Annotated in this window: 107 protein-coding genes and 1 pseudogene (2 of these 108 cut by a window edge); 53 read left to right on the top strand and 55 right to left on the bottom strand. The window is 72.7% G+C overall.

What is annotated here, in order from left to right:
* Positions 1 to 301 carry the 3' portion of a lamin tail domain-containing protein gene (locus tag ACFYO9_RS09490; RefSeq protein WP_358776696.1) on the top strand. Its footprint begins 290 nt before the window's first position, so 301 of the gene's 591 nt are visible here — the last part of the coding sequence; its start codon lies beyond the left edge, outside the window; it ends in the stop codon at positions 299 to 301.
* Between the two features lie 48 nt (positions 302 to 349).
* Here the strand turns inward: ACFYO9_RS09490 and ACFYO9_RS09495 are convergent, their stop codons facing one another.
* Positions 350 to 925 carry a dihydrofolate reductase family protein gene (locus ACFYO9_RS09495; protein ID WP_355817146.1) on the bottom strand — a complete coding sequence of 192 codons (576 nt, stop codon included), beginning with the start codon at positions 923 to 925 and terminating at the stop codon, positions 350 to 352.
* A 137-nt stretch (positions 926 to 1062) separates the two neighbouring features.
* Entirely contained in the window at positions 1063 to 2544 is a 1482-nt protein-coding gene (locus ACFYO9_RS09500) for an amidase (RefSeq protein ID WP_358776644.1), read from the bottom strand.
* A gap of 163 nt (positions 2545 to 2707) precedes the next feature.
* Between ACFYO9_RS09500 and ACFYO9_RS09505 the strand changes: the two genes are divergently transcribed.
* The 5 genes from ACFYO9_RS09505 (at position 2708) to ACFYO9_RS09525 (ending at position 10618) form a co-directional block, all read left to right on the top strand.
* Positions 2708 to 3307 carry a helix-turn-helix domain-containing protein gene (locus ACFYO9_RS09505; protein ID WP_358776645.1) on the top strand — a complete coding sequence of 200 codons (600 nt, stop codon included), beginning with the start codon at positions 2708 to 2710 and terminating at the stop codon, positions 3305 to 3307.
* Positions 3308 to 3706: 399 nt separating this feature from the next.
* The gene (locus ACFYO9_RS09510; RefSeq protein WP_358776646.1) at positions 3707 to 5530 is read left to right on the top strand and encodes an AMP-binding protein; all 1824 of its coding nucleotides are present in this window, start codon (positions 3707 to 3709) and stop codon (positions 5528 to 5530) included.
* A gap of 135 nt (positions 5531 to 5665) precedes the next feature.
* Positions 5666 to 6934 (top strand): ABC transporter substrate-binding protein, encoded by a 1269-nt coding sequence (locus tag ACFYO9_RS09515; protein WP_358776647.1) that lies wholly within the window; start codon positions 5666 to 5668, stop codon positions 6932 to 6934.
* Positions 6935 to 6946: 12 nt separating this feature from the next.
* Positions 6947 to 9751 (top strand): ATP-binding cassette domain-containing protein, encoded by a 2805-nt coding sequence (locus ACFYO9_RS09520; RefSeq protein ID WP_358776648.1) that lies wholly within the window; start codon positions 6947 to 6949, stop codon positions 9749 to 9751.
* 42 nt (positions 9752 to 9793) lie between these two features.
* Positions 9794 to 10618 (top strand): ABC transporter ATP-binding protein, encoded by an 825-nt coding sequence (locus tag ACFYO9_RS09525; protein ID WP_358776697.1) that lies wholly within the window; start codon positions 9794 to 9796, stop codon positions 10616 to 10618.
* On the opposite strand, the gene ACFYO9_RS09530 is transcribed toward ACFYO9_RS09525, so the two are convergent.
* Entirely contained in the window at positions 10587 to 11651 is a 1065-nt protein-coding gene (locus ACFYO9_RS09530; protein ID WP_358776649.1) for a chitinase, read from the bottom strand. The two genes, ACFYO9_RS09525 and ACFYO9_RS09530, sit on opposite strands and share 32 nt — an antisense overlap.
* Before the next feature lie 358 nt (positions 11652 to 12009).
* Here ACFYO9_RS09530 and ACFYO9_RS09535 point away from each other — a divergent pair, with 358 nt between their 5' ends.
* A complete protein-coding gene (locus ACFYO9_RS09535) occupies positions 12010 to 12801 on the top strand; it encodes an aldo/keto reductase (RefSeq protein WP_355817346.1) in 792 nt (263 codons plus the stop codon).
* Between the two features lie 102 nt (positions 12802 to 12903).
* Here the strand turns inward: ACFYO9_RS09535 and ACFYO9_RS09540 are convergent, their stop codons facing one another.
* The 4 genes from ACFYO9_RS09540 to ACFYO9_RS09555 all read right to left on the bottom strand — a co-directional run bounded on the left by ACFYO9_RS09540 (position 12904) and on the right by ACFYO9_RS09555 (position 15980).
* The gene (locus ACFYO9_RS09540; protein WP_358776650.1) at positions 12904 to 13851 is read right to left on the bottom strand and encodes a class I SAM-dependent methyltransferase; all 948 of its coding nucleotides are present in this window, start codon (positions 13849 to 13851) and stop codon (positions 12904 to 12906) included.
* A gap of 113 nt (positions 13852 to 13964) precedes the next feature.
* Positions 13965 to 14705: a class I SAM-dependent methyltransferase gene (locus ACFYO9_RS09545; RefSeq protein ID WP_358776651.1), complete on the bottom strand. Its 741-nt coding sequence runs from the start codon at positions 14703 to 14705 to the stop codon at positions 13965 to 13967.
* A 115-nt stretch (positions 14706 to 14820) separates the two neighbouring features.
* Positions 14821 to 15420, bottom strand: a complete 600-nt coding sequence (locus ACFYO9_RS09550) for a TetR family transcriptional regulator (protein WP_358776652.1) — start codon at positions 15418 to 15420, stop codon at positions 14821 to 14823.
* A complete protein-coding gene (locus ACFYO9_RS09555; protein ID WP_358776653.1) occupies positions 15417 to 15980 on the bottom strand; it encodes a TetR family transcriptional regulator in 564 nt (187 codons plus the stop codon). The genes ACFYO9_RS09550 and ACFYO9_RS09555 overlap by 4 nt, the downstream gene beginning before the upstream one ends.
* A gap of 272 nt (positions 15981 to 16252) precedes the next feature.
* On the opposite strand from ACFYO9_RS09555, the gene ACFYO9_RS09560 reads away from it, so the two are divergent.
* The 13 genes from ACFYO9_RS09560 (at position 16253) to ACFYO9_RS09620 (ending at position 26845) form a co-directional block, all read left to right on the top strand.
* Positions 16253 to 16684, top strand: a complete 432-nt coding sequence (locus ACFYO9_RS09560) for a cupin domain-containing protein (RefSeq protein WP_355817174.1) — start codon at positions 16253 to 16255, stop codon at positions 16682 to 16684.
* Entirely contained in the window at positions 16681 to 17703 is a 1023-nt protein-coding gene (locus ACFYO9_RS09565; RefSeq protein ID WP_358776654.1) for a methyltransferase, read from the top strand. Before ACFYO9_RS09560 ends, ACFYO9_RS09565 begins: the two co-directional genes overlap by 4 nt.
* A 10-nt stretch (positions 17704 to 17713) precedes the next feature.
* Positions 17714 to 18742: a class I SAM-dependent methyltransferase gene (locus ACFYO9_RS09570; RefSeq protein ID WP_358776655.1), complete on the top strand. Its 1029-nt coding sequence runs from the start codon at positions 17714 to 17716 to the stop codon at positions 18740 to 18742.
* Positions 18743 to 18745: 3 nt separating this feature from the next.
* On the top strand, positions 18746 to 20032 hold the full coding sequence (locus ACFYO9_RS09575) for a beta-ketoacyl-[acyl-carrier-protein] synthase family protein (protein WP_355817183.1): 1287 nt from the start codon (positions 18746 to 18748) through the stop codon (positions 20030 to 20032).
* Positions 20029 to 21267, top strand: a complete 1239-nt coding sequence (locus ACFYO9_RS09580; RefSeq protein ID WP_358776656.1) for a beta-ketoacyl-[acyl-carrier-protein] synthase family protein — start codon at positions 20029 to 20031, stop codon at positions 21265 to 21267. The genes ACFYO9_RS09575 and ACFYO9_RS09580 overlap by 4 nt, the downstream gene beginning before the upstream one ends.
* Entirely contained in the window at positions 21246 to 21701 is a 456-nt protein-coding gene (locus tag ACFYO9_RS09585) for a holo-ACP synthase (protein WP_358776657.1), read from the top strand. The genes ACFYO9_RS09580 and ACFYO9_RS09585 overlap by 22 nt, the downstream gene beginning before the upstream one ends.
* A 9-nt stretch (positions 21702 to 21710) precedes the next feature.
* Entirely contained in the window at positions 21711 to 21965 is a 255-nt protein-coding gene (locus ACFYO9_RS09590) for a phosphopantetheine-binding protein (RefSeq protein WP_358706851.1), read from the top strand.
* Between the two features lie 4 nt (positions 21966 to 21969).
* A complete protein-coding gene (locus ACFYO9_RS09595; protein ID WP_358776658.1) occupies positions 21970 to 22425 on the top strand; it encodes an SRPBCC family protein in 456 nt (151 codons plus the stop codon).
* A gap of 148 nt (positions 22426 to 22573) precedes the next feature.
* Entirely contained in the window at positions 22574 to 23602 is a 1029-nt protein-coding gene (locus tag ACFYO9_RS09600; RefSeq protein ID WP_358776659.1) for a carbohydrate kinase family protein, read from the top strand.
* Entirely contained in the window at positions 23599 to 24135 is a 537-nt protein-coding gene (locus tag ACFYO9_RS09605; protein WP_358706845.1) for a PEMT/PEM2 methyltransferase family protein, read from the top strand. Before ACFYO9_RS09600 ends, ACFYO9_RS09605 begins: the two co-directional genes overlap by 4 nt.
* Before the next feature lie 2 nt (positions 24136 to 24137).
* Positions 24138 to 24947 carry a cyclase family protein gene (locus ACFYO9_RS09610; protein WP_358776660.1) on the top strand — a complete coding sequence of 270 codons (810 nt, stop codon included), beginning with the start codon at positions 24138 to 24140 and terminating at the stop codon, positions 24945 to 24947.
* Positions 24948 to 24950: 3 nt separating this feature from the next.
* Complete coding sequence (locus tag ACFYO9_RS09615) at positions 24951 to 26237, top strand: acyltransferase domain-containing protein (RefSeq protein ID WP_358776661.1); 1287 nt, start codon at positions 24951 to 24953, stop codon at positions 26235 to 26237.
* Between the two features lie 20 nt (positions 26238 to 26257).
* Complete coding sequence (locus ACFYO9_RS09620) at positions 26258 to 26845, top strand: TetR/AcrR family transcriptional regulator (RefSeq protein WP_358706841.1); 588 nt, start codon at positions 26258 to 26260, stop codon at positions 26843 to 26845.
* Between the two features lie 11 nt (positions 26846 to 26856).
* Here ACFYO9_RS09620 and ACFYO9_RS09625 read toward each other — a convergent pair whose 3' ends face one another.
* The 4 genes from ACFYO9_RS09625 to ACFYO9_RS09640 form a co-directional block, all read right to left on the bottom strand.
* Positions 26857 to 28062 (bottom strand): FAD-dependent oxidoreductase, encoded by a 1206-nt coding sequence (locus tag ACFYO9_RS09625; protein WP_358776662.1) that lies wholly within the window; start codon positions 28060 to 28062, stop codon positions 26857 to 26859.
* 51 nt (positions 28063 to 28113) lie between these two features.
* The gene (locus ACFYO9_RS09630; RefSeq protein ID WP_358776663.1) at positions 28114 to 29661 is read right to left on the bottom strand and encodes an MFS transporter; all 1548 of its coding nucleotides are present in this window, start codon (positions 29659 to 29661) and stop codon (positions 28114 to 28116) included.
* 130 nt (positions 29662 to 29791) lie between these two features.
* Complete coding sequence (locus ACFYO9_RS09635) at positions 29792 to 30451, bottom strand: response regulator transcription factor (protein ID WP_355817213.1); 660 nt, start codon at positions 30449 to 30451, stop codon at positions 29792 to 29794.
* Positions 30452 to 30733: 282 nt separating this feature from the next.
* The gene (locus tag ACFYO9_RS09640) at positions 30734 to 31039 is read right to left on the bottom strand and encodes a 4a-hydroxytetrahydrobiopterin dehydratase (protein WP_358776664.1); all 306 of its coding nucleotides are present in this window, start codon (positions 31037 to 31039) and stop codon (positions 30734 to 30736) included.
* Between the two features lie 44 nt (positions 31040 to 31083).
* Here ACFYO9_RS09640 and ACFYO9_RS09645 point away from each other — a divergent pair, with 44 nt between their 5' ends.
* The 5 genes from ACFYO9_RS09645 to narI all read left to right on the top strand — a co-directional run bounded on the left by ACFYO9_RS09645 (position 31084) and on the right by narI (position 38673).
* The gene (locus tag ACFYO9_RS09645; protein WP_358776665.1) at positions 31084 to 31935 is read left to right on the top strand and encodes a helix-turn-helix transcriptional regulator; all 852 of its coding nucleotides are present in this window, start codon (positions 31084 to 31086) and stop codon (positions 31933 to 31935) included.
* A gap of 102 nt (positions 31936 to 32037) precedes the next feature.
* Positions 32038 to 35721: a nitrate reductase subunit alpha gene (locus tag ACFYO9_RS09650; protein WP_358776666.1), complete on the top strand. Its 3684-nt coding sequence runs from the start codon at positions 32038 to 32040 to the stop codon at positions 35719 to 35721.
* Positions 35721 to 37379 (top strand): nitrate reductase subunit beta, encoded by a 1659-nt coding sequence (gene narH / locus ACFYO9_RS09655; RefSeq protein WP_358776667.1) that lies wholly within the window; start codon positions 35721 to 35723, stop codon positions 37377 to 37379. The genes ACFYO9_RS09650 and narH overlap by 1 nt, the downstream gene beginning before the upstream one ends.
* On the top strand, positions 37376 to 37954 hold the full coding sequence (narJ, locus tag ACFYO9_RS09660) for a nitrate reductase molybdenum cofactor assembly chaperone (RefSeq protein WP_358776668.1): 579 nt from the start codon (positions 37376 to 37378) through the stop codon (positions 37952 to 37954). Before narH ends, narJ begins: the two co-directional genes overlap by 4 nt.
* The gene (gene narI, locus ACFYO9_RS09665; RefSeq protein ID WP_355817227.1) at positions 37951 to 38673 is read left to right on the top strand and encodes a respiratory nitrate reductase subunit gamma; all 723 of its coding nucleotides are present in this window, start codon (positions 37951 to 37953) and stop codon (positions 38671 to 38673) included. The genes narJ and narI overlap by 4 nt, the downstream gene beginning before the upstream one ends.
* Before the next feature lie 32 nt (positions 38674 to 38705).
* Here narI and dnaK read toward each other — a convergent pair whose 3' ends face one another.
* The 3 genes from dnaK to ACFYO9_RS09680 form a co-directional block, all read right to left on the bottom strand.
* Complete coding sequence (gene dnaK, locus ACFYO9_RS09670; protein WP_358776669.1) at positions 38706 to 40598, bottom strand: molecular chaperone DnaK; 1893 nt, start codon at positions 40596 to 40598, stop codon at positions 38706 to 38708.
* Between the two features lie 149 nt (positions 40599 to 40747).
* The gene (locus ACFYO9_RS09675; protein ID WP_358776670.1) at positions 40748 to 41173 is read right to left on the bottom strand and encodes an OsmC family protein; all 426 of its coding nucleotides are present in this window, start codon (positions 41171 to 41173) and stop codon (positions 40748 to 40750) included.
* 184 nt (positions 41174 to 41357) lie between these two features.
* A complete protein-coding gene (locus ACFYO9_RS09680; protein ID WP_355817237.1) occupies positions 41358 to 42158 on the bottom strand; it encodes an SAM-dependent methyltransferase in 801 nt (266 codons plus the stop codon).
* 168 nt (positions 42159 to 42326) lie between these two features.
* Here ACFYO9_RS09680 and ACFYO9_RS09685 point away from each other — a divergent pair, with 168 nt between their 5' ends.
* From ACFYO9_RS09685 to ACFYO9_RS09695, 3 genes are all read left to right on the top strand, one after another.
* Positions 42327 to 42716 carry a VOC family protein gene (locus ACFYO9_RS09685; RefSeq protein ID WP_358776698.1) on the top strand — a complete coding sequence of 130 codons (390 nt, stop codon included), beginning with the start codon at positions 42327 to 42329 and terminating at the stop codon, positions 42714 to 42716.
* A gap of 104 nt (positions 42717 to 42820) precedes the next feature.
* Entirely contained in the window at positions 42821 to 43507 is a 687-nt protein-coding gene (locus tag ACFYO9_RS09690) for a LysE family translocator (RefSeq protein ID WP_358776671.1), read from the top strand.
* A gap of 324 nt (positions 43508 to 43831) precedes the next feature.
* On the top strand, positions 43832 to 45466 hold the full coding sequence (locus ACFYO9_RS09695; RefSeq protein ID WP_358776672.1) for a DUF6345 domain-containing protein: 1635 nt from the start codon (positions 43832 to 43834) through the stop codon (positions 45464 to 45466).
* Positions 45467 to 45509: 43 nt separating this feature from the next.
* On the opposite strand, the gene ACFYO9_RS09700 is transcribed toward ACFYO9_RS09695, so the two are convergent.
* The 3 genes from ACFYO9_RS09700 to ACFYO9_RS09710 form a co-directional block, all read right to left on the bottom strand.
* Positions 45510 to 46928 carry an amino acid permease gene (locus ACFYO9_RS09700; RefSeq protein WP_358776673.1) on the bottom strand — a complete coding sequence of 473 codons (1419 nt, stop codon included), beginning with the start codon at positions 46926 to 46928 and terminating at the stop codon, positions 45510 to 45512.
* Between the two features lie 83 nt (positions 46929 to 47011).
* Positions 47012 to 49153 (bottom strand): phage holin family protein, encoded by a 2142-nt coding sequence (locus tag ACFYO9_RS09705; RefSeq protein WP_355817247.1) that lies wholly within the window; start codon positions 49151 to 49153, stop codon positions 47012 to 47014.
* A gap of 125 nt (positions 49154 to 49278) precedes the next feature.
* Positions 49279 to 49719, bottom strand: coding sequence for a hypothetical protein (locus tag ACFYO9_RS09710; RefSeq protein ID WP_358776674.1), 441 nt, complete (start codon positions 49717 to 49719; stop codon positions 49279 to 49281).
* Between the two features lie 82 nt (positions 49720 to 49801).
* Between ACFYO9_RS09710 and ACFYO9_RS09715 the strand changes: the two genes are divergently transcribed.
* The 3 genes from ACFYO9_RS09715 to ACFYO9_RS09725 all read left to right on the top strand — a co-directional run bounded on the left by ACFYO9_RS09715 (position 49802) and on the right by ACFYO9_RS09725 (position 52306).
* A complete protein-coding gene (locus ACFYO9_RS09715; RefSeq protein ID WP_358776675.1) occupies positions 49802 to 50578 on the top strand; it encodes an MBL fold metallo-hydrolase in 777 nt (258 codons plus the stop codon).
* The gene (locus ACFYO9_RS09720; RefSeq protein ID WP_355817255.1) at positions 50575 to 51195 is read left to right on the top strand and encodes a DedA family protein; all 621 of its coding nucleotides are present in this window, start codon (positions 50575 to 50577) and stop codon (positions 51193 to 51195) included. The genes ACFYO9_RS09715 and ACFYO9_RS09720 overlap by 4 nt, the downstream gene beginning before the upstream one ends.
* Before the next feature lie 160 nt (positions 51196 to 51355).
* Entirely contained in the window at positions 51356 to 52306 is a 951-nt protein-coding gene (locus tag ACFYO9_RS09725) for an SDR family NAD(P)-dependent oxidoreductase (protein WP_358776676.1), read from the top strand.
* 36 nt (positions 52307 to 52342) lie between these two features.
* Here ACFYO9_RS09725 and ACFYO9_RS09730 read toward each other — a convergent pair whose 3' ends face one another.
* The 3 genes from ACFYO9_RS09730 to ACFYO9_RS09740 all read right to left on the bottom strand — a co-directional run bounded on the left by ACFYO9_RS09730 (position 52343) and on the right by ACFYO9_RS09740 (position 55643).
* The gene (locus ACFYO9_RS09730; RefSeq protein ID WP_358706804.1) at positions 52343 to 53407 is read right to left on the bottom strand and encodes an MBL fold metallo-hydrolase; all 1065 of its coding nucleotides are present in this window, start codon (positions 53405 to 53407) and stop codon (positions 52343 to 52345) included.
* Positions 53404 to 54651, bottom strand: a complete 1248-nt coding sequence (locus tag ACFYO9_RS09735) for an aminotransferase class I/II-fold pyridoxal phosphate-dependent enzyme (RefSeq protein WP_358776677.1) — start codon at positions 54649 to 54651, stop codon at positions 53404 to 53406. The genes ACFYO9_RS09730 and ACFYO9_RS09735 overlap by 4 nt, the downstream gene beginning before the upstream one ends.
* A 284-nt stretch (positions 54652 to 54935) precedes the next feature.
* Positions 54936 to 55643: a GAF and ANTAR domain-containing protein gene (locus ACFYO9_RS09740; RefSeq protein WP_355817266.1), complete on the bottom strand. Its 708-nt coding sequence runs from the start codon at positions 55641 to 55643 to the stop codon at positions 54936 to 54938.
* A gap of 73 nt (positions 55644 to 55716) precedes the next feature.
* Here ACFYO9_RS09740 and ACFYO9_RS09745 point away from each other — a divergent pair, with 73 nt between their 5' ends.
* Positions 55717 to 56847 (top strand): PAS domain-containing protein, encoded by a 1131-nt coding sequence (locus ACFYO9_RS09745; protein WP_358776678.1) that lies wholly within the window; start codon positions 55717 to 55719, stop codon positions 56845 to 56847.
* 44 nt (positions 56848 to 56891) lie between these two features.
* Here the strand turns inward: ACFYO9_RS09745 and ACFYO9_RS09750 are convergent, their stop codons facing one another.
* Complete coding sequence (locus ACFYO9_RS09750) at positions 56892 to 57815, bottom strand: RNA polymerase sigma factor SigF (protein ID WP_358776679.1); 924 nt, start codon at positions 57813 to 57815, stop codon at positions 56892 to 56894.
* A gap of 247 nt (positions 57816 to 58062) precedes the next feature.
* Here ACFYO9_RS09750 and ACFYO9_RS09755 point away from each other — a divergent pair, with 247 nt between their 5' ends.
* The 9 genes from ACFYO9_RS09755 (at position 58063) to ACFYO9_RS09795 (ending at position 64882) form a co-directional block, all read left to right on the top strand.
* On the top strand, positions 58063 to 59838 hold the full coding sequence (locus ACFYO9_RS09755) for a thiamine pyrophosphate-binding protein (protein ID WP_358776680.1): 1776 nt from the start codon (positions 58063 to 58065) through the stop codon (positions 59836 to 59838).
* Between the two features lie 100 nt (positions 59839 to 59938).
* A complete protein-coding gene (locus tag ACFYO9_RS09760; protein WP_355817273.1) occupies positions 59939 to 60373 on the top strand; it encodes a CBS domain-containing protein in 435 nt (144 codons plus the stop codon).
* An 86-nt stretch (positions 60374 to 60459) separates the two neighbouring features.
* A complete protein-coding gene (locus ACFYO9_RS09765; protein WP_355817275.1) occupies positions 60460 to 60978 on the top strand; it encodes a Na+/H+ antiporter subunit E in 519 nt (172 codons plus the stop codon).
* Positions 60975 to 61229 carry a monovalent cation/H+ antiporter complex subunit F gene (locus ACFYO9_RS09770; protein WP_355817278.1) on the top strand — a complete coding sequence of 85 codons (255 nt, stop codon included), beginning with the start codon at positions 60975 to 60977 and terminating at the stop codon, positions 61227 to 61229. Before ACFYO9_RS09765 ends, ACFYO9_RS09770 begins: the two co-directional genes overlap by 4 nt.
* A 3-nt stretch (positions 61230 to 61232) precedes the next feature.
* Positions 61233 to 61535, top strand: coding sequence for a monovalent cation/H(+) antiporter subunit G (locus ACFYO9_RS09775; RefSeq protein WP_355817281.1), 303 nt, complete (start codon positions 61233 to 61235; stop codon positions 61533 to 61535).
* Positions 61532 to 61897, top strand: a complete 366-nt coding sequence (locus ACFYO9_RS09780; protein WP_355817284.1) for a DUF4040 domain-containing protein — start codon at positions 61532 to 61534, stop codon at positions 61895 to 61897. Before ACFYO9_RS09775 ends, ACFYO9_RS09780 begins: the two co-directional genes overlap by 4 nt.
* Positions 61894 to 62658 carry an MnhB domain-containing protein gene (locus tag ACFYO9_RS09785; RefSeq protein ID WP_358776681.1) on the top strand — a complete coding sequence of 255 codons (765 nt, stop codon included), beginning with the start codon at positions 61894 to 61896 and terminating at the stop codon, positions 62656 to 62658. Before ACFYO9_RS09780 ends, ACFYO9_RS09785 begins: the two co-directional genes overlap by 4 nt.
* Before the next feature lie 56 nt (positions 62659 to 62714).
* Positions 62715 to 63059 (top strand): NADH-quinone oxidoreductase subunit K, encoded by a 345-nt coding sequence (locus ACFYO9_RS09790; RefSeq protein ID WP_355817288.1) that lies wholly within the window; start codon positions 62715 to 62717, stop codon positions 63057 to 63059.
* Positions 63056 to 64882 (top strand): proton-conducting transporter membrane subunit, encoded by a 1827-nt coding sequence (locus ACFYO9_RS09795; RefSeq protein WP_358776682.1) that lies wholly within the window; start codon positions 63056 to 63058, stop codon positions 64880 to 64882. The genes ACFYO9_RS09790 and ACFYO9_RS09795 overlap by 4 nt, the downstream gene beginning before the upstream one ends.
* A 37-nt stretch (positions 64883 to 64919) precedes the next feature.
* Here ACFYO9_RS09795 and ACFYO9_RS09800 read toward each other — a convergent pair whose 3' ends face one another.
* Genes ACFYO9_RS09800 through ACFYO9_RS09810 form a run of 3 tightly spaced genes read right to left on the bottom strand, consistent with a single transcriptional unit; the run spans position 64920 to position 66842 of the window.
* Positions 64920 to 65936, bottom strand: a complete 1017-nt coding sequence (locus ACFYO9_RS09800; protein WP_358776683.1) for a Ppx/GppA family phosphatase — start codon at positions 65934 to 65936, stop codon at positions 64920 to 64922.
* A gap of 43 nt (positions 65937 to 65979) precedes the next feature.
* Positions 65980 to 66606, bottom strand: a complete 627-nt coding sequence (locus tag ACFYO9_RS09805) for a TIGR03086 family metal-binding protein (protein WP_358776684.1) — start codon at positions 66604 to 66606, stop codon at positions 65980 to 65982.
* Positions 66603 to 66842: a DUF6158 family protein gene (locus ACFYO9_RS09810; protein ID WP_355817299.1), complete on the bottom strand. Its 240-nt coding sequence runs from the start codon at positions 66840 to 66842 to the stop codon at positions 66603 to 66605. Before ACFYO9_RS09810 ends, ACFYO9_RS09805 begins: the two co-directional genes overlap by 4 nt.
* A 288-nt stretch (positions 66843 to 67130) precedes the next feature.
* Here ACFYO9_RS09810 and ACFYO9_RS09815 point away from each other — a divergent pair, with 288 nt between their 5' ends.
* The gene (locus tag ACFYO9_RS09815; RefSeq protein ID WP_358776685.1) at positions 67131 to 68648 is read left to right on the top strand and encodes an alpha/beta hydrolase; all 1518 of its coding nucleotides are present in this window, start codon (positions 67131 to 67133) and stop codon (positions 68646 to 68648) included.
* 64 nt (positions 68649 to 68712) lie between these two features.
* Here ACFYO9_RS09815 and ACFYO9_RS09820 read toward each other — a convergent pair whose 3' ends face one another.
* Positions 68713 to 70341, bottom strand: a complete 1629-nt coding sequence (locus tag ACFYO9_RS09820; RefSeq protein WP_358776686.1) for an ATP-binding cassette domain-containing protein — start codon at positions 70339 to 70341, stop codon at positions 68713 to 68715.
* A 139-nt stretch (positions 70342 to 70480) separates the two neighbouring features.
* On the opposite strand from ACFYO9_RS09820, the pseudogene ACFYO9_RS09825 reads away from it, so the two are divergent.
* Both ACFYO9_RS09825 and ACFYO9_RS09830 read left to right on the top strand, forming a co-directional pair.
* Positions 70481 to 71494, top strand: a pseudogene (locus tag ACFYO9_RS09825) (phosphatase PAP2 family protein); the annotation flags it as partial.
* Positions 71495 to 71713: 219 nt separating this feature from the next.
* Positions 71714 to 72523: a methyltransferase domain-containing protein gene (locus ACFYO9_RS09830; RefSeq protein WP_358776687.1), complete on the top strand. Its 810-nt coding sequence runs from the start codon at positions 71714 to 71716 to the stop codon at positions 72521 to 72523.
* Between the two features lie 160 nt (positions 72524 to 72683).
* Here ACFYO9_RS09830 and ACFYO9_RS09835 read toward each other — a convergent pair whose 3' ends face one another.
* The 11 genes from ACFYO9_RS09835 to ligD all read right to left on the bottom strand — a co-directional run bounded on the left by ACFYO9_RS09835 (position 72684) and on the right by ligD (position 79156).
* Positions 72684 to 72971: a gas vesicle protein K gene (locus ACFYO9_RS09835; protein WP_355817310.1), complete on the bottom strand. Its 288-nt coding sequence runs from the start codon at positions 72969 to 72971 to the stop codon at positions 72684 to 72686.
* 3 nt (positions 72972 to 72974) lie between these two features.
* Entirely contained in the window at positions 72975 to 73163 is a 189-nt protein-coding gene (locus ACFYO9_RS09840; protein ID WP_355817312.1) for a gas vesicle protein, read from the bottom strand.
* Positions 73160 to 73966, bottom strand: coding sequence for a GvpL/GvpF family gas vesicle protein (locus ACFYO9_RS09845; RefSeq protein WP_358776699.1), 807 nt, complete (start codon positions 73964 to 73966; stop codon positions 73160 to 73162). Before ACFYO9_RS09845 ends, ACFYO9_RS09840 begins: the two co-directional genes overlap by 4 nt.
* A gap of 31 nt (positions 73967 to 73997) precedes the next feature.
* The gene (locus ACFYO9_RS09850) at positions 73998 to 74360 is read right to left on the bottom strand and encodes a gas vesicle protein (RefSeq protein ID WP_355817314.1); all 363 of its coding nucleotides are present in this window, start codon (positions 74358 to 74360) and stop codon (positions 73998 to 74000) included.
* Positions 74357 to 75535: an SRPBCC family protein gene (locus ACFYO9_RS09855; protein ID WP_355817317.1), complete on the bottom strand. Its 1179-nt coding sequence runs from the start codon at positions 75533 to 75535 to the stop codon at positions 74357 to 74359. Before ACFYO9_RS09855 ends, ACFYO9_RS09850 begins: the two co-directional genes overlap by 4 nt.
* Entirely contained in the window at positions 75528 to 76199 is a 672-nt protein-coding gene (locus tag ACFYO9_RS09860) for a DNA primase (RefSeq protein WP_355817320.1), read from the bottom strand. The genes ACFYO9_RS09855 and ACFYO9_RS09860 overlap by 8 nt, the downstream gene beginning before the upstream one ends.
* Before the next feature lie 2 nt (positions 76200 to 76201).
* Positions 76202 to 76441: a gas vesicle protein GvpG gene (locus ACFYO9_RS09865; RefSeq protein WP_355817323.1), complete on the bottom strand. Its 240-nt coding sequence runs from the start codon at positions 76439 to 76441 to the stop codon at positions 76202 to 76204.
* A gap of 7 nt (positions 76442 to 76448) precedes the next feature.
* On the bottom strand, positions 76449 to 77189 hold the full coding sequence (locus tag ACFYO9_RS09870; protein ID WP_355817326.1) for a GvpL/GvpF family gas vesicle protein: 741 nt from the start codon (positions 77187 to 77189) through the stop codon (positions 76449 to 76451).
* Positions 77186 to 77617 carry a gas vesicle structural protein GvpA gene (locus ACFYO9_RS09875; protein ID WP_355817327.1) on the bottom strand — a complete coding sequence of 144 codons (432 nt, stop codon included), beginning with the start codon at positions 77615 to 77617 and terminating at the stop codon, positions 77186 to 77188. The genes ACFYO9_RS09870 and ACFYO9_RS09875 overlap by 4 nt, the downstream gene beginning before the upstream one ends.
* Before the next feature lie 66 nt (positions 77618 to 77683).
* Positions 77684 to 78088, bottom strand: a complete 405-nt coding sequence (locus tag ACFYO9_RS09880) for a gas vesicle protein (protein ID WP_358776688.1) — start codon at positions 78086 to 78088, stop codon at positions 77684 to 77686.
* Between the two features lie 81 nt (positions 78089 to 78169).
* Positions 78170 to 79156: a non-homologous end-joining DNA ligase gene (gene ligD / locus ACFYO9_RS09885; RefSeq protein ID WP_358776689.1), complete on the bottom strand. Its 987-nt coding sequence runs from the start codon at positions 79154 to 79156 to the stop codon at positions 78170 to 78172.
* Between the two features lie 705 nt (positions 79157 to 79861).
* Between ligD and ACFYO9_RS09890 the strand changes: the two genes are divergently transcribed.
* The gene (locus tag ACFYO9_RS09890) at positions 79862 to 80239 is read left to right on the top strand and encodes a hypothetical protein (protein ID WP_358779388.1); all 378 of its coding nucleotides are present in this window, start codon (positions 79862 to 79864) and stop codon (positions 80237 to 80239) included.
* Between the two features lie 10 nt (positions 80240 to 80249).
* On the opposite strand, the gene ACFYO9_RS09895 is transcribed toward ACFYO9_RS09890, so the two are convergent.
* On the bottom strand, positions 80250 to 82103 hold the full coding sequence (locus ACFYO9_RS09895; RefSeq protein WP_358779389.1) for a transketolase: 1854 nt from the start codon (positions 82101 to 82103) through the stop codon (positions 80250 to 80252).
* Between the two features lie 421 nt (positions 82104 to 82524).
* Here ACFYO9_RS09895 and ACFYO9_RS09900 point away from each other — a divergent pair, with 421 nt between their 5' ends.
* Together ACFYO9_RS09900 and ACFYO9_RS09905 are read left to right on the top strand one after the other, a co-directional pair.
* Entirely contained in the window at positions 82525 to 83517 is a 993-nt protein-coding gene (locus tag ACFYO9_RS09900) for a TIGR03557 family F420-dependent LLM class oxidoreductase (RefSeq protein WP_358779390.1), read from the top strand.
* Between the two features lie 103 nt (positions 83518 to 83620).
* Positions 83621 to 84718, top strand: coding sequence for an enolase C-terminal domain-like protein (locus ACFYO9_RS09905; RefSeq protein ID WP_358706758.1), 1098 nt, complete (start codon positions 83621 to 83623; stop codon positions 84716 to 84718).
* A gap of 214 nt (positions 84719 to 84932) precedes the next feature.
* Here ACFYO9_RS09905 and ACFYO9_RS09910 read toward each other — a convergent pair whose 3' ends face one another.
* On the bottom strand, positions 84933 to 85445 hold the full coding sequence (locus ACFYO9_RS09910; RefSeq protein ID WP_358779391.1) for a phage holin family protein: 513 nt from the start codon (positions 85443 to 85445) through the stop codon (positions 84933 to 84935).
* 226 nt (positions 85446 to 85671) lie between these two features.
* On the opposite strand from ACFYO9_RS09910, the gene ACFYO9_RS09915 reads away from it, so the two are divergent.
* Together ACFYO9_RS09915 and ACFYO9_RS09920 are read left to right on the top strand one after the other, a co-directional pair.
* Positions 85672 to 85749 carry a 50S ribosomal protein bL37 gene (locus tag ACFYO9_RS09915; protein ID WP_370443954.1) on the top strand — a complete coding sequence of 26 codons (78 nt, stop codon included), beginning with the start codon at positions 85672 to 85674 and terminating at the stop codon, positions 85747 to 85749.
* A 180-nt stretch (positions 85750 to 85929) separates the two neighbouring features.
* On the top strand, positions 85930 to 86286 hold the full coding sequence (locus tag ACFYO9_RS09920) for a VOC family protein (RefSeq protein WP_358776874.1): 357 nt from the start codon (positions 85930 to 85932) through the stop codon (positions 86284 to 86286).
* Positions 86287 to 86340: 54 nt separating this feature from the next.
* Here ACFYO9_RS09920 and ACFYO9_RS09925 read toward each other — a convergent pair whose 3' ends face one another.
* The 14 genes from ACFYO9_RS09925 to ACFYO9_RS09990 all read right to left on the bottom strand — a co-directional run bounded on the left by ACFYO9_RS09925 (position 86341) and on the right by ACFYO9_RS09990 (position 103675).
* Positions 86341 to 86730, bottom strand: a complete 390-nt coding sequence (locus ACFYO9_RS09925) for a VOC family protein (RefSeq protein ID WP_355815840.1) — start codon at positions 86728 to 86730, stop codon at positions 86341 to 86343.
* A gap of 98 nt (positions 86731 to 86828) precedes the next feature.
* A complete protein-coding gene (locus ACFYO9_RS09930) occupies positions 86829 to 88805 on the bottom strand; it encodes a DUF5107 domain-containing protein (protein WP_355815843.1) in 1977 nt (658 codons plus the stop codon).
* 95 nt (positions 88806 to 88900) lie between these two features.
* Positions 88901 to 89797: an arginase family protein gene (locus ACFYO9_RS09935; RefSeq protein WP_355815846.1), complete on the bottom strand. Its 897-nt coding sequence runs from the start codon at positions 89795 to 89797 to the stop codon at positions 88901 to 88903.
* Between the two features lie 214 nt (positions 89798 to 90011).
* Positions 90012 to 90569 (bottom strand): GNAT family protein, encoded by a 558-nt coding sequence (locus tag ACFYO9_RS09940; RefSeq protein ID WP_358776875.1) that lies wholly within the window; start codon positions 90567 to 90569, stop codon positions 90012 to 90014.
* 74 nt (positions 90570 to 90643) lie between these two features.
* Entirely contained in the window at positions 90644 to 90889 is a 246-nt protein-coding gene (locus ACFYO9_RS09945; protein ID WP_358776876.1) for a hypothetical protein, read from the bottom strand.
* 137 nt (positions 90890 to 91026) lie between these two features.
* Positions 91027 to 92796, bottom strand: coding sequence for a CocE/NonD family hydrolase (locus ACFYO9_RS09950; RefSeq protein WP_358776877.1), 1770 nt, complete (start codon positions 92794 to 92796; stop codon positions 91027 to 91029).
* Between the two features lie 179 nt (positions 92797 to 92975).
* Positions 92976 to 93908 (bottom strand): LD-carboxypeptidase, encoded by a 933-nt coding sequence (locus ACFYO9_RS09955; RefSeq protein ID WP_358776878.1) that lies wholly within the window; start codon positions 93906 to 93908, stop codon positions 92976 to 92978.
* A complete protein-coding gene (locus ACFYO9_RS09960) occupies positions 93905 to 95890 on the bottom strand; it encodes an LpqB family beta-propeller domain-containing protein (protein WP_358776970.1) in 1986 nt (661 codons plus the stop codon). The genes ACFYO9_RS09955 and ACFYO9_RS09960 overlap by 4 nt, the downstream gene beginning before the upstream one ends.
* A 26-nt stretch (positions 95891 to 95916) precedes the next feature.
* Positions 95917 to 97272 carry a M20/M25/M40 family metallo-hydrolase gene (locus ACFYO9_RS09965; RefSeq protein WP_355815859.1) on the bottom strand — a complete coding sequence of 452 codons (1356 nt, stop codon included), beginning with the start codon at positions 97270 to 97272 and terminating at the stop codon, positions 95917 to 95919.
* A complete protein-coding gene (locus ACFYO9_RS09970; RefSeq protein ID WP_358706744.1) occupies positions 97265 to 98098 on the bottom strand; it encodes a M55 family metallopeptidase in 834 nt (277 codons plus the stop codon). The genes ACFYO9_RS09965 and ACFYO9_RS09970 overlap by 8 nt, the downstream gene beginning before the upstream one ends.
* Before the next feature lie 76 nt (positions 98099 to 98174).
* Entirely contained in the window at positions 98175 to 100232 is a 2058-nt protein-coding gene (locus tag ACFYO9_RS09975) for a phosphocholine-specific phospholipase C (RefSeq protein WP_358776879.1), read from the bottom strand.
* Positions 100233 to 100539: 307 nt separating this feature from the next.
* Positions 100540 to 101079, bottom strand: a complete 540-nt coding sequence (locus ACFYO9_RS09980) for a copper chaperone PCu(A)C (protein WP_358776880.1) — start codon at positions 101077 to 101079, stop codon at positions 100540 to 100542.
* Positions 101076 to 103433 (bottom strand): heavy metal translocating P-type ATPase, encoded by a 2358-nt coding sequence (locus ACFYO9_RS09985; protein WP_358776881.1) that lies wholly within the window; start codon positions 103431 to 103433, stop codon positions 101076 to 101078. Before ACFYO9_RS09985 ends, ACFYO9_RS09980 begins: the two co-directional genes overlap by 4 nt.
* Positions 103433 to 103675 (bottom strand): hypothetical protein, encoded by a 243-nt coding sequence (locus tag ACFYO9_RS09990; RefSeq protein WP_358776882.1) that lies wholly within the window; start codon positions 103673 to 103675, stop codon positions 103433 to 103435. Before ACFYO9_RS09990 ends, ACFYO9_RS09985 begins: the two co-directional genes overlap by 1 nt.
* Before the next feature lie 168 nt (positions 103676 to 103843).
* Between ACFYO9_RS09990 and ACFYO9_RS09995 the strand changes: the two genes are divergently transcribed.
* Positions 103844 to 104719: an NAD(P)H-dependent oxidoreductase gene (locus ACFYO9_RS09995; protein ID WP_358776883.1), complete on the top strand. Its 876-nt coding sequence runs from the start codon at positions 103844 to 103846 to the stop codon at positions 104717 to 104719.
* Here ACFYO9_RS09995 and ACFYO9_RS10000 read toward each other — a convergent pair.
* Both ACFYO9_RS10000 and ACFYO9_RS10005 read right to left on the bottom strand, forming a co-directional pair.
* Positions 104697 to 105329 carry a HutD family protein gene (locus ACFYO9_RS10000; RefSeq protein ID WP_358776884.1) on the bottom strand — a complete coding sequence of 211 codons (633 nt, stop codon included), beginning with the start codon at positions 105327 to 105329 and terminating at the stop codon, positions 104697 to 104699. The genes ACFYO9_RS09995 and ACFYO9_RS10000 overlap by 23 nt on opposite strands.
* A 118-nt stretch (positions 105330 to 105447) precedes the next feature.
* Positions 105448 to 107682, bottom strand: a complete 2235-nt coding sequence (locus tag ACFYO9_RS10005; RefSeq protein WP_355815881.1) for an MMPL family transporter — start codon at positions 107680 to 107682, stop codon at positions 105448 to 105450.
* 180 nt (positions 107683 to 107862) lie between these two features.
* On the opposite strand from ACFYO9_RS10005, the gene ACFYO9_RS10010 reads away from it, so the two are divergent.
* Positions 107863 to 108615 (top strand): TetR/AcrR family transcriptional regulator, encoded by a 753-nt coding sequence (locus ACFYO9_RS10010; RefSeq protein WP_358776885.1) that lies wholly within the window; start codon positions 107863 to 107865, stop codon positions 108613 to 108615.
* A gap of 102 nt (positions 108616 to 108717) precedes the next feature.
* Positions 108718 to 109896, top strand: a complete 1179-nt coding sequence (locus ACFYO9_RS10015) for a glutamate--cysteine ligase (protein WP_358776886.1) — start codon at positions 108718 to 108720, stop codon at positions 109894 to 109896.
* A gap of 12 nt (positions 109897 to 109908) precedes the next feature.
* On the opposite strand, the gene ACFYO9_RS10020 is transcribed toward ACFYO9_RS10015, so the two are convergent.
* Positions 109909 to 110856: a kinase gene (locus tag ACFYO9_RS10020; protein ID WP_358776887.1), complete on the bottom strand. Its 948-nt coding sequence runs from the start codon at positions 110854 to 110856 to the stop codon at positions 109909 to 109911.
* Between the two features lie 327 nt (positions 110857 to 111183).
* On the opposite strand from ACFYO9_RS10020, the gene ACFYO9_RS10025 reads away from it, so the two are divergent.
* A protein-coding gene (locus ACFYO9_RS10025) for a pyridoxal-phosphate dependent enzyme (protein WP_358776888.1) crosses the window boundary here: on the top strand, positions 111184 to 111507 show its start. Its footprint extends 672 nt past the window's final position; 324 of the gene's 996 nt are visible here — the first part of the coding sequence; the start codon lies at positions 111184 to 111186; its stop codon lies off the right edge, out of view.

Genomic DNA, 111507 nt, shown 5'->3' on the forward strand with positions numbered 1-111507 from the left:
CTCACAGGCCGACGAGTACGTGGAGGTCGTCAACCGCGGCACCGCGCCCGCCGACATCTCCGGCTGGGTGCTCGGCGCGGACGACGCGGGGCAGAACTTCACCTTCCCCGCGGGCACGACGCTGCTGCCCGGCGCCCGCATCCGCATCTACACCGACCAGAGCCACCCGGAGTGGGGCGGCTTCTCGTACGGCAGCGGACGCCCCATCTGGAACGACCGGGGTGACGCGGCCAGGCTGCGCGACACCGGCGGCACACTCATCTCCGAGTACGCCTACGGGTCGGCCGCGTCCACTCCCTGAGCCGCGCCCTGCCCCGTCCCGATCGTGCCCCCGTCCCGCTCGCGCGGGTCAGTGGAGGGTGGGCCGGTAGATGAGCTCCTGGATGTAGCCGTCGAGCGTCCGGCTCTCCAGGAGTTCCAGGTCGAAGTCGTCCGCGCCCCGGAAGATGGGGGCGAGGCCGGTGCGGCCGGTGACGACGGGGAAGACGGTCACCTGCAGGCGGTCGACCAGGCCCGCGGCCATCAGCGCCCGGTTCATCGACAGGCTGCCGTGCGAGCGCAACGGCACGGCGGACTCCTTCTTGAGCCGGGCGACGACGTCGACGGCGTCCCCGCTCGCCACGGTCGCGTCCGGCCAGTCGAGCGGGCCCTCCAGCGTCGTCGACACCACGGTCGCCGGCAGATTCACCATCCGGGTGACCCACGGGTCGCGCACCTCGGACTCCTCGGTGGCCGCCCCCAGCATCTGCACGAACTCCCGGTAGGTACGGGCACCGAAGACCATCCGCTGCTCCGCGCCGTACTGCGAGAGGCGGTGGTCGAGCAGCTCGGGGCCCTGCTTGCCCCAGTAGCCGGTCCAGTCGCCCTCGGCGGAGCCGTAGCCGTCGAGGCTGGAAAAGACATCGAAGGTGTAGGTGGCGGCCATGGTGTTCTCCTCGGGGCCTCGGGGCGGCGGCTGCGGCGGGTTCGGACGATCGCTTCGGCGATTCAGCGATCCATCGACTCAGCGATCGTCACCCCTGTAGACCCGGCGCGCCCGCGGAACTCATCGCCGCGCCCCCCTCAGAGCGCGGACCCCACCGGCGCGCTCCCCGCCGCGTTGCCCGCCCACACCCGTGGCGTCCGGCCCGTCCACGGGCTCGCCTGTTCGAGCTGCCCGGCGAGGCGGAAGAGAAGCCCTTCGCGCCCGAAGCCCGCGGCGAACTGCGCGCCGACCGGGAGCCCGGTTGCGGCGTCGGCCGTCACGGGCACGGACATGGCGGGCGTGCCCGCCACATTGAACGCCGCGGAGAACGGCGCGTGGTCGAAGAGCCCGCGCAGCCAGCCGAAGCCGTCCAGCGCCTCCGCCCCGCGCACCGGCGTGCCCAGCGAGCCCAACGGCGCCGGGAGCTCCGGCAGGGTCGGCGTGAGCAGCACGTCGTAGGCGGCGAAGGACCGCGCGAGGCTTCGGGCGACGCGGTTGCGGACCGCGAGGGCGGTGACGAACTCGGCGCCGGTGATCCGCTGCCCGTACCGGTAGCCGGCGAGGGTGGCCGGCTCCAGGGTCGACAGGTCGACGGGCCGGTCGAAGGCGGCGGCAAGCCCGTCGACCGTCGCGGTGAGGTGGGCCGTCCACTGCCGGGCGTTGGCCAGGACGAACTCCTCCCAGTCGACGCCGAGTTCGACCTCGGCCTCCGTCACCCGGTGGCCGAGGGATTCGAGGAGGGCGACGGTGCGGGCGAGGGCGTCGGCCACCGGCGCGGTGGTGCGCCGCCCGCCCCACGGCTGTCCGAGGACGCCGATCCGCAGCCGGCCCGGGTCGCGGGTGACTTCCTCCGCGTACGGGCGGGGCGGCTCGGCGGCGAAGTAGGGGTCGCCCGGTTCCGGGCCGCGCACCGCGTCGAGCAGGACCGCGCTGTCGCGCACCGTACGGCTGACGCAGCCCTGCACCGCGAGGCCGCCCAAGACCTCGTCGGCGTCGGGGCCGACGGAGACCCGGCCGCGGGTGGGCTTCAGGGCGAACAGGCCGGTGCAGGCGGCGGGGATGCGCAGCGATCCGGCGGCGTCGGTGCCGTGGGCGACCGGCACCACCCCGGCGGCGACCGCCGCGGCGGCGCCCCCGCTGGAGCCGCCGGCGCTGCGGTCCGGGTCCCACGGATTGCGGGTCGGGCCGTGCAACGCCGGTTCGGTGGTGATGCCGTACGCCATCTCCGGTGTCGTGGTGCGGCCGAACGTCACGAGGCCGGCGCGGCGGAAGCGCCGCATCAGGAAGGAGTCGGCGCGGGCGACGTGGCCGGCCGCGAGACGGCTGCCGAGCTCCATGCGCCGGCCGGCCATCGTGACGCCTATGTCCTTGATCAGGAACGGGACCCCGGCCAGCGGAGCGCTGCCCGGCTCCGGTCGGTCGTCGCTGGGCCAGGTCTCCACGATCGCGTTGATCAGCGGATCGACCGCCTGCGCGGCCTCACGGGCGACCGCCTCGACCTCGGCGGGGCTCACCTCGCCCGCGGCGACCAGCTCGGCGAGCCCGACCGCGTCGTGGTTCACGTATTCGGCAATTCTCACTGTCTCTCCCAGGGGTGGGGGCGATATCGGACGCGCACCTGTCGATACCGTTGAGTACCCGATGATACCGATCGGTATCGAGCAGCACGGACTGGTACCGTAGCACCGCGCCGAGGACCTAAGAGCAGAGAGCCCCGGAGCGGACGGACGGTACGGAGGACTCATGGCGACGACCGCCGGAAGGCCGAGCAGAGTGGCGAAGCTGCCCCCGCGCGAGCGGATCCTCGACGCGGCCGAGGAGCTCTTCCAGGGCGAGGGCATCCGGCGGGTGGGCGTCCAGGCGATCGCCGAGAAGGCCGAGACCACCAAGATGGCGATCTACCGGCACTTCGAGACCAAGGACGCCCTCGTCGCGGAGTGGCTGCGCATTCTCGCCGCCGACTACCAGGCGGCCTTCGACCGCGTCGAGGCCGAACACCCCGGCCGCCCCGAGGAGCAGATCCTGGGTCTGGCCCGCTTCATCGCGGAGGGGCTGCCCGGCATCTCGTACCGGGGCTGCCCCTTCATCAACTCCCTGGCCGAGCTGCCCGACCGCGCCCACCCGGCCCGGCAGGTGATCGAGCGGCACAAGGCGCTCCAGACCCGCAGACTGCTCGCCATGTGCGCCGCGGCCGGGCTCCCGGACCCCGGACAGGCCGCCGCCGAGATCACCTTCGCGCTCGAAGGTGCGCAGGTCAGCACGCAGAACGGCAGCGTCGACCGGGTCGGCGAGCGGCTGATGACGATCGTCGAGGGCATCGTGGCCCGCCATCGCGGGCGATGAATCGGCACAAGTTCCCCACCTGCTCCCCGTCCAAGGAGCCGTGACGGAGGGCCGTTCACCAGGCGTCCGGTGGGCTCGCGCCGTCGCGTCGCTTCGCGAAGTCCCAGGTGGGAGTGGAAGCGCGGCAGCACGGGCACGTACATGATCTTGTGCGGGTGAGCGGGTCGGAAAGATCGTCCGATGCGAACGAATCTGTGTGCTGCGTACAGATTCGGTGGAGATTACGCCCCCGAAACTTACTCCACCGTAAGTAAGTTGTCCGGCCCTTCCCCTTGTGGCCGCATTTCCACCGGCTGACCAGTGCCGACGGTCCGTACCGGCGCCTTTTGGACCCCCTCCCGAAGGCAGGCGGCGTGGGGTACCGTCACGGCGCTGTGCGGAGCGCCACAAGGAGCATCATTGCGCGAGTTCTCGAATCCTCCGATGGCGTCGGCGCCGCTGGTGGGCGGCCTTGCCGACGCCGTGTTCGACCATGCCGTCGAGGACCCGTCGCGCGTCGCGTTCGGCCGCAAGACCGACGGACGCTGGACCGACGTCACCGCGGCGGAGTTCCGCGACGAGGTGCTCGCGCTGGCCAAGGGCCTGATCGCCCAGGGGGTGCGGTTCGGCGACCGCGTCGCCATCATGTCCCGCACCCGCTACGAGTGGACGCTCTTCGACTTCGCGCTGTGGACCATCGGCGCCCAGGTGGTGCCGATCTATCCGACGTCCTCGGCCGAGCAGGTCTTCTGGATGCTGCACGACGCGCAGGTGTCGGCCGCGATGGTCGAGCACGAGGACCACGCGATGACGATCGGTTCGGTCATCGACCGGCTCCCCCAGCTGCGCAAGCTCTGGCAGCTCGACGCCGACGCGGTGGGTGAGCTGGGCGCCGCGGGCCGCGACATCGACGACGAGGTGGTGCACCGCCACCGCCGCGCCGTCACGCCCGACTCGATCGCCACGATCATCTACACGTCCGGCACCACGGGCCGCCCCAAGGGCTGTCTGATCTCGCACGCGAACTTCATGTTCGAGGCGGACGTGATGGTCTCGCGCTGGGAGCCGGTCTTCCACTCCAAGCGCGACAGCGAGGCGACCACGCTGCTCTTCCTGCCGCTCGCCCACGTCTTCGGCCGCATGGTGCAGATCGCCGCGGTGCGCGGCCGGGTCAAGATGGGGCACCAGCCCAACCTCAACGCGGCGGCGCTGCTCCCCGATCTCGCCGCCTTCCGGCCCACGTTCATCCTGGCCGTGCCGTACATCTTCGAGAAGGTCTTCAACGCGGCGCGGCGCAAGGCGGAGAAGGACGGCAAGGCAGGCCCGTTCGACAAGGCCGTGGAGTGCGCGGTGCGGTACGCGGACGCGCTGGAGGCCAAGGCCTTCGGGACGGGTTCCGGCCCGGCGGCGGGGCTGCGCATGCAGCACCAGCTCTTCGAGAAGCTCGTCTACTCCAAGGTCCGCGAGGCGATGGGCGGCCGGGTGCGGCACGCGATGTCCGGCGGTTCCGGGATGGACCGCAGGCTCGGTCTGTTCTTCGCGGGCGCCGGGGTGACGATCTACGAGGGGTACGGCCTGACGGAGTCGACGGCCGCCGCCACCGCCAACCCGCCCGAGCGCACCCGCTACGGCACGGTCGGCCAGGCCATCCCCGGCGTGAGCGTGCACATCGCGGAGGACGGCGAGGTCTGGCTGTACGGCGGCAACGTCTTCCAGGGCTACCTCAACGACCCCAAGTCCACCGACGCGACCCTGCACGACGGCTGGCTCGCCACCGGTGACCTGGGCGCGCTCGACGAGGACGGCTATCTGACGATCACCGGGCGCAAGAAGGAGATCCTGGTGACGTCCGGCGGCAAGAGCGTCTCGCCGGCCCAGCTGGAGGAGCGGGTGCGCGACCATCCGCTGGTCGCGCAGTGCGTCGTCGTGGGCAACGACCGGCCCTACATCGCGGCGCTCGTCACGCTGGACTCCGAGGCCGTGGAGCACTGGCTGACCATGCGCCGCAAGCCGATGATGGCGCCGGGCGACCTGGTGCGCGACCCCGACCTGGAGACCGAGGTGCGGCGGGCCGTCGTCGCCGCCAACACGCTGGTGTCCCAGGCCGAGTCGATCCGTACGTTCCGCATACTGGCGCACCAGTTCACCGAGGAGCACGGCCTGCTGACGCCGTCGCTGAAGCTGAAGCGCAAGGCGATCGAGACGGTGTACTCGACGGAGGTCGAGGCGCTCTACCGCAGCTAGGCACGGCCGCGCCGATACGGATCCCGGACCCGGCACCACTTCTGACGGGCCATCAACTGACGCTGCGCCAGTTATTGACGGTTCGTCAGGTCACGCACAGAATCAGCCCCACGTCGACTTCAGGGGGGCTCGACCGTGTCGCGATCGATCCGCACCATCACGGCCGTCGCCGCGGCCCTGCTGCTCGCCACCGCCTGCAACTCCGCATCCGACAGCGGCGGTTCGGGCGGCGACGGCGGGGGAAAGGGCGGCAGTTCGGCGCGCGGAGTGACCGACGACTACATCAAGGTCGGCGGGATCGTCTCCATGACGACCGCCAGCGGCTACAGCAAGAAGGACACCGACCTCGGTGCGAAGGCCCGCTTCGACCGCGCCAACGCCGATGGCGGCGTGCACGGGCGCAAGATCGACTACCTCGGTGCGGAGGACGACGGCCAGGATCCGGGCAGGAACCTGGCGGCGGCCCGCAAGCTCGTGCAGCGGGAGAAGGTGTTCGCGATCGCGCCGATGAGCTCCGTGACCTTCTCCGGGGCCGACTTCCTGCAGAAGCAGAAGGTCCCCACGTTCGGCTGGGGCACCATCCCGCCGTTCTGCGGCCCGACGTACCTGTACGGCTTCGGCGGCTGCATGGTGCCGATGCCCGGCGGCACCATCACACAGAGCTGGCCCGAGGGCCTGAAGAAGGTCACGGGCGGCGCCAAGGGCAAGTCGGTGGCCATCCTCGCCAACGACAACGACGCGGGCACCTTCGCCATCCGCACCTACAAGCAGAGCTTCGCGGCGGCCGGTTACGAGGTGACGTACGCCAAGTCGACGGTGCCCGCCACCTCGGTGCCGAGCGACTGGTCGGCGTACACCAAGGAGATCCTGCGGTCCGACGGCGGCAAGGCGCCGGACGCCGTCGTCTCCGTCATGCAGACCCCGTACAACATCGGCCTGTTCACGTCCGTCAAGCGTGCGGGCTTCCGCGGTGTCCTCACCGACCCGACCGACTACGACCCGGGCCTGCTCACCAAGAGCGCGACGAAGAAGGCACTGGACGGCGTGCACATCCTGCTCTCCTTCCAGCCGTTCGAGCAGGACGGCGCGGACATGCGGAGGTTCAAGGCGGACATCAGGAAGGCGGCGGGCAAGGACGTGCCGCTCAACATGCACATGATGACCGGCTACATGTCGGCCGACCTCTTCCTCGCCATCGCCGACAAGGCCGGCAAGAACCTCACCGTCGACTCCTTCCAGCAGGCCGCCGACGGCTACTCCGACCGCGACACCATGGTCGGCGACCGCCGCTTCCCCGAGGGGCGCAAGGAGTCCTTCGGGTGCGGCGCCCTGGTCCAGTTGAAGGACGGGAAGTACACGGTGACGTCACCGTTCGAGTGCTACGAACCGATCCCCTTCAAGTAGCGGCGGGCCGTCATGTCGGACCTGCTGGGATTCGTGCTGAGCGGTCTCGTGTCCGGTGCCCTCTACGCCCTCCTCGCCACCGGCCTCGTCCTCTCCTACTCCGCGTCGGGCCTGTTCAACTTCGCCCACGGCGCGACCGCCTACCTCTGCGCCCTCACCTACCACGAACTGCACTCCGGACTCGGCTGGTCCGCCGTGCCGACGGCGCTGCTGCTCGTCCTGGTGGCGGCCCCCGCGCTCGGCTGGGGCCTGGACCGGCTGATGTTCCGCAAACTGGCGCGGGCGGGCGAGACCGCGCAGATCGTCGCGACCATCGGACTGCTCGTCGCGCTGCCCGCGCTCGGCCTGTGGGCGGTGGAGCTCCTGGCGGACGCGGGCGCCCCGGTCAAGCCCGCCGAGAACCAGTTCGGACTGCCGGGCGTGGGCCCGAGCCCCGCCACCAGCTGGCAGCTCATGGACGGCGTCGGCATCGACTCCGACCAGCTGATCACCTGGGTGGCCACGGCGGTGGTCGCGGTCGGCCTGTGGATCCTGCTGCGCCACACCACGCTGGGGCTGCGGCTGCGCGCCGCCGTCGACAACCGCTCACTCGTCGAACTGCGCGGCATGAACGCGGACCGGCTCTCCTCGGTGGCGTGGATGCTGTCGTCCGGCCTCGCGGGCCTCGCGGGCGTGCTCGCGACGCCCCTGCTGGGTCTCTCCTCGCACGATTTCACCCTGTTCCTCTTCGTCTCCGCGACGGCCGCCGTGCTCGGCCGCTTCCTCTCCGTACCGCTGGCGTTCGCCGGCGGGCTCGGGCTCGGGGTGCTGCAGAACCTCGTCGCGGGGTACGCCGACTTCGCCGAGAAGATCACCGGCTTCCGTACCGCCGTACCCTTCCTGATCCTCTTCGCCGGGCTGCTCCTGCTCACCCGGCGGCAGCGGACCGCGGGCACGGCGGCGGTCGACGCACCGCCCGTGGACTATCTCGCGGGCAGATCATGGGCGCGCAGATGGGGTCCGTGGGCGGTGGCCGCCGTGCTCCTCGCCCTCGCCTTCTACACCGTGACGACACCCTTCTGGAGCGGCCTCCTCGCCCAAGGGCTCGCGATCTCACTGGTGTTCGTCTCCTTCACCGTGGTGACCGGTCTCGGCGCGATGGTCTCGCTGGCGCAGGCCACCTTCGTCACGGGCGCCGCGCTCGTCGCGGGCCTGCTGATGAGCCACGGCTGGCCGTTCGCCGCGGCGGCGCTGGTGGGCACGTGCGCGGCCGCGGTGCTCGGCGCGCTGGTGGCGCTGCCCGCGCTGCGGCTCGGCGGCCGCTCCCTGGCCCTCGCCACGCTGGCGCTCGCCTTCCTCGCCGACCAGGTCCTCTTCCAGCTGGGGTGGCTGCGCAACGGCGACACGGGGTGGGAGATCCCCCGCCCGGTGTTCGGCCCCGTCGACCTCTCGGACGACCGCGCCATGGGCGTCGCGATGATCGTCCTGGTCTCGGCGGCAGTCGCCGCGCTCGGCGCGTTGCGCGACAGCCCGACGGGCCGGGCGATGCTGGCGGTACGGTCGGCTCCCGCGGCGGCGATGGCCTCGGGCATCTCCGTCGTCCGCACGAAGCTGCTCCTGTTCACGCTCTCGGCGGGGCTCGCGGGGTTCGGCGGCGTGATGTACGCGTCCTTCAACACGCGGATCACGGCAACGGACTTCACCGCCATGACCGGGCTGATCTGGCTGGCCGTGGTGGTCGCGGCGGGGGTGCGCAGGGCGCAGTTCGCGGTGGTGGCGGGGCTGGTCTTCGCGATCGTCCCGCACCTGGTCGCGGAGTACGTCACGGACTCCGCGCACCTGCCGGTGGTCCTCTTCGGCCTGGCGGGCCTCGCACTGGCCAATGACCCGGACGGGTATTGCGCGGCGGTGTCGGTACGGGGGTATCGGCGGCGGGTACGGAGGGGTGGGGGTGGGCCTCAGCGCGGGTCGGACGTCCCGAACCCTGAACCGTTGCAGGGGAGTTCGAGTCGCGCCTCGGTGCGAGGGAGTGCGAGCCACGTCTCGGTACGGCAGGACCCCGGCCCCGTCCCCGTCCCCGTACCGCAGAGCCCAAACGGAGAGCACGCCCCCGCCCTGGCCCTGCACGACCTCCACGCCGGGTACGACGGCGCGCCCGTCCTCCATGGGGTCGACCTCACCGTCCGCCCCGGCGAGATCGTCGCCCTGCTCGGGCCCAACGGGGCCGGCAAGTCGACCACCTGCCTGGCCGCGGCCGGGCTCGTCCCGCTCACCGCGGGCCGGGTCCGCGTCGCCGGACGCGACGCCACCGGCGAGCGCGCCGCCCACCGCGCCCGCGCCGGTGTCGTCCTCGCCCCGGAGGGCTGCGGCATCTTCCCCGCGCTCACCGTCGAGGAGAACCTCGCCCTGTACCTGCGGGAACGGGACGCGCGGGACGCCGTGTACGAGCGGTTCGCCGGGCTCGCCGCCCGGCGCCGGGTCGCGGCGGGCTCCCTGTCCGGCGGCGAACAGCAACTGCTCGCCCTCGCACCGCTGTTGCAGCGCCCGCCGAAGGTCCTGATCGCCGACGAGCCCTCGCTCGGACTCGCGCCCCGCGTGGTCGAGGACGTGTTCCGGCTCCTGGTCGAACTGCGGGACGCGGGCGCCGGGTTGCTGCTCGTCGAGGAGAAGGCGGCCGAGATCCTCGGCGTCGCGGACACGGTGGCGTATCTCGCGCAGGGGCGCATCTCCTGGTGCGGCCCGCGCTCCGAGGTACGGGCGGACCGGCTCACCGAAGCCTATCTGGGCATGGCCGCGGACGGCGTGCCGGGGACGGCGAAGGACGTGACACGGCCATAGGAGCCGGCGTCGAGAAGGACGAGGAGGACGGGGGTGAAGGGCATGAACGACGGCGGCCACGCCCTGCTGGTCGAGGAGGTCGACGTCCATTTCGGTGGGATCCGGGCCCTCGACGGGGTGGGCCTCGCCGTCCGTCCCGGCGAGATCTGCGGCCTCATCGGGCCCAACGGCGCGGGCAAGACCACGCTCTTCGACGTGGTGTCCGGCATCCGCAGGCCGGACCGCGGCCGGGTCCTGGTGGACGGGCGTGACGTCACGCGCCGCTCCCCCGCGTGGCGCGCCCGGCACGGGATGCGCCGCACCTTTCAGCGACAGCAGCTCTTCGGACAGCTCACGGTCGCCGACCACTGCGTCGTCGCGCAGGAGTGGCGCGGCGGTGGCGGCGGGTTCGCCGCCGACCTGCTGGCCGCGCCGACCCGGCGCACCCACGAGGCCCGGCGGCGCGAACGGGCCGCGGAGGTCCTGCGCGCCTGCGGCATCGACGCGCTCGCCGGACAGTACGCGGGCGCGCTCCCGGTCGGGCAGGCCCGCATGGTGGAACTCGCGCGCGCGGTCGCGGACCCGCCCGGGGTGCTGCTCCTGGACGAGCCCGCTTCCGGGATGACGGCCGACGAACGACGCCGGCTGTCGGACGTCGTCCGCCGACTCGCGGCCGAGGAGGGCTGCGCGGTCCTGCTCGTCGAGCACAACGTCGCCTTCGTGATGGAGCTCTGCGCCCGCGTCGTCGTCCTCGACCTGGGCCGGGTCATCGCGCGGGGCACGGCGGCCGAGGTGCGCGCGGACCCGCGGGTGCGGGACGCCTACCTGGGCACGTCGCTACGGGACGACGGGACCCTCAACCCCCGTACTGAGCAACGATCTTGGTGAACTCGTACGGCGACTGCGCGACGCCGCTGCAGGAGTCGCCCGCGCTGCCGCCGGAACCGCAGTCGCGGTCGCGGTTGACGGCCCAGAAGGCGTACCGCGCGATGTGGTGCTGCTGCGCGTACCCGAGGATCTTCTTGAAGTCGCCGGTGGTCACCGTCTCGCCCGCCTCATCGGTCTTGCCGTTCATGGAGGAGATCCCGATGTGCTTGTACGCGTCGGCGTCTCCGTAGCCGTAGGCGCTCTTGACCGCGGCCTTGAGGCCCTCCATGGCACTGACTGAGGCGTCGCCCATGGTGCCGCTGTGCCCGCCGAAGTCGAAGGGCATGATCACCCAGGCGTCGTTGGCGAGCCCGGCGGCGGCACCGAGCTTGATGAGGTCCTTGCCGGTGGCGTCGGGGCCCTGCGGGGTGGTGCCCATGGTGACGTAGGTGACGATGCCGGGGTTCTTCGACTTGACGATCTTCAGTGCGTCCACGACGCGGCGGCGCACCGTGGCGTTGCTGAACTCGGTGTTCTCGATGTCGATGTCGAAGGCCTTCAACTTGTAGGCGTCGATGACCTTTTGGTAGGCGCCGGCGAGCGCGGAGGCGCTGCCGCACTTCTCGCCGAGCTTGGCGCCGCTCCAGCCGCCGACGGAGACGACGATGTCGCCGCCCGCACCGCGTATGGACTTGATGGCCGCCTCGTCGGAGCCCCCCTTGAGCGGGCGGTTGCCGTCCCAGGCCGGGTTGCAGCCGCCGTCGGAGAGGATGAAGGCGAGCGTGAACCACTTGACGCCTGTCGCGGCCATCACGTCGGTGGGCTTCTGCGGGTTGCCCCAGCCGAGGTACTCGTACGGGGCGGCGTGGAGGGTGCTGGAGGCCTTGGCGGCCGGAGCGGACGCGGCGTCGGATGCGAGCGACGGGGAGGCCTGCGCGGCCGGCTCCGCGGCCAGGGTCAGCGCGGCGGCACCGGCCAGGCCGAGGGCGGCGAGCGCGGCGGTGGTCCTGCGGGGGGTGCGGTGGGAGGTGGGGTGGGGGGTGTGAGGTGGCACGACGGTGGATCCTCTCTGCGATGCGGATCTGCGGCGCGGGCGTGCGGTACGGGAGTGCGAGGCGGCAATGTCAGGAACCTTTCCTGACAGTTCGTGAGCGCAGGGGTCGCCAGGCGCGTCAGGCGTTCACATGGATGTCCCGCGTTCATCGACGTGCAATAGAGTCGCGGCATGACGGGACACCGTCAATGGTCCGGACCGATCCGCGGGAAAACCGCGTCCGCATCCTGCATCCGTCACCTCGGCCAGGAATGCGGCACGGCCCCTGATCGTTGACCATGGGAAGACCAACCGACGACTTAAGGATCGAAAGCTCGTGAGCAAGGTTCCCCCGATCATCCTGAACAACGGCGTCGAGATGCCTCAGCTCGGCTTCGGCGTGTGGCAGGTTCCGGACGACGAGGCCGAGAAGGCCGTCGCGCTGGCCCTGGAGGCCGGGTACCGCAGCATCGACACCGCGGCCATCTACGGCAACGAGGAAGGCACCGGCCGGGCGATCGCCTCGTCCGGCGTGGCCCGTGAGGACCTGTTCGTCACGACGAAGCTCTGGAACAGCGAGCACGGCCACGACGCGACGCTGCGCGCCTTCGACGCGTCGCTGGAGAAGCTGGGCCTCGATTACGTGGACCTGTACCTGATCCACTGGCCGGTGCCGTCGAACGACAAGTACGTGGACACGTACAAGGCGTTCGAGAAGATCCTTGCCGACGGCCGCGCCAAGTCCATCGGCGTCTCGAACTTCCTCCCCGACCAGCTGCGGCGGCTCATCTCCGAGACGTCGGTCGTCCCCGCCGTCAACCAGATCGAGCTCCACCCGCACCTGCAGCAGCGCGCCTCGCGCGAGCTCCACGCCGAGCAGGGCGTCGCCACCGAGGCGTGGTCGCCGCTCGGCTCGGGCAAGGGCCTCCTGGAGGTCCCGGCGATCATCGCCATCGCGCAGAAGCACGGGCGCACGCCCGCGCAGGTCGTCCTGCGCTGGCACATCCAGCTGGGCAACGTCGTGATCCCCAAGTCCGTGACGCCGTCGCGGATCAAGGAGAACATCGACGTGTTCGACTTCGAGCTGGACCCCGAGGACATGGCGGCGATCTCCGCCCTGAACGAGGACCGCCGCATCGGCCCGGACCCGGCGACGTTCGACGTCGTCTGAGCCGCGACACCGGGCCCACGCCGCCCGTAACGCACCAACCGGACACACGTCAACCAGCCTGTCCCCGCAGGCCGGTTGACGTGTGTCTCTGGTGGGCGCCCCTCAGGCGTCCTTGACCGCCACATGCACCGTCTGTGCCGTCAGCACGAACAGGTCGGCCCGGCGGTGCAGGCTCTGTGGGTCCTGCTCGTCCAGGAGGCAGTCGAGGGTGGTGAGGTCATCCGGGGCCAGGCGGTCCGCGTGCATCTCGCGGCGGCGGGTGAACTCCTGCACCACGTGGGCGCGGGCGTCCTCGGAGAGCGGGGCCGGCAGGTCGAGCAGGAAGCTGCGGGTCGCCGTGTACCGCAGGCCCGCACCGGCGAGGAGGGCCGGCCAGTCCTCCGGGGTGTCCTTCGAACCGTCGAGGCTCGTCCGCATCCCCGTGAACCACTCCTCGTCCGCCGCCTCCAGCCGGCTGAGGAGCCCCGGGCGGCCGATGCCGATGTCGCGGGGCAGGTAGCGGGAGCCGAGGCCGCCCTCCAGGAGAGCCATCGTGCCGCCCGGCGCGAGCCGGCCCGCGAGCGCCGCCAGCGCGCCGGCCTGGTCGCCCACGTGGTGCAGGGACTTGCACAGCCACAGCAGGTCGGCCGCCGGCACGCCGTCGATGTCGTCCGGGAGTGCGGCGCGCGCCGTGCCGAACCGGTCGGCCAGGCCCTCGCGCTCCGCACGCTCGCGGGCCTGCTCCAGGAGGGCGTCCTCCGGGTCCGCCGCGACGATCCGGGCCTTCGGGAACGCCTCGGCCAGCAGGAAGGACACGGCCCCGGGACCGGAGCCGACGTCGGCGACCACGCCCGGCGCGGGGGCCCACCGCTTCAGCCAGTCGGCCACCTGGCCGTACAGGGGCGCGGCGACGCGGGCGTAGCGCTCCAGCATGGCGCCCATGGCTGCCCAGTCCATGTCGCCGCCATGCCCGTGGCCGTGACCGTGACCGTGACCGTGGCCGTGGCCCGCACCGTGACCATGCCCCGCCCCGTGTCCCTGTCCCTGACCGTTTCCGTGGTCATGCCCCATCGTCTTCTGCCGCCTTCCGGTTCCCGAGCCGCGCTGTGTGCTGCCGACGGAGCCAGCCTGCTCCCCGTACCGGTTTCGGACCACCACAGTTGCCGGTTCCGCAAAAAGCTCCGTCAGCGTGGCTTGCGGTACGCGCGCACGCCGAAACGGGGGTCGGGGCGCGGGACGTCCTGGTCGGGCAGGTCGGCCAGCGCGGTCGTGAGCCGCGCGGCCAGCGGCCCGTCGGCCGGGATCTGGGTGAACCAGCCGCGTCGCACGTCCTCGATGGTGGAGCGGGGCGAGCGGCCCTGGCCGTGGCCGCGGAAGCCCGCCCGGCCCACGGGCGTCAGACCGTGCTCGGCGGCGTGCGCGTCGACGGCCTCGGCGCCGTCGACGGCCACCGTCACCGGGCGCGGCGCCAGCACGGCGTCGATGTCGCTGCCCACGTCGTGCGCGGCGGCCTTGTCCACGGTGGTGACGTAGACGCCACCGGGCCGCAGCACCCGCGCGCACTCCGCGACGACCGCCGACGTCTCCTCGGACCCGGACAGCAGATGCAGCAGCCACACGGTGCTCACGGCGTCGAACGACGCGTCGGCGAAGGGCAGTTGACGGCTGTCGCCGAGGACCACGTCGCCCGGCAGCCGTCCCGCCGCCATCCGCGCCATGGGGTACGCGGCGTCGACGCCGGTCACCCGCAGCCCCCGCCGTGCGGCGAGGCGGCGGGTGACCAGGCCGGTGCCGCAGGCGACGTCGAGGAGCGTGCCGGCCCCGTCGGGCAGCAGGCCGAGCACCGCGTCCGCGGCGGCGGCAGCGCGGGGCTCACCGCCGCGCGAGGCGTCGTACCGGTCGGCTTCCTTGCTGTAGTCCAGCATCGGCCCTTGCTCCCCTTGCTCGGCTTGCGTCGCTTGCCCGGCTGATCCGTCGTCGGTGCGGGGCGGTCGCCGGTGCGCGACAACCGCCGGTACGGGCCGTCCGCCGAGGAACGCCTCACCCGTCCCCGGCGAGGTAGCCCCCCAGTACGGGTGCGAACAGCTCGACCAGCGTCTCCGTGGAGGCCGAGGCGAGCGGCTCAACCCGCACGATATATCGCACCATGATCAAGCCGATCAGCTGGGAGCCGACCATCGTGGCGCGTACCGGCGCATCGGGGCCCGGGATGGACCGCGCGAGCGTGCCGAGCACCTCCGTGGTGATGAACCTCCGCAACTGGAGTGCGGCGTCCTCGTGGGAGACCGCGGACCGGATCACCGCCAGCATGGGATCGCGCCGCTCCACCGTCTCCCACTGCTGGAGGAAGCTGCGCAGGATCCGTTCGCCGAGGCCGTCCGGTGTGCCCGCGAGTACCGCGGGCTTGATCTCGGCCGGTTGCAGGGCCCGGCTCATCGCGGCCGAGAAGACGCCCTCCTTCGTACCGAAGAAGTGGTGGACCAACGAGGCGTCCACGCCGGCCTCACGGGCTATCGACCGGATCGTGGTGCCTTCGTAGCCGCGTTCGGCGAACTTGACCTGGGCCGCCCGCAGGATCTGCCCGCGGGCGCTGCCCGCGCCGGGCCGTCTGCCCCGGCGGGTCGGCGGACCGGCGCTCACGGCAGCGGCTCCCTCAGCAGTACGAGCAAGTAGTCGCCGAGCGCCCCGGGGACCAGCGGCGCCGGCGGATCGAGCAACTCGGCTCCCGCGCAGGACAACAGGGCGAGGCCAAGGAGGTGACTGACCGTCATGGCGACCCGTGGTTCCCGGTGTCGTGGCTGCGCCGGCCCCAACAACTCGTCGACAAGGCCGGTGAGGAACGAGCGGAGCAGCGCCCCGGAGCGCTCGTGGGTGAGTGCCGCGGCGACCAGCGCCCGGCCGACAGGAGGATCGGCGGTCCAACTGCGCAGGAGGGCCTGGGCGATACGGGGGCCGGCCGGCATGCCGGGTTCCCCCACGTCGGGCGGGCCGGACACGGCCGTGCCGCAGGGAAGCCTGACGGCCTCGGCGCAGAGCCGGTCCTTTCCGGCGAAGTAGTGGCTCACCAGGCGGGTGTCCACCTGGGCCCGGCGGGCGACGCCGCGCAGTGTCATTCCGTCGTAGCCGTGCCGGGCGAGTTCCTGGCGGGCCGCGTCCACGATGCGTTCCTTCGTGGGGGCTCTGGGCGTGCGGTCGGACACTTCGACCTCCACTGCATTGAATTCAACTTCCGTTTATTTTCGCAGACTAGAGGAAAGCGCGGCGGCCGTGCAGGGCGGATTTCGGCAATAAACCCGGCTGCCCCAGACGTATCGGGCGCCTGTCCCCATGGGTGGGCGATCGTCCCGGGTGCCTTCGGCCATTTGTCACGTGCCGGCCGTGATCCGCGCCCATCGAAACCACGCGCGGTACTGCCATAGATTCATGTGCGGCACCGACCCGATCCGGCAATCACCCGACGGAAAGGAAGCACATGAGGCGCGTTCACAGGACTGCCGTAAAGGCGGAGATCGTACGGGAGCCGGGAGCGAAGGAAACCACCCACCGCAAACTCATCGACACACCCGACGGCGCGGACCGGTTCGTCCTCACGGAATTCGAGGTGGCGCCGAACGGTTCCACGCCGCCGCACTTCCACGAGTGGGAGCACGAGATCTACGTCATCGAGGGCACCATGGGGCTCGTCATGCCCGACCAGGGCAGGACCGAGCAGGTGGGCCCGGGTGACGCCATCTTCATCCCCAGGAACGAGCCCCACGGATTCGTCACGGGACCCGACCAGACGTGCCGGTTCCTGGTGGTGGCGCCCTGTGAACGGCCGCCGGTGCGCAACGTCTTCCTCTCCGAGGACCCGTACGAGTACACGCAGCTCCCCGCGTACACGAGTCTCCTGGAGGGCAAGTGAGCACGACGAACGCCACCGGGCAGGACTCCTCCCGGGTCCACTCGATCCTGACCGCCTACCTCCAGTCCAAGGCGGTGTTCAGCGCCCTCGAACTGGGCGTCTTCGAAGCCCTCGAGAAGAGTCCGCGGGCCATCGAGGAGCTGGCGGCGGAGCTGGGGCTCCAGCGTCGGCCCACCCGCGCCCTGCTGGTCGCGCTCACCGGCCTCGACCTGGTGTCGCGCGAGGACGGCCGCTACCGCAACACCCCGGAGGCCTCCCGCTTCCTGGTCGCGGGCCGGCCCGAGTACATGGGCGGCTTCGCCGAGCACCAGAACAAGCACTTCGGCCACTTCGACCGCCTCGGGGACGCGGTGCGCGAGAACGCCTCGCTCAACCAGCGTGTCCTCAAGGAGGGTTACCGCGACCAGGGCGCGGCGGCCGGCGAAGGACGCGAGGGCACCGGCCGGCTGATCCAGGCCATGCGGGTGAGTTCCCGGCTCCAGGCCGACAAGCTCGCCTCCACGGTGCCCCTCGACGGGGTACAAAACATCATCGACCTGGGCTGCGGCTCGGGCGACTACTCCATCGCGCTGGCCAAGCACCACCCGCGGCTGCGGGTCACCTCCCTCGACTACCCCGCGGTGTGCGAGCTGACCAAGGCCAATGTGGCCGAGGCGGGCGTCGCGGACCAGGTGGAGGTACGGCCCTCGGACATCATGAGCGACCCGTGGCCCGCGAGTGACGCCGTCCTGCTCTCGCACGTGCTCGACGGGTACGGGCCCGAGCGCGCCTCGCATCTGATCAAGCGGATCCACGAGCACCTGCCGGAGGGCGGGCGGCTGTTGGTGCACGCGCACATGCCGTCGCTGGCCACCGGACTCTTCCCGTACATGTTCGGCCTGATCCTTCTCGTCAACACCGAGGAGGGCGAGGTGCGCGACAGCGAGGACATCCTCGGCTGGGTGCGGGACGCGGGCTTCCGGTCCGTCCGGACCAGCAACGTCTCGCTCCTCTCCGGGCTGGTCGTCGCCACCAAGTAGGGAGCTTCCGGTGCCGAAGAACATCCCCTCGTACGACCTGTCCACGGTCCTGGAAGGCCCCGATCCGGCCCCGCTGCTCGCCCTCAACTTCGGGTTCGCACGCGCCAGGGTGCTCTCCGCCGCCCTGGAGCTCGGCGTCTTCACCGAACTGGCCCGCGCCCCCCGCACCTCCGCCGCGCTCGCCGGGGCGCTGCGCTGCGACGGTGAGGCGGTGCGCAGGCTGCTGGACGCGCTCACGGAACTGGGCCTGGTCCGCGGTGACGACGCGTCCGGCCGGGAGGTCACCGAGCTCTCCCGGGCCCATCTCGTCGAGGGCGGCCCGGGGTTCCTCGGGGACCACTTCGCCGAGGTGCTGGCGCAGTGGGACAGCTGGGGCGGCCTCACCGATCTGGTACGGAGCGGTCGGCGCGGCGGCGACCTGGGCGACCCCGGGGCCCGCGGCCTCCATCGCGGGATGTTCGGCGGCGCCTTCGCACTGGCGGCACGCGCCGCCACGGCCGTGGTCGAGGCGCTGCGGCCGGCCCCGGTCGGCCGGGTCCTCGACCTCACCGCGGGCGGCGGGGAGTGGGGCATCGCCCTGGCCGTGTCGGACCCGACGGCACGGGTGACGGCCCACGACGATCTGTCGCTCCTGGCGGGGGCGCGGGCACGGGTGGCGGAGCTGGGTCTCCTCGACCGCTTCGACTTCGTGCCGGCCGACTTCGACCGGCCGCCGTTTCCCGACGGCTCGTTCGACACCGTGGTGATGGCTCAAGCGGGGCGGTTCGCGGGGCCCGCGGCCGCCGGGCGGCTCATCCAGGAGTGCGCCCGGGTGCTGCGCCCGGGCGGAACCCTGCTCATCGCCGACGTCATGCGGCCGGCGCCCGGGGAGCCGACGCTCTCCCGGTCGATGCTCGATCTCAGCCTGCTGGTGAACACCACGGAAGGCGGTCTACCGGAACCGGATGAATATCTCGCGCGGATGGAGAAATCAGGCGTGACGGCGAAAGAGTCCGTGACTCGGGGTCTTGTGACGGCACTGACAGGTGAAAGGCGGTAGTTCATGCGAGAAGTGGTCGTCACCGGGCTCGGCGTCATCAGCCCGGCTGGAATTGGAAAAGAAGCCCTCTGGGAAACCGTTTCGGCAGGAAAGAGCGTCACCAAATCCCTGTCGGACATCACGAGTTCCGATCTGTTCGGGGATTTCGACTTCGTGTCCGACGCGGTGGCCGAAGTCCCCGGATTCGAGGACCAGGTGCCGGCGCTGCCGACCGAGGTGCAACGGCTCGACCGGTATGTGCAGTTCGCGGTCGCCGCGGCGCTCCAGGCGATGGGGGACGCCGGGCTCGAAGCCGGTGACTACGCCGCCGAGCGGACCGGCATCTCGCTGTCCACCGCCATCTGCGGCACCCCCAAGATGGAGCAGGAGTTCCTCGCGGTCACGGACCGGGGCCGGGGGCCCATCGACCCCGCCAAGGCCGGCCGCGACCTGTATCTCGCGTCCATGTCGAACACCCCGGGGGTGATCCTCTCCGCGCTGCTCGGCACCCAGGGGCCGTGTGTGACGCTGTCCACCGGGTGCATCGGCGGGATCGACGCCGTCGGCCACGCGGTGGAGGCGATCCAGTACGGCGAGGCGGACGTGATGATCGCCGGAGCCAGCGAGGCGCCCATCACCCCGGTGACGGTGGCCTCCTTCGAGATCATCAACTGCCTCTCGCGCGCCTACGGGGACCGGCCGGAGGCGGCCTCGCGCCCCTACGACGCGGGGCGCGACGGTTTCGTGCTCGGCGAGGGCTGCGGTGTCGTCATCCTCGAGGAGCGCGAACACGCGCTGCGCCGCGGCGCCACCCCCTACATGGAGATCAACGCCTTCTCGCACACCTCCAACGCCGTGCACATGACCGACCTGCTCTCCGACGGCGCCGACCTGACCCGTGCCATGACCCAGGCCGTCGAGCGGTCCGGGCTCGCCCCCGCCGACATCGACCACGTCAGCTCGCACGGCAGCTCCACCCCGCAGAACGACACCTGTGAGACCAGTGCGCTCAAGCTCGCCCTCGGCGACCGGGCCCGGGAGGTCCCGGTGAACTCGGCGAAGTCCATGCTGGGCCACGCGCTCGCCGCGGCCAGTGCCATGGAGATCGTGCTCTGCGCGCTGGCCTGCGAGCGTTCCTTCGTCCACCCCACGGCCAACTACGAGACGCCCGACCCCAGTTGTGACCTCGACTACGTGCCGGGAACCGGCCGGCCCTGGAACGGCGAAGTGATCCTCAAGGACGCCAGCGGGTTCGCCGGGCTGCACGCCGCGATGGTCGCCCGCGCCGTACGGGAAGGAGCAGCGCGATGAGCGTCGTCATCACCGGGATCGGCGCGGTGACCCCCGCGGGCACGGGCATGGAACCCCTGTGGCACAGCGCCCGTGACGGGGTCGCGCGGCTCACGACGATCGACCGCTTCGACGCCTCGGAGTACGCGTGCCCGGTCGCGGGCCAGGCGGACTTCGACGCACGCGCCGAACTGCCGTCCCGGTTCGTCAAGCGCACCGACCGCTTCACCCACCTCGCCGTGCACGCGGTGCGCCAGGCACTGGCCGGGGCCGGAGTGCGCGTCGGCGAGGACGTGGCGCCCGAACGCACCGGCGTGATGGTCGGAAACGTGCTGGGCGGCTGGGAGTTCGCGGAGCGCGAGCTGCGCAAACTGTGGACCGACGGCCCCCGCGCGGTCAGCCCCTACCAGGCCACGGCCTGGTTCCCGGCGGCCCCGCAGGGCAACATCTGCATCGACCAGGGCATCAAGGGCCCGGCCCGCACCTTCGTCGCGGACCGGGCGAGCGGGGCGTACGCCCTGATCGGCGGGGCCGAGGCGCTGCTGCGCGGCAGGGCGGACGTGGTGCTCGCGGGCGGGGTCGAGGCGCCGCTGTCGCCGTACGGCTGGCTGTGCCTGGAGACCAGCGGGCTCAACGCCAAACCCCGGGCCTCGCTCGCCCCGCACGAGCTGTACCGGCCCTTCGACGCCGGGCACACCGGCAGCGTGTTCGCCGAAGGCTCCGTCTTCCTGGTGCTTGAACGCCGGGAGCACGCCGAGCGGCGCGGCGCCGTCATCCACGGGGAGCTGGCCGGCTGGGGGGTGAGCAGCGACGGCTACATGCCGTACTACACGGTCGAGCCGACCGGGCAGGTGCTCGGCCGCGCCATGCGCGCCGCCACCGAGCGCGCCGGCATCACCGGCGAGCAGCTCGGCGCGGTCCTCGGACATGGTTCGGCCATTCCCTTCGAGGACGTCACCGAGGCGTACGCGCTGCGCGAGGCGTTCGGTGACGCCGCGGACCAACTGCCGTTCACCGTGCCCAAGTCGGGCTTCGGCCACCTGCTCGGCGCGGCCGCCCCCGCCGACGCGGCGCTCGCGCTGTACGGCATGCGCGACGGCCTGGTGCCGCCCACCGTCAACCTGGACAGGCCCGCGCCGGGGGTCGACCTCGACCTCGTACGGGACACGGCGCGGACGGTACGGGACTGGGAGCACACCCTGGTGGTCTCCCGCGGTCTGGGAGGGGTCAACGCGTGTCTGCTGCTGCGGCGTTGACCGCGCTCGGGGGTGTGGGAAGCGCGCTGGCGGTGGGGATCGACGTGGTCGACGCCGAGCGGCTCGGCGCGATGGTGGCACGCCGCGGGCAGCCGCTGCGGGACCGGCTGTTCACCCCCGTCGAGCAGGCGCTGTGCGCGGGTGCGTCGCCGCGCTACCGGACGTACTGCATGGCGGGGCGGCTCGCGGCCAAGGAGGCGGTGCGCAAGGCCCTCGGCGCGCACGGCGGCGGCATCGGCTGGCTGGAGGTGGAGATCGGCCGGGCCGCGTCGGGTGAGCCGCTCACCGGGCTGTCCGGGCGGGCGCAGGAGGCCTTCCGCCGCGCCGGGTTCAGCGGGTTTCGGCTGAGCATCGCGCACGAGGCCGGGGTGGCCGTGGCGATAGCGCTGGCGCTGGGAGCACCCGGGGCCGGGGTCAACACGTACGAGACGTAAGGGGAGTTCATGGACATGCACCAGGAAGTGGTCTCCGTCATGGAGGGCATCGGGTTCCAGAAGGAGGAGCTGGCGCCGGACAAGCGGCTGGCGAAGGACCTCGGCATCGACTCGACCGAGCTGGTGGAGATCGTGGTCGCGCTGGAGGAGCACTTCCACATCTCCATCGACGCGGACGCCGAGGAGGGTTTCACGACCGTGGCCGATCTGGTCGGCCGCGTCGACCGGCTGCTGTCCGCCGGCGCGCACCCGAGGAAGGACTGACGCCATGCCCAGGATCGAGAACAGCATCGTCATCGAGGCGGCTCCCGAGCTGGTCTTCGCCATCACCAACGACATCGAGCGCTGGTCGGAGATATTCAACGAGTACAGCCACGCCAAGGTCATCTCGCAGGAGAACGAGGGCCGTTGGACCGAGATCGTCTTCGAGCTCACCAACGCGGAGGGGGCGACGTGGCGCTCCTGGCGGCTGCTCGACCACCGCGAGCTGACCGCCGTCGCCGAGCGCCGCGACCCGCTCTACCCCTTCCGCTACATGCACTTGAAGTGGACCTGCGCACCGGTCCCCGGCGGAACCTCGATGACCTGGATCCAGGACTTCGAGCTCGACGAGAAGTTCGACGTGCCGCTGGCGGCCGTGCTGGAGCGGATGCAGCTGCACACCAGGGGGAACCAGGCCGGCATCAAGCAGAAGATCGAATCCGGCGACGTCCCGGCCACCTGACGGACCCGCTCCGCCGACGTCGCGTGCAGGCAGCCGCCCCCCACGTCCGTGCCGGGTGGCCGCCTGCCCGCTCTCCGCCGCCGCCCCGGCGTGACATGTCACCCGGAGTCCTGCCTCGTACCGTTCTCGCGCCCTCAGGAGGCTCCAGGTGCGCATCGCCGTCACCGGAACCATCGCAACGGACCATCTGATGTACTTCCCGGGCCGCTTCGCCGACCAGCTCCTGCCCGACCGGCTGCACGCCCTGTCCCTGTCCTTCCTCGTCGACCGGCTCGAGATGCGGCGCGGCGGCGGGGCGGCCAACATCGCCTACGGCATGGGCCGGCTGGGGCTTACCCCCACGCTGGTGGCGGCGGTGGGCACGGACTGTGCCGACCACCAGATCTGGTTGAAGCAGCACGGGGTCGACATCGACTCGGTCCTGGTCGTGCCGGGCGAGCCCACCGCCCGCTTCGTGTGCACGACCGACGTGGACCAGCACCGGATCGGCGCCTTCTACCCCGGTGCGATGCGGGCGGCCTGCACCATCTCCCTGCAGGGCGTCGCGGAGCGGGTCGGCGGGATCGACCTGGTGGTGATCTCGCCCGACGACCCCGCGGCGATGCTGCGGCACACCGAGGAGTGCCGGACCTGGGGCCTGCCCTTCGCCGCCGACCCGTCCCGGCGGACCGCCGGCATGAACCGTCAGGACGTCCAGTTCCTGCTCGACGGCGCCCGGTATCTGTTCACCAACGAGTACGAGGCCGCGGTTCTCCAGGAGAGCACGGGCTGGAGCGCGCTGCGCATCCTCGAACGGGTCGGCGTGCGGTTCATCACGCTCGGGGCTGCGGGGGTGCTCGTCGAGCGGGCGGGCCAGGAGCCGTTCGTCGTTCCCGCGGTCCCCGACGTGTCGGTCGCCGATCCGACCGGCGCGGGGGACGCGTTGCGGGCCGGGCTGCTCTGCGCGCTCGCCCGCGGCGCCTCGCTGCGGACCGCCGCCCAACTCGGTTGCGCCCTCGCCTCGTTGGCCCTGGAGTCGGTCGGGACACAGGAATACGCACCGACGGTACGGGCCCTCGCCGGCCGCATCCGCGGTTCCTACGGCGAGGAGGCGCTGGCCGCGGCGGCGCCCGTCCTCGCGGGGTCGTCCCTCGCGGGGCCGTCACTGACGGGGTCGTCACTCGCGGGGACGTCATGAGTGCCGGACGCCTGGCGCGCCCCGCGCCCGTACTGATTCCGCTGGTCACCGCGGGGCTGGTGCCGACGCTGCTCGGCCTGCTGCTGCCCGGGCCGGGGCTGCCGGTGCCGGGGTTGCCGCGGCTGGTCGGCGGTGGCGTTCTGGTGCTGCTCGGCGGCTGGATGACCGCGGACTCCGTGGACCGGGTCTATCTGCGTCAGCGCACCCCGCTGGGCGACCGGCCGCCCGAACACCTGGTCCGCGCGGGCTGGTACCGGGTCGTCAGGAACCCGATGGCGGCCGGGATGACGCTGCTCCTGATCGGCCTCGCGCTGTGGTGGTCCGCGTCGTCCGTCCTGTGCTGGGCCGCCGTCGTCCTCACCGTCTCCTGCGTTGCCGTGCTGCGCGTCGAGGAGCCGAGTCTGCTCGACACCTTCGGTGCGCAGTACGCCGCGTACCGGCGCGAGGTGGCCGGGTGGATCCCGTACGCCCCGAGACCGCGGTCCGCGAAAGCTGTGCCGCACGCCACCGATGCCCGGCCGAACAAGGACTAGCCATGTATGTCGATCTGAGCATTCCCATCAGTCGCCGGGCGCCCGGCGTGGAGTTCGAGCAGTGGCTGCACCGGGACGGGATACGCCATCTCACCCGGCGGATCAGGGCGTTGCCCGGCGACAGCCGACGCGAGCGCCGCGTCAACTACTGGCGGTGGCTGACCGGCGGACGCCGCTTGAGGGAAGCGGACGTGCCCGGGGGCTGCTTCCTGTCGAACGAGTTCTACCGGATGTCCGTGCACCAGGGCACCCACGTGGACGCGCCCTTCCACTACGGACCCGAGTGCGAGGGCCGGCCCGCGAAGAAGGTCGTGGAGCTGCCGCTGGAGTGGTTCAGCGGGCCGGGGGTCGTCCTCGACGTGCGCGGATGCGGCGGGAGCGTCGGCGAGGGCGACGTCAAGGAGGCGCTGCGCACGGCCGGTCGCGCGGTGGGCCCCGGCACGGTGGTGCTGTTCCGTACCGACTCGGATCTGCGCCTCGGCACCGCCGCCTACTACACGGAGTCGACCGCGATCTCCCCGCGCGCCGTCGACCATCTGCTGGACCTCGGCGTGAAGGTGCTCGGCACGGACTGCTGGAGCTTCGACGGGCCCGCCCGCCCCATGGTGGAGAAGTTCTTCCGCACCCGCGACCCGCACGCGCTGTGGCCCGCCCATATGCACGGCAGGAAACGCGAGTTCATCCAGATCGAAGGGCTGGCCCGGCTGCGCGAGCTGCCACCGGAACCCTTCACCTTCATGGCCTTCCCGATCGCCCTGGCCGACGCCGGTGCCGCCTGGTGCCGTGCGGTGGCCAGGACGGAGACGGCGTAAGGGATGACCCTGACCCCGCACACCACGCATCTGCTGCCGCTCTCGGCGGCCACTGCGGACGCACTCGCGGACCGCGCCCGGGCCGTCGTGCGGTCACTGTCGGCGCCCGGCGCCACCTCTCCCGACGCCCTGTGCACCACCGCCGCCGCGGCCCGGCACGACACACACCGGCTCGCGGTGACCGGACGGGACGCCGACGAGCTGACGGCGGGCCTGCGGGCGTACCTCGACGGCACCACGGCGCGCGGGGTGTCGGCCGGAGCGGCGCGCGCGGCCGGACCGCGCGTCGCGTTCCTGTTCAGTGGTCAGGGCGCGCAGTTCCTCGGCATGGGGCACGGGCTCTACCGCACGGCGCCGACGTTCCGGTCCGTCGTCGACCGCTGCGCCGAGGCGGCCCGGCCCTTCCTCAGCCACCCCCTGCAGGAACTGCTCGATCCCGCGTCGGGACGCGGCGACGCCGTGCACCGACTGGTGGCCGCCGCGCTCGGCACGTTCAGCGTGAGCCTCGCGCTCACCGCCCTGTGGCGCACCTGGGGCATCGAACCCACCGCCGTGCTCGGGTTCAGCTCGGGCGAGTACACCGCGGCGTGCTGTGCCGGGGTCCTCTCCCCCGAGGCGGCCATGCGGCTGCTCGGCACCGAGGCCTCGCTGGCGGCGCGGGTGACGGACGGCGCGATGGCGATGGTCACCCTCGACGAGGCCGCGGCACGCGAACTGCTCGCGGACGGCACGGAAGCGGTGGACGTCGCCGCGGTCGTCTCGGAGCACGAGGTGTCGCTCTCCGGCGACGTCGAGGCGCTGACCCGGCTGACGGACCGTCTGGCGGCGGACGGCGTACGGGTGAGTTGGCTGCCCGTACCGCAGGGCCTGCACTCCCCGCTCCAGGAGCCGGCGCTCGACGCGTTGGCCGAGGCCGCCACGGCGGTCACCTTCGCGGCGCCGCGGATTCCACTGGTCTCGACGGTGACCGGCACCCTGGTGGAGGCCGCCGCGGTGAGCGATCCGGGGCACTGGCGCCGCCATATGCGCGGCCCGGTCCGCTTCCTTGACGCGATCAGGACCCTGGACGGCCTGGGCTCCGACACGTATGTCGAAGCGGGTCCGGGACGGGCACTCGTCGGTCTCGGTGCCCGCTGCCTGCCGGGCGGTGGACGGCAGTGGCTGGCTTCCCTCGGGCGCAGCACCGACGGCCGCGGCCCGATGCTCGACAGCCTCGGCAGGCTCTACACCGCGGGGGCGCCGGTGCGCTGGTTCGGCGGTGTCCATCCCGAGTGCTCCGGCGGCCGATAGCCGTCGTTACAATGGCTTGAATGGCTCAGGAGAATACGACCCGACCGTCGCCGGGGCGCCCGCGCAGCGCGGAAGTGTCCCGGGAAATCGTCGCGGCCGCGCTGAAATTGCTGCGCGAGCGGGGCCCTCAGGGCGTCACGGTCGAGGCCGTGGCCCTTTATTCGGGCTCCGCGAAGACCACGATCTACCGCAGACACAAGAACCGCTATGAATTGCTGCGGGCGTCCCTCGCGTTCGTCGAAGGCATGCCGGAGCCGCCGTCCGACCTGCCGTCCCGGGAACGGGTTGCCGAGTTGCTGAGGCAATTCAGGTACGGCCTGGAGGAGGTCGTGGGCCTGCGCGCGCTGGCCGCTCTCCTGCACGGCGACGAGGACCCGGAATTCACCCGTGCATTCCGTGAAGGTGTGCTTCAGCCACGGCTCGACATTCTGCTCGGCGCGCTGCAGGCAGGTGTGCGCGACGGCGAGCTGCGCCCGGACGCCGACTACCAGACGGTGGTCACCATGATGGCCGGTTCGTTCATCGCCCGGTCCGCGGTCCAGGGCTCCGTGCCCGCCGACTGGGCCGACAGCGTGCTCGACACGATCTGGCCCGCTCTGCGGGCCTGACGGCGGGCCGTTCAGTCACGGCCGACCCGTTCCGGACGCAGTCCGACCCCGATGAAGTGGGCGGTCCAGCGGCCGAGGAAGGGGAACCTCCGCACGAGGCGTGCGGCGAACGGCCGCTCGACCGTGGAGTGCCGGTCCTTGGGGTAGAGGTCGGCGAGCATGTGGACCTGTGCCAGTTGCATGGCGCGGACGGGGAGCGCGCGCCGGCGCTGGACGCGGGAGAGTTCCTTCCGGGTGGGCCGCCGGCCGGCGCGCAGGACAGGACCCAGCATCCGGGCCGCGGCCACCCCGTCCTGCACCGCGAGGTTGATCCCGACTCCGCCCGCGGGCGACATCGCGTGCGCCGCGTCCCCGATGCACAGCAGCCCCCGGCGGTACCAGGTGCGGAGCCGGTCGACGCGGACGCTCAGCAGCTTCACCTCGTCCCAGTCGTCGATCTCCGCCCGCAGCCGGCCGGCGAACTGCGCGTATATGGCGGTCACATCGGCGTGCAGCCGGCCGAGGCCCTCGCGCCGGACGGTTTCGTACTGGCCCTGCGGGATGACGTACGCGATCTGCCAGTAGTCGCCGCGGTCGATGGTGATCAGCACGAAGCCCGATCCCGTGTGCAGGAAACTCATGGTCTCGTCCGGTTCCCTGCTCAACCGGAACCAGAGCACGTCCATGGGCGCCGCCCCGGAGACCACGGGGAGGCCGACGGCCCGTCGCATGGACGAGTGCCGTCCGTCGGCGGCGATGACGAGGTTCGTCCGGAACTCCAGGGGCCCGTCGGGGGTTTCGGCGCGGACGCCGCGCACCTCGTCGCCCTCGCGGATCACGTCGACGGCCTCCGCCTTCTGGATCAGCCGGAAGCCGGGCAGCTCCGCGGCCTTGCGGGCCAGGAAGTCGAGCACGTCCCACTGGGGCATGAACGCGATGTACGGGAAGCGGCCGCCGAGCTTGGAGAAGTCCGCGAAGTCGGTGGGCCCGGCCGGGGTCTCCACCGTGATGGTGGAGACCTTGCTGTGCGGAATCTGCAGGAACTCGTCGATCAGGCCGAGTTCCTCGAAGATCCGCAGGGTCGAGGGGTGCACGGTGTCCCCGCGGAAGTCCCGCAGGAAGTCGCCGTGCTTCTCCAGGACCACTACGTCCACCCCTTGGCGGGCGAGCAGGAAACCCGTCATCATTCCGGCGGGCCCGCCGCCGACGACGCATGCCTGGATCTGTTCGGTCTTCATTCGTCGGGCTCCTGGGTGTGGGTGGCCGGGGTGGTCGGTCCGGTGCCGTGCTCAGTGCCCCGCCGTCATCGCCATGCGCGCGCCGTCCGGGTCCGATGTGTCGATGTCCCGGCTCCTGATGAGAGGCAGCACGGCGACCGCCCCGATGAACGCGACGATCGCCGCGACGACCAGGATCGAGTTGAGTCCGTCGATGAAGCCGGCCTCGGCGGCGTGCGAGAACACGCCTCGCTGCTTGGGCGGGAGCCTGCCGATCACCTCGCCGACCTGGCCCGACGACACGGCGTGCGACAACTCGTCGGCCCGGCCGGAGAGCGGCGTACCGGACAGCTCCTCGCGTACTCCGTCGCGCACCCGGTCGGCGAAGACGGCGCCGAGGGACGCGATGCCCACGGCGATCCCCAGCGAGCGGCAGGTGTTGCTCAGGCCGGAGGCGATGCCTGCCCGTGACGGTTCGACCGCGCCCATCGCCGCGGCCACCACATTGGGGTTGACCAGGCCGACACCGAGACCGGTGACGAGCTGCCCGGCGAGCAGCGCCGTCCATGCGTCGCCCACGTCGAGGCCGCCCATCAGGAGCAGGCCGACGCCGATGCAGGCGAGGCCCGAGGAGACCAGCCAGCGCGCGGGCACTACGGTGCCGAGCCGCGCGGCGAGTGCGGAGGCGACGAAGATGGACAGGGTGAGCGGCAGCAGGCGCAGGCCCGCCGCGAGCGGTTCGAGGCCGAGCACCGTCTGCAGATAGAGCGTCAGATAGAGCAGCAGCGCGAAGGCGGTGGCGCTCATCGCGAGGACTCCGACGCTGGCGCCCGTGGTGGTGATCCGGGTGAAGACGCTGCCCGGCAGCATCGGGTCGCGCCGGGACCGCTCGACGAGGACGAACAGGCCGAGTCCGGCGGCGGCGACCACGAAGGCGCCCACCACCTGGAAGCTGCCCCAGCCCTCTTCGTTGGCCCGGAGCAGGGCGAACGAGAGCGAGCCGAGGGCGGTGCCGAGGGTGAGGAAGCCCGGCCAGTCGATGCGGCCCGCGGCCGGCGCCCTGGACTCGTCGACCCTGGTCACCGTGGCGATCAGGGCCAGCGCGCCGACCGGCAGGTTGACCAGGAAGATCCACCGCCAGCCAGCGCCCTCGACCAGGAGGCCACCGGCGAGCGGTCCTACGGCGAGGGCGGCCCCGCTGACCGCTCCCCAGACGGCGAGCGCCAGGTGCCGGTCCTTGCTCTCCGGGTAGGCGGCGGCGAGCAGGGCGAGCGAGGTGGCGAGCATGGCGGCGCCACCCACCCCCTGCAGCGCGCGCGCCAGGATGAGCAGCAGCGGATCACCGGCCACGCCGCACAGGAACGAGGCGACGCAGAACAGCACCATCCCCCACGAGAAGAGGGCGCGCCGCCCGAACTTGTCGGCGAGCGAACCCGCCGTGAGCAGGGCGGCCGACAGCGCGACCGCGTAGGCCGCGACCACCCACTGGAGATCGGTGAGCGTCGCGTCGAGGGCGCTCTCGATCTCGGGCAGCGCGATGTTCACGATGGTGACGTCGAGCAGCAGCATGAAACTGCCGACACACACCACGCCCAGTGTCCACCAGCGGCCGCGTGCCATGGTCCCCTCCCCTCAGCCGGGGTCCCCTCGCATCCGTCGGGCTCCCATTTAAATACGATACGAGGAGCGTAGCGTATCTAAGAACGACGCGGCAAGGCGTTCCGGAGGGGACGAAGGCGTGCGGGGAGAACTACGACTCGGCGGGCAGCTCGGCCGGCTGCCCCAGGAAACGCCTGGCGTACAGGACGGTCTGCACCCGGTTCGGGGTGCCGAGTTTGGCGTAGATGCGGCTGAGGTAGTTCCGGACGGTCTTCGGGCTGATGCCCAGGAACTTGGCGATGTGCCCGGTCTCCTGGTCATCCGCGACCAGGTACAGGATCTGCCGCTCGCGCTCCGTCAGCCGGGCGAGCGGAGAGCCGCCCGCGACCGGCCGCTCGGACACGAGCCCGAGGACGTGCGCCGCGGTCTCGGAGGAGAGGGCCACCCCCTCCCGGTGCACCGTGAGCAGGGCGGTGCGGAGCTCACTCGCACCGATGGTGCGCGACAGGTAGGCGTTGGCGCCGGCCTGGAAGGCCTCCCGCATATAGACGGGCTGCTGATTGGAGGTCAGGATGACGATCCGCGTGTGACTGAAGTCCCGGCGAATCGCACGGGTCGCCCCGACGCCCCCCATGCCCGGAACGCCGAGACCCATCAGAACGATGTGCGGGAAGTGCAGCCGCATCTGGCGCAGCGCCGACGGGCCGTCGCAAGCGAGCGAGACCACGGAGAACTCCGCGAATCCCTCCAGGAGCTTGCATAATCCCTCGATGACGATCTTTTCGTTGTCGACCAGCAGAACCTTTATCATCCGAGCAGCCCCCGTGATGTGGATTCCTTCATCGCTGAATTACCCGCCTGCGGAACAGAGTACCGCACACTTCAATCAACTCCATTGGAGCGTGGGGAATTTAGCCACCCGAGACGCGCGCTACAGCGGAATTCTCGATTCCTATTTCACCGGAATTTACCATTCCTATTCCCACGGAGATCTCGGGTTCGCGCGATGTCGAATACAAGTTCGTACGCCGCCGGGCGCTCCGTCGAGGGGCGATCAATTTCCCCTTCCGCACCTCTAGTAACTCATTCCCCATTACTCGGCGCCGTGACCGGGCGCCAACTCCTCGACCCTGCGCGCGAGTGCGAAGTCGAGGGCGGTGAGGGCGCCGCCCGCGCTGTGCGTGTGCACCGCCAGCCGGACGCTGTTGTAACCGAGCGTCAGGTCGGAGTGGTGACCGAGCTCCTCCTGCGTCTGGGCGATGTGGACGACCAGGCCGGTCGCGGCGAAGTGCGTGCCGAGCCGGTAGGAGCGGGTCAGCCTGCCGTCCGCCACGGTCCAGCCGGGCAGCTCGGCGAGGCGGTCCTCGGTCTCCTGCTGCGAAAGCGGTTCGGGGTTCATGCCGATTCACCTTGCCACACGGTGCGTTCGCTTACCGTCTACGTATGACGACCGCCGCGCGCGCCAAGGGGACCACCGGAGACAGGGCCAAGGGGACGGCCGCCGATCACGCGTCGGGCGTGGGGCCGCTGCTGCGCGGCTGGCGTGAGCGGCGCCGGGTGAGCCAGCTGGACCTGGCGCTGCGCGCCGACTCCTCCGCCCGGCACATCAGCTTCGTCGAGACGGGCCGGTCACGGCCGAGCGAGGAGTTCCTGCTGCGTCTTGCCGACCATCTGGACGTGCCGATGCGGGAGCGCAACTCCCTTCTGCTGGCCGCCGGTTACGCTCCCCGCTACCGGGAGACCTCGCTGGACGATCCGTCCATGGGCACCCTGCGCGAGGGTCTCGACCAGCTCCTTGCCGGGTACGAGCCCTATCCGGCGCTGGTGGTCGACGCGACGTACGGCGTCATCGCGGCGAACCGCGGCATCGCGATGATGCTCGACGGGCTCCCCGAGCATCTCCTGGCCCCGCCCCTGAACGCGATGCGCCTCACGCTCCACCCGGAGGGCCTCGCCCCCCGGATCCGCAACCTGCGCGAGTGGCGGGGCCACCTGCTGCACCAGATGGAGCGGCAGATCGCGCTGCGGCGCTCCGCCGCGCTGCGGGAGGTGTACGAGGAGGTGGCGGCGTACCCGGTGGCGGATCCCGGCGTGGACGCCTTCGAGGCGGGGACGGACGTGCCCTACTTCGCGCTGCCGCTGCGGATCGAGCACGACGGGCACGTGCTGTCGTTCATCTCGTCGATCTCGACCTTCAACACCCCGATGGACGTGACGGTGGCCGAGCTGGCCATCGAGACGCTGCTCCCGGCCGACCCGGCGACGGCCAAGTATCTGCGGACCCACCTGCCCTAGCGGTGGTCCCGCCGGGCCCGCAACCCGTACGGCGGCGGCCGGCGGGTGCCCCGCGCCTGTCGCGCCTAGGTTCGGTGGGAGGCAGACCTAGGGAGCTCCACGGTGACAGAGACGACCGAGCCCGCCGCCGCCCTGCTGCGGGCGGGGAAGTTCTTCCGGCGCGGCACCCCCGCCCCCGACCTGCACAGCGTGCGGCTGACCGGCGGCCGGGACGCGGACGCCTTCTACCGGGACCGGTGGAGCCACGACAAGGTCGTGAACTCGACGCACGGCGTGAACTGCACCGGCTCCTGTCGCTGGAAGGTGTACGTCAAGGACGGCATCATCACGTGGGAGACGCAGGCGACGGACTACCCGAGCGTCGGCCCCGACCGCCCCGAGTACGAGCCGCGCGGCTGCCCGCGAGGCGCCGCGTTCTCCTGGTACACGTACTCCCCCACGCGCGTCCGCTACCCGTATCTGCGCGGCGTCCTCCTCGACATGTACCGGGAGGCGAAGGCGCGGCTCAGGGACCCGGTGCTCGCCTGGGCGGACATCCAGGGCGACCCGGAGCGCCGCAGGACCTACCAACAGGCGCGCGGCAAGGGCGGGTTGGTGCGGGCGAGCTGGGACGAGGCCGTCGAGATCATCGCGGCCGCGCACGTCCACACCATCAAGACGTACGGGCCCGACCGGGTCGCCGGCTTCTCCCCCATCCCCGCGATGTCGATGGTCTCGCACGCGGCCGGGGCCCGCTTCATGAGCCTCATCGGCGCGCCGATGCTCTCCTTCTACGACTGGTACGCGGACCTGCCGGTCGCGTCCCCGCAGGTCTTCGGCGACCAGACGGACGTGCCGGAGTCGGGTGACTGGTGGGACGCCGCGTATCTGATGATGTGGGGCTCGAACGTCCCGGTGACGCGGACGCCGGACGCGCACTGGATGGCCGAGGCCCGCTACCGCGGCCAGAAGGTGGTGGTCGTGGCGCCCGACTACGCCGACAACGCCAAGTTCGCCGACGAGTGGCTGCACCCGCATCCGGGCACCGACGGGGCGCTGGCCATCGCCATGGGCCACGTGATCCTGAAGGAGTTCTTCGTCGACCGGCCGACGGAGTTCTTCACCGACTACGTCCGCCGGTTCACCGATCTGCCCTTCCTGGTGACCCTCACCGAGCGGGACGGCGCGTATGTCCCCGCGAAGTTCCTGCGCGCCGCCGACCTGGGCGAGGAGGGCGAGGGCGGCGACTGGAAGACGGCCGTGCTCGACGCGAACACGGGCCGGCCGGCCGTGCCGAACGGCTCCCTGGGCTTCCGCTGGACCGAATCCGGCAAGGGCAGATGGAACCTCGAACTCGGCGACATCGAGCCGCAGTTGTCCCTGCACGGCTCGGACGTGGCGAGCGGCGTCGAGGTGCTGCTGCCGCGCTTCGACACCGAGGGCGGCGTCCACGGCCAGGGCCGCGGCGAGGTCGTGCGGCGCGGCGTGCCCGCCACCCGGCTCGGCGGCCAGGACGGGCCGCTGGTGACCACGGTCTTCGACCTGCTGCTCGCGCAGTACGGGGTGGGGCGCGAGGGTCTGCCGGGCGTCTGGCCCGCCTCGTACGAGGACGCGGACACCCCCGGCACGCCCGCCTGGCAGGAGGCGCACACCTCCGTCCCGGCCGCCAAGTGCGTGAAGATCGCACGGGAGTTCGCGGCGACGGCGGAGAAGTCCCGCGGCCGCTGCATGATCCTGATGGGCGCCGGCACCAACCACTGGTTCCACTCGGAGACGATCTACCGCTCCTTCCTTGCGCTGCTGCAGCTCACCGGCTGCCAGGGCCGCAACGGCGGCGGCTGGGCGCACTACGTGGGGCAGGAGAAGTGCCGCCCGGTGACCGGCTGGGCGACGCTGGCGGGCGCGGGCGACTGGAGCAGGCCGCCGCGGCAGATGATCGGCGCCGCGTACTGGTTCCTCAACACCGACCAGTGGCGCTACGACCGGTTCGCCGCGGACGTCCTCGCCTCGCCGCTGGGTGAGGGCCGGTTCGCCGGGATGACGGGCGCCGACTGTCTCGCGCTGTCCGCGAGGACCGGCTGGATGCCGTCGTACCCGACGTTCGACCGCAACTCCCTGGACCTCGGCGAGCGGGCGGGCGACCCGGTGGCGGGCGCCGTCGACGAACTCAAGGCGGGCACCCTCAAGTTCGCCTGCGAGGACCCCGACGCCCCGGAGAACTGGCCGCGCGTCCTCACCCTGTGGCGTGCCAACCTGCTCGGCTCGTCCGCGAAGGGCGCCGAGTACTTCACCAAGCACCTGCTCGGCACGCACTCCTCGCTGCGCGCCGAAGAGGCCGGCCCGGACGAGCGGCCCTCCACGGTGACGTGGCGCGACGAGGCCCCCGAGGGCAAGCTCGACCTGCTCGTCTCCCTGGACTTCCGCCAGACCTCCTCGACGCTCCTCTCCGACGTGGTGCTGCCCGCGGCCACCTGGTACGAGAAGCACGACCTGTCGACCACGGACATGCACCCCTACGTGCACTCCTTCACGCCGGCCGTCGACCCGCCCTGGCAGGCCCGCACCGACTTCGACACCTTCCACGCCATCGCCGACCGCCTCAGCGAGCTGTCGGTGGACCACCTCGGCGTACGCAAGGACCTCGTCGCCACCGCGCTCCAGCACGACACGCCCGGCGAGACCGCGCAGCCCGGCGGGGTCGTCCTGGACTGGCGCAAGGGTGAGTGCGAGGCCGTCCCGGGCAGGACGATGCCGAACCTCACCGTGGTGGAGCGCGACTACACCGCGATCGGCGCGAAGTTCGCCGCGCTCGGCCCGCTGGTGGAGAAGCTCGGGCTGCCGGTGAAGGGGATCGCGTTCCACCCCGACCAGGAAGTCGACGAGCTGCGTGAGCGCAACGGCGTCGTGCGCGGCGGTCCCGCCGACGGCCGGCCCGCCCTGGACACGGCGGTGAAGGCCGCCAACACCATCCTCGCCCTGTCCGGCACGACCAACGGCCGCCTCGCCACCCAGGGCTTCCACACCCTGGAGGCGCGCACCGGCCAGGAGATGGCGCACCTCGCCGCCGAGCACGAGGGCAAGCGCGTCACGTACGCCGACACGCAGGCCGCACCGGTCCCGGTGATCACCTCGCCGGAGTGGTCGGGCAGCGAGTCCGGCGGGCGCCGGTACACGGCGTTCACGCTCAACACCGAGCACCTCAAGCCCTGGCACACGCTCACCGGGCGCCAGCACTTCTTCATCGACCACGACTGGATGCACGAGCTGGGCGAGGCGATGCCCGTCTACCGGCCGCCGCTCGACATGAACCGGCTCTTCGGCGAGCCACGGCTCGGCCCGGACGGCGAGACGGAGGTGACGGTCCGTTACCTCACGCCGCACAACAAGTGGTCGATCCACTCCGAGTACCAGGACAACCTCTTCATGCTGTCGCTCTCGCGCGGCGGCCAGTGCATCTGGATGGCGCCGCAGGACGCGGACGCGATCGGGGTGCGGGACAACGACTGGATCGAGGCCGTCAACCGCAACGGCGTGGTGGTGGCCCGCGCCATCGTCTCGCACCGCATGCCGGCCGGCACCGTCTTCATGCACCACGCGCAGGAGCGCACCGTGAACGTCCCCAAGGCGGAGACCACCGGCAAGCGGGGCGGCATCCACAACTCGCTGACCCGGCTGATCCTCAAGCCGTCCCATCTCATCGGCGGATACGCGCAGTTGTCCTGGGCGTTCAACTACCTCGGCCCGACGGGCAACCAGCGCGACGAGGTGACGGTCATCCGCCGCCGCAGCCAGGAGGTGCAGTACTGATGCCCCGAGGCCAAGCCGACGGCGGACGACGCGTCATGGCCCAGATCGCGATGGTCATGAACCTCGACAAGTGCATCGGGTGCCACACCTGCTCGGTCACCTGCAAACAGGCGTGGACCAACCGCGACGGCATGGAATACGTCTGGTTCAACAACGTCGAGACCCGCCCGGGCCAGGGCTATCCGCGCCGCTACGAGGACCAGGAGAAGTGGCGCGGCGGCTGGGAGCTGAACAAGAAGGGCGCCCTGAAGCTCAAGAACGGCGGCCGCGTCAAGTCGCTCCTTGAGATCTTCTCCAACCCCAAGCTCCCGGAGATCAAGGACTACTACGAGCCCTGGACGTACGAGTACAGGAACCTCACCGACGCCCCGCTGGGCGACGACTACCCGGTGGCCGAGCCGCGCTCGCTGATCTCCGGCAAGCCCATGAAGATCGAGTGGTCCTCCAACTGGGACGACAACCTCGGCGGCGCCACGGAGCACGGCCACCTCGACCCCATGGTCGCCAAGACCCGCGAACAGGCCGCGGAGAAGGTGAAGTTCGCCTTCGAGCAGACCTTCATGTTCTATCTGCCGCGCATCTGCGAGCACTGCCTGAACCCGTCGTGCGTGGCGTCCTGCCCGTCCGGCGCGATGTACAAGCGCTCCGAGGACGGCATCGTCCTCGTCGACCAGGACCACTGCCGGGGCTGGCGCAAGTGCGTGACCGGCTGCCCGTACAAGAAGGTCTACTTCAACCACCGCACCGGCAAGGCCGAGAAGTGCACCATGTGCTACCCGCGCGTCGAGGTGGGCCTGCCGACGGTCTGCTCGGAGACGTGCGTGGGCCGGCTGCGCTACCTCGGCGTGATCCTGTACGACCCCGACCGGGTGACGGCGGCCGCCTCCGAGCCCGACGAACACCGGCTGTACGAGGCGCAGTTGGGTGTCTTCCTGGACCCGGACGACCCCGAGGTGCGGCGCGACGCGGAGCGGTCCGGGATCTCCCACGACTGGATCGAGGCGGCCCGCCGCTCCCCCGTGCACGCGCTGATCAGCAAGTACAAGGTGGCGCTCCCGCTGCACCCGGAGTACCGCACCATGCCGATGGTCTGGTACATCCCGCCGCTCTCCCCCGTCGTCGACGCGCTCACCGAGACCGGCCACGACGGCGAGGACCTGGGCAATCTGTTCGGCGCCATCGACACGCTGCGCATCCCCCTGGAGTACCTCGCGGAGATCTTCACGGCGGGCGACGTCGGCCCCGTGCGCTCCTCCCTGGAGAAGCTCGCCGCGATGCGGGCACACATGCGGGCCATCAACCTCGGCGACCGGCCGGACGACGCGACCGCGCGGTCCGTGGGGATGACGGGCACCGAGATCGAGGAGATGTACCGGCTGCTCGCCATCGCCAAGTACGAGGACCGGTACGTCATTCCGACGGCGGCCGTCGCCGACGCGCAGCGCCTGGAGGAGTCGGCGCTGCCGGACTCCTGCAGCCTCGACTACGAGGGCGGTCCCGGCATGGGCGACGACGGGCCCTTCGGGCAGGACTCCGGCCGCCGCCAGCTGCCGCTGGTCACCATCGAGAACTTCCACACGCTGCGCGCCCGGCAGACCGCCGACGAACAGCCCAGCGCGGCCGAGAAGGCCCACGCGGCCAAGGAGGACGACGAGTGACCCGGCACGCCCTGCTCTACCAGGCCGCCGCGCTCTGCCTGGCCTACCCCGACGAGGAGTTCCGCGAGCGGCTCCCGCTCCTTACGGCGGCCGCGCCCACGGAACTCGGCGGCTTCCTGGAGTATGCCCGCACCACCGGGCCCCGCGAGCTCGCCGCCCACTACGTCCAGGTCTTCGACTTCAAGAACCGGCACAGCCTGTATCTGAGCTGGTGGCGGGAGGGCGACACCCGGCGGCGCGGCATGGCCCTGGTCCGCTTCAAGGAGGTCTACCGCGAGCACGGCCTGGAGTTCACCGACGAGGAGCTGCCGGACTTCCTGCCCGCGGTCCTCGAGTTCTCCGCGCACGCCGGGCCGGTGCTCCTGACGGAACACCGCGGCGGCCTCGAACTGCTGCGGATCGCGCTCGCCGACTTCGGCACGCCGTACGCGGCGGTCCTGGAGGCGGTGTGCGCGACCCTGCCGGGCCCCACGCCCAAGGACCGCGCCGAGGCCCAGGCCCTGGCCCGCTCCGGGCCGCCGCGCGAGGACGTCGGCCTGCAACCCTTCGCACTCATCGGGGAGCGCCCCTCATGAAAACGCTGCTGTGGGGCGTACTCCCCTACGTCGCCTTCGTCCTGCTCATCGCCGGCACCGTCTGGCGCTACCGCTACGACAAGTTCGGATGGACGACCCGCTCCTCCCAGGTGTACGAGTCGAAGCTCCTGAACATCGCGTCGCCGATGTTCCACTACGGCATCCTCTTCGTGCTCGTCGGCCACCTGGTGGGGCTGTTCCTGCCGCAGTCGTGGACGGACAAGGTGGGCCTGACCGAGCACACGTACCACCTGTTCTCGCTGTACGGCGGCACCGCGGCCGGCATCCTCCTGGTCCTCGGCATCCTGCTGCTGCTCTACCGGCGGCGGACCAACACGCCGGTGTTCCGCGCGACGACGGCCAACGACAAGCTGATGTACCTGGTGCTGTTCGCGGCGATCGTGCTCGGCATGGTCGCCAAGCTGACGCACGCGTCGGGCGACGGCTACAACTACCGGGTGTCCATTGCCCCGTGGGCGCGCAGCCTGTTCACGCTGCAGCCGGACATCGACCGGATGGCGGGGGTGCCGGTGCTGTACGAGATCCACGCGGTGGTCGGGATGGCCCTCATCGCGCTGGTGCCGTTCACCCGGCTCATCCACATGTTCAGCGCACCGGTGCAGTATCTGTTCCGGCCGTACGTGGTCTACCGCACGAAGGATCCCAAGCGGGTCGGGGCGCGGCCGGACCGGCGGGGCTGGGAGCGGACGGGTTCCTGACCCCACCCGCTCCCCATCCGCTGCCCTGCCGGTTACGGGGTGGCGCCCTTGTCCCGGTCGTCCCCGCCCCGATCGTCCTCGTCCACGATCTCGGCGTCGACCACGCTCTCCTCGGCGGTGGACTCCGTGGCCTCAGTGCCCTCCGTGGCCTGCTGCTCCTGGGCGCTCCCGCCCGCGTCCGCGTACATCGCCCGACCCATCTTCTGGCTGACGGCGGCCAGCTTCTCCGCGCCGGCGCGCAGGGCCGTCGTGTCGTCGGCGCGGTTCTTGAGGAGCTCCTTCAACTCCGTGGCGGCCGCCTCCACTTCGGACTTCGTGGCGGCGGGCACCTTGTCGCCGTTGTCCCGCAGGAAGCGTTCCGTCTGGTAGACGAGCTGCTCCGCCTGGTTGCGGGTCTCCGCCGCCTCGCGCCGCTTGCGGTCCTCCTCCGCGTGCTCCTCGGCCTCGCGCACCATGCGGTTGATGTCGTCCTTGGGCAGCGCGGAGCCACCGGTCACGGTCATGCGCTGCTCGCGCCCGGTGGCCTCGTCCTTCGCCGAGACGTGCATGATGCCGTTGGCGTCGATGTCGAAGGTGACCTCGATCTTGGGGACGCCGCGCGGGGCGGGCGGCAGCCCGGTCAGGTCGAAGACGCCGAGCTTCTTGTTGTACGCGGCGATCTCCCGCTCGCCCTGGAAAACCTGGATGCCGACCGAGGGCTGGTTGTCCTCGGCGGTGGAGAAGGTCTCCGAACGCCGCGTGGGAATCGTGGTGTTGCGCTCGATGAGCTTGGTCATGATGCCGCCCTTGGTCTCGATGCCGAGGGACAGCGGCGTCACGTCGAGCAGCAGCACGTCCTTGACGTCGCCGCGGATCACCCCGGCCTGCAGCGCGGCGCCGAGCGCCACCACCTCGTCGGGGTTGACGCCCTTGTGCGGGTCCTTGCCGGTGAGCTCCCTGACCAGCTCCGTCACCGCGGGCATCCGCGTGGAGCCGCCCACCAGGATCACGTGGTCCACGGCGGAGAGTTCGACGCCGGCGTCCTGCACCGCCTGGTGGAAGGGCTCCTTGCACCGGTCGAGCAGGTCGGCGGTCAACTCCTGGAACTGGGCGCGGGTCAGCTTCTCCGCCAGGTGCAGCGGTCCCTCGGCCGAGGCGGTGATGTAGGGCAGGTTGATGTCGGTCTCGCTCGACGAGGACAGCTCGATCTTCGCCTTCTCGGCGCTCTCCCGCAGGCGTTGCAGCGCCATCTTGTCCTGGCCGAGGTCCACGCCGTGGCCGTTCTTGAACCGGCGGACCAGGTACTCGACGATCCGCTGGTCCCAGTCGTCGCCGCCGAGCCGGGTGTCGCCGTTGGTGGCCTTCACCTCGATGACGCCCTCGCCCATCTCCAGGAGCGAGACGTCGAAGGTGCCGCCGCCGAGGTCGAAGACGAGCACGGTCTCGTCGTCGCCCTTGTCGAGGCCGTACGCGAGGGCCGCCGCCGTCGGTTCGTTGATGATCCGCAGGACGTTGAGCCCCGCGATCTCGCCGGCCTCCTTGGTGGCCTGGCGCTGGGTGTCGTCGAAGTACGCGGGCACGGTGACCACCGCGTCCCTGACGTCCTCGCCCAGATAGGACTCGGCGTCGCGCTTCAGCTTCTGCAGGACGCGCGCGGACAGCTCCTGCGCGGTGAAGCGGGTGCCGTCCACGGAGCCTTCCTCCGGGAACCGCCAACCGCCGTCGCCCATATGGCGTTTGACGGAGCGCGCGGTGCGCTCCACGTTGGTGACCGCCTGCCGCTTGGCGACCTCGCCCACCAGAACGTCGCCGTTCTTGGCGAACGCGACGACCGAGGGCGTGGTGCGGGCCCCCTCCGCGTTGGCGACGACGGTGGGCTCACCACCCTCCAGCACGGCCACCACTGAGTTCGTCGTACCGAGATCGATCCCGACCGCACGTGCCATGGTCCAGTCCCTTCCGCCGCGGGCTCACGTCCCCGTCTCCAGGTCTACTCCGTTCTCCATCACAAAACTTGAGCGGGCTGTTGTCAATGCCGCGCGTGACAATGCCGCCACCCCGGAGCGGGGCGGCGGCATCGTCAACGGGCGCCGGGTCAGGCCAGCTTGGCCGAGAGCGTGATGGTCGTGGCCGACAGGGCCTGGCTCACCGGGCAGCCCGCCTTGGCGGTCTCGGCGGCCTCGACGAAGCCGGCCTCGTCGAGCCCGGGCACGACGCCCTCGACGGTGAGGTGGATGCCGGTGATGCCGGTGCCCGGCTGCAGGGTCACGTCGGCGGAGGTGGTGAGCCGGGTGGGCGGGTTGCCGGCGCCGGTCAGGGTGTGCGACAGCGCCATGGCGAAGCAGCTGGAGTGCGCGGCGGCGATCAGCTCCTCCGGACTGGTCTTGCCGTTCGCCTCTTCGGCGCGCGACGGCCAGGACACCGCCTGCTCGCCGATGCCGGAGGAGTCGAAGGTGACGGTGCCCGAGCCCTCCGTCAGAGAGCCTTCCCAGACCGTGTGCGCGGAGCGCGTGGTTGCCACGATGCAGTTCCCTTCAGTGCGGTTCATGAGGTTCGGCGCGGTTCCGCGAGCGGAACTTCCGTTGCCGCCATCCGATCACACTCCGCGTGAAAACGGCGTACCTGGGCGCGAGGGTGGTCGCTTACATGGCTGGTACGTGGCCGGTACGTGGCTGCTGCGTGGCCGGCGCCGCGTCCCGCGTCCGTCAGCGCTTGCGGGCGACCGCCCCGTACATCGCGATGGCCCGGTCGTCGATGCCTTCCTGCGTCGGGCCGGGCCGCCACTTGTGCACCTGGGTGACGCCCGGGTCGAGCAGATCCATCCCGTCGAAGAAGGACGTGGCGGTCGGCAGGTCGCGCAGCACCATGGGCATGCCCTGCTGCGCGTACTCCTCGGCGACGCGTCCGACCTCCTCGGGGGCGAAGTCGGCGGTGCCGATGGTCAGCGCGAGGAAACTGCCGGACGGCAGCGGGTCGAGCAGCCGCCGTACCAGGCGCTGGTCGTCCGGGGGCAGGATGAAGTGCAGGATCCCGATGATCATCAGTCCCACGGGTTCGCCGAGGTCGATGAGGGCGCGGAACTCGGGGCTGTCCAGGATGGCGTCCGGGTCGTGCATGTCGGCGTCGACGTAGGCGGTCGCGCCCTCCGGGGAGCTCTGCAGCAGGGCGCGGGCGTGGGCCAGCACGATGGGGTCGTTGTCGACGTAGACGACGCGGGACTCCGGCGCGACGTCCTGGGCGACCTCGTGCAGGTTGGGGGCGGTGGGCAGGCCGGTGCCGATGTCGAGGAACTGGCGGACGCCCTGCTCCTGGGCGAGGTAGCGCCCTGCGCGGTGCATGAACCGCCGGTTCTCCCGCATGTGCACGGGCAGCGCGGGCCAGTGCCGGCACATGACGTCCCCCGCCTCGACGTCGACCAGGTAGTGGTCCTTGCCGCCCAGGATGTAGTCGTACACCCGCGCCGAGTGGGCCGTCGAGGTATCGATCCGATCGCCTGCACCGTGCATGGGCAACTCCGCTCTTCACCGCTGGACTTGAGCCGTCACCGAACAGTCACTGAACCACTCGGCCGCCTTTGGACTACTCGACAGCCATTGAACTGCAGACGGTACGCCGGGGATTCACCGGGGCCGCACCTGCCTTGTTAGGGTGCGCCGATGTCCTCGATCTCATCGATGCCGGTTGTGAAGAAGTTCCAGGTCACCTTCGACTGCGCGGAACCCGAACGCGTCGCCCGCTTCTGGTGCGAGGCGCTGGGCTACGAGCTTGCGCCGCCTCCCGAAGACCGCGGCGCGTGGGCCGCATGTGCGGATCCCACGGGGGTGGGCCCGCGGCTGTACTTCCAACGCGTCCCCGAGGGGAAGACCGTCAAGAACCGTGTGCATCTCGACGTACGGGCCGGCACCGGCCTGGTGGGCGAGGAACGTCTGTCGACGCTCGAAGCGGAGTGCGCACGCCTGGTCGCACTCGGCGCGACCCGCGTGCGGTTGCTGCCGGCCGACGACGAGAACGAGTCGTGCCTCGTGATGCAGGACGTCGAGGGCAACGAGTTCTGCCTCGACTGAGCGCAGGCCCGTCCACCGTTTTGCCGACAGACGTGCGCCCGAAGCCGATCCGCGGGTAGGGGTAAGCCCCTGGGCCTGCTCTTGGCGGACGAGACGGAGCGCGAATGTCGGTCGACCTCATCGGTTTCCTCGGCGTGGTGCTGGTGGCGTATCTGGTGCCCGGCCCGGACTTCCTGGTGGTGGTCCGGTCGGCGGTCGAGCATCCGGCCAGGGGACGAGCGGCCGCGTTGGGCGCACAGGCCGGGCTGTGTGTGCACATGATCGCCGCCGCCGTCGGCCTTTCGGTGCTCGCCACCCGCTCGCCGGCGGTGTACGACACGGTCAAACTTCTGGGCGCGGCCTACCTGGTCTACCTGGGCGTACGTGCGGTGCGTGCCGCCCGCCGAGCCGCTCGGGAGCGCGCTGCTGGAGGGACGACGCACGGGGGCCGCCGCCGCCCGGATGCCCTCCCTCAACCACCGCAGCAGGCAACACAGTTCGAGGGTGGCGGCGCGCGGTGGCGTTCCGGCTTCACCCAGGGGTTCTTCACCAATGTGCTCAACCCCAAGGCCGCGCTGTTCTTCCTCAGCATCCTGCCGCAGTTCGTCGACGGCGACGGCTCGATGCCGCGGCAGATCTTCCTGCTCGGCGCCCTGGACGTCCTGATCGGGATCGTCTACTGGTTCGCCCTGGTGGCCGTCGCCGCCCGCCTGCGCGCCCTGCTGGCCCACCCGAAGATCCGGCACCGCTGGGAGCTGACCACCGGCTGGCTGTTCATCGCGATCGGCATCGGCGTCGCGACGGTCGCCTGACGGGGCCGATTGCAATCTGCTCAACTCCGTTGCTCCGGTGCGAGCTTGGACAGCGGGGCGGTCACAGGAACGATGAGTAGTCGCGCCAGGATGAAATCGGGCCGCCGCACACCCCGGCCGTGTTCGAGCGGGGCCCGCAGGTGCGGATCCGCGGATCCGAACACGTGGTGTATGCCGGTGGGCCCGAGGGGCCGCTGAGGTGCGGGAACGGCCCCGTGGCCGGGGTCCTATGGCCGGAATGGCAACTGGGCAACGGGCGTTCGCGGTGACACTTTGAGGCCCCCTCGCGCACGGCGCGAGGAGACCGTCTCAGGGGGTTTGGCCATGCGCATCAACTACTCGGACCGCGGTCCCTCTCCACTCGAACCGGAGAAACCCTCAGCCGCGGGGGACCGGGACTCGACCTTCGGCTGGTGGGGTGCCTTCAGCATCCAGAAGTTCGTGAACCAGGCGACGCTCTACCACACGCACGAGGACGCCACCGGCTGGCTGGCGTACCTCCAGCAGTTCTACGACCGCAACTTCTGGTTCGCCGACGGCGGCGCCCAGGTGTGGGCGTACGAGGAGACGTACGACAACTGGCAGGACCGGTACGGGATGGACGCGGTCGTCGCCGTGTACCACTCGGGCCACGGCGGCATGGACGGCAACGGCGTGTTCTTCGCGCCGCTCGGCGCCGCCTGGGACGGCCGCAGCGACGCGGTCTCCAACCGGATGGCGCTCGGCAACGAGAAGGTGAACTACGTCTTCTTCTCGACCTGCGACTCGCTCAAGGTCACCGGCGGCCACTCCCCGATCCGCACCTGGGGCGGCCCCAACATCGGCTTCCGGATGCTCTTCGGGTTCGAGACGACCAGCATCGACAGCGGCGACTACGGCAAGAAGTTCTGGGAGAAGTGGCGGGCCGGGCAGACGTACTGCGACGCCTGGCTGAACGCCAGCTGGGACATCTACCACGGCCAGGCGCCGTCGGTGTGCGCGGTCGGCGCCACCCAGGCCGAGGCCACCAACCGCCTCAACACCGAGCGGAACTTCTACCGCGAGCACGTGCCGGACAGCTGGTACGCGTGGCGCTGGTACTACGCGCGCGCCAGCATCAGGGACACGCTCACCCAGCTCCCCGGACAGCGGCAGATCGTCCAGCTGGCGCCCGCGGAGCCGGGCGCCGAGCTGAGCCGGCTCGGGCAGCTCGCCGACTTCCCTTCGGCCTCGCTGCAGGAGATCCAGACCGAGCGGATGGGCGTGCTCAGCGCGACCTCCGGCGACCGCGTCATCTCCACCTCGCCGCAGGGCAACCACTGGATCAGGCTCGCCGAGCCCAACCACCACAACACCCGGCAACTGCCCACCGAGCGCGCGATCGAGGCGGCGCGGACCTTCGCCGAGCGGTACGCCGAGGGCGCCGAGCTGGTCGTCGACGGCGTGCACGACCTGATGCAGAACTCCGGGACGAAGGACGGCTCGGAGGTCGGGCGACCGGTCTCGCTGCAGACCCATGTGACGTTCCGGCAGGTCTTCGACGGCGTCCCCGTCATCACCCCGGGCCTCGGCCTGATCCGCGTCGGCCTCGACAACGACGGCACGCCCGTGCAGGCGCAGATCGCCACCCGCCGGGCCACCGGCGCCACCCGCGAGCCGAGCAGCGAGATCTCCCCGCCGCAGCCCAAGGGCGGCACGGCCTCGGCGGCCCCGCTGGAGCGCGACCCGCGGGGGGCCCTGGAAGCGGCGCAGCGCAGGCTGCTCGCCCACCTCGCGGCGGTCACCGCCGGTGAGGAGGGCGCGCGCGGCGCGGCGGCGGAGCAGTCGCTCGAGATCACGGACGTGCCCGGCACGTTCGACGTCGGTTACGAGGTGGAGGGCGACGAGGCGTACCCCGCGGCCCGCAAGCTGATCGAGATCGGCGCGCGGGACAGCATGTTCAAGACCCGTCGCTGGGTCGTCGCACCGCTCGCCCGGTAGGCCCGGACAGCGGTAGACCCGGACGGCGGTGAAGAGGACCGGTTCAGTCGTTCGGCACGGTGGCGGCCCGCTGCTTGCGGGCCGCCATCCACGCGTACACGAGCACGCCCACGAAGAGGAACAGCACGCCCTGGTAGACGGCCGCGTAGCCGGAGCCCGCGACCAGCCACATGGAGAACGCGAACGCCACGCCCGCGAGCACCCCGTCCCGCACCAGGCGCCCGCGCACGACGCGCTCGCGCTGCCCGGAGACCAGGAAGTAGATCTGCGCGGCGGTGGCGAGGAGGTAGGGGACGGTCGCCGTGAACGTGGTGATGAGGACCAGCGACTCGAAGACCCCGCCGGAGCCCGCCGTGTAGTTGTAGACGGTGAGCAGCGAGGCGAGGACGACGGTGACGAGGACGCCGACGGTCGGCACCCCGCGCTTCTTCTTCCCGAACGCGCTCGGGAACAGCCCGTCCTGGGCGGCGGCGTACGGCGTCTGCGCGGAGAGCAGCGTCCAGCCGTTGAGGGCGCCGACCATCGAGACGAGCGCGGCGACGGCGACCGCGGTGCCACCCCAGGAGCCGCCGAACATCGCGTCGACGGCGTCGGAGAAGGGCGCGGTGGAGCCCACCAGCTTGTCGTGCGCGACCGTCCCGAAGACGGCGAGCGTGCCCAGGAGGTAGACGAGGGCGGCGCCCAGGGTGCCGAGGATGGTGGCGCGTCCGACGTTGCGCCGCGGGTCGCGCACCTCACCGGCGCTGACGGCCGCCGACTCGACGCCGAGGTAGGAGAAGAGCAGGATCGCGGCGGCGGCCGAGACCGCGCCCGTCGGGCTGTCGTCGCTCGCCTGGAAGGGGCCGAGGTTGGCGCTGTCGAAGGAGAAGAGCCCGCCGACGGCGACGAGCAGCAGCGGCAGGAACTTCAGTACGGTGGCGACGAGCTGGACGGCGCCGACGTACCGGGTGCCCGCGAAGTTGGCGAGGGCGGGCAGGAGTTGCAGGACCAGGGCGGCCAGGCAGGACGTCCACTTGTGGTCGCCGACGGGCAGCAGGACGTCGAGGTAGCCGACGGCGGCGACGGCCAGGGCCGCGTTCGAGACCCAGGTGGTGATCCAGTACGACCAGGCGGCGAGGAACCCGGCGAAGTCGCCGAAGGCGGCGCGGGCGTAGACGTAGGGACCGCCGGTGCGCGGGTCGCGTTCGGCGAGCCGGCCGAAGACGAGCGCGAGGGCGATGGCCCCGGCGGTCAGGACGCCGAAGGCGACGAGGCTGATGGTGCCGAACGGGGCGACGGACGCCGGCAGCAGGAAGATGCCGCCGCCGATGATGTTCCCCATCACCAGACAGGTGGCGATCGGCAGCCCAAAGCGCCGGGCGTGCTTGCTGGGTGGCGCGGATGTCCCGGATTCCCCGGATGCCCCGGATTCCTGCTGGTCGGGGGCCGGAGCCGACGGTGCAACGGTTCCGGTGTCGTGCATGGGGTGGTGCGCCTCTCGTCGTGCCCGGCGCCCGGGATCGCCGGGCGCAAGACATGGTCGGGCACGCCGGGCGCTGCTTCAAATCAGCGCGTATTGTCCTGCGCCGCACGGTCGGGGGCCGCAAAAGCTGTGTCGGCGGGCGGCTCGAACAGGGAATCGTTCGCCGGTACGGCCACGGGGATCTGCGGTCCCAGGTCCTCCCCCAGCCAGCGCCGCAGCACCCGGTGGACCTGTTCGGCGCCGACCGGTTCGGTGCCGTCCGGCGCCGGGTCGCCGAGCACGAGCGGCGACAGCAGGAAGGGGCGGGCCTGCGCGCCGCCGAGGCCGCCGTGCGAGCCGATCTGCTCCTCGAAGGCGAGGACCTCGCCCTCCTCCGGGTCGTACCAGGAGTTGACCATGATGTCGGCGACGTGCGGGAAGCCGTCGGTGCGGCGCACGGTGTCCGCGGCGCCGGGCCCGAAGTCGGCGAGCGGCCCGAGGTCGGCGGGGTCCTCGTCCAGGTGGACCTCGGCACCGCGCGCCCCGAGCACGAGAGGTCCGCGCTCCGCGCTGCGGACGAGCAGGAAGCCGATGCCCGGATGGTTGGCGAGGGTGGCGAGCAGCGCCGGGTGGCGCAGGTCGATCTCCTCGCGGGTCAGGCGGTGCGGCACGTCGGGGAAGGACACGAGCCCGAGGTTGCCGGAGGCCAGCACGACCGGTTCGGCGCCGCGGGCCGGGCGGTGCTGGTCGGCGGCCTCCTCGACGGGCCGGCGCAGCGCGGCGCGCACCGCGGAGCGGGCCTCGGCCCCGCTGTGCGTGCGCTGCGCCTTGCGCGGCACGGGCAGCCCGCAGCCGGCCCGGACCAGGTCGCCGAGGGTGAGGCCGTAGCGGGCGCGGAACGTTTCGCCCGGGCTCTGTCCATGGTCGGAGAGCACCACGATCCGGTAGGCGCGCGGCGCGTGGTCGGCGACCTGGTCGAGGAGCGCGAGCGAGCGGTCGAGGCGGCGCAGGACCTTGTCGACGTCCTTGCCGGCCGGCCCGGAGTGGTGCGCCACCTCGTCGTACGCGACGAGGTCGGCGTAGACCGCGCTGCGCCCGGCGAGCATGTCCCCGATGACGGCGGCGACCACGACATCGCGCTCGACGACGGTCGCGAAGGCCCGGATAAAGGGGTACAGACCGCCGCGGCCGACGCGCGGGCGGCGCCGCTTCAGCCGGGCGCCGGTGGACTCGCCGATCTCGCGGAAGACCTCGGCGACGAAGGAGAGGGCGGTACGGACGGCGTTGGCGGGGTCGCAGAAGTACGCGAAGTACCCGGCCCGGGAGCGGTTCTCCCTGCCGCGGCGGGCGGCGATGGACAGGACGAGGGCGAGCTGTTCGGCACCGCCGCTGAAGAGGTTGCCGCGGCTGGCGCCGTCGACGGTGAGGAGCCCGCCGTCACCGGTCCGTTCCACGGCCCTGCGCTGCAGTTCGGCGGCGGAGGCGGGCCGGTTGCTGACCATGACCTCGCCGGTGTCCTTCTCGTACCAGCGGAACGCGGGCACGTCGTGGTTGGAGCCGTGCAGGATGCCGAGCTGGCTGGCGCCGGTCTGGCTGGACCAGTCGGTGCGCCAGGGGGTGAGGCGGTGCGAGGCGGTTCCCGTCGGCCCCTTGCCCAGCCAGCGCGCGACGGTGGGCATGACGTCCCGGTCGACGGCCGAGGTCAGCACGTCGTGGCCGACGCCGTCGAGCTGGATGAACACGGTGCCGGGCGTGGTGGGGCCCGGGCTGCCGTCGGGGCCGCGCCGGCGGCGGCGGTCGGCGAGGCGGTACAGCCGTCGCCGGTAGGCGTCGTCGTCCCGTACGGCGAGGGCGCCGCCGGTGGCCGAGGCGACGGCGGACATCACGGCGGCCACGACCACGGCGGTCTCGGCGCCCGCCTCCCCGCGGCCCTCCGGGATGAGGCTCAGGGCGAGCAGGAACAGCGACCCGTTGAGGAAGAAGGCGAGCAGTCCGAGGACGAGGGCGGGCACGAGCAGCAGGGCCCGTACGAGCAGTGGCCAGACCAGGACGGACAGCAGGCCGAAGGCGCCGGCGCCGAGGGCGGCGGTCATCGCGATGCGGGTGGCGCTGTCGCCGGAGTCCGCCTGGAGCTTGAAGTCCGGCAGGATGCCGGCGAGCACGAGCATCGTGAGCGTGCTGACGGCCCATACGGCGGCCACGCGCCACAGCGCGCTGCCGAGTCTCCGCCATCGCTCTCGCCCCACGCCGCGCCCCTTCACGTTTCCCCCGCAACCGGAGACCAGCGTGTCATACCCGTCGAGCGCCCCGGCGCGGAGCGGTACCGGGCGCGGAGTGGGGGCGGGAGCACGGCCCCGGCAAGGGGTCCCGGTCAGCGGCCGTCGTACCCCGCCGTCGGCATCGAGAGGCGCCGGTGCACGCGTGCCTTCATCTGTGAGTCGTACGCGGGCTCGGCGAGCCCCGCCGTCTCGACCCGCACCCCGCGCCGCGCGCACTCCGTGGTGAACTCGTCCGCCGACCGCAGCGCCCGCTCCAGGACCCTGCGGCTCGGCACCACGAAGAGGTCCACGAGGCCCGCGTCGACGTCGCCCCACAGCATGGCGTGGTCGGCGCGCAGCCCCCGTACGACGAGTTCGCGGGTGATCACGTAGCCCTGCTCGGCCGCCCAGCGCGCGCACATCGCGTGCTGGCTGCGCGAGTCGACCAGGAAGGGGTCGGCGTCGAGCTCGGCCAGGGGCGTCAGGCTGGCGATGGCGGCGACGCGCAGGGCGCCGACCGCGGTGCCGGCACCGGCCCTCACGACATCTCCCATGGCGTCCCCTCACCCTCGGCGTAGGCCGCCGACCCTACTCCTGGCCGTAGGCTCGGAGACAGTCGCACGAAGGAGGAACCGGGTGCCCGTCGAGGTCACATGGTGGGGTCATGCCACTTGCACGGTCGAGGACTCGGGTGTCCGCGTACTGACCGACCCTCTGTTCGCCCGTCGCCTCGCCCATCTGCGCCGGCGCAGAGGCGCGCTGCCGCCGCCGGACGCGGCCGTCGCCGACGTGGTGCTCCTGTCGCATCTGCACGCCGACCACCTCCACGTGCCCTCGCTCGCCCGGCTCGCGCCGGGCACCCGTGCGCTGGTCCCGCGCGGGGCGGCGCGTGCCGTGCCCGGTCTGGCCCGCAGACTGCCGCACCTGCGCTTCACCGAGGTCGCGCCGGGCGACGAGGTCCCGGTCGGCGATGTCGTCGTACGGGTGGTGTCCGCGCTGCACGACGGGCGGCGGCTGCCCGTGGGCCCGCACCGTTCGCCCGCCCTCGGCTTCGTCGTGGCGGGCGAGGCGCGCACGTACTTCGCCGGGGACACCGGGTTGTTCGAAGGGATGGCCGACGAGGTCGGCGACGTCGACGTGGCGCTGCTGCCGGTCGGCGGCTGGGGCCCCTACCTGGGCCAGGGGCATCTGGACGCGGGCCGGGCCGCGGAGGCGCTGGCCAGGATCGCGCCGCGCAGCGCGGTCCCGGTGCACTACGGAACGTACTGGCCGATCGGCATGGACGCGGTGCGTCCCCACGAATTCCACGCCCCGGGCCATGAGTTCGTCCGGCAGGCGGCCCGGCTCGCCGCCGGGGTGACGGTGCACCGGCTCACGCACGGGGAGAGCGTGCTGCCGGAGGTGGCCAGGTGATACTCGACACGGTCGCGAAGGTGCCGACGGAGGGCACCCAGCAGGCGCTCGGCTATCCCTCGCTGTTCCTGCTCGTGGTGATCGGCGCGCTGGTCCCGGTGGTGCCGACGGGCGCGCTGGTCAGTTCGGCGGCGGTGGTCGCCGTCCATCAGACGGCGCCCTTCTCGCTGCTCCTGGTCTTCGGTGTGGCGGCGTTCGCGGCGTTCCTCGGGGACGTCGCCCTGTACTGGCTGGGTCGGCGCGGCATGCGGTCGAAGAACGGGTCGCGCTGGCTGGCGGCGATCCGGGACCGGGCGCCGGAGGAGCGGCTGGCGCAGGCGCAGGCCAAGCTGAAGGACCACGGTGTGATGGTCCTGGTGCTGTCGCGGCTCGTTCCGGCCGGCCGGATCCCGGTGATGCTGGCCTGCCTGATGGCGAAGATGCCGCTGCGTCAGTTCGCCCGCGGCGACATCCCGGCGTGCCTGGCGTGGGCGGTCACGTACCAGCTCATCGGCATCCTCGGCGGCTCCCTCTTCAAGGAACCGTGGGAGGGCGTCGCGGTGGCGATCGTCCTGACGGTCCTGATCAGCGTGGCGCCTTCGGTGTGGCGCAAGGTACGGAGGGCGCCGGCGCACTAGCGCCGCTCGTCGGACTCCGCGGTCCTGTGCGCGGTGTCGGGTGTCTGTCGGTGGCTTTCCGGACCTGTCGGTCGTCTGTCGGTGGCGGCTGTGATCTTGGGGGTGTGGGTGTTCCGTCCGGGCACCCGGCACGCCGAACGAGTACGAGGAGTCCTCCACCATGTCGTCCATAGCCCGCCACCGACCGTGGGACGTAGACCGGTTGCCGTCCGCCCGGGAGCGCGTGTTCCTCGTCACCGGGGGCAACGCCGGGATCGGCTACTTCACCGCCGAGCAGCTCGCCGGCACCGGCGCCGTCGTCGTGCTCGGCAGCCGGGACGACGCGAAGGCCGAGGCGGCCATGGCCTCGATCCGCTCGCGGGTGCCCGGCGCGCGGGTGCGCCACCTCCGCCTCGACCTCGCCGACCTGACGTCCCTGAAGGGTTCCGTGGACCGGCTCGGCCTCGACCGGCTCGACGCGGTCGTCCACAACGCGGGCGTCGCGCTCGACGATCCGCCGCGCCGCGAGACGAAGGACGGACACGAGCTGATGTTCGGCACCAACCACCTGGGCCACTTCGCCCTCACCGGATGGCTCGCGCCCCTCCTGCGCGCCGCCCCGGCCGCCCGCGTCGTGACGGTGGGGAGCTTCGCGGCGCGCTCCGAACGCCTCGACCTCGACGATCTGCAGTCGGCCGGGGACTACCGCCCCAAGCGCACCTACGGCCGGTCGAAGCTGGCGCAGATGCACTTCGGCTTCGAACTCGACCGCCGGCTGCGCGCCGCCGGGAGCACGGTGCTCAGTCTGGTGGCCCACCCCGGCGGCGCGCTGGACTCCCTCACGCCCGCCCGCCCACCGGTCCACCAGGTCTCCCCCGGCGCCCGGCTGCGGGCCGCGCCCGCCGGGCTCATGGTGCAGGGCAAGGACGCCGGGGCCTGGCCGGTCGTCCGCGCCGTGCTCGACCCCGAGGCCGAGGGGGGCCAGCTGTGGGGGCCGAGGGTCTTCGGGCTGCGAGGTCTGCCGCGGTGCGAGCCCGTCCCCGAGCACATGCGGGACACGGCCGTCGCCGCCCGCCTGTGGGCGGCCAGCGCCGAACTGACCGGTGGGGACCCGCATCTAGGGTTCCGGTAGAGAGCGGGCCCGCCGCCCACGCACGTACCCGTTCGCTCACGCAAGTACCCGCGACGCCCCCACCGGCAGGTCCCACAGATCCTCGCGGGGGCGTCCCGTCCGCTCCCAGGCCGCCCGCACCCGGGTGAGCGGTTCGAGCACGGGCTCGGCCGAGAGCAGGAACGTGCCCCAGTGCATCGGCGCCATCCGGCGCGCGCCCAGGTCGGTCGCCGCGCGGACGGCCTCCTCCGGGTCGCAGTGGACGTCCCTGAGCCACCAGCGCGGCTCGTACGCGCCGATCGGCAGGAGCGCGAGATCGATGCCGGGGTAGCGGGCGCCGATCCGCTCGAACCAGTGGCCGTACCCGGTGTCGCCCGCGAAGTAGACCCGTTGGCCCTGCGCGTCGGTGAGCACCCAACCGCCCCACAGCGTCCGGCAGGTGTCGAGGAGTGACCGCTTCGACCAGTGGTGGGCGGGCACGAAGTCCAAGCGCACACCGCGCAGTTCGGCGCTCTCCCACCAGTCGAGCTCGGTGACGTGGGTGAAGCGGCGCCGGGTGAACCAGCGTGCGAGGCCGGCGGGCACGAAGACCGGGGTGTCCCTGGGTAGGCGGTTCAGCGTCGGCGCGTCCAAGTGGTCGTAGTGGTTGTGGCTGATGACGACCGCGTCGACGGGCGGCAGCGCGCTCCAGGCGACGCCGACTGGGGTGACACGGGCCGGGGTGCCGAGGATCTTGCGGGACCAGACGGGGTCCGTGAGCACGGTGAGGCCGCCGACGCGGAGGACCCAACTGGCGTGCCCCGCCCAGGTGACGGCGACGGTGCGGGGGTCGACACGCGGCAGCGGGCCGGGGTCGAAGGGCAGCCGCCGGACGTCGGCGAGGCCTTCGGCACGCGGCCGCAGCGCGCCCTCGCGCGCGAACCTGGCGAGTCCGCGCAGCCCGGGCAGGGGCGCGGTGAGCCGGTCGGCGAAGGACCTGGGCCACACGCGGGCGCCACGGGGCGGGCGCGGCGGTGCGGGTGCGGTCGACACGTCGGGCGCATCGGACAGGGCGGATACGTCAGGTACGCCGGGCACGTGGGCCAGCCGGCCGTCTTCCTGCGGCTCTGCCTGCTGGGTCATCGAGGAGGCTCCCTTCGCTCGGCTGCTGCGCGGAGGTCGTCGAAGGCGACGGCAAAGGCGCTCAACGCCCGCTGTACGTGCGGAAGTTCCAGCGGGTCCGGCGCGGCGAGCGACGCCAGGCGCTCCGCCTGAGTCGTGCCGAGGAGCGGTCCCGTGGACAGTCGTACGCGCAGGGCGTCGATGTCGTCGCCGAAGCGGTGGCCGCCGGGCGCGGGCATGCCGAGCCGGGCGGTGAGGAACTCCTCCAGGTCCTGCCCGTCACCGACGCCGCGCGCGGCGAGCACCGAGCGCAGGGGGCCGAGGTCCGCGTACAGGTGGCGGCCCGCCTGCGGGGGCCGGGCCAGGACGCCCGCGCCGAGCAGCGCGCGGTGCGCGGCGGAGGCCACGCGCGCGTGCAGGCGGACGGCGGCGGTGAGCCTCCCGGTGATCTCCTCCGGCTCGCCGAGCGCGTACACCGCCGCTGCCGCGGCCGGGGCGGCGAGGGTCGCGCCGAGCGCGGTGAGGACGTCGAGGGTGCGGGCGCGCAGGGCGGCGCCCGCGTCGGTGGCGGGGAAGCGGGCGACTGCGGCGGGCAGGGCCGGCGGGAGCAGCGACCCGGCGAGGTCGCACAGGACGGTCACCCGCTCGGGGTCCATCTCAGCGGGGCCGACGAGGACGGTGTCGTGGGGGTGGTGCAGGGTGTCGCGCCAGGTCTCGTCGCTGACGACGTGCAGACCCTCGTCGGCGGCCGCCTCCACGGCCTCGTGCAGCACTTCGGGGGGCGGCACGGTGGCGGTGGGGTCGTCGGCCACGGAGAGCACCAGGAGCCGGGGGCGGCCGCCCTCGGCGCGGACCCGGCGGACAGTCTCCAGGAGGGCGTACGGGTCGGGGACGCCGCCGCACTCCGCCGGGGTCGGCACGTGGTAGACCGCGCTGCCGAGCAGCCGCGCCTGCGGCTCCCACCAGGCGGGGCAGGGCCGGGGCAGCAGGACGTCGCCGCCGAGCGCCGCACCGATGGCGAGCAGCAGGGGCGGGGCGCCGGGCGCGGCGGCGGTGCGGTCGCGCTCGACGGGCAGGCCGCGCCGGTCCCAGTAGCCGCTTGCGGCGGCCAGGAGTGCGGGGCCGCCGCCCGGGGGCTCGCCCGCGGAGCGGCCCGCGACCGCGGCGGCGGCCGCCGCCACCTCGGGCAGCACCGGGAGGCCGGGCTCCGGCGCGGGCGGCCCGTACCGGACGGGGCCGTGGCCCTCCGTGTCCGTCCGCCTCATCCGTACCTCCGTGCACTCGTGTGACGGTGTCCTCATGCCCCGTGTGCCGGTGCGTACCCGGGACCGCCGGGACAGGGACCGCCCGGACAGGGACCGCCGGGACATCGCCGTACCTGCCCATCACAACGCGGCGCCTCCCCGCGCGCCCGCGCTGGCCCCCGCCCGGGTGAGCGTTCCGCGGGACCACGCGGCCGGTGGAGCGGGCACGGAAAGGGCCCGGACCTGGTCGTTTCCGACCGGTCCGGGCCCTGAAGCGCTGCCCCCGTGCGGCCGCCTCGGCGTTCTCAGCGCCCCAGGGAGACCAGCTCGCGTTCCAGGCCGCGCCCCTTCGTCTCGACCAGCGCGGCCGCGACGTCCGCGAGCTTGCGGTTGGTGGCCTGGGAGATCCGCCGCAGCACCCCGAACGCGACGTCGGCGTCGCAGCCGAGGACGTGCATGACGATCCCCGACGCCTGGTCCACGACGGGCCGGGTCCGCAGGGCCGCGCCGAGCTGGTCCAGCTCGGTCAGCGCGGCGCGGTAGTGCCGGTCGCGGACGAAACTCGTGGTGGCGAAGGAGCCGAGGGCCTGCGCGGGCCCGTACCGGGTGTCGTCGAAGGCGCCCGGGTGGAAGCTGAACAGGGTCAGGGTGACGGTGAGGCCGCCGCGCAGGAACGGCAGGGTGACGCAGGACCGTACGCCGGAGTCGAGGGCCAGCGCCCGGTACTCGGGCCACCGTTGGTCCCGCAGCAGGTCCTCGGAGCCGACCTCCGTGCCGCTCTCCTCCGCGGCGGGGACCGGCCCGTCGCCCGAGCGCAGCTGCACCGCGAGGAGACCGGCGAGGTCGGGGTGGGTGACCGCGGCGGGGTGCTCACCGCCCAGGTCGGAAACGGTCGTGCCGGCGCCGCAGCAGGCGGGCGTGCAGCGGACGGCCTGTTCGGCGAGTTCGGACAGCCTGCGGCCGGGCAGGGACGATTCAGGTCGCAGCAGGTCCGGATCCGGCAAGGGAGCCATGGCGTCTCCTCCTCTCTTCTTCGGCTTCCCGGCAAGGCCTCCGGAAAACGGTCGCAGCCGTTAGGTTCGACCCATGCCCCACTTGGAGGAGTTCGGTGAAGACCTCGCGGATTTTGTGCGTCGTATCGCCGAGTTGAAGTCGGCCCGCTCCGTCCCCACGGGCGACCTCAGCACGGTGCTCGACGCGGCGCTCTTCGAACTCGACCACGTCGCCGACCAGTTGTGGCCCACGTACGAACGCCTCGCGGTCAACGGACAGTGGGACAACGCCACATCGGACCGGGACGAGCAGCGGCTGCTGCGGGCGCTGTTCCAGCGGATGCCGCTGCCGGTGGCGCTGATGGACAGGGAGACCGTGGTCCGGCGGATGAACTTCGCCGCGACCGGTCTCACCGGGGTCCGCGCCGGGTACGCGACGGGCCGGCCGCTCGCCGGGTTCCTGGTCCACGCCGACCGGGTCGCCTTCCGTTCGCAGACCGCGGCGGTCGCCCGCGGCGAGGGCGACCGGAGCCTCAACGTCCATCTCCAGCGGAGCCCCGGCACCCCGGTGCGCGCCACGCTCACGGCGCTGCGCCCCGGCGCCGAGCCGCGCACCGCGGTGCTCGTCGTGCTGCAGCCGTCGGGTGAGCGCGCCGAGCGGCTGCGGAGCGCCCCCGGCCCCGCCCCCGACCTGGCCGATGCGACCCGGCACGCCGCGCAGCTCGACCTCGCCGACGCGATGACGGCGGCCCTGCTCACCGCGCCCGCCGGTGACCGCGCGGGCGTCCTCGAACGGGCGGCGGCGGTGCTGCACGGGCGGTTCGCCGACTGGGTGATCGCCGACGAGGGCGCGGCGCGGCTGCGGCGCGTGACGGTCCTCGGCCCGCGGGACGGGCCGGCCGACGACGTCCTGACGCAGGACCCCGCCGCGTGCCCCCTCGTCGTGGAGGCGGCGCGCGGCGGGGCGGCCTCGTTGCAGGTGCGCCCGGAGGACCCGGACGCCTTCGGCAGGGACGCGTCCGGCGCTCACGTCCTGGTGCGCGCCGAGGTCACCTCCCTGCTGTGCGTGCCGCTGACCGCCCACCGGCACGGGCCGGTGGAGGGCGTCCTCACGCTCTTCCGCAGCGGCCCGCGCCTCGCCTTCTCGATGGCGGAGGCGCGGGCCGTCGACGTGATGTCCCGGCACATGGCGCTCGCCATGCGGCGCGGCGCCGCCACGTCCTGAGCCGGGCTCCGCGGGGCCGGGGCGCCCCGGTGCACGCCCGGGCGTCAGGCGGCGTCCCGCATGACCTGGTCACGCAGCCGGTCGCAGCAGCGGCTGATGAGCCGTGAGACGTGCATCTGCGAGATGCCCATCTCGTCGGCGATGCGGCTCTGCGTCATGTCACCGAAGAACCGCATGTAGAGGATGGTGCGTTCGCGCTCGGGCAGCTGGGCGATACGGGGCTTGACGGCCTCGCGGTCGACGACGATGTCGAGCGCGTGGTCGGGTCCGCCCAGGGCGTCGCTCAGCGAGTAGCCGTCCTCGCTGCCCGGGAGTTCGGCGTCGAGGGAGAGCGCGGTGAAGCTGTCCAGGGCCTCCAGGCCGGCCTTCGCGTCCTCCTCGCTCATCTGCGCGTGCTCGGCGATCTCGGCGACGGTCGGGACGTGCCCGGAGGCGGTCTGGGAGAGGTCCTGGCGCGCGAACCGCACCCGGTTGCGCAGGTCCTGGACGCGGCGCGGCACGTGCAGGGTCCACATGTGGTCGCGGAAGTGCCGCTTGATCTCACCGGTGATGGTGGGCACGGCGTAGCTCTCGAAGGCGGTGCCGCGCCGGGGGTCGTAGCGGTCGACGGCCTTCACCAGGCCGAGGGCCGCCACCTGGCGCAGGTCGTCGAGGGCCTCGCCGCGGTTGCGGAACCGGCCGGCGAGGCGCTCGGCCATGGGGAGCCAGGCCTGGACGATCTCCTTGCGCAGGGCGTCCCGTTCGGCGCCGGGCGTCAGGTCGACGAGGCGCTCGAAGGCCTCCACGGTGTCGGGGGCGTCGTCGTGCGGGTGACGCTTGGTCCGCGCGGGGAGCGCGGCGCCGGCCGCCGCGCGCGCGGGGGCCGCGGTGCGGGCCGTCCCGGTGGGGGCCGTGGGGGCGGTCGTCCTCGTCACCACGGTGGTGCCGGACGTCCTGGGGGGTACTGCCGTGCTGGTGTGGGATCGCATGGTGCGTCGCAACTCCCTCGTGGGTGCCTTGGGTGGACGGTCACCGTGGGAGCGCGTGCGCGTCGGACCACGACGGGGCACACCCGGGAGGAGTGACGCGGTCACTCCCACGGACGTGCCTCCGGTCCGAAGCACTCTCTTCCGCCTGCCCCCGGCTCTCCGCGACAAACGCCCCGAGGTTTCCCGCCGGTTGCCCGGGACACCCGGACTGATCCGTCTCTCCCGCGCCGCCCGGAGGTTTCCCGTCATGAGTGTCAAGGTCGTCGACCACGTCCTGGAAAGCCTGCGCGCCCGGGGCGTCGAGCGGGTCTTCGGCTGTCCGGGCGACGGAGTCGACGATGTCGACGGTCTGCTCGCCGCGTGGGGCGGGGCCGGGGAGCTGCCGGGCCTGGTGCGGGCACGGCACGAGGAGGCGGCCGCGCTCGAAGCGGTGGGGTACGCCAAGTCCGGTGACCGGCTCGGGGTGTGCGTGGCGGGGTGGGGCCCCGGCGCCGCCCACCTCCTTGCGGGTCTGTACGACGCGAAGGCCGACCGTGTGCCGGTCCTCGCCCTCGTCGGTCGTACGGGCCACGCCGCGCCGGGCGGCGCGTACCGTCCGGAGTCCGAGCCGCACACCCTCTTCGAGGACGTGGCGGGCGAGTTCGTGGAGACGGTGACGGCGCCCGAGCGGCTGCCGGACGCCATCGACCGGGCGATCACCACCGCGTACGCACGCCGCTGCCCCACGGTGGTGATCCTCCCGGGAGACCACCAGGAGCCGGACCACTCCCTCCCCGGGCACGCGCCCGCCACGGCCCCCGCCGACACCCGGACACCCCTGCCCTCGCCGGACGCGCTGCGGCGGGTCGCGAAGGTCCTCAACGCCGGTGAGCGGGCCGCGCTCCTCGTCGGCCCCGGCGCGGCGGGAGCGCGCGCCGAGGTCGAGGAACTCGCCGAACTCCTGGGTGCGGGCGTGGCGAAGACGCTGCTCGGCAAGGACGTGCTGAGCGACGAGCTTCCGTACGTCACCGGCGTGCTCGGCCCCTCGGGCACCCGCCCCGGCTATGAGCTGATGCGCGACTGCGACACACTCCTGACCATCGGGGCCGGCCACCCCCACCCGGACTTCCTGCCGGAGCCGGGCAAGGCGCACTCCGTGCGGATCGACCTCGACGCGCAGGTGGGCGGGGCGCGTTACCCGTACGCGTACCCGTACGAGGAGGATGTCGTCGGCGACGCGCGGGCGACGTTGCGCGCCCTGATCCCGCTGATCGACGAGGAGCGCCGCTCCGTCAGCCGCGAGTGGTACGACGAGATCTGTGCCGGCGCCAGGCGCTGGGACGCGGTCCTCGCCCACCGGGCCGGACTCGACGCCGACCCCCTCCACCCGGAGCACGTGGCGCGCGCCCTGGACCCGCTGCTGCCCGACGACGCGGTCATCACCTGCGACACGGGCCCGGTGGCGACCTGGTACGCGCGCCATCTGAGGCTGCGCGGTGCCATGCGCGCCTCGCTGTCGGGCACGCTCGCGGTGCCGGGCTGCGCGGTGCCGTACGCGATCGGGGCGAAGTTCGCGCATCCCGACCGGCCCGTCCTTGCCCTGGTGGGCGACGGTGCGATGCGCAGGGCCGGCCTGGCGGAGCTCGTCGCCGTCGCCGGGCACCGCCACGACTGGGACGATGCGCGGCTCGTCGTGGGCGTGTGGAACGACGCGCCCGACGTGCCCTACGCGGAGTTCGCCCGCTCGCTCGGCCTGACCGGCCTCCGGGTGGACCGCCCCGAGGACGTCGCCGCCGCCTGGCGGGCGGGACTCGACGCGCCGGGCCCCGCGCTGGTGGAGTTCCGCACCGATCCCGCGGTGCCGCCGCTCCCGCCGCACGCGACGTGGGAGCAGGTGGAGTCCGCGGCGGCCGCGCTCCTCACGGGGGACGCGGACGCGGTGGCGGCGGTGCGGCAGGGGTTGAAGGCGAAGGTGCAGGAGTTCCTGCCGGGCGTGGGCCGGCCGGGTGACGACGGCGGCGCGCGGGAGAGCGACGGGCACTGAACCTCCGCCACCGGCCGAGGCATAGGCCGTTGACGCAGGGGTACGCGCCGACATCACCACGACGAACGTACGACGGACGCAGGCAGGAAGGGGCTCGGCCATGGCTGAATTCGTGAGGGACGTCATGACGCCGGGCGTCGTGGCGGTACGCCCCGACGCTTCCCTCGTCGAGGCGGCGCAGCTGATGCGCGCGCAGGACATCGGCGACGTGTTGGTCGCCACCGACGGGCACGTGCTCGGTGTGCTCACCGACCGGGACATCGCGCTGCGGGCCGTGGCCGACGGCGCCGATCCGCTGACGGTCAGCGCGCAGGCCGTCTGCACGCCGAACCCCGTCGTCGTGGCCCCCGACGACGCGGTGTCGGAGGCGGTCGGTCTGATGCGCGACCACGCGGTGCGCCGGCTGCCCGTCGTCGAGGACGGCCACCCGGTGGGGATGGTGAGCCTCGGTGATCTGGCGCTCGCCCAGGACCCGTCCTCGGCTCTGGCGGACATCAGCCGCGCCGCCCCGGACGCAGGGCCGGGCCGGCCCTGAGCGCGAGGGGGCGCGCCGTGTCGCTGCCCCGCCCGGGCACGGAAGGCCCGTACAAAGGCTGGACGGTGACGCGAGGGAACGGTGACATGCGGTCGGTCGGTCGTGAAGTGCTGCTCTGGGCGGTCCTGTTGCTCGCCCTCTACGTGATCCTCATCGGTCCGCTCTCCCTCCTCGAACTGGCCGTCGGCGCCGGTCTCGCCGTGCTCGGCGCGCTGGCCGCCCGGGGCGTGCGGCGCGTCTCCGGGGTGCGGGTCGACGGCCTCGGACGGTGTCTGGCGGCGCTCCGCGTCTGGCCGGTCACCTGTGTCGCGGAGCTGGTCGACCTGGTGGCCGCGGTGGTACGGGCGCTGCGGGGGCGCCCGGAGCGCGGCGGTTTCCGGACGGTGCGGCTGCGCCCGGGGGTCGGGCCCGCGCGGGCGGCCACGCTGCTCTCCTCGACTCCGGGGGCCTACGTGCTGGACGCGGACGACAGGGAGATGCGGGTGCGCGCCCTCGACGGAACGCCGTCACGGATCGAGCGGGTCCTGTCGGCGGACGCCGACGAGGGGCCGCCGTCGCCCACCCCGGACGGCTCCGCGCCGCGACCCGGGGGCGGGGCGTCGTGAACGGCTGGCTCGTGGCGGCTCTGGTGCTGCTCGTCGGCGGCCTCGGGCCCGCGCTGTGGGTGGCCTGCCGAGGTCCCGCGACCGAGCGGCTCGTCGGGCTCGCCCTCGCCTCCACGTGCGCGCCCGCCGTGTTCCTGGCCCTCGCCGAGGGCTTCGGCCGCTCCTCGTACGTGGACGTCGCCCTGGTGTCCGTCGTGCTCGGGCCCGTCGGGGTGCTGGTGTTCGCCCGCTGCCTGCCTCTGGAGGACTGATCCGTGCGGCACGCCTGCGCGTTGACGCTGCTGACGGCCGGCGTCGGCGTCCTGTTGTTCTCCGCCCTCGCGCTGCTCGTCCTCGAGCGTCCGTACGGACGGCTGCACGCCCTGGCCCCGGCGGCCTCGGTCGGGGTGCCGCTGGTGGCGCTGGCGGCGGCGGTGGAGACCGGCCCGGGGCGCGCGGCGCTCAAACTCCTCTTCCTCGCCCTGCTCTCGGCGCTCGGCGGTCCGGCCACGACGACGGCGGTGGCCCGCGCCCAGGCCCGCAGGGCCGACGTCCCGCGGAAGGACGACGCACGGTGAACCCCTCCGATCTGCCCCTGATCGCCGCGCTGTTGCTGGTGGCGGTGGCCGCGACCGTCGCCGTGCTCACCCGCGACCCGGTGCGCCAGGCGGTGGTCCTCGCCCTGCTGGGGCTGCTGCTCGCCCTGCTGTTCCTGCTGCTGCACGCCCCCGACGTGGCGCTGTCGCAGCTGGCGGTGGGCGCGGCGGTCACCCCGCTGCTGATCCTGCTGACGGCGCGGTCGTTGCGCAGGTCGGCGGGGCGGCGCGGCCGGTCCGGGGGCGGCGGGGCGGGGGTGCGTGGCGGTGGCGGCTCCGGTGACGCCCCCGGTCCCGCCGATCCCGCCCGTTCCGGGCGCGCGCCCGGTGAGGGAGGGGCATGAGCCGGCGCGTCAGGACGCTGCTGTTCCTCGTCTCCGCCGCGGCGTTCGCCGTCTGCTTCGCCCTGGCCTGTTTCCGCCTGCCGCCCTTCGGCACCGACCACCACCCCTACGGGACCCGCGCGGTGGCCGCCTCCCTCCAGCAGCGGACCGCCAACGTCGTCGCCTCCGTCACCTTCGACCAGCGCGGCCTGGACACGCTCGGCGAGGAGGCCCTGCTCTTCGCCGCGGTGCTCGGCGCGGTGGTGCTGCTGCGGCGGGCCCGCGACGAGAGCGCCCACGACCCCGAACGGCTCGAAGTGGCCCCGCCCATCGGCCTGTTCGGCGCGCTGTCGCTGCCGGTGACCCTGCTGGTCGGCGGCTACATCGTGGCGCACGTGCAGCTGACCCCCGGCGGCGGCTTCCAGGGCGGCATCGTCCTGGCGACAGGCCTGCACCTGGCCTATCTGGCCGCCGACTACCGGGTGTTGAAGCGGGTGCGGCCACTCGCCACCCTGCACGCCGCCGACGCGATCGCCGCCGGGGCGTTCGCCGCGCTCGGCTGCGCGGGGCTCCTCGCGGGCGGCGCGTACCTGGAGAACGTGCTGCCGCTCGGCACCTTCGCAGCGCTCTCGTCGGCGGGCCTGGTGCCCGTCGTGAACGTCGCCGTCGGCGTGGAGGTGGGCTCCGGCATCGTCGTCCTCCTCGCCCACTTCCTGGAGCAGGCGCACGAGATGGGGTCGGCCGGGCAGGAGTCGGAGAAGGGGTCGGGAGGAGCACGCTGAGTCCAGGAGGGACGCGTTGAGTTCAGGAGGCGCACATTGACCTCGGGAGGAGCACGTTGAGTACGCTGCCGTTTCTGGTCGCCGGGTGGATCTTCCTGGTCGGGCTGTACGGGATGGTGACCAGCCGGGACCTGATCCACACCGTCGGCTGTCTGTCGGTCACCCAGTCCTCCACGTACGTCCTGCTGCTCGGCGTCGGCTACCGGGACGGCGCCGGCGCCCCCGTGTTCGCCGACGTGTCCGTGCACACGCCCGTGGTGGACCCGGTGGTGCAGGCGATGGCCCTGACCGATGTCGTCGTCGGGGCGACCGTGACCGCGCTGCTGCTCGCGCTGGTCCTGCAGGTCCGCAAGCGGAGCGGCACCGTCGATCCGGACCGGCTCGGCGAGCTGCGCGGATGAGCCCTGGCACCGCCCTTCCCCTCGCGGTCGCGCTCCCGCTGTTCGGCGCGTCCGTCCTCGTGCTCGCGGGGCGCAGGTTGCCGCGCGTCGCCACGGACGCGCTGGCCGCGGCGTTCGCGGTGGCCGTGCTCGTCGATCTCACCGTGCTGTGGGTTCGTACGGGCGGCTCGGGCGGCTCGCGCGTCGTCGAGTGGGCGGGCGGTTGGCGGCCGCGGGACGGGCGCAGCGTCGGCATCGTGCTGGTCGGCGACCGGTTCGGGATCGGCGTCGCGCTGCTCGCCGCCCTGCTGGTGCTTGCCGTGATCGCCTACTCCTGGCGGTACTTCGAGGAGCCGCCGCGCGGGCACCCCGGCGTCTTCCCGGCCCTGGTGCTGCTCTTCGAGACGGGCGTGTGCGGCTTCTCGCTCACCGGCGACCTGTTCAACTCCTTCGTCTTCTTCGAGCTGATGGGGGTCGCTGCGGTCGCCCTCACCGGCTTCCACATCGAGGATCCCCGGCCGCTGCAGGGCGCGTTGACCTTCGGCATCCTCAACGCGCTCGCGGGCTGCTGCATGCTGCTCGGCATCGGGCTGCTGTACGCACGCACCGGTGAGCTGGGCTTCGCGCAGATCGGCGCCCGGCTCGCCGAACGGAAGCCGGACGCGCTGCTGGGGTGCGCCGTCGCGCTGGTGCTCACCGGGCTCCTGGTCAAGTCCGCCTCCGCGCCCTTCCACTTCTGGCACGCCGACGCCCACACGGTCGCGCCGACCCCGGTGAACATGCTGCTGGCCGGGGTGATGGTGCCGCTCGGCGTGTACGGCGTGGCCCGCGTCTCCTCGGTGGCCTTCGGCGGCCCCGGCGGGCTCCCGGCCTCCGTGCACGGGCCGCTGCTGACCGGTGCCGGGACGGTGACGGCCCTGCTGGGCGCGGTGATGTGCTGGCAGCAGCGCAATCTGAAACGCCTGCTCGCCTTCTCCACGGTGGCGCACGCGGGCCTGCTCCTGATCGGTGTCGCGCCGCTCACGGCCGACGGCCTCGCGGGGACATCGGTGTACGTCGCCGGGCACGCGGGGGTCAACGCGGCCCTGTTCGGTCTCACCGGGATCGTGCTCGACCGCTACGGCTCGGTGGACGAACGGGAGTTGCACGGCAAGGCGCGCGAACTCCCGGTGACCGGTGCGGTGTTCCTGGTCGGCGGCCTCGCGCTGGCCGGGCTTCCGCCGTTCGGGACGGCGCTCGGCAAGTCGCTCACCGAGCATGCCGCGTCACTGGAACACGCCTGGCTGCCCGCCGTGTTCGTGGTGGTGTCCGCGGTGACGGGCGGCGCGGTGCTGCGGGCCGGTCTGCGCGTGTTCTTCGGCACGGGCGTACGGGTGGAGCGCGGGCCCGCCGAGGAGATGAGCGGGGCGCGCGAGGACCCGGAGGTCACCGAGGCGGCGGAGCGGCGGGTGCCGCGTCCCATGCTCGCCGTCCCCCGGCTGCTGCTCGCCGCCTCGCTCGCGGCGGGCACGGTCCCCGCGGTGCGGCACGCCCTGGGGGACGGCGCGCGGCTCTTCGCCGACCGCGCCGGGTACCTGGCGGCGGTGCGGGGCGTCGCACCGCCGCACCTCGCCGCCGCGGTGCCGCCCACGGCGTGGACACGCGAGGGCGTGCTGTACGGGCTGCTCTCGGCGACGCTCGCCGCGGCGCTCGGACTCCTGGCGGTGCGCCGCCCGGGCCTCGGCCCGCACCGCGTCCTGCGCCCCTTGCTGCGGCTGCACTCGGGGCGCCCCGGCGACTACATCAGCTGGCTGGCCGCGGGACTCGCCGCCCTCACCCTGACCCTCGTACTCGCCCTGCACTGACGGCCGTTGGCGGGGCCGTGACCATACCGCCGTCCCCTCACGTCGTGCACGTCGCCCCGGCGAGGTGCAGGGAGGTCGGGCCGCCGCCGATGGCGTCGGTGGAGCGCACGTGCTCGCGGGCCCACCAGTCCGCGTCGCCGTCCTCGATGTAGCGCAGCAGGATGCCCTCGCGCAGCGCCCACGGGCAGACCGTCAGCGTCTCGGTGCCGGTCAGCTTCATGGCCGTGTGGGCGACCACCGCGCCGGCCACGGACTGGCCGGCGCGCGCCGCCGAGATCCCCGGCAGCTGGGCGCGGCGTTCGGCGGGCAGTCCGGCCAGCTCCTTCAGCGCCACGCCGAGCGCGCGGCGGTCCAACCGCCGTTCCACGAACGGGCCGTGGCGGCCTGGCGCGGCCCCGCACAACCGGGCGAGCTGCTGGAACGTGCGCGAGGTGGCGACGGCCGTGTGCGGCATCTCCCAGCGGATCCGGGCGGCCACGTCCCGCAGCTGGTGGCGCACTTGGCGGCGGACGGCCTTGAGGTGCTCCGCACGGGGCGGGTCCTGCCCGTCGAAGAGTTCGTGCGTCAGCCGCCGCGCGCCCAGCGGCAGCGAGGCCGCGTAGTCGGGCAGGCGGCTGCGGCCGAAGGCCACCTCCAAGGAGCCGCCGCCGATGTCGAACAGCACCAAAGGCCCCGCCCGCCAGCCCATCCACCGCCGGGCGGCGAGGAACGTCAGCTCCGCCTCGGCCTCACCGGACAGCGTGCGCAGCCGGACCCCCGCCCCCGACTCCACCGCGGCCAGCACCTCGTCCCGGTTCGGTGCGTCCCGCACGATCGACGTCGCGAAGGCGAACGGCTCCGCCACGCCCCACCGTTCGGCCTCCTCCTGCACCTCGCTCACGGCGTCGACCAAGGCCCGTACCGGCTCCTCGCCGAGCCGGCCCCGGGCGTCCGCGTACTCGGCGAGCCGCAGCCGTCTCTTCGCCGTGTGGACCGGCAGCGGCACCTGGCCGTCGGCGTCCGCGACGACCAGTCGCACCGTGTTCGATCCCACATCCACCACGCCAACTCTCATGCACACCAGGTTCCCTCAGTGCGCGCGGAGCAAGCGGGCGGTGTCACACCCTGCGCCCCATGAGGTTCAGCAGTTTCGTCTGCGCGTCGGCGCCGGGCGGCGGCTCGACGGCGGGTGCGAAGAGTCCGCTCTTCTCCAACTCGGCCGCGTGCGGCTCGACTTCACCCCGTACGAAGTCGACCAGCGGGCCGGGCAGCCGCTCGTCGGCGCCGATCGCGCGGGAGAGGTCCCATGTGTGCACGGTCAGGTCGGTGATCATCTGGCCGAGGTAGAAGGTGGCGTCGGTGTCGCCGAAGGAGAGGTGGACGGTACGGTCGAGTGCGCCCGGCTCCCGGAAGGCGGCGCGCGCCGCGGCGGCCGCCGTGTCCCAGGAGGCGACCGGGTCGGGGCCGAGTACGTCGCCGTCGAAGGAGTCGCCGACGGACTCCGTCGTGGCGCCGTCGCGCACCAGCGCGGGCACCCACAGCTGTTCGGTCGTGAGGTGGCCGACCAGGTCGCGCACGGTCCAGTCGGTGCACGGCGTGGGGGCGTCCCACTGGTCGCCCCGGACGGCGTGCACCCTCTCGGCGAAGAGGTCGAGCGCCTCGGCGTGCCGGTCGAGGACGGATGGTGTCCCTGACCGGCCCGGGGTGCCCGCGCCGCCTGTCGTCCCTGACTCGTCGCTGCTCATGGATCGGGGGTTCCCTTCTCCCGCTCGCGCGCTCCCGTACGGGTCCGTCCGACCGCCACCGACCTGCGCGGATGGCGGCGCAGATACTCGCCCTCCAGTTGCGCCATGCGTTCGTTGTGGGTCCGCAGGGCGTCGTTCGAACCGTGCAGCAGGGTGCTGTGGCGGGTGCGGTGGATCGTCTCCAGCTCCCTGATGAGCTGCTGGTCGTCCAGCCGGCCCGGATCGACTCCGTTCATGGATCGCTCCGATCGCTCTGTGCGTCGCCCTGCCCCGGGGCGCCCGTGCGGCCCGTACTACCCAGGATGCACCGCGAGGGGTCCGCGCGCGCACCGCACGGTACGACCGGCGCGTACCGAACGGCCTCGCCTGTCCGGAAATCGCGGCGGCGCGGGGGCAGGCAGCGGGCGGTGTTTCCGCGTCCCACCGGTCGGCAGAGCAATTCCGACGCGCATTCGACCGGAAGGACCGCCCACGTGTCCCACCGCGCACCGAGACGCCTCCTCTTACCGCTCCTCGCCCTCGGCGTGATCGCCACCCAGGCCCCCGGCCTGCTGGCGACGCCCGCCTCGGCCACACCCCGGCAGGCCGCCCACGCCGGCGCCCCCGGCCATCCGCTCGCCCGGTTCACGGACCAGGAACCCGACTGGAAGCGGTGCGGCGCCGACATACCCGCGCGCCTCCGGTGCGCCACCCTCACGGTGCCGCTCGACTACCGCTCCCCCGGCGGCGCCACCATCGACCTCGCCATTTCCCGGATCGCCGCGGGGGATCCCGGCAAGCGCCGCGGTGTGCTGCTGTCCAACCCCGGAGGCCCGGGCGGCCCGGGGCTCTATCTGCCGCTGTATCTGGCCGAGAAGATGCCGAAGTCCGTGACGGACCGGTACGACCTCATCGGGTTCGACCCCCGCGGCATCGGCCGCAGCGCACCGGTGAACTGCGGCCTGACCACGGCGGAGCGGCAATGGCCGCGCACCTTCCGGCCGTTCGGCGAGAGCGTCGCCCGGGTCAGGACGACCGCGGACAAGTGCCGGGCGAAGGCGGGCGGCACGCTGGCGCACATCACCACCCGCAACACCGCACGCGACATGGACGTCCTGCGGGCCGCGCTCGGAGAGAAGAAGATCTCCTACTTCGGCGTCTCGTACGGGACGGCCCTCGGCGCCGTCTACACCCAGCTGTTCCCGGGCCGCGCCGACCGGTTCGTACTGGACAGCGCCATCGACCCGCAGCGCATGTGGCGCGAGATGTTCCGGATGTGGGCGCCGGAGGTGGAGCCGGCGTTCGCGCGGTGGTCGCGGTGGACCGCGGCGCACTCGGCCACGTACGACCTGGGGAGGACACCGGCCCAAGTGCGCGCCCGCTTCTGGAGGTTGGTGGAGCGGGCCGACCGGGACCCGGTCGTCGTGGGTGACGCCAAGCTCACCGGCACCGACATCCGCGCCGTCCTGCGGCGCGAGTTCTACACGGTCCGCAGCGCCGCCGAACTCGTCGCCCTCCTCCGGGACGCCGCCGCGGGCAAACCGGTCCCCGAGTTCCCGACGTCGCCGGAGGAGGAGACCGACAACGGGGCGTCGGCGCTGTGGGCCGTCGTGTGCGGTGACTCCGCGTGGCCGCGCGATCCTGGGACGTACCTCCGCGACTCGGTCAGGGACGCCGCGCGCCACCCGCTGTTCGGGGACTTCGCCTCGAACATCGCGCCGTGCGCGTTCTGGGACGCCCCGGTGGAGCCCGTCACCCGGGTGGACAACACGGTCGGCACGCTGATCCTGCAGAACGAGTGGGACTCGCAGACCCCGCTGACGGCGGCGCGCAGCATGCACCGCGCGCTCAAGGGCTCCCGCATGGTGACCGTCGACGAGGGCGAGGGCCACGGCGTCGCCTACGGCATGGCGCCCGGTCCGACCAACCGGTGCGCGCAGGGCACCGCGACGTCGTACCTGGTGACGGGCGCGCTGCCGGGCAAGGACGTGACGTGCCGGGCGGTGCCGGACGACGGGCCCGGCACCGGGCCTGCGAAGCCGGTGCGCCCGGCCTTCGGCTGACCTCACGGCTTCGCGGCTGCGGGGCTGCGGGGCTGCGGGGCTGCACAGCTGCGTGGCTTCGGGGCTACCGCACGCGCTCGACCCGTCGCTCGTCCCACACCGGCTCCGAGGTCTCCCGGACCTGTCCGTCGCTGCCGAAGACCAGATAGCGGTCGAAGGAGCGGGCGAACCAGCGGTCATGGGTGACGGCGAGGACCGTGCCCTGGAAGGCCTCCAGGCCTTCCTGCAGCGCCTCGGCGGACTCCAGGTCGAGGTTGTCCGTGGGCTCGTCGAGGAGCAGCGCCGTGCAGCCCTCCAGTTCGAGCAGCAGGATCTGGAAGCGGGCCTGCTGGCCGCCGGAGAGCCGTTCGAAGTTCTGCTCGGCCTGCTTGGTCAGCTCGTACCGCCGCAGCCGGGACATCGCGGCGCCGCGGTCCTGGGCGTGCTCGCGCCAGAGGATGTCCAGGAGCGGGCGGCCCACCAGCTCGGGGTGTGCGTGGGTCTGGGCGAAGTGCCCGGGCACCACGCGCGCGCCGAGCTTCCAGGCGCCGGTGTGAGCGACCGGGTTGTCACAGTCCCCCGCGAGCAGCCGCAGGAAGTGCGACTTGCCCGAACCGTTGGAGCCGAGGACGGCGACCCGCTCGCCGTAGAAGACCTCCAGGTCGAAGGGTTTCATCAGGCCGGTCAGCTCCAGCTGCGCGCAGGTCACCGCCCGGACGCCGGTCCGCCCGCCGGGCAGCCGCATGGTGATGTCCTGCTCGCGCGGCGGCTCGGGCGGCGGCCCCGCCTCCTCGAACTTGCGGAGCCTGGTCTGCGCCGCGTGGTAGCGCGAGGCCATCTCGTGGCTGACGTCGGCGGCCTGGCGCAGCGTACGCACCAGCTTCTTCAGCTGCTCGTGCTTCTCGTCCCAGCGGCGGCGCAGCTCCTCGAAGCGCGCGAAACGCTCCTTGCGGGCCTCGTGGAACGTCGCGAAACCGCCGCCGTGCACCCAGGCGTCGGCGCCCCCGGGGCTCTGCTCGACGCTGACGATCTTCTCGGCGGCGCGGGCGAGCAGCTCCCGGTCGTGGGAGACGAACAGGACGGTCTTGCGGGTCTCCTTGAGCTGCCCCTCCAGCCAGCGCTTGCCGGGGACGTCGAGGTAGTTGTCCGGCTCGTCGAGGAGCAGCACCTCGTCGCCGCCGCGCAGCAGCGCCTCCAGGACGAGCCGCTTCTGTTCGCCGCCGGAGAGCGTGCGCACCTCGCGGAACTGCGCCTTGTCGTACGGGACGCCGAGCGCGGCCGTGGTGCAGATGTCCCACAGCGTCTCGGCCTCGTACCCCTGGACCTCCGCCCAGTCGGAGAGCGCCTGCGCGTAACCCATCTGGGCGGTCTCGTCGTCGACCGTCATGATCGCGTGCTCGGCGGCGTCCACGGCCTGCGCGGCCTGCCGGATCCGCGGGTGGGAGACGGAGACGAGCAGGTCGCGCACGGTGGTCTCGTCGCGTACGGAGCCGACGAACTGCGGCATCACGCCGAGACCGCCGCTGACGCTCACGGTGCCGCCGTGCGGCTGGAGCTCGCCGGAGATGAGCCGGAGCAGGGTGGTCTTGCCCGCGCCGTTCGCCCCGACGAGGGCGACCACGGCGCCCTCGCCGACCCGGAAGGAGACATCACCGAGCAGCGCCCGCCCGTCCGGCAAGTAGTACTCGAGGTGTGCGGCTTCCAGATGTCCCATGTGCGGGATTGTCCGTGGCCGACCGCCGCCCGGGCAAACCGTTTGCGGGGCCGGCCGGCGAAACGCCCGGTGTACCGCTGCGACCTGGCCTTTCGGCGGCCGGGAGCCTGAAGCGCGGCGCTCGGGGTACGAGGGCGCCATGAGCGCTGACACCTCGGCCGTCTCCGGCCTCGACCTGTCCCGGCCCGCTCCCGGCCCCCGCTCGTACAAGGCGCGTCTGCTCGCTCTCGACAGGCGCCTCTTCGACGCGGTCGCCACCCGGCACTGGCCCGGCGCCGACCGGGTGCTGCCCCGGCTCAGCCGGAGCGCCAACCACGGCGTGCTGTGGTTCGCGACGGCCGCGGGGATCGCCGCGACGCGCACCCCGCAGGCCCGCCGGGCCGCCGTGCGCGGGGTGGCGTCCCTGGCGCTGGCCTCCGCGACCATCAACACGCTGGGCAAGCGTTCGGTGCGCCGGGCCCGCCCCGTGCTCGACACGGTGCCGCTGATCCGGCAGCTCAAGCGGCAGCCGATCACCACCTCGTTCCCCTCCGGCCACTCGGCGTCGGCCGTCGCCTTCGCCACGGGGGTGGCGCTGGAGTCGCGGGCGTGGGGCGCGGTCGTCGCGCCGGTCGCGGCCGCCGTGGCGATCTCCCGGATCTACACCGGTGCGCACTTCCCGAGCGACGTCCTGGTGGGCGGCGCGCTGGGTGCGGGCGCGGCGTTCGCGGTGCGCGGTCTGGTGCCGACGCGGGCGCGGCAGGCGCCGCCCGGCCACCCGCGGGCGACGGCGCCCGCGCTGCCGGGCGGCGCGGGTCTGGTGCTGGTCACCGACGCGGAGGCGGGCACCTCGCAGCGCGTACGGGCGCTGCGCGACGCGCTGCCCGACGCGGAGATCGTGATCGCCGAACCGGCCGATCTGGAGGCCGAGTTGGCGAAGGCCGCGACGCGCGGCCAGGCCCTGGGCGTGTGCGGTGACGACGGCACCGTGAACACCGCGGCCACCGTCGCCCTGCAGCACGGGCTGCCCCTCGCGGTGCTGTCGGGCGGCACCCTCGACCACTTCGCCCAGGGCCTCGGGGTCGAGGACGCCCGCGACCTGGCGGGCGCGGTGGAGGCGGGCGAGGCGGTCGCCGTGGAGGTCGACCGGTTCCGGGCCGAGGACACGGGCGGGTCCGGCGGGCAGGAGGACGGCGGCGGGACCGGTGGGCAGGAGGAGAAGTACGTCGAGACGCTGACGGTCTACCGTCCGTCGGGCCGCGTGCGGTGAACCATCCGTTGACCACATACCGATACGTGACCACATACTGATACGCGGGTCTCATCATTCGGCATGGCGGCGTACGGTGCGTGCTACCCGGTGCGGGCTACACGTACACGAAGGAGTGCCGCCATGCCGAAGGAGACCGCCGTCTACACGCACGGACACCACGCGTCGGTGCTGCGCTCGCACACCTGGCGCACCGCCGCCAACTCCGCCGCGTATCTGGTCGGTTCGCTCAAGCCGCACATGCGGGTCCTCGACATCGGCTGCGGCCCCGGCACCATCACCGCGGACCTGGCCGAGCTGGTCCCCGAAGGACGGGTCACCGGCGTCGACCGGGCGCCCGGCATCCTGGACACCGCCCGCGCCACCGCCGCCGAACGCGGCCTGGACAACGTCGAGTTCGCCGTCGCGGACGTGCACGACCTCGACTACCCCGACGACACCTTCTGCGTCGTCCACGCCCATCAGGTGCTGCAGCACGTGGGCGACCCGGTGCGGGCGCTGCGCGAGATGCGGCGGGTCTGCAGGCCCGGCGGCATCGTCGCGGTCCGCGACGCGGACTACTCCGCGATGACCTGGTATCCCCGCTCCCCCGGCCTGGACGACTGGCTGGACCTGTATCTGCGGGTGGCCCGCGCCAACGGCGGCGAGCCCGACGCGGGGCGGCGCCTGAAGGCCTGGGCCCTGGAGGCCGGTTTCACGGACGTCACCACGACCGCGGGCACCTGGTGCTACAGCTCCGAGGAGGAGCGGGCCTGGTGGAGCGGGCTGTGGGCGGAGCGCACGCTCGCCTCCACGTACGCCGAGCGCGCGGTGGCCGGCGGACACGCGGACGAGGAGCGGCTTCGGGCCGTCGCGGCGGCCTGGCGGGAGTGGGGCGGGCGGGCGGACGCCTGGTTCGCGGTGCTGCACGGCGAGATCCTCTGCCGCAAGTGACGGCCACGCACCTCTGGTCGAGGGGGCGGCCGCACACCCATGGTCGAGGGGGCGGTCGCGTACCAACTGCCTTGTGTGGCAGCCGAAAGCGGCGCCGGCCGCGGGGCGGGAGAGCGTGTGCTGCTCCCGCCCCGCGGCCGGCGCCGCGGCGCTCCCGGGGTCACTCCCTGGGCAGCAGGGGCCCCAGCGGCCCGAGGTCCAGGTTCAGGTCCTCGGGCCGCAGCCCGTACCGGTCCCGGAGCTCGGCCATCCGGTCCTCCAGGAGCATCAGCGTGAGGCCGACCCGCTCCTCCTGGTCCTCGGTCAGCTCGCCGGTGTCGAAGCGCCGCACGGCCTGGCGCTCCATCAGCTGACGCAGGAGCTCCACGACGGTCAGGACCAGCTTCACCAGGTCCCGCTCGACCGTGTCGGGGTCGAGGTCCATGCGTTTGCGGCGGTCAGGCTCCATGGGTCACTCCGTCTTCGGCCACGGTGCGGGCACCTGCTCGTTCACCGAGCTGATCAATGCCTTCAGGTCGATGCGCACGAGGTCGACGTCCGCGATCCGCAGGGTGATGTCACCCGCGATGACCACGCCGCCGGCGAGCAGCCGGTCGAGCAGATCGACCAGGGCTATCTCGCGGCGCTCCACGACGGTCATACGGGACGGTCCTCCTCGTCGCCGGTGAAGGAGTACGCGGCCCACGGCCCCGTCAGCTCCACCCGCAGCCGGCTCGTCCCCTGGTCCTCGTCCTTGGTGCGGTCCACCAGCTCGACGAACTCCTCGGAGTCCGCGCGGGGCACCAGATAGGCCGCGTTGAGGACGTTGCGGCCGGGTGTGCCGGCCAGCTCGGAGTTCTGCGGCGCGTGCAGCCGGGAGGCGTCGGCCCGCTGCGTAAGCCTCTCGTGCAGCCGGCGCGAGAAGTCCTCGGCCTGCTGCCAGCTCTCCTCCTGCGCCGTGCGCTGGCTGCGCCGCCTGCGCAGGTAGTCGCGCCCGCTGCCCGGCTTGCTCGGCCGCGGCGCGTCGGCCGGTGACTGCTGCGGCGAGGCCTGCTCGTCCTCCTTCTCCAGATAGACCTTCACGCCCCACTCGACGCGCCCGTCGATCCGCTCCAGGACGCGGTGGAAGCGCTCCTCGCCCTCCTCCAGCATGGTGCGTACGCCGCTGTCGTCCCGGAAGACCGTCGCGAGGCGCAACGGCAGCGGGCAGGTGACCGACGTCAGCGCGTCGATCACCCGCTGGTGGGCGCGGGCCGTGTCGGAGAGCCAGTCCAGGTCCTCCAGGTGCCGGCGCAGCGCCTCCTCCGCGAAGTCCCGCTCAGGCACCGGGCCGACCAGGGCGATCAGGCCCCCGTGGCTGAGCTGGCGCGGCGGGACGCCGCCGACCCCCGTGAGGTCGGCGGCGAGCGGTGCGGCGAGGGGGCGGCAGACCGCGTAGACGTAGCGCAGGTCGTCATGGCGCATGTCGTCGTGGCGCGGGCCGTCGCCGTGCCGTTCATCGTTCACGGCGTTCATCTGTCTCCTTGTCGGCCGGCTCCAGGGACTGCCGCTCCTCCAGTTCCGCCAGCCGCTGTTTCAGCTCGGCGTTCTCCCGGGAGAGTTCGGAGTGGCGTGCCCCGGAGGAGAGCGCGGGATCGCCCTCCCACCAGTCGATACCCATCTCCTTGGCCTTGTCGACCGACGCGACGATGAGGCGGAGCTTGATCGTGAGCAGTTCTATGTCGAGCAGGTTGATCTTGATGTCGCCGGCGATGACGACGCCCTTGTCCAGGACGCGTTCGAGGATGTCGGCGAGGTTGGCTCCGCCACCGCTGCCGCCGTAGGGGCCGGGCAGCCCGCCGCCCTGGGAGACGGTCATCGACGGTCCCGTCCGCCGGCCGACTCGGCGTACTCACGCTGCTTGTCGTCGTCGGCGTCGGCCTCGTCCTCGGGCTCCTCGTCGTACTCGGCCTCGGGCTCGTCCTCGAGTTCCTCCTCGGGCTCGTCCTCGTCCTCGTACTCCTCGGCCGGTTCGTCCTCCCGCTCGGACTCGTCCTCGTCGTCCTCGACGTACTCGGCCTCCGGGTCGTCCTCTTCCTCGGCCTCCGGCTCGTCCTCGAACTCGTCGTCGGCCTCGGTGTCGCGCCCGTCCTCGCGGTCCTGGGCGTCCTGGTCGTCCTGCTCGTCCTGGTCGTCCGGCTGGTCCTGCGTCTCGTTCTCTTCCTCTTCCTCCGCCACCGCGTCCTCGTGGCTGCGGACGACCTCGCCGTCGCGGATCTCGCCGCGCCAGCCGTCGCTCGCCTCGCCGCGCATCGAGATGTGCCGGGCGAAGTTCTTGAGGTCGAGGCGGGCCCGGCGGCCCTGGGCGCGCCAGATGTTGCCGGTCTTCTCGAACAGCCCCTTCGGGTAGTACTCGATGACCAGCAACACCCGGGTGATGTTCTCGCCGAGCGGGTGGAAGGTGACGACGCCCTTGGTGGTGCCCTTGGCGCCCTCCGACGTCCAGGTGATCCGCTGGTCCGGGACCTGTTCGGTGGTGTGCGCCTTCCAACTGCGGCTGGACCAGAAGACCTTGAGCTTCCAGTCGGAGTCCGTGTCGCTGGCCACCGTGGCGCCCTTGACGCCCTTGGCGAAGGTGGAGAACTCCTGGTACTGCGTCCACTGGTCGTAGGCGTCGCGGACCGGCACGCCGACGTCAATGCTCTCCAGGATCACGGTGGGCTTCTGGCCCGCGCCGCCCTTCTTGCGCTTGCCGCCGAGGCTCTTGAAGGCGTCCTTGGCCTTGTCCTTCAGGTGGCTGCCGCCCAGTTCCAGCGCGCTGCGCACCGGGCCCTTGCCCTCGGCGACCTTCTTGCCGGCGTTCAGCGCCAGCTTGCCGAAGCCGGGGCTGTTGCCGTCGGCGATGTCGTTCAGCTTGCCGGTGGCGTCGCCCAGCTTGTGTCCCACGCCGACGAGCATGCGCTCGACCTGGGCCATCATGTACGCCTGCGCCTCTTCCTTCAGGCGGTCGGCGGCGGGGCTCTTCGTGATGTTGCTCAGGGGTGACTCAGCCATGATCGCGGTCTCCCTTCGACCTGCCGCCGCTCGTACGGGCCGACGAACTCGCCCTGCGAGCGGTGCCGCGCGCCGACGTGGACTTCTTCTGCGCGGTCTTGCGGGCCGTCTTCTGCGCGGTCTTCTTGGCCGGGGCCTTCTTCGCCGCCGCCTTCGGGGCGGACTTGGCGTCGGACTTCGTGCCCGACTTCGGCGCGGCGCGCTTCGCGGGCGCCTTCTTGCGGGGCGCGGGCTCCTCGGACTCCTCGTCCTCGTCCCGGTCCTCCCGGTCGTCGGCGTCCTCGTCACGCTCGTCGCGCTCGTCGTCGTCATCTTCGTCGTCCCGGTCGACGACCTCGCCCGGCACCACACCGGAGATGCGGTCCTGGACGTCCAGGGTGCGGTCGTGCAGACGGTCGGCGAGGCCCTCCAGCTGCCGGTTCAGGAGCGATCCCGTGGCCGCCTTGCCCACGCCCCGCAGGTCCTGGCGCAGCTGGTCGCCTATCTCCTTGAACTGCGGGTTGTTCTCCAGCTGCTGGGTCACCATCTGGCCCAGCGCCTTGGGGCTGAGGTTCAGCTTCTTGCCGGCCACCATGCTGCCGACGGCGAACGCGAACTTCGCCTTCTTCGTGCGTCCGAGCACGTACCCCGCGCCCACGGCGAGGCCCACTGCGAGTCGGTTCATAGTCAGAAGTCCTGTCCTGTGCTGTGCTGCAGGCGGTCGAGGAGCTCGTCCTCGCGCCGCTCGAAGTCGGCCTCGTCGATCTCTCCCGCCTCCAGGAGCTCCTCGAGGCGGGAGAGTTCACGACGGATCGCCGAAGGGTCGTAGTACTGCCGCTCCGCCTCGTCGACCACTTGCCTGAGCACCCAGAGGGAGCCTCGGGCCGGGGCGAGGGGGAGCATGAGCAGTTCGCCGATCAGTCCCATGGGGTCGTCATTCCGCCGGTTCAGCGGGCCCCGGGTCGACGAAGCTGTACGGGGGCAGCGGACCGTGCACCTTCAGCTCCAGGTGCGGCTGGGTGGCCTTCAGCTCCTCGACGGCGGAGAGGAGGCCCTCGGCGGACTTGCGGTCCACCAGGAACGAGACGTTCGCCAGCCAGCCGGTGCCCTCGGGGCCCTCGGCCACCGCTTCGACGGTCGGCTCCAATGCGCGCCGCACCTCGATGGCGTCGCTCGCCTCGCGGGCCCGTACGCCGTTGGTGATGGCCTCGCCGAGCTGCAGCTTCTGCTCGTGGGTGCCGCCGCCCTGGCGCTGGTTGGCCTCCACCATGGCGCGCAGCTCCGGGTTCTCGGCGAGAACCTGGTGCAGTACGGCCTCTTCGTTGTGGCTGGCCTTGACGTTGTACTCGACCTTGCCGTCGAGGGTGCGCAGCCGCTCCCCGTAGTGCCCGGCCCGCTCGCCGAGCACCGAGACGACCGTCTCGTCGTCCGGGGCGAGGCTGCCGAAGCGCATCGGGAGCACCGAGCCGCCGGCACCGGCCTCCGAGAGGACGTTCTGGTGCGCGAGCAGGTCGCGGCGCTTGGGCTTCAGGTCCTCGGGGGCGTCGCTCACGATGGCGGCGAGGTCGCCGTTCTTCAGGACGCGCACGGGGCAGGCCGGCCGGCCGATGCCCTCCATGCCGTCCGGCAGCGCCGGGTGGGAGCTGCTCGCGATGCCGTAGACGTACGTGGTCACTCCTTCTCCTCCTTCCGGCGCGAGGAGGTGGTGCGTCGGGCCCGAGGACGGTCCTCGGTCTCGCGCTGGCTCTCCTCACGGGACTGCTTGAAAGCGTCGGATATCGTCTCGGCCGCGCCGGAGAGCGCGCCCTTCGACTTGCCCTTGGCTCCCGACTCGGTGATCTCACCCACGAGGTCGGGCAGGCCGGGGTCCTTCTTCTTGCCCGACTCCAGGTCGAGACGGTTGCACGCCTCGGCGAACCGCAGATAGGTGTCGACGCTCGCGACGACCACACGGACGTCGATCTTCAGGATCTCGATGCCGACGAGCGAAACGCGTACGAAGGCGTCGATGACGAGTCCTCGGTCGAGGATGAGCTCCACGACGTCGTACAGGCCACTCGTGCCGCCTCCGCCGCCGGACTGTTGTGCCGGGACTACGGTCATACCGACTCTGCCTCCTTGAGTCTGAGTTCTCTCGTTCTCTCGGTTCCGGTCCTTGGTCGCCCTGTCCTAATGGCCGCCGGGTTCCGCACGTCCGCGCTCGTATCGGCGCAGCCGCCGGTACCCCGTGAGCTCGCCCTGCGCGTCCAGCTGTACCTCGTAGCTGGCGAGGAGGCTCATCGTGTCGGGGACACGGGACAGTTCCAGGACCTCGACCTCCAACAGCCAGCCGTCTTCGGTGCGTTCAAAGGACGACACCGACTCGGGCGTCATGCCGGTCAGCTCGGCGAGCTGCTCGCGCGCGCCGCCGAGGACCGTCCTGAGCCCCGGATTGGGCTTGTCGGCACCGGCCGAGTCGTGCTGCCCGGTGTCGTCCTGGCCGGCGTCCGCGTCGCGCTTCTCCGAAGTCTTCGACTCCGGCGGCTTTTCACCTGATGACTTGTTGTCTGTCGTCTTACGTGTCGTATTGGCCATGTTCACCTCCTCCTCCGAGTTACCGCTCGATCCTTGGCCAAACGTGATCGGTGTGTATCCGGTCGGCCACTTTCGTGCCGCTCAGCCGCGCAGCGCGCGCAGCTTGTGGCGGGCCGGTCCGAGCGCGCGTCCCGCACGCAGGACATCGGCCCACGGGTCGGTCCTCGCCTGCTCCACGGCGTTGTCGATGGTCCAGCGACGGGCAAGCACGGTGGGGTCGTCGAGCTGCCGCCACGCGATCGGCACGGCCACCGGTGCGCCCGGCGCGGACCGTACCGAGAAGGGGGCGACGGCCGTCTGCGCGTAGCCGTTGCGCTGCACGTCGAGGTGGAGCCGGTCGCCGCGCGCCTGTTTGCGGGCGGCCGTGGTGAACCGCTCCGGGTGGGTGTCGGCGAGGGTGTCCGCGACCTCGTGTGCGAAGTCGCGGACGTCGTCGAAGTCGTGCCGGCCGTCGAGGGGCACGACGACGTGGAGTCCGCGGGAGCCGGTCGTCATCGGTGCGGACGGCAGCCCCATGTGGTCGAGGAGTTCACCGAGCAGCAGGGCCGCGTCCCGTACGACGTCGAAGTCGTCCTTCACGGGGTCGTCCTGCGCGGGGTCGAGGTCGAACACCATCCGGTCGGGGTGGTCGACGCGGCGCGTGCGGGAGAGCCAGCGGTGCAGGGTGAGACAGGCCTGGTCGGCAAGGAAGAGGAGGGTCGCGGTGTCGTCGCACACGGTGTGCGTGACGGTGCCGCCCTCCTTCGCGACCTCGGCGCGGGTGACCCACTCCGGGTAGTGGTCCGGGGTCTCCTTCTGCAGGAACCGGGGTCCGCCGACGCCGTCCGGGTGGCGTTCCAGCGTGAGGGGGCGCCCGCGCAGGTGGGGCAGCATGTAGGGGGCGACGGCCCGGTAGTAGTCGAAGAGGTCCTCTTTGGTGTGCCCGCTCCCGCCGGGGTGGCCGTCGGTGTGGCCGTCCACATGCCTGCTGATGTGGCCGTCCGTTGCCCCCGCCGGGAAGAGCACCTTCCGCAGCCGGTGCAGCGCCACGGTGCGGCGTCCGGCCCGCACCGTCCGTACGTCGTCCATGGGGCTCCCTTCGCTCGCTCCGCCGGCGGCCCGACGTCCCGGCCGGGTACCCAGGGGCGCGCCCGGTACGCGTGCCGGGGGATCGGGCGGGGTGGGGCGGGGTGGTGTCAACCCTGGTGGGGAGGGTGGCTGCCCCCACCGGGAAGCCGGGGGCCGGCGGGCGTGCCGCGGGGCCTCGCGGCCGAAAGGATCGGTGCCACGACCAGCCGTCCCCGTTCGCTCCTGCCACTCCTGTGAGGTCCGCCATGCCGCACGACTCCGACGCGAGGCACACGTACGAATCCGAAGCGCCGTCCCCGTACCGCCCCGATACACCGTCCCCGTACCGCCCCGAGCCGACGCGTCACCCCACCCCCGACTTCGAACGGCCCCGCGTCCCCCGCCCACGCCCCCGCTCGCACGACCCCGGACCGCTGGCCCGCGCCCTAGGGCCTGTCCGGCGGATCTTGTCGCGGGCGCGGGGCCTGCCACGCCGACCTGCGGCGTTGTCGTCGGTTGCCAACGCTCCGCGTTGCCGCCCTCCTCCGCCTTGCATCTCGACGCGCCAGACCCCGCTCACCAGCACGAAGACGCGCGGGCCACCCGGATGCGACCTGATCCGCCGGACAGGCCCTAGCGGGCACCGACGAACCACCGGCCCCCGGCGCCGTACGGGCGGCGGTCGCGCTGTGGCTGACGGCGGTCGCGGCGGGGGTGTTCGGGACGGTGCTCGCGGCCGCCCGCCACACGTCAGGAACGGGCCCCGGCACGGCCCTCGGCGCCGACGGCTTTCTCCTCCGCATGGCTCTGCTCTCGGCGACGGTCCTCGTGGCAATCCGGATGCGGCGCGGCTCGTCCTTGGCCCGCACAACCCTGGCCGCCAGCCTCGGCGCACTGTCCCTGACGGCCACGACCGCCCACCTGTCGGACGACGGCCCCACTTTCGGCGCCGCCCTCCGGGACGCGGATGTACTCGGTGTCGGCGTACTCGACGTCCTGTCAGGCGCCGCCCTGGCCACACACCTCACCGCGGCGGTCGCGGCGACGGTACTGATGTTCCGCCCCACGGCAAACGCCTGGTTCAGACCGACGCGTCCGAGCTGACGGCGCGCCCTCAGCGGACCACGCCCTCCTCCACCAGGAGGCGGGCCGCCGTGGCGATGGACTCTGCGTCGATGCCCGCGGCGTGCAGCTGTTCCTCGGGGGACGCCGAGCCCGGCATCGAGCGGACCGCGAGCCGGACTAGGCGCGGCACCGGTCGGCCGTCGGTGAAGGCGTCGAGGACCGCGTCGCCGAGTCCGCCCTGTTCGCGGTGGTCCTCGACGGTCAGCAGGCAGCCGGTGCGCTCGGCCGCCTCCCGCAGGGTCTCGCGGTCGACGGGCTTGACCGAGTACAGGTCGATGACGCGCACCGGGATGCCTTCGGCGGCGAGGGCGTCGGCCGCCGCGAGCGCCTCGTGGACGGTCACGCCCGCGGCCACCACGGTGAGCCGGTCCGCGTCGCCGGAGCGCAGCACCTTGGAGCCGCCGATCGGGAACTCCTCGTCGGGGCCGTAGATGACGGGCGCGTCCCCGCGCGACGTACGCAGGTAGCGGATCCCGTCGAGCCCGGCCATCTGCGCGACGAGCTGACCCGTCTGGTGGGCGTCGCACGGGTAGAGGACCGTGGAGCCGTGCACCGCGCGGAAGAGCGCGAGGTCCTCCAGGCCCATCTGGGACGGGCCGTCCTGGCCGATCGCGACGCCCGCGTGGGAGCCGACGAGGTTGATGTCGGCGCCGCTCACCGCCGCCATCCGTACGAAGTCGTGGGCGCGGGTGAGGAACGCCGCGAACGTCGACGCGAACGGCACCCAGCCGCGCGCCGCCAACCCCACGGAGACGGCGACCAGTTGCTGCTCGGCGATGTAGCACTCGAAGTACCGGTCGGGGTGCTCCTTGGCGAAGTACTCCGTGCGGGTCGAGTCGCCGACCTCGCCGTCCAGCGCCACGACGTCGCCGCGGGCGGTGCCGAGCGCGGCGAGCGCCTGTCCGAAGGCGTCGCGGGTCGCGACGGCCTCGCCCAGCTCGTGGCGGGGCAGTTCGAGGTGGCCGCCGCGCGCCGCCTGCGGCGCCCGCGCCGCCGCCGGCTTCCCCACCTCCACGCGTACGTCGCGCACGCCGCCCAGCTCCTCGACGGCCGCCTCGGCGTCCGGCAGCGGCTTGCCGTGCAGGCCCTCGCGGTTCTCCACGGAGGCGACGCCCTTGCCCTTGACGGTACGGGCGAGGATCACGGTGGGCTGACCGCTGGTGGAGCGCGCCTCCTGGCAAGCCCGGTCGATGTCGTCGACGTCGTGCCCGTCGGTCTCGACGACGTGCCAGCCGAAGGCCCTGAAGCGGTCGGCGTAGGCGCTCAGCTGCCACTCGTGGCGGGTCGGGCCGCGCTGGCCGAGGCGGTTGACGTCGACGATCGCGGTGAGGTTGTCGAGGTGCTCGTACCCGGCGTGCTCGGCGGCCTCCCAGACGGAGCCCTCGGCGAGCTCGCTGTCGCCGCACAGCACCCAGACGCGGTACGGGTTCCGGTCGAGCCGCTTGCCGGACAGGGCCATGCCGACGCCGACGGGCAGCCCCTGCCCGAGCGATCCGGTGGCGACCTCCACCCACGGCAGAGCGCGCGGCGAAGGGTGCCCCTGCAGACGGCTGCCCTGCTCGCGGAAGGTGAGCAGCTCCTCGTCGGTGAGCGCGCCGGCCGCCTTGTACGCGGCGTAGAGCAGCGGCGACGCATGGCCCTTGGAGAGGATGAAGCGGTCGTTGCCGGGGTGGTCCGGCTGCTCGAAGTCGTACTGGAGGTGGCCGCCGAGCAGCACCGCCATCAGGTCGGCGGCGGACATCGACGACGTGGGGTGGCCGGAGCCCGCGGCGGCCGAGGCCCGTACGGAGTCGACCCGCAGCTGCCGGGCGAGGGCGTCCAGGTCTTCACGGTTGAGGGGCATGAGGGTCCTCCTTGGACTGCGGAGTACGGAGTACGGAGTACGGATTCGCGGGGGGGGCGGGGTGTGGGGATCGGGTGCGGGCTGCCGGGTGTGGGCCGCGAGCGGCGGACCGCCCCGGGCTTCGCGCTACGAGCTTCGGGCCTCGGGCCACCGCACGGCGCGCGACGCTCCGGCCCGGCGGGTCGGACCCCCCGCGTGCCCCTGCGCGACGGGCGCCAAACTCCCATTCCGGACAGGACGCCCCGAGCGGCGGGCATCGCACCGCGGGCGGCGCGCAGGGTGGCACGCGCCGGGCGGCATTCGCGGAAAGTGCCGCACGGCCGCCGGGCCACGGCCGTTTGCTCCCGCGTCGCGGGGTTACCCGCAGTTCTGTCCGGCAAGCATCCGGCAAGCTCCACCCGCCGCCGCGGAGGTGCACCCCATGCCCGAGTACGGATACTTCCTGTCGACCGAGGAGTTCGGTCCCGCCGACCTCGTCGAGCAGGCCCGGATGGCCGAGCAGGCCGGATTCCAGGCGCTGTGGATCTCCGACCACTACCACCCGTGGAACGCGGCGCAGGGCCAGAGCCCGTTCGTCTGGTCGGTGATCGGCGCGCTCGCCGAGGCGGTCTCGCTGCCCGTGCAGACGGCGGTGACCTGCCCGACCGTGCGCATGCACCCGGCGGTCGTGGCGCAGGCCGCGGCGACGAGCGCGGTCATGACGGGCGGCCGGTTCCGGCTCGGGGTCGGTACGGGCGAGGCGCTCAACGAGCACGTCGTCGGCGGCCCCTGGCCCCCGGTCCACCGGCGCCTGGAGATGCTGGAGGAGGCGATCCAGATCATCCGGAACCTCTTCACCGGCGCGGAGGTCAACCACCACGGGACGCACTACACGGTCGAGAACGCCCGCCTGTACACGGTGCCGGACGAGCCCGTCCCCATCGACATCTCGGGCTTCGGCCCCAAGGCGACGGCGCTCGCGGCGCGGGTCGGGGACGGGTTCATCACGATGACGCCCGACGAGACTCTCGTCTCGCACTACCGCAAGGGCGGCGGGGGCGGGAAGCCGGTCAGCGGCGGCGTCAAGGTGTGCCACGGGCTCGACCGCGAGGAGTCGGTGCGCAGGGCCCGCGAGGTGTGGGGCAACCAGCTGCTGCCGGGCGAGCTGGGCCAACTCCTGCCCACGCCGCGCCACTTCGAGCAGGCCGCCCCGCTGGTCACCGACGCCATGGCCGCCTCGTCCTTCACCTGTGGCGACGACGTCGACGAGCACGTCGGGGCGCTCACCGCGTTCGCCGACGCCGGGTTCGACCGCGTGTACGTAAGCCAGATCGGCCCCGACCAGCGGGGCTTCTTCGACTTCTACCGCACGAAGGTGCTGCCGCAGGTACAGGGTGCGGCGCCCGCGTCCCCCGGCGACGGCACGCCCCGCTGACGCAGTCCGCCGACGCGCCTCGCTGCCGCACTCCGCTCACGCACTCCGCCGACGCACCCAAAAGCCGCCGCTTCCCTCGCGCCCTAGCCCTAGGAAAGATCCGATGAAGCACGAAGTCCCCATCGAACGGCCCTCGGTCTCCGCGTACACCGTGCCCGCGGACGGCCCCGAGGCCGACGGCACCTTCGCCTGGGACACCACGACCATCGTCGTCGTCGAGATCACGGCGGGCCACGTGACGGGGACCGGCTGGACGTACGCCCCCGCCGCCGTAGCCGCCCTCGTCGACGAACAACTCACCCCGGCGATCAGGGGACTTGACGCCCTGGACATTCCCGCCGCGCACGACGCGATGACGAAGGCGGTGCGCAACACGGGCCGCCCCGGCGCGGCCGGCTGCGCGATCTCCGCGGTCGACATCGCCCTGTGGGACCTCAAGGCCCGGCTCCTCGAACTCCCCCTCGTCCGGCTCCTCGGGGCGGCCCGCAACGAGGTCCCCGTCTACGGCAGCGGCGGCTTCACCACGTACCACGACACGCATCTGGCGGCGCAGCTGAACGGCTGGGTGCACGGGCAGCACATCCCGCGCGTCAAGATCAAGATCGGAGAGGCCTGGGGCCGGGCGGCGGCCCGCGACGTGTCCCGCGTGCGGACCGCGCGCGACGTGATCGGCCCGCAGGCCGAGCTGTACGTCGACGCGAACGGCGGCTACACGCGCAAGCAGGCGGTACGGGTGGGCGGGGTGCTCGCCGAGTACGGCGTGGGCTGGTTCGAGGAGCCGGTCTCATCGGACGACCTGCGAGGGCTCGCGCAGGTCAGGGACGCGCTGGTGTGCGACGTGACGGCCGGCGAGTACGGCTACGACCTGCCGTACTTCGCGCGCATGATTCCCTCCGTCGACTGCCTCCAGGTCGACGCGACGCGCTGCGGCGGCATCACGGAGTGGCTGCGCGCGGCGGCGCTCGCGCAGGCCCACGGCCTGGAGGTCTCGGCGCACTGCGCGCCGCACGCGCATGCCGCGGTCGCCGCGTGCGTGCCGAATCTGCGGCACATCGAGTGGTTCCACGACCACGTGCGGATCGAGTCGATGTTCTTCGACGGCGCGCTCGACCCGACCGGGGGCGTGGTCCGCCCGGACGGCGGGATCGGACACGGTCTGCAGCTGCGCATCGACGAGGTGGCGGAGTTCCGGGTCGCGTGAGGGGCCTGAGGGTGGAGTGCTCTGGCACGCGACGCTCGCTCCGAGACGGGTCGGGGCCCGCCGCGACGGGGGAAACGCGGCGGGCCCCTGCGGCTCGGATGCCCGGCATCTAGGGCCTCACGCCCGGGCCGGGCCGAAGGTTGCGACCATCACAACGGGCGGCGGGAGTATCGGCTCCCGGCGCGGGAGTTGCCGTCCCCGGCCCGGCCCGCTTTCAGGCCTCCCTGCGCGGAGAGGCCTCCCCGTCCGGCGTGGCGGGCGGGGCGGTGGGAGGCATGGGCGGGGGTGCGGGCACCGCTGCGCCGTCCGGGGTGGTGAGTCCGCCGGGAGGGGTGGGTGTGGGCGCGGCGGCGCCGGGGTTCGGGAGCGGGGCGGTTGCGGGCGGCGCGGTCGGGGCCGCGGCCGGGGTCGCCGCGTTCCGCCCGGGTCCACTCCCCTGCCGGGCAGCGTTACGCAGCAGGACCGCCGCGCCGCCGAGCGCCGCACCCATGATGAGCGCCGCCGCCCAGGCGGGCAGTCCCAGGTCGATGACGAGGCCGAGGCCGAGCGCGACCGCGGCGCCCGCGTAGAGCGCGGCGGCGCCGGACGCGGCGTAGAGCGTGGCCTTGCGCCGCTGCTTCCTGGTCTGCTCGCGCAGCTCTTCCCGCAGCTCGGCGCGGATCGTCCGGACCAGTTCGTCGGTCAGGCCCTTGTCGAGGCCGGTCAGTGTCTTCTCGGGACCAGTCATGGCGGCCGGGTACCCGGAGCGACGGACGCTTAACGGCGGACGCCCAGGTCGCGCCGCGGGGCGCGTACGCGTGCACCGGCATCCGGGACGTCCCGCCCACGCCCGACCACGCTGGGCCCGCTCCCGTGACGCAGGCCACACCATGGCGAGGTGGTCGCCTGGGTAGGCGGCGCATGATCGCTCGGGTTCGCACCCGGGAAGCACCATCGGAAACACGGAGGTATCCATGTCCTCGAAGCGACGTCGCAAGAAGAAGGCCCGCCGCAAGAACGGCGCGAACCACGGCAGCCGTCCCCAGTCCTGACGGCGGGCACCACCGGAGGGCGGCACCGAACGGTGCCGCCCTCCGACGTGCCTGCCCCCGACGGGAGTTGGCGGGGAGAGGAACCGGAGATCTTCTCGCCGGAGGCGGTGGCGGGCGAGCGGGCAATCATGAAATCGTTGCGGAGCCGGTGGCAGGTCAAAGAGGTGAGGGCGGTCCATCATGGAGATCCTGGGAACCACGCTGCGGATCTGCGTCGAGGACCTGGAGTCCTCGGTCGCGTTCTACGAGCGGCTTGCGGGCGGGAAGGCCATGCGCTTCGAACGCAGCGGGGTCTCCGTCGCGGCGGTCGGCTGCTTCCTGCTGATGAGCGGCCCGGAGCACGAGCTGGAGGTGCTCCGCAAGGTCTCCGCGACCATCGCGGTCGAGGACGTCGACGAGGCGCACGCCGTCCTCAGCGCCTCCGGCGCACGCATCATCGCGGGCCCGGTGCCGACCCCTGTGGGCCGCAGCCTCATCGCGATGCACCCGGACGGCGCCGTCTTCGAGTACGTGGACCGTCGCGTCGTCGACAGCTGAGCCACCGCCCGTCGACGCACGTCGCCCCCTCCTGCCCAGCGCCGTCAGGTGGGGTCAGGCGGCCGTCGTGATCTTCCACAGGTGGCCGTCCGGGTCGCTGAAGTACCCGTAATAGCCACCCCACTTGGTGGCGGCCGGCTCCTTGACCACGGTGGCACCGGCGGCCCGCGCCGCGCCCACGGCCTCGTCCACCTCGTCCCGTGAGCCGGTGATGAAGTGGAGGGAGACACCGCGGAAGCCGGAGCCCTCCGCGGAGACGCCCGCGTCCCGCGCGGCCGCCTCCCGTTCGTACAGCGCGAGCATCGGGGACCCGTCCCCCAGGCTGCAGCGCACGAAGCCCGGGTGGTCCTGATCGAGCCCGCACCCCATGCCCTCGACGTAGAACTTCTTGGCGCGCTCCAGGTCCGCGACGCCCAGCATGACGGCGTTCATCTGCAGTGACATGACTTCTCCCTCAGGTCGGTGCCGTCACGCTATAGCCGCGGATTTCGTCGTGCTTCTCCATTCCTGACCGGTCCGCGAGAGCCTCACGGTGGTCGGCCTCAGCCCTCCTCCGGCCGCATCCTGAAGTCGTACCGCGCCGGCACCTCCTCGCCGGTCGCCGCCGACCACAGCTCGCCCAGCGTCTCCGCGCCCTCGCGCAGGTCCGCCACCTCGAAGCCGGCGTCGAAGACGGCCCGCACGCCCGCCATGTCGCCCTCGGCATAGCGGAGTTGAGCCTCCAGGAGGCGGAAGCGGCCCTCGGTGCGGGTCGTCTCGCCGAGGCGGGACCAGACGGCGCGGGCCGCCTCCGTGCGCTCCGCGGCGAGCAGCGCGGTGATCGCCTCGCGGGCGAGCGCGGCCGTGGCCGCCGTCCAGACGGGACCGTCGTCGCGCCGCTCCTGGCACAGGTCGTCGAAGGCCTCCGCGTACCGGTCGGCGGCCCGCTCCGTGTTGCCCTCCGCGCGGTCGGCGACGGCGAGGCAGCGCAGCAACGGCCAGCGCGACGGGGCCAGTTCGAGGCCGCGCTCCCAGCTGCGGACGGCCTGCGCACGGTCGCCCGCGTGCCATTGGGCGATGCCCAGGTGGTACTCGGCGAGCGGGCGCGCGGGCGCCGTCTCCAGCATGTCCCGCCAGTGCGGGGCGACCAGGGTCGGTCCCGGCGGGGTGACCTTGCGCGGCTCGGGGACGGCCCCCGTGTGCAGCAGCTCCAGCCACGGCGCCTGTTCGGGGCCGAGGGTGGACTCGGGGAAGGGTGTGCCGGGCAACTTGTACTCGGCGCGCAGGACTTCGAGGGCGCCCCACCCGGAGCCGGTGGCCAGCACCTCGCCGGGCTCGGTGTCCGCGGCGGCCAGCCACGCCTCGTACGCGGTGTCGACCGCCTCGCGGGGCAGCGCGTCGGCGAGCCGGGCGGCGACCTCCTCGCGCGCCCCCGCCCAGTCGCCGTGCACCCGGTCCGCGGGGGCGGACAGCGGCCCGTACGACTCCAGCCAGCTGAACTCGGCCTCGGCGTCCAGGCGTACGTGCTCCAGCTGGGTGCGGGCGAGGCCCGACTGGATCTCGGCGTAGCCGCCGGTGCCCGGCTCGGTGAGCCACTCCTGCCAGCGCCGCCCGCCGGTGCCGGTCCCCCAGAGGAAGAGCTTGCGGCCGCGCGGCAGGTCCGTGGAGGTCTGGACGAGCCCATGCCCCTCGTCGTCGAGCGCGGCGATCCAACGGCGGGCCCCCTCGGGCACGTCGTAGAAGTAGTCGGCGGGGTACTCGCTGCGCGCCGGGTAGGACCGGTCGACGCCCTCGAACTCCGGGACGGCCACCTTCCGCAGCCCGCCCGTGTACGCGAACCGCCAGGCCTCGTCGGCCGGGGCGAGCACCCTGCGCTCCTCGGGCACCGCGATGTTCGACCACCAGTAGACGGGCGCGGGCCTCTCGTGCGGATTGCGGACGCGGACGCCGACGTGCAGGAAGTCGGAGTCCTCCGGGAGCCACAGGTCGACCTGGAAGGGCAGGTCGCGCAGCCGCTCCCACTCCCACAGGCGCAGCATCTCGCCGCCGTCGGGCGCGGTCACGCGGGCCGCGTGGACGGGGGCGCAGGACAGCGTGGTGTGGCCGGTGGCGCCGATGTTCCACTCGATGCCGCCGGAGGTCCAGGCGCCGTTGAGCGCGAAGGCGGCGGGCTGCGACACGGGGTTGCGGTAGAGGAGTTCGCGGCCGGTCGGCTTGTGCAGGAGGGAGTGGACGCGGCCGCCGTAACCGGGCAGGACGGTGGCGCGCAGCCGGGCGTTCTCGACGACGATCACGTCGAGACCGGTCTCGGTGCGCTCGCGACCGTACCCGTCGAGGACCCGGGTGGGCAGCGGATCGCCCAGCGGCTCGTACCCGAGCTGGCGCGCCATGTCGCGCGGCAGCCCCTCCTTGTCGCGCGCGTCGAGGGTGGTGTGCACGTTCCGCAGCGGCAGCAGGGGCGGCAGCGGGTTCTCGGGCCCCGGCGCGGCAGCGGGCAGGGTCAGGACGTCGCGTCGCACGGTGGTCTTCACGATCACCATGGAACACGCTCGGCCGGGCGCCGACCAGAGGCCGCCCGGGTCAGGATTGCGCAAAGGCGGTGGGGGCCGTTCCGCGGCAGGTCGAAGACAGGTTCTCAGGCGGGGGCGAGGGCCGCCACGACCACGTCGGTGAGCAGGTCGCCCGCCTTGCCGTCCGGGTCGAGGTCGGGGTCGTAGATGGTGACGTTGAGGCCGACGCAGCGCGGGGAGCGGACGAACGGCCGCAGCACTTCCAGGAGTTCGTCGGCGAAGAGGCCGCCGGGGTCGGGGCTGTCGACGGCCGGCATCACCGAGGGGTCGAGGACGTCCGCGTCCAGATGCACCCAGAAGCCGTCGAGTTCGGGCACTTCCAGGGTCTGCGTCACGGCGCGGGCGATGTTCTCCGCGCCCCACTTCCTGAGCTCGCCGACGGTGGCGTTGGCGATCTTCAGGGCGGTGAACTCGGCGCGGTCCTCGTCCCCGTCCCGCAGCCCGAAGAGACACACGTCCTCGTCGCGCAGATAGGGCCGCAGCCCCTCGATGTCGGTGAGGTCGTCCTGCCCCCGGCCGGTGGCGAGGGCCAGCTCCTCGCCGCCCGCCGCGCCGATGCGGTCGGAGTTGCCGGGGTGGCGGAAGTCGGCGGAGCCGTCGATGGACGCGATGCCGTACCGCCCGATGCGGCGCAGTGCGAGGGCGGCACCCAGCTGGATGGAGCAGTCGCCGCCGAGCACGACGATGAAGTCCTCGGCGCGCACGTGGTGTTCGATGCGGTCGGCGAGCTTGCGGGTGTACGCGGCGATGGCGGCCGCGTTGAAGACGCCGTCGCCTTCCTGCCAGTCGCCCCGGTCGTAGCGTGGCGGCACCACCACGCCGCCCTCCAGCGCGCCTAGACGGCGCAGGATGCCCCGCTCCCGCAGGGCGCCGGCCAGTTTGTGGCAGCCGGGCACGGTGCCGGGGGCGGGCGGGCGCAGGCCCAGGTTGGAGGGGGCGTCGACGACCACGATATTCCGCATGCCGTCCATCCTGGGCGACGTACGCCGACGCTTTCAACACGGTCGCGGCACCGGGACGCGGGAACCGGGGCGGAACATGCGTACGGGGCACGCCCGTCGGGTGATCGTGCCCGGCAGGTGGGACGCCCCGGCGGACGTGCCGGGCGCCGGTCCCGCACACCGTGGCCGGGCAACGCCTTTTGGCGCGAAAGGAGTTGGCCGGCCCGGGCTCCGGTCAGCCGCGGAGCGGACTCCGGGGCATGTCCGCGGTGATCGCCCAGCGTTCGTGGTCGCGCCAGGCCCCGTCGATGAAGAGGAAGTCCGGCGAGAAGCCTTCGAGGCGGAAGCCTGCCCGGCGCACCAGCGCGAGGGAAGGGGCGTTGCCTGGCTGGATGTTGGCCTCCATGCGGTGCAGCCCGAGGTCGCCGAAGGCGTACGCGAGGACCAGTTCGAGCCCCTCGCTCATCAGGCCGCGTCCGGCCGCGTGCGCGAACGCGCCGTAGCCGAGGGTGCCGCTGCGGAAGGCGCCCCGGACGATGTTGTTGATGTTGATGAACCCGCCGACGGCACCACTGTCGCGCTCGTACACGAGGAGCCCGGTCCGGTCGGGGTCCGCGATGAGCATCCGGGCGTAGTCACGGAAGGCGTCGTCGGTACGGGGCGGAAAGAGCCACGGATGGTGCGTTTCGCTGCTCTCCCTGGCGCGCGCGGTGAACTCGGCGGCGTCCGCGAGGGTGAGGAGGCGTATGCCCACGCGGGGGCCTTCGGCGAGGGGGGCGGCATGATCGGGCATCCGCTCACGCTACCCGCAGCCGCCGGCCGCCCCGGCGCGGCCCCACGTGGCGCGACGCGCCGCCGCCCGCGCGCTCACCTGCGACGGCGCATGAAGTAGGCGCCGCACAGCGCGCCGATCAGACCGGTGCCGAGCAGCGCCATCCACAGCGGCATCGTCACCTCGGGGATCAGCAGCCGGATCTTGGTGCTGCGGGTGTTCTCGAAGACGAAGACGAGGGTGAGGACCGCGATGACGGCGACGACCACCCTGCCGGGGGTCACCGGGCCGGTGCCCGAGCCGCCACCCTGGGTGCCGCCCGCGGAGGTGTTGCGGCTCATGCTGTGGACCCTTCCGTAGGAGGTGCGCCTCCCCCCGCTCCCCAGCATGGGCAGCCGGGGGGCGGAGCGCGCGGCGGGGGTGCCTCCAAGGCGGGCGGGTGGGCCGTACGGGTGACGTCGGGGTCGTACCGGTGACGTCAGGGGCGGACGACCGGCAGGTCGAGGACGCCGGTGTCCTTGGGGGCGCTGGTGACCGTCACCGGCTTGACGCCCCTGTTGCCGCCGTACGCGCCGTCGCTCGCGGCCACCACGAACTGCAACCGGTGCCCCTTCTCGTAGCGGTGCACGAGCCCCGGCAGCGAGACGGTGAAGGGCCGGGTGACGTCCGGCACCCGCACCGGCGCGACCAGGCGGTGGACGAGGGTCTTGGAGCCGTCGGGCGCGACGTCGTACAGCTTGGCGAAGAGGACGAGTTTGTCGGCCGCGTCGCCGGAGTGCTGCACGCGTTCGGTCCTCGGCGAGATCACCTTCAGGGTCGCCTTGGGCGCGCCGACGACGTCGACGGGGTCGGTGAAGGGCTCGGTCGTCCAGTCGAGGTAGGTGCCCCGGGTGTCGTGCGGGGCCGGGTCGGGCAGGCCGAGCAGGCCGGCGAGCGAGGACTCCGAATGGCTGGTGGGGATCAGCCAGTTGCGGTACTCGCGGCTGCCGCGGGCCACCTTCTCGCGGTGGTCGACGAGCTTCCCGTCGCCGGAGAGGTACAGCCTGCGGCTGAGGGCGGGGACCTTGTCGGCGGTGGCGTAGGTGTGGTCGGGGTCGGCGATCCAGTCGCGGTAGTAGGCGAAGTCGGGGCCGGTGTCGACGCCCTTCCTGCCGTGCAGATAGCGGTCGAACCAGGCGAGGATCCGCTTGCCGACGTAAGAGGTCTCCAAGTTGCCCTGGCCCATGTTCAGTTCACCGGCCGCGGGGTCGCTCACGCCGCCGCTGTGGCCCGCGGACTGCCAGATCATCTTGGCCGTGGTGCCCTGCGCCTTGAGCGTCCGGTACGTCGCGGTGGCCTCATTGAGGTTGAAGAGGCTGTCAACCTGGCCCTGGACGAGCAGGGTCGGTGTCTTCACCTTGTTCAGGTACGAGACCGGGGAGACGCCGCGCGCGAACTTCTGCAGGGCGTCGGTCTTGTCGGCCGGGTAGCGGCCGGAGTTGAGGGTGCGGATGGTCTCGCAGGCCCGGGTGACGAAGTGCAGACAGCCGAGCCGGTTGACGCGGGACGGGTCGAGGTTCGGGACGAGCAGCGGCTGGCCCTCGCCGATGAGGTAGAAGCCGTTCATCCACTGCCACTTGGCGGCGCCGGGGACGTCGCGGTCGGCGGCGTTGTTCGGGTCGAGGGAGTACGCGAGGTCGTTCCAGGTGATCATCGGGACGAGGGCGTCGACCCGGTGGTCCACGGCGGCCGTCGCCATCTGGACGGCGCCCCCGTAGGAGCCGCCGATCATGCCGACGCGGGGGTCGCCCGCGGCGTCGGCGGTGACGTAGTCCGCCTTCGTGCCGTCGTCGGCGGCCCGTTCGCCACCGAGGAAGTCGACGAGCCCGGCCGCCGCCCTGCCGTCGATCTCCGGGTCGTCGAGGGAGATCAGGCACCCGGACTTGCCGAAGCCGAGGCCCGAGTAGACGAGCGAGACGTATCCGCGCCCCGCGAAGGCCTTGCCGATGGCCGCCGTCCCGCCGTCGGACTTGCTGCCGCCGAAGCCGTTGGTGGCGAGCACGGCGGGTGCGGGGTGGGCGGCGTCGACCCCGGCGGGCCGGTACAGGTCGGCGTCGATCGTGCAGGCCCTGCCGCCCGCCTGGACGGTGAACTTCAGCGCGGTGACGGTGTACTGGCCGCTCGCGCCGGCCGGGGCGGGGCCGGTGAGCGCGAGCGGCGCGGCCAGCGCCGCCGCGGTGGCGAGGGTCAGGGCACGGCGACGGGACAAGGGGACCTCCACGCTGAGGACGGCCGACGACCGGCGACTACCGGCCGGTAAGTACCGGCCGACGTCATCGTGTGACACGTGTCAGGCCGGGGTCAACGTCCATGACAGCGGTTTCTGTCACGGATTTCCGTACGGGTTCCCCTTGTCGAGGGTGGCGCACGCTCCCCTCGCCGCCCGGGTCAGGCGAGGGCGGGCTCGTCCAGCGTCAACGTCCCCGCGTCCGCGTCCAGTTCGCCCGCCACCCCGAACGGCACGGTCAGCGCCCCGTCGCAGTGCCCGAAGCCGAAGTCGTCGATCACCGGCACCCCGAGGCCGCCGAGCCGGTCCACGAAGAGCGCCCGCAGCTCCTCGCGGGGCCCGCACTCCTCCCAGGAGCCGAGCGCGATCGCGGACACCCCGTCCAGCCGGCGGGCGCGCAGGAGTTGGGTGAGGACCCGGTCGAGACGGTAGGGCTCCTCGCCGATGTCCTCCAGGAAGAGCAGGCCGCCGCGCGCGGACCCGCGCGCCGCCGGGGTGCCGATCTCGGCGGCGAGCAGCGACACGCAGCCGCCGAGGGTGACGCCCCGGGCCCGGCCACCGACCAGGGCCGCCGCGTGCGGGGACGCGGCGCGGATCACCCGGGTCTCCTCGGGTGCGAACAGCGTCGTCCGCAGATGTTCCTGCGCCCGCGCGTTCTTGAGGAAGTCCGCCGCGGCCGTCATGGGTCCGTGCAGGGTGGCGAGGCCCAGGCGGACAGCGAAGGCCTCGTGCAGCGCGGTGACATCGCTGTAGCCGACGAACACCTTGGGGCCCGCCGCCCGCAGTGCCGCCCAGTCGACGAGGTCCACCATGCGCTGGGCGCCGTATCCGCCGCGCGCGCAGAACACCGCGGCCACGTCCGGGTCGCACCAGGCGCGTTCCAGGTCGCGGGCGCGGTCGGTGTCCGTCCCCGCGAGGTAGCCGAACTCGGGGTGCACATCGCGCACATGGGGCGTGACGACCGGGTCCAGGTCCCAGCCGCGCAGGATGTCCAGGCCCGCTTCGAGCCGGTCGTCGGGGATGGGGCCGCTCGGCGCGACGACGGCGACCCGCGCGCCGGGAGCAAGACGTGCGGGCCGCAGCAGTGACCTCACTTGGCGAGCTCCAGCGTGGGCACGCGTCGGGCGAGGTCGAGCCGGAACACCTGCGCGTACAGGGAGAGTTCGGCCTCCAGGGCGCGGACCATGGTGTCGGCGCGGCGGAAGCCGTGCCCCTCCCCCTCGAAGGCGATGTAGGCGTGCGGGATGCCGCGCCCCTCGATCCTGGCGAGGAAGCGCTCCGACTGGGCGGGCGGGCAGACCACGTCGTCGAGGCCCTGCAGGAGCAGGAACGGCGCGGTGACGAGGTCGGCGTGCTCCACCGGGGAGCGCTCCGCGTACCGGCCCGGCACCTCGTCGAGCCGGCCGACGAGCGACTCCAGATAGCGCGATTCCAGGTCGTGGGTCTCCCCCGACGCGAACGCGGCGAGGTCGAGCACGGGGTAGATGACGGTCCCGCAGGCGTAGACGTCGGTGCTGGTCAGCGAGACGGCCGTGGTCCATCCTCCGGCGCTGCCGCCGCGGATGGCGAGCCGGGCCCGGTCCGCGGTCCCCTCGTCGGCGAGGGCGAGGGCGACGGCCGCGCAGTCCTCGACGTCGCCGATGCCCCACTGCTCGCGCAGCCGGTTGCGGTAGTCACGCCCGTACCCCGTGGAGCCGCCGTAGTTGACCTCGGCGACGCCGATGCCGCGCGAGGTGAAGTAGGCGATGGCCAGGTCGAGGACGAGCGGGGCGCGGCTGGTGGGGCCGCCGTGCGCCCACACCACGTACGGCGGCAGTTCGTCGTCGGGGGCCACGTGGCCGGGGTGGTGCGGCGGGTAGATGTGGGCGTGGATCTCGCGTCCCGCCGGGCCGAAGAAGGTGCGGATCTGCGGTTCCGGGTAGTACGTGGGGTCCACCGGGTCGTCGTGCGCGGCCCCGACGACGCGGGCGTGGCCGGTGCAGGTGTCCAGCTCCACCACCTCGCACGCGCTGCGCGGGCTGGCCGCGACGCCGACCACGCGGGTGCCGTGCGCGGCGACGGTCGCCGACCACTCCGTCCAGGGGCCCGCGGCGTCGACGACCTCGCCCGTCTCGGGGTCGAGTATGCCGAGCGCGGTGGCACCCTTGCCGTGCACGACGGCGATCAGTCCGCTGTCCAGCGGCGCGAACCAGGTCATGCCGGTCTGCCACAGGGGCCCGGCGAACTCCTCCTCGCGCGGACAGAGCGGGTGGACGGCGCCGGCGTCGTCCGGATGCGCCCGGTACAGGTTCCACCAGCCGGTGCGGTCGCTGGAGAACAACAGCCGCCCGTCCGGGTCCCATTCGACCTGCGCGATCGACTCGTCGGGGCCGCCCGCGACGGTGCGGGCCGCGCCGAAGGTGCCGTCGTCGGCCACCTCGGCGAGGACCAGTTCCGTGCCGTCCCATGGCATGCGCGGGTGGTCCCAGGCGATCCAGGCGGCGCGGGTGCCGTCGGGCGACAGGCGCGCTCCGGTGACGAACCGGTGGCCGTCGTCGGACAGTTCGCGCACGGCCGTGCGGTCCTCGGCCGCCGATCCGTCGAGCGGCACCGCGGCGATGACGCGCCGCAGGTCGGTGGGTGCCTCCCCGGTGAACTCCTCCAGGACGCACCACACCTCGCCCCGGTCGGCGTGGATCACCGGGTCCGCCCAGCGCAGTCCGCCGCCCACCGCCGAGAGCGGGGTGAGCGGGCGCGGTTCGGCGCCGGGGGTGTCGGGCTCGTACGCGTACAGCCGCTGGTCGGCGAAGTCGGCGAAGACGATGAGCGGTCCCCCCGGCCGCTCGGCGCCGGCCCAGGGGCGGCCGCCGTACTCCACGACGCGGGTGCGCGCGTTCCACGGCGCGGGCAGCACCGTGCGCTCGGTGCCGTCGGGCAGCCGCCGCACCAGCGCGCGCCGGCCCGCCTCGGTGGGCCGCGGTTCGGTCCACCAGGTCTCGGCCCCGACGAAGCCGACGTGCCCGGGGGCGCCGTCGTGGGCGGCGGCGAGCTCGGCGTCGATCGGCGACGGCCATGATCCGTACGCCCTGGTCTGCATCATGTCCTTCTCTTCCCCCATTTTTCCTAGGCCGTACGCAGAAAGCGGTCGAGTACGCGGACGCCGAAGTGCAGCGCGTCGACGGGGACGCATTCGTCGACTCCGTGGAACAGCGCCTGGTAGTCGAAGCCCTCCGGTGTCCGCAGCGGCGAGAAGCCGTAGCCGGTGATGCCCAGCCGCGAGAACTGCTTGGCGTCCGTGCCGCCGGACATGCAGTACGGCACGACGTGGCCCTCCGGCGCGAACTCCTCGACGGCCGCCCGCATCCGGGCATACGTCGGCGAGTCGACCGGCGCCTGCAGCGCCACCTCGCGGTGGTGGAACTCCCAGTCGACGTCCATCCCGGTGAGCCGGTCAAGCGTGCGGCGGAACTCTTCCTCGCCGCCCGGCAGAAAGCGGCCGTCGACGTACGCCACCGCTTCACCAGGAATCACATTGACCTTGTAACCCGACTGCAGCATCGTCGGGTTGGCGCTGTTGCGGACCGTCGGCGCGACCAGGTCGGCGGTCGGGCCGAGCTTCTCCAGGAAGGCGTCCACGTCGAAGCCGGGCGCCTCGGGGTCGGTCTCCAGGCCGTAGAGCAGGGCCAGTTCGACGAGGGAGGCGCGCACGGTCGGGGTGAGCCGGACCGGCCACCGGTGCTCGCCGATGCGGGCGATGGCGCCGGCCAGTCTGCTCACCGCGTTGGCGTGGTTGACCTTGGAGCCGTGCCCCGCCTTGCCGCGCGCGGTCAGCTTGAGCCAGCCGGTGCCGCGCTCGCCCGCCGCGATCGGGTAGATCTGGTTGCCCCGGCCGTCGTGGAAGGTGAAGGCGCCCGACTCGCTGATGCCTTCCGTACAGCCCTCGAAGAGGTCGGCGTGCCGGTCGGCGAGGAATCCGGAGCCGTCCTCGGCGCTGGCCTCCTCGTCGGCGGTGAAGGCGATCACCAGGTCGCGTCGGGGCCGCACTCCGGCGCGCGCCCAGTGGCGTACGACGGAGAGGATCATCGCGTCCATGTTCTTCATGTCGATCGCGCCGCGGCCCCAGACGACGCCATCGCGGACCTCGCCGGAGAACGGGTCGACGCTCCAGTCGGCGGCCTCGGCGGGCACCACGTCGAGGTGGCCGTGGACGAGCAGCGCGTCGGCGCCCGGGTCGGTGCCCTCGATGCGGGCGACGACGTTGGTGCGGCCGGGGGCGCGCTCCAGGAGCGTCGGGCGCAGGCCGGCGTCGGCGAGGCGTTCGGCGGCGTACTCGGCGGCGGGCCGCTCACGGCAGTCGCCGCCGCCGCGGTTGGTGGTGTCGATGCGGATGAGCTCGGAGGTGAACGTGACGACCTCGTCGAGCGCCCGCGCGTCGACCTGGTCGCCGGGGTCCTGCTCCGGTCCCTGCTGGCTAGCCATACTGCTCCTCCACGGCGGCAGAGGCGATCGTGGTAACCGCCTTGAAGGTACGGATCCCCTCGTACATGGTCTCGCTGTCATAGGCGACCTTGCGCTCCCCCGTACGGCGCACGCCCGGTACGACGGTCGACGCCATCGACAGGTGTTCGGCGTCGAACTCGACCTCGACGGTGAACGGGCCGCCGACCACCGGCGCGTGGCGCACCGCGAGCGCCGCGGCGTCCTTCGCGGCGGCGCGGATCTCGGCGGCCGTACGGGCCGGGGTGCGGCAGACCGCCGCGTACCGCGAGACATGGTCCTTGACGGCGACCTTGAGCGCACCGGGCGCATAGCCGAGGGCGTCCTCGCAGGCGAGGTCGTCGCCGGTGACGAGGACCACGGGGACGCCGTACTCGGCGACGACGTGCGAGTTCAGCAGGCCCTCACTGGCCCGTACGCCGTTGATCCACACGCCGGTGATCTGGTTGGCGAGGTAGGTGTGGGCGAGGACGCCCTCCATGCCGGCGCCCGCGTGATAGCCGACGAACGCGATGCCGTCCACGTCGTCGTGCTGCACGCCTTCGACCATGGAGAGCGACTTGTGCCGTCCGGTGAGCATCTCGGCCCGCTCGTCCAGCTGCTCCAGGAGCAGATTGCGCATGGTCCAGTGCGCCTCGTTGATGAGCACCTCGTCGGCGCCGCCGTCGAAGAAGCCGCGCACGGCGGCGTCGACGTCCGAGGTGAACATGGCCCGGCACCGCTCCCACTGCGGGGTCCCGGGCAGCACGTCGGCCGGCCAGGTCACTCCGGTCGCGCCCTCCATGTCGGCGCTGATGAGGATCTTCATGCCGCGCCACGTTACGCGCCGGGCACCGTCGCCGGTCAAGGGCGAGCGGCGGCCCGGCCGCGTCGAAGCGGAATGATCAGATCGTGCGCAGCGCCGGGTCGCTGGTACCGGGTTCGCCGGTCTCCACGTGTCCGGCGAGCCTGCGCAGATAGCCGCTGTCGGTGTCGGAGCGGATGCTCAGGTCGTACCAGCGCCTGCTGTGGCCGAGCTCGACCCAGCGGGTCCGCCGGGCGCCGGCCGGCACGGCGATCCTGGTGCTCTTGCCGCCGTAGGCGTTGGTGACGGTGAGGTGGCAGGCCGACCCCGTCCGGTTGGTGAGGGTGAGCCGGAGGCGGCCGGACTCCCGGTCGTGGTGGCCGGTGACCTCCGGGCCCGGGGTGGCGGCGGTGCCCTCGAAGGTCCGCAGGTAGCCGTTCGGGCCGTGCGCGGTCAGCCGGTAGGTGCCCTCGGACGAGGCGGTGTTCCAGGTGTCGGAGATCTTCTTGCCGGCCTCCGCGGTGTACGTCCAGGGGCCGTCGGTGCGGTTGCCGGAGGTGACAAGGAAGCAGGCGCCGGCCCGGTCGCCGGGGCGGAGGGTGAGCGTGATGTTCCCGTCGGCGGGCTTGACGGCGGCCGTGACGAGCGGGGTGTAGGGCAGCGGCCTGGTGGGCCTGGCGCCCTTCTCCTGCCGGGGCAGGGCGGGGCTGGCCGGCGGCGCGTGCTCGTAGCTCTCGTGCCGCTTCGTGTCCGGCGGCCGGTACCCCTTCGTGCTGGGCAGCGGCGGGTGTCCGGTGTGCCGCAGGCCGAAGTCGAAGGCGGAGGTGAGGTCGCCGCAGATGGCGCGGCGCCAGGGCGAGATGTGCGGCTCGTGGACGCCGAAGCGCCGCTCCATGAACCGGATGATCGAGGTGTGGTCGAAGAGCTCGGAGCAGACGAAGCCGCCGGTCGACCACGGGGAGACGACGAGGGCGGGGACGCGCATGCCGAGCCCGTAGGGACCCGCGCCGTACCCGCTGTCGCCGGGGAAGAGGTCGAGCCGGGTGTCGACGGTGGAGGCGCCCCAGGAGGAGTCGGCCGGCGGGTAGGGCGGCGGGACGTGGTCGAAGTAGCCGTCGTTCTCGTCGTAGGTGACGAACAGCGCGGTTTTGCTCCACACCTCGGGGTCCGACGTGAGGGCGTCGAGGACCTGTGAGATGTACCAGGCGCCGTAGTTGGCGGGCCAGTTGGGGTGTTCGCAGTAGGCCTCGGGGGCGGCGATCCAGGAGATCTTCGGCAGGGTGCCGGCCTTGACGTCGGCCCGGAGGTCGTCGAGGAGGCGGCCGCTCTTCTTGATGTTCGTGCCCTTGCGGGCCTTCTCGTACAGCGGGTCGCCAGGCTTCGACTCCCGGAACCTGTTGAAGAACATCAGTGAGTTGTCGGCGTAGTTGCCCCGGTAGGCGTCCTCCAGGGCGCCCCAGAGTCCGTCCTCGGTGAGGCCGTCGCCGATGTCCTGGTAGATCTTCCACGACACCCCGGCCTTCTCCAGGCGCTCGGGGTAGGTGGTCCAGTCGTAGCCGGCCTCTTCGTTGCCGAGGACGGGGCCGCCGCCCTTGCCGTCGTTCCCCGCGTGGCCGGTGTAGAGGTAGTAGCGGTTGGGGTCGGTGGCTCCCATGAACGAGCAGTGGTAGGAGTCGCAGACCGTGAAGGCGTCCGCCAGGGCGTAGTGGAACGGGATGTCGTCCCTGGTCAGATGGGCCATGGTGCCGGGGCCTTTGGCGGCTATCCAGTCGTCGTACTTGCCCTTGTTCCACGCCTGGTGGCCGGTCTCCCAGTCGTGGTCGAGGCCGGCGATGAACTGCAGGCCCAGGTCCTCGGCGGTCGGGTGGTACGGCAGGACCTCCTCGCCGCCGCCGGACTGGTGCCAGACCGACTTGCCGCTCTCCAGGACCAGCGGGCGGGGGTCGCCGAAGCCCCGTACGCCGTTGAGGGTGCCGAAGTAGTGGTCGAAGGAGCGGTTCTCCTGCATGAGCACCACGATGTGCTCGACGTCGTCGATCGACCCGGACCGGCGTGCGGCGGGGATGTCGGCGGCGCGCATGACGCTGGCGGACAGGGCCGCGACCGCGGCGGTGCCGCCCGCCGCCTGGAGGAGACGGCGGCGGTTGATCTCAGGCATGGAGCTGTACCTCTGCGACGTGTGGGGGGGGAAAGAGCCGTGCGGGGCGAGGGCCGTGCGGGATGGAGACCGTGCGGGATGGGGGGTCGGTCACCGTAGACCGGCGCGCCCGCGAGGCGTCAAATGGTGCGGAGGAACGGTGAAGGACCGGAGGTGTTTCGCCTTCGAAGGGAACGCGTCGCGAGGCGTTCCGTCCGCGGCGGGAACGCCTCGCGAGCTGTTTCGTGGCCGCTCACGAGCTGTTACGTGACCGGAGGGAACGCCTCTTCGTGGCCGGAGGGAACGCCTCGCGCCGTCGGGTCTCCCCTCAGCCGCCGGGTCCGACCACCAGCGCCTCGGCCTCGATCCTGCCGCCGTGCCGGAAGGTCAGCACGAACGGCACCGTCTCCCCCACCTTCAGGGGCCCGCGGGTGCACACCATGATGTCCAGGCCGCGCGGCGACATGATGAGCCCCTCGCCGGCCGGGACAGCGGCGGACCGCACCCCGCGCATGGTGGCGGCGCCCCGGCCCGTGGGCACGGTGCGGCTGAGCATCACGTCGTCGAAGACCGGGGAGTCCACCGACGTCAGCCGGTCGTCGGAGCCGCCGGAGTTGGCGATCGGGAAGAACGCGACGGTCTCCTCGGTGGCGCCGACCGGCACGAAGACGGAGCCGCGGGCCACCGTCACACGGGCCGGGCTGCCCGCGGCCCCGGAGCCGGTCCACGCCGTGAGCCCGCCCAGCGCCAGGGCGCACGCGGCGACGGGCGCGAGCCCGGCGAGCAGTCCGTCGCGCAGTCCGCGGCGGGTCGGCCGCCAGGGGTGTGCCTCGCTCATCGTGCTGTCGCTCATCGCGCTCTCACTCATCGCGTTCCTCCTCGCCCGGCGCCGCGCGCCGGCCGTCTCGGTGCCGGGCCGCGCGGGGGCCGCCAGGTGCGCAGCCGCAGGCTGTTGCCGACCACCAGCAGGGAGCTGGCCGACATGGCCGCCGCGGCGACCATCGGGTTCAGCAGGCCCACCGCGGCGAGCGGCACGGTGACGGCGTTGTAGCCGAAGGCCCACAGGAGGTTGGCGCGGATCGTGGCCAGGGTGCGCCGGGCGAGCCGGACCGCGTCCGCGACGGCCTCGATGTCGCCGCGGACCAGCGTCACGTCGGCGGCCCCGATGGCCACGTCGGTGCCGCCGCCCATGGCGATGCCCAGGTCGGCGCCGGCCAGCGCCGCCGCGTCGTTCACGCCGTCGCCGATGACCGCGACCCGGTGGCCCCGCGCCCGCAACTCCCGTACCAGGGACGCCTTTTCCTCCGGTGTGCAGCGGGCGTGCACCTCGTCGATGCCCAGCCCTGCGGCGACGGCGCGGGCGGTCGCTTCGCGGTCGCCGGTGGCGAGGACGGGGCGCACGCCGAGCCGCCGCAGCCGGTCCACGGCGCGGTAGCTGCCGGGCCGCACCGGGTCGCCGACCGCGAGGAGGGCCTGGGGCACGCCGTCCACCCGGAGCAGGACCGGGGTGTGCGCGGCGTTCTCGGCCTCCGTCAGCGCGCGGGCCAGCGGTCCGGTCAACTCGTCGCCGGCCGCCCGGACTTCGACGTGGTGGCCGTCGACCTCGCCCACCACTCCCAGTCCCGCCGTCGCGGTGAAGGCACGCACCGCGGGCAGCTCGCGTCCGGGCAGCGCACCCTCGGGCAGCGTCCTCTTCGCGTACGTGGTGATCGCGCGGCCCAGCGGGTGTTCCGAGCCCTGCTCGACGGCCCCGGCGAGCCGCAGCGCGGCCTCCTTGCCGATGCCGTCGGGCGCGGCGGTGACCGCGGCGACGCTCATGTGCCCCGAGGTCAGGGTGCCGGTCTTGTCCAGGACGACGGTGTCGACGTGACGCAGGGTCTCGAGCGCCCGTGGGCCGCCGACCAGGACGCCGAGTTGCGCGCCGCGGCCGGTGGCGGCCATCAGGGCGGTGGGCGTGGCGAGGCCGAGGGCGCACGGGCAGGCGACGACGAGGACGGCCACGCAGGCGGTGACGGCAGCCTGCGGGTCGGCGCCGGCCCCGAGCCAGAAGCCGAGCACCGTCGCCGCGAGGGCGAGGACGACCGGCACGAACACGCCCGCCACCGCGTCCGCGAGCCGCTGCGCCCGCGCCTTGCCCGCCTGCGCGTCGGCCACCAGGCGGGCGATGCGGGCGAGCCGGGTCCGGTCGCCGACGGCCGTGGCCCGCACGAGGAGGAGCCCGCCCGCGTTGACGGCCCCACCCATCGCCTCGGATCCGGGCCCGACCTCGACGGGTTCGCTCTCGCCGGTGACCAGCGACAGGTCGACGGCGGAGCTGCCCTCGACGACCACGCCGTCGGTGGCGACGCGCTCGCCGGGACGTACGACGAAGGTCTGGCCGACCCGCAACTGCCCGATGGGGACGAGGCGTTCGGCACCACCCTCGCGTACGGCGACGTCCTTCACGGTGAGCCCGGCGAGGGAGCGCAACGCCGCTCCGGTGCCGTGCCGGGCGCGTGCCTCCAGGAGCCGCCCGGTGAGGACGAACAGCGGTACGCCGACGGCCGCTTCGAGGTAGACGTGCGCGACACCGTCACCGCCCGTGGGCAGCAGGCTGAACGGCATCGTCATGCCGGGCACGCCCGTGCCGCCGAGGAAGAGCGCGTACGCCGACCAGCCGAAGGACGCCGCGACGCCCAGCGAGACCAGGGTGTCCATGGTGGCGGCCGCGTGCCGGAGCCCGCGCAGCGCGCGCACATGGAACGACCAGGCACTCCACGTGGCGACCGGCGCGGCGAGCGCGAAACACAGCCACTGCCAGTTGCGGAACTGCCACGCGGGCACCATGGACAGGACGAGCACGGTCAGCGCGAGCAGGGCGGTGACCAGCAGCCTTCGGCGTTCGAGGGCGTCCTGCGGCGACTCGCCCCCGCCCGGCCCGGACCCCGGCGCGTGCTCCGGTTTCCCCGCCCGCCCTGGTTCTGGTTCCGCTTCTGGTTCCGGTGCGGGAGGCGCCGGCAGTTCCGCCGTGTAGCCGGCCTGCCGGACGGCGGCGACGAGGGCCTCGGGCAGGACGTCCGGCGGATGGCTCACCCGGGCGAGTCCGGTCGCGAGGTTGACCGTGGCGCTCACGCCGTCCAGCCTGCCGAGCCGCTTCTCGACCCGCTTCACGCAGGCCGCGCAGGTCATGCCGCCGACGGCCACATCGGTGGTCACGACGGCGTCCGCCGCTCCGGCGCCCATCAGTGACCGCCCCCGTGCATGTCCCCCATGCCCCCGTCCCCGTTCTCGTCCCCGTCACCGTCTCCGCCGCCGTCGCCGTCGCCGTCCCCGCCGGTGGTCGTCGCGGGCCCATGCATGCCGGGCGCGACCGGTCCGGCGGCACTGCCCACGGCGTACGACACGGTGAAGAGCAGCACCAGCAGCACGAGGAAGCCGCAGAGCGCGGGGGGCGGCACATATCTCGGTCGTCGCTGCTCGGCCATCCACCGCTCCCGGAACGCACGAAGACACGGACCGGCCGGCCCGCGCCGCATCAGAAGTCGGACGGGAACGGTCCCGAGTTCCCGCGCGATCAGGAGTGGCCAGATCCTTGCGCCCCCTGGCCATCTGGCCACTCGTTGCGCATGGGGCGGCCGACGCACGATCGGGGCATGAAGATTCTCTGGGTATTCGCACATCCGGAACGCCGCTCGCTGGCCGGCTCCCTGATGGCCGAGGGGCTTGGCACGCTCGACTCACTCGGGCACGAGCACCGCACCTCCGATCTGTACGGCATGGGATGGAAGGCGGTGGTGGACGCCGACGACTTCGGCGGCGCGTCGGACGAACGGCTCTTCGTCGGTCCGGAGCAGGAACGCGCGTACAAGGAGCGGGCGTTGAGCGAGGACATCCGCCGGGAGCAGGAGAAGCTGGCGTGGGCCGACACGGTGGTCTTCCAGTTCCCGCTCTGGTGGTTCGGGCCGCCCGCGATCCTCAAGGGCTGGTTCGACCGCGTACTGGTCCAGGGCTTCGGCTTCGGCATCAAGGGCCCCGACGGCCGGACCCTGCGGTACGGGGACGGCGGCCTGGCCGGAAAGCGCGCCCTGATCGTCACGTCGGTCGGTGCCCGCCCGTCCGGCTTCGGGCCGCGCGGCATCCACGGCCAGTTGGAGCAGGTACTGTTCCCGCTGCTGCACGGCACGTTCTGGTACACCGGCATGGCTGCGCTGCCGCCGTTCGCGGTGTACGGCGCCGACCGGCTCACGGCCGCGGGGTTCGAGCGGAGCGCGGCGGAGCTGCGCGAGCGACTGCGCACCCTGCCCACGACCGAGCCGCTGCCCTTCCACCACGAGAACGGCGGCGCCTACGACGAGGACCTGGTGCTGCGCCCCGAACTCGCCCCGGGCCAAACGGGGTTGGGCGTGCACGGCGGGTCGGGCACCGACGGTTCCCGCCCGGTGCCGGGCGCCGACGGGTTCCGCCATGCCCACGCGGCTCCGTCCGGCGCCGCCCGGCAGGACGCCCTCAGCGCACCGAACCGATCCTGATCTCGACCACGGCGCCCTCGCCCCGCAGGACCGGCGCCTTTGGGCCCTCGTGCCGTACGCAGTCGAGGCGGCCGAGCGCGGTCTCCCCTCCGCCCGGCCCGACGAGGGCGATTCCGTCGGTGGCGGCCACGATCAGGAGCGTCTCGTCGGCCGCGCACGCCACCTCCGAGCCCGGTGCGGCGGGCAGCGGGACGACCCGTACGGCTGCCGTCGCCCGGCCCCTGCGGGTCATCACGTTCGCGTTGCGCACCGGGCCCGCGGCCAGCCGGCAGTCCGTCGCCGCGTCGCCGGGGAAGGCGAAGGGGCCGAGCGGCCCGACCTTCCGCTCCGTCCCGTCCACGGTCAGCACCATGCCCGCGCCCTCGACCACGGTGATCACACGGTCGACCCCCGGGAAGGAGGAGAACGACCCTTCGGCGGCCACGTCCGCGACGCTGACCCGCCAGTCGAAGCCGTCCGCGGGCTCCCCGGAGGCCGGCCCGTGGTCCGTGGGTGTCCGTTGCGCGGGCGTCTCCCGCAGGACGCCCGACGCGACCTCCCGTGTCGTACCGCCGCCGTTCTTCCACGGCACGCTGCGGAACCCGTCCCAGCGCAGCACGTCCACACCCATGCGGTGCCGCCTCCCTCTTCCTTGCCCGGCCGGGCGCCCGTGGCCCGTGAAGCCCCGTGACCCGTCGACCTCAGCGTACGAGGCGACGGGTCGGGGTCGGGTCGGACGGGGACCGTGGCTAGTGCTCCACGTACGACTCCCGGCGCACCGGTTCCGACGCGGCGGAGGGCAGCACGGGCGTGGGGCCGCCCTCGCTCAGGCCGAACCTGCGGTGGAACGCGCGCAGGAAGCCCGGCGCGTACCAGGCCGAGCGGCCGAGCAGCCGCATCGCGGCGGGGACGAGGATGCCGCGGACGGCGATCGCGTCGATGAGGATGGCCAGGCCGCTGCCGAGGCCGAACAGCTGCATGAAGCTGATCTCGGCCGCGCCGAAGGCGAAGAAGCTGACCGCGATGAGGACGGCCGCGGCGCTGACGATGCGTCCGGTGTGGCCGAGGCCGCCCGCCACGGCGGACTCGTTGTCCTCGCCCTGTTCGTGGAGTTCCTTGATGCGGCTGGTGACGAACACCTCGTAGTCCATCGAGAGGCCGAAGGCGACGCAGAACATCAGCACGGTCATCGACGTCTCCATGGGCTGCGGCGTGAAGCCCAGCAGGCCGGAGAGGTGGCCGTCCTGGAAGATCCAGGTCATGACGCCGATGGTGGCGCCGAGACTGATCGCGTTGAGGACCAGCGCCCGCAGCGGCTGCACGACGCTGCCGGTGAAGAGGAAGAGCAGCAGGAACGTGGTGACGGCGATCAGGCCGACGGCGAGCGGGAGCCGGCCGCCGATGGAGTCGCCCGAGTCGACCAGTTCGGCGTCGCCGCCGCCCACCAACGGGTGGGTTCCGGCGGGCGGTTCGGCCGCCCTGACCTTCGCGACCAGGTCCTTGGCGGCGTCCGACTTGGGCGTCAGGGTGCTCACGACGTTCAGCTGCTGTGCGGCGGGGTGGGCAAGTGTCTCGTTGCCGGGCCCGGCCGGAATTGCCCGCCCGTCGGTGTGGACGCCGGCGCCGGTCTCGACGCGGGCGACGCCCGGGAGTCCGGAGAGTCCGGCCGCGTACCGGGCCAGCGGGGCCGGGGCCACCGGCGCGTCGATGACGACGTGCAGGGCGGCCGCGTCGTTGCCGTGGAAGTTCTCCCGCAGCGTCACCGAGACCTGGCGGCTCTCGGCGTCCTCGGGCAGCACGCGTTCGTCGGCCGAGCCGAAGGTGATGCCGAGCAGCGGTCCTGCCGCGAGGAGCAGCACCGCGAGCACGGGCAGCGCGGTGAGCGCGGGCCTGCGCATGACGGTCCGGGCCAGCCGCCCCCACACGGAGGGCCGGGACGGGGCGCGGCCCGGCTTCACCCAGGGCATCCGCCCGCTGTTGACCCGGTGGCCCAGGACGGTGAGCAGGGCCGGCATCACGAACAGGGTGGCGAGGGCCGCGATGACGACGACGCCGACCCCGGAGTAGCCGAAGGAGCGGAGGAAGTACTGCGGGAAGACCATGAGCGCGGCGAGTGCGGCCGCCACGGTCGCCGCGGAGAACGCCACCGTGCGGCCCGCGGTGCTCATCGTCGTACGGACGGCGTTCTCGACGCTCGCCCCCGCCGCGAGCTGCTCGCGGAACCGGCTGATCATCAACAGGGCGTAGTCGACGCCGAGTCCGAGGCCGAGCGCGGTGGTCAGGTTGACGGCGAAGATGGAGACGTCGGTGAAGCTGCCGACGACGTAGAGCTCGGCGAACACCCCGGCGATGGCGATGAGCGCGGTGGCCAGGGGCAGCAGCGCGGAGACCACGGTGCCGAAGACGACGAGGAGCAGCAGGAGGATCAGGGGCACGGCGATGGACTCGGCGAGGACGAGGTCCTTCTCGGTCTGCGGCCCCATCTCGTGGCTGACGCCCGCGCTGCCGCCCGCCTGGACGGTGAGCGCGCCCCGGTACGGTCCCGCGTAGCGGTCGATGACCTCCTCGGCGTTGTCCTGCTGCTCCGCGTCGTGGCCCTTCACGCGGGCGAGGACGAGGGCTTCGCGGCCGTCCTTGGAACGGAGGTCGGGGCTCTTCGTGTCCCAGTACGAGACCACGTTGGTCAGGCCCTCCTCCTTCTTGAGGTCGGCCGCCAGGGCCCGGCCGCCGTCCCGGGCCGCCGGGGCGTCGATGCGGCCCTCGGCGGCGCGGACCAGCAGCACGAGGTTCGTCTCCCCGCCGAACTTCTCGTCGATGACGTTCCTGGCCCGGGAGGACTCGGAGGCCGGGTCGTCGAAGCCGCCGCCCAGGAGCTTCCCGAACGCGCCGGCGCCCAGGGCGCCCATGAGGACCACCACGACCGCGGCGACCACAAGTACCAGCCGGGACCGCCGAATTGCCAGCTCCGCCATTCGTTCGAACACGCCGTCGCTCCTTGGGAGTTGAGGTAGGGGGTCTGCGGTGAAGGGCAAGGGATGCGGCCGCGCTCCGTGTCGCCGTGACCGAAGTTAGCGGGGTACAACTTGATTTGGCAGTGTTAGATTTTCTTCACGGGTTCATCGATTTCCCCGCCGGTGGCGGGCCGACGGCCGTACCGTCGCCTCATGTCCACCGACCGAGTCCCGTCCGCCGACCGAGCCCCCACCCGGCCGTCCCTGCGCGAGCGGCGCCGCGCCGTCGCCGTCCAGGAGATCGTGGGCGCCGCCGAGTCCCACATCGTCGAGCACGGACCGCACGCGCTCTCGCTGCGCGCGGTGGCCCGTGACCTCGGCATGACCGTGCAGGCGCTCTACCACTACTTCCCGAGCCGCGACGACCTCGTCACCGCGCTGGTCACCAAGGCGTACGACGACCTGGCGGACGCCGTGCAGGCCGCCACCGCCGCCGTGCCGCACACCCCGGAGCTGCCGGGGATGGTCGTCGCGGCCGAGGGCTACCGCCGCTGGGCCATCGACCACCCCGAACGGTTCCAACTCCTGTACGGGGCACCGCTGCGCCACTACCACGCGCCCGTCGACGGCCCCACCACGGAGGCGAACCGCCGGATGAGCGCGGTTTTCGAACGGGAGCTGTTCCGTGGCTTCACGCGGGACCAGCTGGCCGGGGCCGACGTGCGTTCGCTCTCGCCGGAGTTCCTGGAGCACCTGGCGCAGATGGCGCCCGCGGGCGGCGCGGCGCTGCCGCCCGCCGCGACCGCCCTGATGCTGAGCGTGTGGGGGTACGTGCACGGCATGGTCGCCCTGGAGGTGTTCGGGCACACCGGGTTCCTCGGCGCCCACCAGGCGGAGCTCTACCGCATGGCGATGCGCAACCTGCTCGCCGACACCCACCGCCGCATCCCCGCGGGGACGGCCTGAACACCCCCGCCCCGGGACACCGCGCCCTCGCCGACCGGCCCGCGGGCGAGGACAGTGGACGAGCACGCGTCCACCGCCCTCTCGCCGAAGGACAGGACACGCATGGCGGACCACCTTCCCACCGTCGGCCCCACCATCGGCCCCACCGTCGGCGTCGAGGAGGAGTACTTCCTCGTCGACGCCGCGCAGCGCACCGTCGCCGCGGCAGCCTCCCGGGTCCTGCCGCGCCTGAAGCCCGTGGTCGGCGACCTGGCGACGGGCGAGGCCTCCCAGTACCAGGTGGAGGGCAAGACACCGCCCTGCACGACGCTCGGCGAGCTCGAACAGGCGCTGCGGCGGGTGCGGGCGGCGGTCGCCTCCGCCGCGGCCGCCGAGGGCCTGCGCCCCGTCGCCTCCGCCACACCGCTGCTCGGGATGCGGGCCCCGGTCCCGCTCAACACCGACCCGCACTACCGCGCGCAGGTCGACACCTTCCGGTCCCTGTACGACACGTTCGCCTTCTGCGCCCTGCACGTGCACGTCGAGGTCCCCGACCGGGACCACGCCGTCCTGGTCGGCAACCATCTGCGGCCGTGGCTGCCCACCCTCGTGGCGCTGTCGGCGAACTCGCCCTTCTGGGAGGAGCGCGACAGCGGTTACTGCAGCTGGCGGACGCTGGGCGCCACGCGCTGGCCCGTCGCGGGTCCGCCGCCGTACTTCTCGTCGGCCGCCCACTACGACGCGCTCGCCGCCTCCCTCCAGGTGGCCGGCGCGACCCTCGGCGAGCGCTCGCTGTACTGGGACGTACGTCCCTGCGCGCACCTGCCCACCGTGGAGATCAGGGCGATGGACGTCACCACGGGCGTCGCGGAGGCGGCGGTACTCGCCGTGCTGGTACGGGCGTTGGTGGTGCGGGCCCTGGAACGGGTGCGCCGCGGCGACCCGGGCCCGGCCGTGGACGACTCCCTGCTGCGCGCCGCGTACTGGCGCTGCGCACGCGACGGCCTGACCGGACACGGCCTCGATCCGCAGACGGGCCGGCTCGTGCCCACCCGGCACCAGGTCCGCCGGCTCTTCGCGTATGCCAGGCCCGCCCTCGCACCGGACGACGAACTCCCGTACGTCATCGCGGTGTTGCGGCAGTTGCTCGCGCACGGCGGCGGCGCCGAGCGGCAGCGCTCGGCGCACGCGCGCACCGGCGGCCTGCACGGCGTCGTCGACGACCTGGCCGACCGCACCGCCGCACGCCCGGAGGCGGGGGCCCCGTCCGCCGCGCTCGGGGTGCGGGGCGGGGCGGAGTGAGGCGCCCGGCGGTCACCCCGTCGAGCCGAACCTCAGCGTCCGATAGACCGCGACCTGGCCCGCGGCACCGGGCCCGCCGGCCGCTCGACCGGTGAGCTCCGCGCACGCCTGCGCCGCCGCGGTGACCCGGCGCGTGCACGAGGGGCCCGTGGCGTCGACGAGCACCCCCAGCGTCGTACCGCTGTGCCCGACCGCCACGCCGAGCCCCCCGACCTCACGGCAGATCTCCCGCATGGGCTCCAACAACGCCTTGTGCCGCAGCCGTTGGTTCATCAGGGCACTGCGCGTGGCGATCCGGCCGACCTCGACGAGGTCCTGGTGGCGCACGGCGCGGTCCAGCCGGTCGAGCAGGTCGGCGTAGGCGCGCCGGTCGGCCTGCGTGAACGGCTTGGGGATGCGGTTGAAGTCCACGGTGTCCACCGAGCCGCCCTCGTCGACGCCGATGACCGCCATGGGGGGCAGCGAACCGAGGACGGCGCGCAGCCGGACGCTGCGATGGTGGAAGGCGACGATCGCCGGATAGAGCACGCCGTCGGTGGGTTCGATACGGGACAGCAGCCGTTCGATCCTGGCCGGCGGCATGGGGACGCCGAGGGCCCGGCCGACCGCTCGCGCGGTGGCGACGAGGTCGGCGGAGGAGCTGGCGAGCCCCTTGCCCTCCGGGATCACGCTGTTGACGGTGAGGAGCCCGCCCGCGACTGCGGCGCCACCCCTCTCAGCCGAGCAACTACGGTCGTACGGCGCCGAATCGACGATCATGCGGGCCAGCCGGAGCGCCTTCGTCTTGCCGGCCGGCCGGACCTCGATCCCGCCCGACGCGGACCCCGGCCGGTACGTGGCCATCGTCCACCGCGCGACGGGCAGCGTCACGAGGAAGTCGCCGTCCTCCTCGGGCAGCACGCCCTGGAGCAGCTCGCCGAACGTGCCGAAGGCGGTCCCGACGCCCACCCTCGGCGGCACGCCTTCTCGTGACAGGTCTTCTTCTCGTGACAGGCCTCCGTCCCGCGACAGGCCCCCGTCCCACGGCGGCGCTCCCTCTCGCGGCGGGCGAGGCCGGGCGGCCCCGGCCTCCTGGATCAGCTTCACGCGACTCCCCTCGACGTCGCGGTGCGCACGGACGCGGCACCGCGTGGCCATCAGTGCGCCGAGACTACCCGCTCTTGACAATCATTTTCATCTAGTGTGATGCTCTCGACGTTCCCGGGGGCCGCCCGCCCAGCTGCCCAGCCGTCCGCGCGGCCCCCGGCGCCCCTCCCAGCCCACACGTCCCTACGGGGGAGCTCAGCCATGCACGCACACATCGCCGAAGCGGTGAAAAGACCCGATCTGATATCCCTCGCACCGGATCTGACCTGCCTCCGGTTCGAGACCATGAAGATCTACTCCGCCCTCGGCGCCGTCCGGCACCTGCTCGACACGGGCGCCGTCAGGCCCGGCGACACCCTCGTCGACAGTTCGAGCGGCATCTACGCCCAGGCCCTCGCGCTCGCCTGTCACCGCCACGGCATGAAGTGCCACATCGTGGGCTCCACCACCGTGGACCGCGCCACGCGGGTGCAGCTGGAGATCCTCGGCGCCACGTTGGAGCAGGTCGCGCCCTCCCAAGACCTG

The organism is Streptomyces sp. NPDC005863, from assembly GCF_042871345.1.
GTDB lineage: Bacteria > Actinomycetota > Actinomycetes > Streptomycetales > Streptomycetaceae > Streptomyces.

Excerpts from the sequence above, each read along its gene's own strand:
- ACFYO9_RS09495 (WP_355817146.1), bottom strand. The coding sequence starts at position 925 with ATGGCCGCCACCTACACCTTCGATGTCTTTTCCAGCCTCGACGGCTAC.
- ACFYO9_RS09505 (WP_358776645.1), top strand. The coding sequence starts at position 2,708 with ATGGCGACGACCGCCGGAAGGCCGAGCAGAGTGGCGAAGCTGCCCCCG.
- ACFYO9_RS09520 (WP_358776648.1), top strand. The coding sequence starts at position 6,947 with ATGTCGGACCTGCTGGGATTCGTGCTGAGCGGTCTCGTGTCCGGTGCC.
- ACFYO9_RS09525 (WP_358776697.1), top strand. The coding sequence starts at position 9,794 with ATGAACGACGGCGGCCACGCCCTGCTGGTCGAGGAGGTCGACGTCCAT.
- ACFYO9_RS09535 (WP_355817346.1), top strand. The coding sequence starts at position 12,010 with ATGCCTCAGCTCGGCTTCGGCGTGTGGCAGGTTCCGGACGACGAGGCC.
- ACFYO9_RS09540 (WP_358776650.1), bottom strand. The coding sequence starts at position 13,851 with ATGGGGCATGACCACGGAAACGGTCAGGGACAGGGACACGGGGCGGGG.
- ACFYO9_RS09545 (WP_358776651.1), bottom strand. The coding sequence starts at position 14,705 with ATGCTGGACTACAGCAAGGAAGCCGACCGGTACGACGCCTCGCGCGGC.
- ACFYO9_RS09560 (WP_355817174.1), top strand. The coding sequence starts at position 16,253 with ATGAGGCGCGTTCACAGGACTGCCGTAAAGGCGGAGATCGTACGGGAG.
- ACFYO9_RS09575 (WP_355817183.1), top strand. The coding sequence starts at position 18,746 with ATGCGAGAAGTGGTCGTCACCGGGCTCGGCGTCATCAGCCCGGCTGGA.
- ACFYO9_RS09580 (WP_358776656.1), top strand. The coding sequence starts at position 20,029 with ATGAGCGTCGTCATCACCGGGATCGGCGCGGTGACCCCCGCGGGCACG.
- ACFYO9_RS09590 (WP_358706851.1), top strand. The coding sequence starts at position 21,711 with ATGGACATGCACCAGGAAGTGGTCTCCGTCATGGAGGGCATCGGGTTC.
- ACFYO9_RS09595 (WP_358776658.1), top strand. The coding sequence starts at position 21,970 with ATGCCCAGGATCGAGAACAGCATCGTCATCGAGGCGGCTCCCGAGCTG.
- ACFYO9_RS09605 (WP_358706845.1), top strand. The coding sequence starts at position 23,599 with ATGAGTGCCGGACGCCTGGCGCGCCCCGCGCCCGTACTGATTCCGCTG.
- ACFYO9_RS09610 (WP_358776660.1), top strand. The coding sequence starts at position 24,138 with ATGTATGTCGATCTGAGCATTCCCATCAGTCGCCGGGCGCCCGGCGTG.
- ACFYO9_RS09615 (WP_358776661.1), top strand. The coding sequence starts at position 24,951 with ATGACCCTGACCCCGCACACCACGCATCTGCTGCCGCTCTCGGCGGCC.
- ACFYO9_RS09620 (WP_358706841.1), top strand. The coding sequence starts at position 26,258 with ATGGCTCAGGAGAATACGACCCGACCGTCGCCGGGGCGCCCGCGCAGC.
- ACFYO9_RS09625 (WP_358776662.1), bottom strand. The coding sequence starts at position 28,062 with ATGAAGACCGAACAGATCCAGGCATGCGTCGTCGGCGGCGGGCCCGCC.
- ACFYO9_RS09630 (WP_358776663.1), bottom strand. The coding sequence starts at position 29,661 with ATGGCACGCGGCCGCTGGTGGACACTGGGCGTGGTGTGTGTCGGCAGT.
- ACFYO9_RS09635 (WP_355817213.1), bottom strand. The coding sequence starts at position 30,451 with ATGATAAAGGTTCTGCTGGTCGACAACGAAAAGATCGTCATCGAGGGA.
- ACFYO9_RS09640 (WP_358776664.1), bottom strand. The coding sequence starts at position 31,039 with ATGAACCCCGAACCGCTTTCGCAGCAGGAGACCGAGGACCGCCTCGCC.
- ACFYO9_RS09645 (WP_358776665.1), top strand. The coding sequence starts at position 31,084 with ATGACGACCGCCGCGCGCGCCAAGGGGACCACCGGAGACAGGGCCAAG.
- narH (WP_358776667.1), top strand. The coding sequence starts at position 35,721 with ATGCCCCGAGGCCAAGCCGACGGCGGACGACGCGTCATGGCCCAGATC.
- narI (WP_355817227.1), top strand. The coding sequence starts at position 37,951 with ATGAAAACGCTGCTGTGGGGCGTACTCCCCTACGTCGCCTTCGTCCTG.
- dnaK (WP_358776669.1), bottom strand. The coding sequence starts at position 40,598 with ATGGCACGTGCGGTCGGGATCGATCTCGGTACGACGAACTCAGTGGTG.
- ACFYO9_RS09680 (WP_355817237.1), bottom strand. The coding sequence starts at position 42,158 with ATGCACGGTGCAGGCGATCGGATCGATACCTCGACGGCCCACTCGGCG.
- ACFYO9_RS09685 (WP_358776698.1), top strand. The coding sequence starts at position 42,327 with ATGCCGGTTGTGAAGAAGTTCCAGGTCACCTTCGACTGCGCGGAACCC.
- ACFYO9_RS09690 (WP_358776671.1), top strand. The coding sequence starts at position 42,821 with ATGTCGGTCGACCTCATCGGTTTCCTCGGCGTGGTGCTGGTGGCGTAT.
- ACFYO9_RS09695 (WP_358776672.1), top strand. The coding sequence starts at position 43,832 with ATGCGCATCAACTACTCGGACCGCGGTCCCTCTCCACTCGAACCGGAG.
- ACFYO9_RS09700 (WP_358776673.1), bottom strand. The coding sequence starts at position 46,928 with ATGCACGACACCGGAACCGTTGCACCGTCGGCTCCGGCCCCCGACCAG.
- ACFYO9_RS09710 (WP_358776674.1), bottom strand. The coding sequence starts at position 49,719 with ATGGGAGATGTCGTGAGGGCCGGTGCCGGCACCGCGGTCGGCGCCCTG.
- ACFYO9_RS09725 (WP_358776676.1), top strand. The coding sequence starts at position 51,356 with ATGTCGTCCATAGCCCGCCACCGACCGTGGGACGTAGACCGGTTGCCG.
- ACFYO9_RS09730 (WP_358706804.1), bottom strand. The coding sequence starts at position 53,407 with ATGACCCAGCAGGCAGAGCCGCAGGAAGACGGCCGGCTGGCCCACGTG.
- ACFYO9_RS09735 (WP_358776677.1), bottom strand. The coding sequence starts at position 54,651 with ATGAGGCGGACGGACACGGAGGGCCACGGCCCCGTCCGGTACGGGCCG.
- ACFYO9_RS09740 (WP_355817266.1), bottom strand. The coding sequence starts at position 55,643 with ATGGCTCCCTTGCCGGATCCGGACCTGCTGCGACCTGAATCGTCCCTG.
- ACFYO9_RS09745 (WP_358776678.1), top strand. The coding sequence starts at position 55,717 with ATGCCCCACTTGGAGGAGTTCGGTGAAGACCTCGCGGATTTTGTGCGT.
- ACFYO9_RS09750 (WP_358776679.1), bottom strand. The coding sequence starts at position 57,815 with ATGCGATCCCACACCAGCACGGCAGTACCCCCCAGGACGTCCGGCACC.
- ACFYO9_RS09755 (WP_358776680.1), top strand. The coding sequence starts at position 58,063 with ATGAGTGTCAAGGTCGTCGACCACGTCCTGGAAAGCCTGCGCGCCCGG.
- ACFYO9_RS09760 (WP_355817273.1), top strand. The coding sequence starts at position 59,939 with ATGGCTGAATTCGTGAGGGACGTCATGACGCCGGGCGTCGTGGCGGTA.
- ACFYO9_RS09765 (WP_355817275.1), top strand. The coding sequence starts at position 60,460 with ATGCGGTCGGTCGGTCGTGAAGTGCTGCTCTGGGCGGTCCTGTTGCTC.
- ACFYO9_RS09785 (WP_358776681.1), top strand. The coding sequence starts at position 61,894 with ATGAGCCGGCGCGTCAGGACGCTGCTGTTCCTCGTCTCCGCCGCGGCG.
- ACFYO9_RS09795 (WP_358776682.1), top strand. The coding sequence starts at position 63,056 with ATGAGCCCTGGCACCGCCCTTCCCCTCGCGGTCGCGCTCCCGCTGTTC.
- ACFYO9_RS09800 (WP_358776683.1), bottom strand. The coding sequence starts at position 65,936 with ATGAGAGTTGGCGTGGTGGATGTGGGATCGAACACGGTGCGACTGGTC.
- ACFYO9_RS09805 (WP_358776684.1), bottom strand. The coding sequence starts at position 66,606 with ATGAGCAGCGACGAGTCAGGGACGACAGGCGGCGCGGGCACCCCGGGC.
- ACFYO9_RS09810 (WP_355817299.1), bottom strand. The coding sequence starts at position 66,842 with ATGAACGGAGTCGATCCGGGCCGGCTGGACGACCAGCAGCTCATCAGG.
- ACFYO9_RS09820 (WP_358776686.1), bottom strand. The coding sequence starts at position 70,341 with ATGGGACATCTGGAAGCCGCACACCTCGAGTACTACTTGCCGGACGGG.
- ACFYO9_RS09830 (WP_358776687.1), top strand. The coding sequence starts at position 71,714 with ATGCCGAAGGAGACCGCCGTCTACACGCACGGACACCACGCGTCGGTG.
- ACFYO9_RS09835 (WP_355817310.1), bottom strand. The coding sequence starts at position 72,971 with ATGGAGCCTGACCGCCGCAAACGCATGGACCTCGACCCCGACACGGTC.
- ACFYO9_RS09840 (WP_355817312.1), bottom strand. The coding sequence starts at position 73,163 with ATGACCGTCGTGGAGCGCCGCGAGATAGCCCTGGTCGATCTGCTCGAC.
- ACFYO9_RS09845 (WP_358776699.1), bottom strand. The coding sequence starts at position 73,966 with ATGCGCCATGACGACCTGCGCTACGTCTACGCGGTCTGCCGCCCCCTC.
- ACFYO9_RS09850 (WP_355817314.1), bottom strand. The coding sequence starts at position 74,360 with ATGACCGTCTCCCAGGGCGGCGGGCTGCCCGGCCCCTACGGCGGCAGC.
- ACFYO9_RS09855 (WP_355817317.1), bottom strand. The coding sequence starts at position 75,535 with ATGGCTGAGTCACCCCTGAGCAACATCACGAAGAGCCCCGCCGCCGAC.
- ACFYO9_RS09860 (WP_355817320.1), bottom strand. The coding sequence starts at position 76,199 with ATGAACCGACTCGCAGTGGGCCTCGCCGTGGGCGCGGGGTACGTGCTC.
- ACFYO9_RS09865 (WP_355817323.1), bottom strand. The coding sequence starts at position 76,441 with ATGGGACTGATCGGCGAACTGCTCATGCTCCCCCTCGCCCCGGCCCGA.
- ACFYO9_RS09875 (WP_355817327.1), bottom strand. The coding sequence starts at position 77,617 with ATGACCGTAGTCCCGGCACAACAGTCCGGCGGCGGAGGCGGCACGAGT.
- ACFYO9_RS09880 (WP_358776688.1), bottom strand. The coding sequence starts at position 78,088 with ATGGCCAATACGACACGTAAGACGACAGACAACAAGTCATCAGGTGAA.
- ligD (WP_358776689.1), bottom strand. The coding sequence starts at position 79,156 with ATGGACGACGTACGGACGGTGCGGGCCGGACGCCGCACCGTGGCGCTG.
- ACFYO9_RS09895 (WP_358779389.1), bottom strand. The coding sequence starts at position 82,103 with ATGCCCCTCAACCGTGAAGACCTGGACGCCCTCGCCCGGCAGCTGCGG.
- ACFYO9_RS09900 (WP_358779390.1), top strand. The coding sequence starts at position 82,525 with ATGCCCGAGTACGGATACTTCCTGTCGACCGAGGAGTTCGGTCCCGCC.
- ACFYO9_RS09905 (WP_358706758.1), top strand. The coding sequence starts at position 83,621 with ATGAAGCACGAAGTCCCCATCGAACGGCCCTCGGTCTCCGCGTACACC.
- ACFYO9_RS09910 (WP_358779391.1), bottom strand. The coding sequence starts at position 85,445 with ATGACTGGTCCCGAGAAGACACTGACCGGCCTCGACAAGGGCCTGACC.
- ACFYO9_RS09915 (WP_370443954.1), top strand. The coding sequence starts at position 85,672 with ATGTCCTCGAAGCGACGTCGCAAGAAGAAGGCCCGCCGCAAGAACGGC.
- ACFYO9_RS09920 (WP_358776874.1), top strand. The coding sequence starts at position 85,930 with ATGGAGATCCTGGGAACCACGCTGCGGATCTGCGTCGAGGACCTGGAG.
- ACFYO9_RS09925 (WP_355815840.1), bottom strand. The coding sequence starts at position 86,730 with ATGTCACTGCAGATGAACGCCGTCATGCTGGGCGTCGCGGACCTGGAG.
- ACFYO9_RS09930 (WP_355815843.1), bottom strand. The coding sequence starts at position 88,805 with ATGGTGATCGTGAAGACCACCGTGCGACGCGACGTCCTGACCCTGCCC.
- ACFYO9_RS09935 (WP_355815846.1), bottom strand. The coding sequence starts at position 89,797 with ATGCGGAATATCGTGGTCGTCGACGCCCCCTCCAACCTGGGCCTGCGC.
- ACFYO9_RS09940 (WP_358776875.1), bottom strand. The coding sequence starts at position 90,569 with ATGCCCGATCATGCCGCCCCCCTCGCCGAAGGCCCCCGCGTGGGCATA.
- ACFYO9_RS09945 (WP_358776876.1), bottom strand. The coding sequence starts at position 90,889 with ATGAGCCGCAACACCTCCGCGGGCGGCACCCAGGGTGGCGGCTCGGGC.
- ACFYO9_RS09960 (WP_358776970.1), bottom strand. The coding sequence starts at position 95,890 with ATGCAGACCAGGGCGTACGGATCATGGCCGTCGCCGATCGACGCCGAG.
- ACFYO9_RS09965 (WP_355815859.1), bottom strand. The coding sequence starts at position 97,272 with ATGGCTAGCCAGCAGGGACCGGAGCAGGACCCCGGCGACCAGGTCGAC.
- ACFYO9_RS09970 (WP_358706744.1), bottom strand. The coding sequence starts at position 98,098 with ATGAAGATCCTCATCAGCGCCGACATGGAGGGCGCGACCGGAGTGACC.
- ACFYO9_RS09975 (WP_358776879.1), bottom strand. The coding sequence starts at position 100,232 with ATGCCTGAGATCAACCGCCGCCGTCTCCTCCAGGCGGCGGGCGGCACC.
- ACFYO9_RS09980 (WP_358776880.1), bottom strand. The coding sequence starts at position 101,079 with ATGAGTGAGAGCGCGATGAGCGACAGCACGATGAGCGAGGCACACCCC.
- ACFYO9_RS09985 (WP_358776881.1), bottom strand. The coding sequence starts at position 103,433 with ATGGGCGCCGGAGCGGCGGACGCCGTCGTGACCACCGATGTGGCCGTC.
- ACFYO9_RS09990 (WP_358776882.1), bottom strand. The coding sequence starts at position 103,675 with ATGGCCGAGCAGCGACGACCGAGATATGTGCCGCCCCCCGCGCTCTGC.
- ACFYO9_RS09995 (WP_358776883.1), top strand. The coding sequence starts at position 103,844 with ATGAAGATTCTCTGGGTATTCGCACATCCGGAACGCCGCTCGCTGGCC.
- ACFYO9_RS10000 (WP_358776884.1), bottom strand. The coding sequence starts at position 105,329 with ATGGGTGTGGACGTGCTGCGCTGGGACGGGTTCCGCAGCGTGCCGTGG.
- ACFYO9_RS10010 (WP_358776885.1), top strand. The coding sequence starts at position 107,863 with ATGTCCACCGACCGAGTCCCGTCCGCCGACCGAGCCCCCACCCGGCCG.
- ACFYO9_RS10015 (WP_358776886.1), top strand. The coding sequence starts at position 108,718 with ATGGCGGACCACCTTCCCACCGTCGGCCCCACCATCGGCCCCACCGTC.